Source organism: Acinetobacter sp. 231_lipA (genome assembly GCF_058243005.1).
In genome coordinates this window covers 1,210,408-1,325,750 of the sequence record NZ_JBZAYU010000001.1, presented here as the reverse complement: position 1 = coordinate 1,325,750, position 115,343 = coordinate 1,210,408, and the positions used below count along the sequence as shown (strand labels likewise).

At 43.5% G+C, this 115,343-nt stretch carries 107 protein-coding genes, 3 pseudogenes and 1 riboswitch (2 of these 111 only partly in view); of the genes and pseudogenes, 61 read left to right on the top strand and 49 right to left on the bottom strand.

The genetic code is table 11. The features are described from left to right. From ilvD to AC4CUX_RS06700, 6 genes and pseudogenes are all read left to right on the top strand, one after another. A protein-coding gene (gene ilvD / locus AC4CUX_RS06725) for a dihydroxy-acid dehydratase (protein WP_005401430.1) crosses the window boundary here: on the top strand, positions 1-202 show its final stretch. It extends 1,484 nt beyond the left edge of the window; only the last 202 of its 1,686 coding nucleotides appear in the window; the start codon falls outside the window, past its left edge; the stop codon is at positions 200-202. A 71-nt stretch (positions 203-273) separates the two neighbouring features. Further along, positions 274-1,572, top strand: a complete 1,299-nt coding sequence (locus AC4CUX_RS06720; protein ID WP_242759839.1) for a hypothetical protein — start codon at positions 274-276, stop codon at positions 1,570-1,572. A 205-nt stretch (positions 1,573-1,777) separates the two neighbouring features. Continuing rightward, a pseudogene (locus AC4CUX_RS06715) lies at positions 1,778-2,470 on the top strand (TonB-dependent receptor plug domain-containing protein); the annotation flags it as partial. A gap of 41 nt (positions 2,471-2,511) precedes the next feature. Beyond that, complete coding sequence (locus tag AC4CUX_RS06710) at positions 2,512-3,174, top strand: IS1595-like element ISAcra1 family transposase (RefSeq protein WP_016651315.1); 663 nt, start codon at positions 2,512-2,514, stop codon at positions 3,172-3,174. A 29-nt stretch (positions 3,175-3,203) separates the two neighbouring features. After that, positions 3,204-4,619 (top strand): annotated as a pseudogene (locus AC4CUX_RS06705) (TonB-dependent siderophore receptor); the annotation flags it as partial. 162 nt (positions 4,620-4,781) lie between these two features. Then, a complete protein-coding gene (locus tag AC4CUX_RS06700) occupies positions 4,782-5,519 on the top strand; it encodes a sulfite exporter TauE/SafE family protein (protein WP_004691863.1) in 738 nt (245 codons plus the stop codon). Here AC4CUX_RS06700 and AC4CUX_RS06695 read toward each other — a convergent pair. The 4 genes from AC4CUX_RS06695 to AC4CUX_RS06680 all read right to left on the bottom strand — a co-directional run bounded on the left by AC4CUX_RS06695 (position 5,516) and on the right by AC4CUX_RS06680 (position 11,700). Beyond that, complete coding sequence (locus AC4CUX_RS06695) at positions 5,516-6,421, bottom strand: LysR family transcriptional regulator (protein WP_201952968.1); 906 nt, start codon at positions 6,419-6,421, stop codon at positions 5,516-5,518. The two genes, AC4CUX_RS06700 and AC4CUX_RS06695, sit on opposite strands and share 4 nt — an antisense overlap. Before the next feature lie 159 nt (positions 6,422-6,580). Beyond that, the gene (locus AC4CUX_RS06690; RefSeq protein ID WP_058951473.1) at positions 6,581-7,882 is read right to left on the bottom strand and encodes a solute carrier family 23 protein; all 1,302 of its coding nucleotides are present in this window, start codon (positions 7,880-7,882) and stop codon (positions 6,581-6,583) included. 301 nt (positions 7,883-8,183) lie between these two features. Beyond that, complete coding sequence (gene ppc / locus AC4CUX_RS06685) at positions 8,184-10,868, bottom strand: phosphoenolpyruvate carboxylase (protein WP_201952965.1); 2,685 nt, start codon at positions 10,866-10,868, stop codon at positions 8,184-8,186. Between the two features lie 205 nt (positions 10,869-11,073). Further along, the gene (locus AC4CUX_RS06680; protein WP_201952962.1) at positions 11,074-11,700 is read right to left on the bottom strand and encodes a TetR/AcrR family transcriptional regulator; all 627 of its coding nucleotides are present in this window, start codon (positions 11,698-11,700) and stop codon (positions 11,074-11,076) included. 149 nt (positions 11,701-11,849) lie between these two features. On the opposite strand from AC4CUX_RS06680, the gene AC4CUX_RS06675 reads away from it, so the two are divergent. The 4 genes from AC4CUX_RS06675 to dnaJ all read left to right on the top strand — a co-directional run bounded on the left by AC4CUX_RS06675 (position 11,850) and on the right by dnaJ (position 17,822). Continuing rightward, positions 11,850-12,950: an efflux RND transporter periplasmic adaptor subunit gene (locus tag AC4CUX_RS06675; protein ID WP_279747118.1), complete on the top strand. Its 1,101-nt coding sequence runs from the start codon at positions 11,850-11,852 to the stop codon at positions 12,948-12,950. Between the two features lie 2 nt (positions 12,951-12,952). Continuing rightward, positions 12,953-16,090 carry an efflux RND transporter permease subunit gene (locus AC4CUX_RS06670; protein WP_490792247.1) on the top strand — a complete coding sequence of 1,046 codons (3,138 nt, stop codon included), beginning with the start codon at positions 12,953-12,955 and terminating at the stop codon, positions 16,088-16,090. Positions 16,091-16,221: 131 nt separating this feature from the next. Then, positions 16,222-16,599 carry a hypothetical protein gene (locus tag AC4CUX_RS06665; RefSeq protein WP_004691852.1) on the top strand — a complete coding sequence of 126 codons (378 nt, stop codon included), beginning with the start codon at positions 16,222-16,224 and terminating at the stop codon, positions 16,597-16,599. A gap of 104 nt (positions 16,600-16,703) precedes the next feature. After that, entirely contained in the window at positions 16,704-17,822 is a 1,119-nt protein-coding gene (dnaJ, locus tag AC4CUX_RS06660; RefSeq protein ID WP_087011980.1) for a molecular chaperone DnaJ, read from the top strand. A gap of 63 nt (positions 17,823-17,885) precedes the next feature. Here the strand turns inward: dnaJ and AC4CUX_RS06655 are convergent, their stop codons facing one another. Then, on the bottom strand, positions 17,886-18,125 hold the full coding sequence (locus AC4CUX_RS06655) for a hypothetical protein (protein WP_131230901.1): 240 nt from the start codon (positions 18,123-18,125) through the stop codon (positions 17,886-17,888). 197 nt (positions 18,126-18,322) lie between these two features. On the opposite strand from AC4CUX_RS06655, the gene dapB reads away from it, so the two are divergent. Both dapB and AC4CUX_RS06645 read left to right on the top strand, forming a co-directional pair. After that, on the top strand, positions 18,323-19,144 hold the full coding sequence (gene dapB, locus AC4CUX_RS06650; protein WP_490792246.1) for a 4-hydroxy-tetrahydrodipicolinate reductase: 822 nt from the start codon (positions 18,323-18,325) through the stop codon (positions 19,142-19,144). Positions 19,145-19,203: 59 nt separating this feature from the next. Further along, positions 19,204-19,851 (top strand): START domain-containing protein, encoded by a 648-nt coding sequence (locus AC4CUX_RS06645; RefSeq protein ID WP_490792245.1) that lies wholly within the window; start codon positions 19,204-19,206, stop codon positions 19,849-19,851. Between the two features lie 49 nt (positions 19,852-19,900). On the opposite strand, the gene AC4CUX_RS06640 is transcribed toward AC4CUX_RS06645, so the two are convergent. Beyond that, positions 19,901-20,302: a hypothetical protein gene (locus AC4CUX_RS06640; RefSeq protein WP_490792244.1), complete on the bottom strand. Its 402-nt coding sequence runs from the start codon at positions 20,300-20,302 to the stop codon at positions 19,901-19,903. A 99-nt stretch (positions 20,303-20,401) separates the two neighbouring features. On the opposite strand from AC4CUX_RS06640, the gene AC4CUX_RS06635 reads away from it, so the two are divergent. Then, a complete protein-coding gene (locus AC4CUX_RS06635; protein WP_279747116.1) occupies positions 20,402-21,853 on the top strand; it encodes an aminotransferase-like domain-containing protein in 1,452 nt (483 codons plus the stop codon). Positions 21,854-21,881: 28 nt separating this feature from the next. Here the strand turns inward: AC4CUX_RS06635 and ahr are convergent, their stop codons facing one another. From ahr to AC4CUX_RS06595, 8 genes are all read right to left on the bottom strand, one after another. After that, on the bottom strand, positions 21,882-22,904 hold the full coding sequence (gene ahr / locus AC4CUX_RS06630; RefSeq protein ID WP_490738157.1) for an NADPH-dependent aldehyde reductase Ahr: 1,023 nt from the start codon (positions 22,902-22,904) through the stop codon (positions 21,882-21,884). A gap of 36 nt (positions 22,905-22,940) precedes the next feature. Further along, positions 22,941-23,495, bottom strand: a complete 555-nt coding sequence (locus AC4CUX_RS06625) for a DNA-3-methyladenine glycosylase I (RefSeq protein ID WP_490738158.1) — start codon at positions 23,493-23,495, stop codon at positions 22,941-22,943. 19 nt (positions 23,496-23,514) lie between these two features. Next, positions 23,515-23,760 carry a hypothetical protein gene (locus AC4CUX_RS06620; RefSeq protein WP_004691836.1) on the bottom strand — a complete coding sequence of 82 codons (246 nt, stop codon included), beginning with the start codon at positions 23,758-23,760 and terminating at the stop codon, positions 23,515-23,517. Positions 23,761-23,775: 15 nt separating this feature from the next. Next, entirely contained in the window at positions 23,776-24,318 is a 543-nt protein-coding gene (locus tag AC4CUX_RS06615) for a M23 family metallopeptidase (protein ID WP_279747174.1), read from the bottom strand. An 84-nt stretch (positions 24,319-24,402) separates the two neighbouring features. Further along, positions 24,403-25,437, bottom strand: a complete 1,035-nt coding sequence (mutY, locus tag AC4CUX_RS06610; protein WP_279747114.1) for an A/G-specific adenine glycosylase — start codon at positions 25,435-25,437, stop codon at positions 24,403-24,405. 108 nt (positions 25,438-25,545) lie between these two features. Then, entirely contained in the window at positions 25,546-25,908 is a 363-nt protein-coding gene (locus tag AC4CUX_RS06605; protein WP_201706929.1) for an HIT family protein, read from the bottom strand. A gap of 74 nt (positions 25,909-25,982) precedes the next feature. After that, the gene (locus AC4CUX_RS06600; RefSeq protein ID WP_488656261.1) at positions 25,983-26,729 is read right to left on the bottom strand and encodes a dienelactone hydrolase family protein; all 747 of its coding nucleotides are present in this window, start codon (positions 26,727-26,729) and stop codon (positions 25,983-25,985) included. Positions 26,730-26,888: 159 nt separating this feature from the next. Further along, complete coding sequence (locus AC4CUX_RS06595; RefSeq protein WP_004647174.1) at positions 26,889-27,047, bottom strand: DUF1328 domain-containing protein; 159 nt, start codon at positions 27,045-27,047, stop codon at positions 26,889-26,891. Between the two features lie 201 nt (positions 27,048-27,248). Between AC4CUX_RS06595 and AC4CUX_RS06590 the strand changes: the two genes are divergently transcribed. Together AC4CUX_RS06590 and AC4CUX_RS06585 are read left to right on the top strand one after the other, a co-directional pair. Further along, positions 27,249-27,701 (top strand): YcgN family cysteine cluster protein, encoded by a 453-nt coding sequence (locus AC4CUX_RS06590; protein WP_035326303.1) that lies wholly within the window; start codon positions 27,249-27,251, stop codon positions 27,699-27,701. A 98-nt stretch (positions 27,702-27,799) separates the two neighbouring features. After that, on the top strand, positions 27,800-29,077 hold the full coding sequence (locus AC4CUX_RS06585) for a replication-associated recombination protein A (RefSeq protein WP_279747173.1): 1,278 nt from the start codon (positions 27,800-27,802) through the stop codon (positions 29,075-29,077). Positions 29,078-29,174: 97 nt separating this feature from the next. On the opposite strand, the gene AC4CUX_RS06580 is transcribed toward AC4CUX_RS06585, so the two are convergent. Together AC4CUX_RS06580 and AC4CUX_RS06575 are read right to left on the bottom strand one after the other, a co-directional pair. Then, positions 29,175-29,795 carry a LysE family translocator gene (locus AC4CUX_RS06580; protein WP_287166918.1) on the bottom strand — a complete coding sequence of 207 codons (621 nt, stop codon included), beginning with the start codon at positions 29,793-29,795 and terminating at the stop codon, positions 29,175-29,177. A 55-nt stretch (positions 29,796-29,850) separates the two neighbouring features. Continuing rightward, positions 29,851-30,941 (bottom strand): IS4-like element ISAba1 family transposase gene (locus AC4CUX_RS06575; RefSeq protein ID WP_088631513.1). Its coding sequence is split into 2 segments (ribosomal slippage): positions 29,851-30,401 and positions 30,401-30,941, totalling 1,092 coding nucleotides; the frame shifts between segments, so codons are not numbered across the junction. A gap of 129 nt (positions 30,942-31,070) precedes the next feature. Between AC4CUX_RS06575 and AC4CUX_RS06570 the strand changes: the two genes are divergently transcribed. Next, positions 31,071-31,538, top strand: a complete 468-nt coding sequence (locus AC4CUX_RS06570; protein ID WP_228254617.1) for an Lrp/AsnC family transcriptional regulator — start codon at positions 31,071-31,073, stop codon at positions 31,536-31,538. Positions 31,539-31,694: 156 nt separating this feature from the next. On the opposite strand, the gene AC4CUX_RS06565 is transcribed toward AC4CUX_RS06570, so the two are convergent. The 7 genes from AC4CUX_RS06565 to dapA all read right to left on the bottom strand — a co-directional run bounded on the left by AC4CUX_RS06565 (position 31,695) and on the right by dapA (position 37,418). Beyond that, on the bottom strand, positions 31,695-32,471 hold the full coding sequence (locus AC4CUX_RS06565) for an ABC transporter ATP-binding protein (RefSeq protein WP_279747111.1): 777 nt from the start codon (positions 32,469-32,471) through the stop codon (positions 31,695-31,697). Positions 32,472-32,479: 8 nt separating this feature from the next. Next, entirely contained in the window at positions 32,480-33,193 is a 714-nt protein-coding gene (locus tag AC4CUX_RS06560; RefSeq protein ID WP_126034760.1) for an ABC transporter permease, read from the bottom strand. After that, positions 33,190-33,879, bottom strand: coding sequence for an ABC transporter permease (locus AC4CUX_RS06555; protein ID WP_004691820.1), 690 nt, complete (start codon positions 33,877-33,879; stop codon positions 33,190-33,192). Before AC4CUX_RS06555 ends, AC4CUX_RS06560 begins: the two co-directional genes overlap by 4 nt. 84 nt (positions 33,880-33,963) lie before the next feature. Then, complete coding sequence (locus AC4CUX_RS06550) at positions 33,964-34,740, bottom strand: ABC transporter substrate-binding protein (RefSeq protein WP_279693504.1); 777 nt, start codon at positions 34,738-34,740, stop codon at positions 33,964-33,966. A 400-nt stretch (positions 34,741-35,140) separates the two neighbouring features. Continuing rightward, the gene (gene purC / locus AC4CUX_RS06545; protein ID WP_004691818.1) at positions 35,141-35,860 is read right to left on the bottom strand and encodes a phosphoribosylaminoimidazolesuccinocarboxamide synthase; all 720 of its coding nucleotides are present in this window, start codon (positions 35,858-35,860) and stop codon (positions 35,141-35,143) included. 36 nt (positions 35,861-35,896) lie between these two features. Continuing rightward, positions 35,897-36,505 (bottom strand): hypothetical protein, encoded by a 609-nt coding sequence (locus AC4CUX_RS06540; RefSeq protein ID WP_005401459.1) that lies wholly within the window; start codon positions 36,503-36,505, stop codon positions 35,897-35,899. 13 nt (positions 36,506-36,518) lie between these two features. After that, positions 36,519-37,418: a 4-hydroxy-tetrahydrodipicolinate synthase gene (gene dapA / locus AC4CUX_RS06535; protein WP_125273776.1), complete on the bottom strand. Its 900-nt coding sequence runs from the start codon at positions 37,416-37,418 to the stop codon at positions 36,519-36,521. A 596-nt stretch (positions 37,419-38,014) separates the two neighbouring features. On the opposite strand from dapA, the gene pncA reads away from it, so the two are divergent. From pncA to ppk1, 3 genes are all read left to right on the top strand, one after another. Further along, positions 38,015-38,653 (top strand): bifunctional nicotinamidase/pyrazinamidase, encoded by a 639-nt coding sequence (gene pncA / locus AC4CUX_RS06530; RefSeq protein ID WP_183173443.1) that lies wholly within the window; start codon positions 38,015-38,017, stop codon positions 38,651-38,653. Between the two features lie 70 nt (positions 38,654-38,723). Next, on the top strand, positions 38,724-39,698 hold the full coding sequence (locus tag AC4CUX_RS06525) for a bile acid:sodium symporter family protein (protein ID WP_490792243.1): 975 nt from the start codon (positions 38,724-38,726) through the stop codon (positions 39,696-39,698). Between the two features lie 145 nt (positions 39,699-39,843). Next, a complete protein-coding gene (gene ppk1 / locus AC4CUX_RS06520) occupies positions 39,844-41,907 on the top strand; it encodes a polyphosphate kinase 1 (protein WP_201952940.1) in 2,064 nt (687 codons plus the stop codon). 54 nt (positions 41,908-41,961) lie between these two features. On the opposite strand, the gene AC4CUX_RS06515 is transcribed toward ppk1, so the two are convergent. Next, on the bottom strand, positions 41,962-43,215 hold the full coding sequence (locus tag AC4CUX_RS06515) for a hypothetical protein (RefSeq protein ID WP_125273772.1): 1,254 nt from the start codon (positions 43,213-43,215) through the stop codon (positions 41,962-41,964). Between the two features lie 77 nt (positions 43,216-43,292). Here AC4CUX_RS06515 and serB point away from each other — a divergent pair, with 77 nt between their 5' ends. The 3 genes from serB (at position 43,293) to AC4CUX_RS06500 (ending at position 45,889) form a co-directional block, all read left to right on the top strand. Further along, a complete protein-coding gene (gene serB / locus AC4CUX_RS06510) occupies positions 43,293-44,513 on the top strand; it encodes a phosphoserine phosphatase SerB (RefSeq protein WP_178904865.1) in 1,221 nt (406 codons plus the stop codon). 410 nt (positions 44,514-44,923) lie between these two features. Next, positions 44,924-45,259: a ciprofloxacin tolerance protein AciT gene (aciT, locus tag AC4CUX_RS06505; RefSeq protein WP_004691806.1), complete on the top strand. Its 336-nt coding sequence runs from the start codon at positions 44,924-44,926 to the stop codon at positions 45,257-45,259. A 150-nt stretch (positions 45,260-45,409) separates the two neighbouring features. Beyond that, a complete protein-coding gene (locus AC4CUX_RS06500) occupies positions 45,410-45,889 on the top strand; it encodes an SCP2 sterol-binding domain-containing protein (protein ID WP_004691804.1) in 480 nt (159 codons plus the stop codon). A 93-nt stretch (positions 45,890-45,982) separates the two neighbouring features. Here AC4CUX_RS06500 and AC4CUX_RS06495 read toward each other — a convergent pair whose 3' ends face one another. Both AC4CUX_RS06495 and dtd read right to left on the bottom strand, forming a co-directional pair. Then, positions 45,983-47,317 carry an IS4 family transposase gene (locus AC4CUX_RS06495; protein WP_201953753.1) on the bottom strand — a complete coding sequence of 445 codons (1,335 nt, stop codon included), beginning with the start codon at positions 47,315-47,317 and terminating at the stop codon, positions 45,983-45,985. 111 nt (positions 47,318-47,428) lie between these two features. After that, positions 47,429-47,869, bottom strand: coding sequence for a D-aminoacyl-tRNA deacylase (gene dtd / locus AC4CUX_RS06490; RefSeq protein ID WP_126034778.1), 441 nt, complete (start codon positions 47,867-47,869; stop codon positions 47,429-47,431). A gap of 300 nt (positions 47,870-48,169) precedes the next feature. On the opposite strand from dtd, the gene pncB reads away from it, so the two are divergent. The 3 genes from pncB to asd all read left to right on the top strand — a co-directional run bounded on the left by pncB (position 48,170) and on the right by asd (position 51,242). Further along, positions 48,170-49,381, top strand: a complete 1,212-nt coding sequence (pncB, locus tag AC4CUX_RS06485; RefSeq protein WP_201952936.1) for a nicotinate phosphoribosyltransferase — start codon at positions 48,170-48,172, stop codon at positions 49,379-49,381. Positions 49,382-49,545: 164 nt separating this feature from the next. After that, positions 49,546-50,394 carry a sulfurtransferase gene (locus tag AC4CUX_RS06480; RefSeq protein WP_201952934.1) on the top strand — a complete coding sequence of 283 codons (849 nt, stop codon included), beginning with the start codon at positions 49,546-49,548 and terminating at the stop codon, positions 50,392-50,394. Beyond that, the gene (gene asd, locus AC4CUX_RS06475; RefSeq protein ID WP_062031857.1) at positions 50,391-51,242 is read left to right on the top strand and encodes an archaetidylserine decarboxylase; all 852 of its coding nucleotides are present in this window, start codon (positions 50,391-50,393) and stop codon (positions 51,240-51,242) included. Before AC4CUX_RS06480 ends, asd begins: the two co-directional genes overlap by 4 nt. A gap of 95 nt (positions 51,243-51,337) precedes the next feature. Here the strand turns inward: asd and phoR are convergent, their stop codons facing one another. The 3 genes from phoR to AC4CUX_RS06460 all read right to left on the bottom strand — a co-directional run bounded on the left by phoR (position 51,338) and on the right by AC4CUX_RS06460 (position 54,329). Next, complete coding sequence (gene phoR / locus AC4CUX_RS06470) at positions 51,338-52,696, bottom strand: phosphate regulon sensor histidine kinase PhoR (protein WP_004691795.1); 1,359 nt, start codon at positions 52,694-52,696, stop codon at positions 51,338-51,340. Between the two features lie 9 nt (positions 52,697-52,705). After that, positions 52,706-53,416 (bottom strand): phosphate regulon transcriptional regulator PhoB, encoded by a 711-nt coding sequence (gene phoB, locus AC4CUX_RS06465; protein WP_004691794.1) that lies wholly within the window; start codon positions 53,414-53,416, stop codon positions 52,706-52,708. 214 nt (positions 53,417-53,630) lie between these two features. After that, positions 53,631-54,329, bottom strand: a complete 699-nt coding sequence (locus tag AC4CUX_RS06460) for a TetR/AcrR family transcriptional regulator (protein ID WP_063454377.1) — start codon at positions 54,327-54,329, stop codon at positions 53,631-53,633. Between the two features lie 203 nt (positions 54,330-54,532). On the opposite strand from AC4CUX_RS06460, the gene AC4CUX_RS06455 reads away from it, so the two are divergent. Next, positions 54,533-55,372 (top strand): SDR family NAD(P)-dependent oxidoreductase, encoded by an 840-nt coding sequence (locus AC4CUX_RS06455; protein WP_201952931.1) that lies wholly within the window; start codon positions 54,533-54,535, stop codon positions 55,370-55,372. A 99-nt stretch (positions 55,373-55,471) separates the two neighbouring features. On the opposite strand, the gene AC4CUX_RS06450 is transcribed toward AC4CUX_RS06455, so the two are convergent. From AC4CUX_RS06450 to AC4CUX_RS06430, 5 genes are all read right to left on the bottom strand, one after another. After that, positions 55,472-56,839, bottom strand: a complete 1,368-nt coding sequence (locus AC4CUX_RS06450; RefSeq protein WP_183173450.1) for an MATE family efflux transporter — start codon at positions 56,837-56,839, stop codon at positions 55,472-55,474. 124 nt (positions 56,840-56,963) lie between these two features. Then, positions 56,964-58,121 carry a methionine aminotransferase gene (locus tag AC4CUX_RS06445; RefSeq protein WP_201952928.1) on the bottom strand — a complete coding sequence of 386 codons (1,158 nt, stop codon included), beginning with the start codon at positions 58,119-58,121 and terminating at the stop codon, positions 56,964-56,966. A 112-nt stretch (positions 58,122-58,233) separates the two neighbouring features. Then, positions 58,234-59,541, bottom strand: coding sequence for a DUF445 domain-containing protein (locus tag AC4CUX_RS06440; protein WP_201952925.1), 1,308 nt, complete (start codon positions 59,539-59,541; stop codon positions 58,234-58,236). A 16-nt stretch (positions 59,542-59,557) separates the two neighbouring features. Then, positions 59,558-60,127, bottom strand: coding sequence for a CC0125/CC1285 family lipoprotein (locus AC4CUX_RS06435; RefSeq protein WP_058951504.1), 570 nt, complete (start codon positions 60,125-60,127; stop codon positions 59,558-59,560). 38 nt (positions 60,128-60,165) lie between these two features. Further along, the gene (locus tag AC4CUX_RS06430; protein ID WP_201952922.1) at positions 60,166-60,705 is read right to left on the bottom strand and encodes a DUF924 family protein; all 540 of its coding nucleotides are present in this window, start codon (positions 60,703-60,705) and stop codon (positions 60,166-60,168) included. Between the two features lie 225 nt (positions 60,706-60,930). Between AC4CUX_RS06430 and gshA the strand changes: the two genes are divergently transcribed. Beyond that, entirely contained in the window at positions 60,931-62,508 is a 1,578-nt protein-coding gene (gene gshA, locus AC4CUX_RS06425; RefSeq protein ID WP_490792242.1) for a glutamate--cysteine ligase, read from the top strand. A gap of 19 nt (positions 62,509-62,527) precedes the next feature. Beyond that, positions 62,528-63,043: a disulfide bond formation protein B gene (locus AC4CUX_RS06420; RefSeq protein ID WP_058870537.1), complete on the top strand. Its 516-nt coding sequence runs from the start codon at positions 62,528-62,530 to the stop codon at positions 63,041-63,043. A gap of 54 nt (positions 63,044-63,097) precedes the next feature. On the opposite strand, the gene AC4CUX_RS06415 is transcribed toward AC4CUX_RS06420, so the two are convergent. Further along, positions 63,098-64,429, bottom strand: coding sequence for a PGAP1-like alpha/beta domain-containing protein (locus tag AC4CUX_RS06415; RefSeq protein WP_078388291.1), 1,332 nt, complete (start codon positions 64,427-64,429; stop codon positions 63,098-63,100). A 240-nt stretch (positions 64,430-64,669) separates the two neighbouring features. On the opposite strand from AC4CUX_RS06415, the gene AC4CUX_RS06410 reads away from it, so the two are divergent. Further along, the gene (locus AC4CUX_RS06410; protein WP_078388343.1) at positions 64,670-65,245 is read left to right on the top strand and encodes a YqiA/YcfP family alpha/beta fold hydrolase; all 576 of its coding nucleotides are present in this window, start codon (positions 64,670-64,672) and stop codon (positions 65,243-65,245) included. Positions 65,246-65,259: 14 nt separating this feature from the next. Beyond that, positions 65,260-67,140, top strand: a complete 1,881-nt coding sequence (parE, locus tag AC4CUX_RS06405) for a DNA topoisomerase IV subunit B (RefSeq protein WP_058951507.1) — start codon at positions 65,260-65,262, stop codon at positions 67,138-67,140. 47 nt (positions 67,141-67,187) lie between these two features. Here the strand turns inward: parE and AC4CUX_RS06400 are convergent, their stop codons facing one another. Continuing rightward, on the bottom strand, positions 67,188-68,522 hold the full coding sequence (locus tag AC4CUX_RS06400; RefSeq protein ID WP_201953753.1) for an IS4 family transposase: 1,335 nt from the start codon (positions 68,520-68,522) through the stop codon (positions 67,188-67,190). A gap of 428 nt (positions 68,523-68,950) precedes the next feature. On the opposite strand from AC4CUX_RS06400, the gene urtA reads away from it, so the two are divergent. The 6 genes and pseudogenes from urtA (at position 68,951) to AC4CUX_RS06370 (ending at position 76,102) form a co-directional block, all read left to right on the top strand. Further along, positions 68,951-70,234 (top strand): urea ABC transporter substrate-binding protein, encoded by a 1,284-nt coding sequence (gene urtA, locus AC4CUX_RS06395; RefSeq protein WP_094148416.1) that lies wholly within the window; start codon positions 68,951-68,953, stop codon positions 70,232-70,234. A 96-nt stretch (positions 70,235-70,330) separates the two neighbouring features. Continuing rightward, positions 70,331-71,962 carry an urea ABC transporter permease subunit UrtB gene (urtB, locus tag AC4CUX_RS06390; protein WP_201952916.1) on the top strand — a complete coding sequence of 544 codons (1,632 nt, stop codon included), beginning with the start codon at positions 70,331-70,333 and terminating at the stop codon, positions 71,960-71,962. A gap of 4 nt (positions 71,963-71,966) precedes the next feature. Next, entirely contained in the window at positions 71,967-73,040 is a 1,074-nt protein-coding gene (gene urtC / locus AC4CUX_RS06385; RefSeq protein WP_005401483.1) for an urea ABC transporter permease subunit UrtC, read from the top strand. After that, on the top strand, positions 73,037-73,855 hold the full coding sequence (gene urtD / locus AC4CUX_RS06380; RefSeq protein WP_004691767.1) for an urea ABC transporter ATP-binding protein UrtD: 819 nt from the start codon (positions 73,037-73,039) through the stop codon (positions 73,853-73,855). The genes urtC and urtD overlap by 4 nt, the downstream gene beginning before the upstream one ends. A 10-nt stretch (positions 73,856-73,865) precedes the next feature. Continuing rightward, positions 73,866-74,564, top strand: a complete 699-nt coding sequence (urtE, locus tag AC4CUX_RS06375) for an urea ABC transporter ATP-binding subunit UrtE (protein WP_078388296.1) — start codon at positions 73,866-73,868, stop codon at positions 74,562-74,564. Between the two features lie 140 nt (positions 74,565-74,704). Next, a pseudogene (locus AC4CUX_RS06370) lies at positions 74,705-76,102 on the top strand (IS4 family transposase). Positions 76,103-76,138: 36 nt separating this feature from the next. Here AC4CUX_RS06370 and AC4CUX_RS06365 read toward each other — a convergent pair. Continuing rightward, positions 76,139-76,870: a phospholipase D family protein gene (locus AC4CUX_RS06365; protein ID WP_201953771.1), complete on the bottom strand. Its 732-nt coding sequence runs from the start codon at positions 76,868-76,870 to the stop codon at positions 76,139-76,141. A gap of 331 nt (positions 76,871-77,201) precedes the next feature. On the opposite strand from AC4CUX_RS06365, the gene AC4CUX_RS06360 reads away from it, so the two are divergent. Further along, a complete protein-coding gene (locus tag AC4CUX_RS06360; RefSeq protein ID WP_114837815.1) occupies positions 77,202-77,708 on the top strand; it encodes a DUF1877 family protein in 507 nt (168 codons plus the stop codon). Here the strand turns inward: AC4CUX_RS06360 and AC4CUX_RS06355 are convergent. Together AC4CUX_RS06355 and AC4CUX_RS06350 are read right to left on the bottom strand one after the other, a co-directional pair. Next, positions 77,697-78,251 (bottom strand): GNAT family N-acetyltransferase, encoded by a 555-nt coding sequence (locus AC4CUX_RS06355; RefSeq protein ID WP_201952913.1) that lies wholly within the window; start codon positions 78,249-78,251, stop codon positions 77,697-77,699. The two genes, AC4CUX_RS06360 and AC4CUX_RS06355, sit on opposite strands and share 12 nt — an antisense overlap. A gap of 49 nt (positions 78,252-78,300) precedes the next feature. After that, a complete protein-coding gene (locus AC4CUX_RS06350) occupies positions 78,301-79,050 on the bottom strand; it encodes an outer membrane protein OmpK (protein ID WP_201952911.1) in 750 nt (249 codons plus the stop codon). A gap of 690 nt (positions 79,051-79,740) precedes the next feature. Here AC4CUX_RS06350 and AC4CUX_RS06345 point away from each other — a divergent pair. The 5 genes from AC4CUX_RS06345 (at position 79,741) to AC4CUX_RS06325 (ending at position 84,084) form a co-directional block, all read left to right on the top strand. Next, positions 79,741-80,115, top strand: coding sequence for an HPF/RaiA family ribosome-associated protein (locus AC4CUX_RS06345; protein ID WP_094148409.1), 375 nt, complete (start codon positions 79,741-79,743; stop codon positions 80,113-80,115). Positions 80,116-80,254: 139 nt separating this feature from the next. Further along, entirely contained in the window at positions 80,255-80,797 is a 543-nt protein-coding gene (locus tag AC4CUX_RS06340; RefSeq protein WP_004978318.1) for a hypothetical protein, read from the top strand. Positions 80,798-80,811: 14 nt separating this feature from the next. After that, complete coding sequence (locus tag AC4CUX_RS06335; protein WP_201952908.1) at positions 80,812-81,582, top strand: transporter; 771 nt, start codon at positions 80,812-80,814, stop codon at positions 81,580-81,582. Between the two features lie 19 nt (positions 81,583-81,601). Continuing rightward, positions 81,602-83,428 carry a protein-disulfide reductase DsbD gene (dsbD, locus tag AC4CUX_RS06330; protein ID WP_201952906.1) on the top strand — a complete coding sequence of 609 codons (1,827 nt, stop codon included), beginning with the start codon at positions 81,602-81,604 and terminating at the stop codon, positions 83,426-83,428. Positions 83,429-83,445: 17 nt separating this feature from the next. After that, positions 83,446-84,084, top strand: a complete 639-nt coding sequence (locus AC4CUX_RS06325) for a glutathione S-transferase family protein (protein WP_201952903.1) — start codon at positions 83,446-83,448, stop codon at positions 84,082-84,084. On the opposite strand, the gene AC4CUX_RS06320 is transcribed toward AC4CUX_RS06325, so the two are convergent. Further along, positions 84,081-85,316, bottom strand: coding sequence for a GGDEF domain-containing protein (locus AC4CUX_RS06320; protein ID WP_201952900.1), 1,236 nt, complete (start codon positions 85,314-85,316; stop codon positions 84,081-84,083). The two genes, AC4CUX_RS06325 and AC4CUX_RS06320, sit on opposite strands and share 4 nt — an antisense overlap. Positions 85,317-85,563: 247 nt before the next feature. Here AC4CUX_RS06320 and AC4CUX_RS06315 point away from each other — a divergent pair, with 247 nt between their 5' ends. Beyond that, the gene (locus tag AC4CUX_RS06315) at positions 85,564-86,130 is read left to right on the top strand and encodes an FMN-dependent NADH-azoreductase (RefSeq protein WP_201952897.1); all 567 of its coding nucleotides are present in this window, start codon (positions 85,564-85,566) and stop codon (positions 86,128-86,130) included. Positions 86,131-86,202: 72 nt separating this feature from the next. Here the strand turns inward: AC4CUX_RS06315 and AC4CUX_RS06310 are convergent, their stop codons facing one another. Then, positions 86,203-87,114, bottom strand: a complete 912-nt coding sequence (locus tag AC4CUX_RS06310) for an alpha/beta hydrolase (protein WP_104221641.1) — start codon at positions 87,112-87,114, stop codon at positions 86,203-86,205. 155 nt (positions 87,115-87,269) lie between these two features. On the opposite strand from AC4CUX_RS06310, the gene AC4CUX_RS06305 reads away from it, so the two are divergent. Continuing rightward, positions 87,270-87,707, top strand: coding sequence for a DUF2147 domain-containing protein (locus AC4CUX_RS06305; RefSeq protein WP_201952894.1), 438 nt, complete (start codon positions 87,270-87,272; stop codon positions 87,705-87,707). 49 nt (positions 87,708-87,756) lie between these two features. On the opposite strand, the gene AC4CUX_RS06300 is transcribed toward AC4CUX_RS06305, so the two are convergent. Together AC4CUX_RS06300 and AC4CUX_RS06295 are read right to left on the bottom strand one after the other, a co-directional pair. Beyond that, positions 87,757-88,107 carry a Spx/MgsR family RNA polymerase-binding regulatory protein gene (locus tag AC4CUX_RS06300; RefSeq protein WP_058870519.1) on the bottom strand — a complete coding sequence of 117 codons (351 nt, stop codon included), beginning with the start codon at positions 88,105-88,107 and terminating at the stop codon, positions 87,757-87,759. 451 nt (positions 88,108-88,558) lie between these two features. Beyond that, positions 88,559-89,377 (bottom strand): exodeoxyribonuclease III, encoded by an 819-nt coding sequence (locus AC4CUX_RS06295; protein WP_201952891.1) that lies wholly within the window; start codon positions 89,375-89,377, stop codon positions 88,559-88,561. A 39-nt stretch (positions 89,378-89,416) separates the two neighbouring features. Between AC4CUX_RS06295 and pyrE the strand changes: the two genes are divergently transcribed. Next, complete coding sequence (gene pyrE / locus AC4CUX_RS06290) at positions 89,417-90,067, top strand: orotate phosphoribosyltransferase (RefSeq protein ID WP_004691742.1); 651 nt, start codon at positions 89,417-89,419, stop codon at positions 90,065-90,067. A 49-nt stretch (positions 90,068-90,116) separates the two neighbouring features. Here pyrE and AC4CUX_RS06285 read toward each other — a convergent pair whose 3' ends face one another. The 4 genes from AC4CUX_RS06285 to AC4CUX_RS06270 all read right to left on the bottom strand — a co-directional run bounded on the left by AC4CUX_RS06285 (position 90,117) and on the right by AC4CUX_RS06270 (position 94,226). Continuing rightward, entirely contained in the window at positions 90,117-90,965 is an 849-nt protein-coding gene (locus AC4CUX_RS06285) for a methylated-DNA--[protein]-cysteine S-methyltransferase (protein WP_201952887.1), read from the bottom strand. A gap of 188 nt (positions 90,966-91,153) precedes the next feature. Further along, positions 91,154-93,379: a TonB-dependent receptor gene (locus AC4CUX_RS06280; protein ID WP_490792241.1), complete on the bottom strand. Its 2,226-nt coding sequence runs from the start codon at positions 93,377-93,379 to the stop codon at positions 91,154-91,156. Between the two features lie 196 nt (positions 93,380-93,575). Beyond that, complete coding sequence (locus AC4CUX_RS06275) at positions 93,576-93,773, bottom strand: DUF3565 domain-containing protein (protein WP_159152743.1); 198 nt, start codon at positions 93,771-93,773, stop codon at positions 93,576-93,578. Beyond that, positions 93,774-94,226, bottom strand: coding sequence for a MarR family winged helix-turn-helix transcriptional regulator (locus AC4CUX_RS06270; protein ID WP_201952881.1), 453 nt, complete (start codon positions 94,224-94,226; stop codon positions 93,774-93,776). 180 nt (positions 94,227-94,406) lie between these two features. Between AC4CUX_RS06270 and AC4CUX_RS06265 the strand changes: the two genes are divergently transcribed. Together AC4CUX_RS06265 and gshB are read left to right on the top strand one after the other, a co-directional pair. Beyond that, the gene (locus AC4CUX_RS06265) at positions 94,407-94,889 is read left to right on the top strand and encodes a glutathione peroxidase (RefSeq protein WP_201952878.1); all 483 of its coding nucleotides are present in this window, start codon (positions 94,407-94,409) and stop codon (positions 94,887-94,889) included. A 215-nt stretch (positions 94,890-95,104) separates the two neighbouring features. Beyond that, complete coding sequence (gene gshB, locus AC4CUX_RS06260; protein ID WP_058870511.1) at positions 95,105-96,049, top strand: glutathione synthase; 945 nt, start codon at positions 95,105-95,107, stop codon at positions 96,047-96,049. Positions 96,050-96,095: 46 nt separating this feature from the next. Here gshB and AC4CUX_RS06255 read toward each other — a convergent pair whose 3' ends face one another. Continuing rightward, complete coding sequence (locus AC4CUX_RS06255) at positions 96,096-97,247, bottom strand: IS4-like element ISAbe18 family transposase (protein ID WP_019384352.1); 1,152 nt, start codon at positions 97,245-97,247, stop codon at positions 96,096-96,098. A 560-nt stretch (positions 97,248-97,807) separates the two neighbouring features. On the opposite strand from AC4CUX_RS06255, the gene murG reads away from it, so the two are divergent. The 7 genes from murG (at position 97,808) to lpxC (ending at position 105,922) form a co-directional block, all read left to right on the top strand. Then, positions 97,808-98,905: an undecaprenyldiphospho-muramoylpentapeptide beta-N-acetylglucosaminyltransferase gene (gene murG / locus AC4CUX_RS06250; protein WP_201952875.1), complete on the top strand. Its 1,098-nt coding sequence runs from the start codon at positions 97,808-97,810 to the stop codon at positions 98,903-98,905. 12 nt (positions 98,906-98,917) lie between these two features. Further along, positions 98,918-100,366: a UDP-N-acetylmuramate--L-alanine ligase gene (gene murC, locus AC4CUX_RS06245; protein WP_005401502.1), complete on the top strand. Its 1,449-nt coding sequence runs from the start codon at positions 98,918-98,920 to the stop codon at positions 100,364-100,366. 56 nt (positions 100,367-100,422) lie between these two features. Beyond that, on the top strand, positions 100,423-101,352 hold the full coding sequence (locus tag AC4CUX_RS06240; protein ID WP_078425094.1) for a D-alanine--D-alanine ligase: 930 nt from the start codon (positions 100,423-100,425) through the stop codon (positions 101,350-101,352). Continuing rightward, positions 101,353-102,207 (top strand): cell division protein FtsQ/DivIB, encoded by an 855-nt coding sequence (locus tag AC4CUX_RS06235; protein WP_094148484.1) that lies wholly within the window; start codon positions 101,353-101,355, stop codon positions 102,205-102,207. It begins immediately after the preceding gene. A gap of 66 nt (positions 102,208-102,273) precedes the next feature. Beyond that, positions 102,274-103,536: a cell division protein FtsA gene (gene ftsA / locus AC4CUX_RS06230; protein WP_201952872.1), complete on the top strand. Its 1,263-nt coding sequence runs from the start codon at positions 102,274-102,276 to the stop codon at positions 103,534-103,536. A gap of 163 nt (positions 103,537-103,699) precedes the next feature. Then, positions 103,700-104,896 carry a cell division protein FtsZ gene (ftsZ, locus tag AC4CUX_RS06225; protein WP_125273738.1) on the top strand — a complete coding sequence of 399 codons (1,197 nt, stop codon included), beginning with the start codon at positions 103,700-103,702 and terminating at the stop codon, positions 104,894-104,896. A 123-nt stretch (positions 104,897-105,019) separates the two neighbouring features. Then, positions 105,020-105,922 (top strand): UDP-3-O-acyl-N-acetylglucosamine deacetylase, encoded by a 903-nt coding sequence (lpxC, locus tag AC4CUX_RS06220; RefSeq protein WP_490792240.1) that lies wholly within the window; start codon positions 105,020-105,022, stop codon positions 105,920-105,922. 97 nt (positions 105,923-106,019) lie between these two features. Here the strand turns inward: lpxC and AC4CUX_RS06215 are convergent, their stop codons facing one another. After that, entirely contained in the window at positions 106,020-106,460 is a 441-nt protein-coding gene (locus tag AC4CUX_RS06215; RefSeq protein WP_130235459.1) for a DUF721 domain-containing protein, read from the bottom strand. Between the two features lie 108 nt (positions 106,461-106,568). Between AC4CUX_RS06215 and AC4CUX_RS06210 the strand changes: the two genes are divergently transcribed. From AC4CUX_RS06210 to guaB, 7 genes are all read left to right on the top strand, one after another. Beyond that, on the top strand, positions 106,569-107,252 hold the full coding sequence (locus AC4CUX_RS06210) for a M23 family metallopeptidase (protein ID WP_004691723.1): 684 nt from the start codon (positions 106,569-106,571) through the stop codon (positions 107,250-107,252). Positions 107,253-107,529: 277 nt separating this feature from the next. Then, positions 107,530-110,232: a pyruvate dehydrogenase (acetyl-transferring), homodimeric type gene (aceE, locus tag AC4CUX_RS06205; RefSeq protein ID WP_201952869.1), complete on the top strand. Its 2,703-nt coding sequence runs from the start codon at positions 107,530-107,532 to the stop codon at positions 110,230-110,232. A 2-nt stretch (positions 110,233-110,234) separates the two neighbouring features. Beyond that, positions 110,235-112,190, top strand: coding sequence for a 2-oxo acid dehydrogenase subunit E2 (locus AC4CUX_RS06200; protein WP_201952866.1), 1,956 nt, complete (start codon positions 110,235-110,237; stop codon positions 112,188-112,190). Between the two features lie 139 nt (positions 112,191-112,329). After that, a riboswitch (yybP-ykoY riboswitch) is annotated at positions 112,330-112,479 on the top strand. Between the two features lie 75 nt (positions 112,480-112,554). After that, positions 112,555-113,130, top strand: coding sequence for a TMEM165/GDT1 family protein (locus AC4CUX_RS06195; RefSeq protein ID WP_201952863.1), 576 nt, complete (start codon positions 112,555-112,557; stop codon positions 113,128-113,130). Between the two features lie 182 nt (positions 113,131-113,312). Further along, positions 113,313-114,110, top strand: a complete 798-nt coding sequence (locus tag AC4CUX_RS06190) for an oxygen-binding di-iron domain-containing protein (RefSeq protein WP_004691719.1) — start codon at positions 113,313-113,315, stop codon at positions 114,108-114,110. Positions 114,111-114,204: 94 nt separating this feature from the next. Beyond that, positions 114,205-114,570, top strand: coding sequence for a YkgJ family cysteine cluster protein (locus tag AC4CUX_RS06185; RefSeq protein WP_058951538.1), 366 nt, complete (start codon positions 114,205-114,207; stop codon positions 114,568-114,570). Between the two features lie 222 nt (positions 114,571-114,792). Next, a protein-coding gene (gene guaB, locus AC4CUX_RS06180; protein ID WP_004691717.1) for an IMP dehydrogenase crosses the window boundary here: on the top strand, positions 114,793-115,343 show its 5' portion. It continues 916 nt past the right edge of the window; the window shows 551 of its 1,467 coding nt (coding positions 1-551); the start codon lies at positions 114,793-114,795; the stop codon falls past the right edge of the window.

The window sequence follows — 115,343 nt, the reverse complement described above, 5'->3', positions numbered from 1 at the left end:
AGTGCAAAATGGCGATAAAATCTCGATTAATGCAGAAACCCGCGAAATGACTTGGCATGTTTCGGCAGAAGAGATCGCAGCGCGTCAAGCTGCGTGGGTGAAACCGCAACCGAATTATCGTTATGGGGCTTTGGCCAAGTTTGCAAAACTGACCACTGGTGCGGAAAAAGGCGCGGTAACTGATCTAAATTTAGATGTCTAATTGATCATTTTGCTGTGAATTGATATAAACCCTTGTAGTACTTTCAAGGGTTTAATTTAGAGGCTTTGCTCATGTCACTGTTGCGTCGATGGTTCGATCCGATTCGATCGCGTTGGTTTTATCAAAAACCGATTCGTCAAACGGTCGTATCTACAGAACAAGGCTTGAGTATTCATTTACGCCTCGACGATGTATATAGCTATTTAGCGGTTCAGCAGTTACCACAAATTGAAGAAATTTTAGCGGATGAACTGAAGCCATTGAAGGTGGTCATTTCCAGTCAGGCTGCTGAACCGCCGAACCAAATGTCGGCTTTGGAGTGGCAAACTTATTGTTTAAATGATGCCAAAATTCTGTCGCGTCAACATCGTTTTAGCTTTCATGAAACGCCAGAACAACCCAGTCCTGAGGCGCTGAGCCAAGCGGAAACCATCTTGCGGCATACGCCGCTGCGAGGGCAGGACTTTTTGTATTTGCTGGAAGATGTGTTTCACATGCTGTGGCAAAAACAAGAAGGTAAGCTGCGCACCTTATATGCGATGGCCAGCCGTCACCATCAAGAGCAAAACTTTCCAGAACGTATTTTTAATGATGATGCGGTACTAGCCAGTTACTTCCAACTCGGTGACCGTCAGTATCATGCGGTCGATGATCTGCTACGTTTAACGCGCCGGTTAAAACAACAAAAATTATTTACCGATAACCCAATTTTCTTGATCAATCATATTGATTGGCGTGAGCATTTGATTAGCGATGCTGAAGAGTTAAATGAAATTCAGGCGCTCGATCCAGAGTTAGATCTATACGTTGCGCTAGAAGATCCAATTTCATGGTTGTTATTGGCCTATATTAAAGAAGAACTGGCTGATTATTATAATATTCAGCTCAATGTCTACCCGCTCAGCTATCACGGTCGAGATGGGTTTGATTGGAGTTTGGCAACGCGCTTATCTAAACGGACAGAAATCAAATTCACACCATTTTGCCGTCCGACGCAAGCAGCCACTTTGGCGATGGCGCAGTTATTTTATAGCGTGCCTGAAGAGCAGCGTATTGATGCCATGTATCGGATTTTGAAAGCCGTTTGGACCCAAGGCAAAGATTTATCCTTTAAATCGCATTTTGATCAACTGATGCAAGAATTGGAAATCACAGCATTGATCACCGAAGATGTGGAAGCCAAGCTTCAAGAAAATGACATGCTCTGTGAAATGAAATCCCAGCCTGATTTCCCCGTGATTGAACTGCGCGTGGATGGGCAGAGCTATGTCTTTAATAGTCTGTATCGCGTCTGGATGATTGAAAGTATTTTCAGTAATGTGCTGGAAGATCAATATAAAACCGACCCTGTGGATGAAAGCGAAGGCTGAGTTTTGTATACCTCTTATTGATCAAAACAGTCCAATGACACATGAAACCTAAAGCCGATGGTGTTTTTAGGCTGAGTCATTGAAGTGCTTATTAATAATGTTAATGAGGTTTAACAATTAAATTCATTGTTAAATTTTATTAATAAATAGGCTTCCAAATGAAAATGATTATAATTGGCATTCTTTCTGTCTGTTGATCGATGTTATGCGTTTTCATATTTCTTCTTTGAGTTTATCCATTCTGGCCGTGATGACTACAGCAGCGTTTGCTCAGGGCGAGACACAGGAAACAGCATCATCCCAAGTTTTACCGACTTTGCAATTTGAAGCCCAAGATGCAGATGAAAAAGCGGCATATGCAGCAAAAACAGCATCAGCTGTTTTGCGTTCAGATGCACCACTGTTTGAAACTGCGCAATCGATCAGCGTGATTACTGAAAAACAACTCGAACAGAAACAAGCAAAAACACTGTCTGAAGCCTTGCAGGGTGTAGCGGGGGTCACCGCAGGACAGTATGGTCGCCGTGGTTGGGATGACTTTATTATTCGTGGTCAGGTTTCCAGCGCACAGACCTATGTCGATGGCTTGCGTATTCAAACTTCAGATAATGCCCTACGTTCAGAAGACATCAGTGGCTTGCAGTCGATTGAGGTTGTCAAAGGGCCGACATCGACCGGTTTTGGCTTTGCCTTACCGGGCGGCTTAGTTAACTTAACCACCAAACGTCCTGAAGCTGAAACTTTTTCTCGGGGCAGTGTGAGCTATGGCAGTAATGCCTTTGTAGATGGCACATTTGATATCAATTATGCGCCAAATGATAGCGAAAAAGGGGCGTTTCGTGTGGTGGGTCATGCCTCTGACCAAGATGATCCAACTGATTATGTTTATTATAAAAATTAGGCTCTAGACTAGCAGAATAATTATGTTAGTCTAGAATAATGATAGAAAACAGTAAATTAAGTCACTACAAGATTAAAAAAATTATTCAATGCTTTTGTGTTGATATTCCTGCTTCCAAAACAGCTTTATTACTCAATTTAAATCGTAATACGATTAATTATTGGTACATGCTTTTTAGAGAAACTATCTATGATCATCAAACAGATTTAAGAGCTAAGTTTGTTGGTTCAATAGAAGTAGATGAAAGCTATTTTGGAGCGAAAAGGCAACGTGGGTTTCATGGAAAGTTAAAGCGTGGTCGTGGGACTCTAAAACAGCCAGTATTTGGAATATTCGAACGTAATGGGCGCGTCTATACTGAAATCGTACCTGACTGTAAAATGAAGACTTTACAAGAGGTTATCATTGGTAAAGTTTCACTTGAGAGTGTGATTTATAGTGATGGATGGCGTGGCTATAATGGTCTTGTTGATGTGGGTTACTCAAAGCATTTTAGAGTAAATCACGGAGCAAATGAGTTTGCTAGAGGACAATGCCATATAAATGGAATAGAATCATTCTGGAGCTTTTGTAAAAGAAGGCTAGCAAAGTTTAACGGCATATCAAAAGAGTACTTTGATTATCATCTTAAAGAAACAGAATGGCGTTGGATGAGGGAACCTAATGAGTTAGCAACTGAGCTGTGGAACCTCATTAGGTAAAATTAAGTGTAAATCTGCTAGTCTAGAGCCAAAATTATTATATTGCACCGTCTTATAATTTTGACTTAGGTGAAAAAGACGAATTGTCTGTGATTGCCAGCTATCAGCATCGGGATTTTATTCGCCAGCAGGGGATTCCCTATAGCAATGGCGCTTATAAAAACTATTCACAGACCTTATTTTTTGGCGCGCCGAATCTAAGCAATACGGTCGATGTTCTGCGCTTAGGGTCGAACTATGCGCATTATTTTGATAATGGCTGGACCTTTAAGCAAAATTTTGCAGTCACCAAAACCGATGCAGATAACAATCCTGTATTGGCAGCTAGTGGCGCTTCTTTACCAACCTTCAAACGGACGGTGGAAAGACAGATTAAAGATGATGTGAATTTTGCGCTGGATCATAATTTGTCGCGTCATTTTGATTGGGGCAAAACCCAATATGATTTGATGGTTGGTTTGGACATGATGCATGAGCGCAGTGACTACGAGCGCCGTCGTCGCAATTTGTCGCAATTTGATGCGGATAATCCGATCTACACCCCGATAGAAAAAGCGACAGCAACGATTGCTCACCAAATTACAGATACCCAATATATGGGTGTGTATCTACGTAATAATTTTAAAATTGATGATCATTGGATCTTGGGCTTATCGGGTCGTCATGACTGGACGCAGGTCGAAGTCGATGACCTTTTCAATGGTACGACGCTGAGAAACTCGGACAATGCTTTCACGGGTAATGCATCTTTGATGTATCAAATCAATGATAAGTTTGCGCCCTATGTGAGTTATGCAACCTCATTCTTTCCTGTGAGCGACACTGGCGCTGGCGGAACACTATTGGACCCTGAAGAGGGAGAGCAGTTTGAGGTTGGGGTTAAGTTCCAAGGGCTGAATCAACGGCTGCAAGGCTATGTGGCTTATTATGATTTAACCCGTCAGAATGTCACAGAGCCAGATTCAACAAATACTCATCACGTACAAATTGGTGAGCAAAAGACCAAAGGTTTTGAAACGGAATTATCAGCTGCGTTGACGGATCAATGGAACTTGACCGCAACCTATAGTTATATTCCAACTGCAAAAATTACTGAAAGTGAAACCAGCAGCGATATTGGCAAGCGAATTAACCATGTGCCTAAAAATGCCGCCTCTTTATCAACCCAGTACTTCTTTGCAGATGAGCAATTGGGTTGGAATATTGGTGCCAGTGCGAATTATCAAGGTGCGCGTACAGCACAACGTGGGACTGATTATGTGCCACTATCGAGCTATACGCTGTATGACGTCAGTGCCGGTTATGAGGCGAAAAATTGGGGCGCAAAATTCAGCGTAAAAAACCTGTTTGATAAAGAGTATTTAGTCGGAACCACGCCAAATGCACAATTGGTGAGCTGGGGCGATCCACGTACTTTCCGCTTCAGCCTAAATTTCAAATACTAAGCAGAATTACAGCGCATCACATCTGGATTCAATAACAGTTGAGTCCAGACCATTCTTTCCAGTAAGCCTCAATCTTTGGTTGAGGCTTACTTCTAAAAAACAGTGATATGAGTCCAGATTTAAATTTTATAGCATGGCGCTAAGTGTTTAGAGAGAAGCGTCATGCTTGCTTTTGTTATTTTTGTTTTTGCTGTCGCAGGCATGATTAAGGGCACCATTGGTCTGGGTTTGCCCGCCGTGTCGATGGGACTTTTATCTTTGGTGATTAGTCCATTTCAAGCGGCGACTTTGCTGATTATCCCTTCCATGGTCACGAACTTCTGGCAATTGTTCGCAGAAGGGCGTGTACTGCGACTGGTACAACGCTTTTGGCCGTTGCTGGTAGGCATGATCATTGGTTCAGTCTGGAGTGTTTTTCCTACGCTCGGACATGGCGAATTTCAAAGTGAAGCGCTGTTGGGCGGGATGCTGGCCATTTATGGTCTATATGGTTTGTTTGCCAAAAACATGCCCAACTTAGCCCCGTATGAAAAATATTTATCACCGATCATGGGCTATTTGGGCGGTGCTTTGACGGTGGCGACAGGGGTGGTGGTGATTCCCGTAGTACCATATTTGCAGTCCTTACATTTGAAACGGGATGATTTGGTACAATCGCTTGGTCTTGCCTTTACTGTTTCAACCTTGTGTCTGGCCACGTATTTACATCTAAATCCTGTTGAAGACACCCCAATTGACTATCAACTGTCGTTGATCGCTCTGCTGCCTGCATTGCTCGGAATGTGGTTGGGCACTAAAATTCGCTACCGCATCCCTGAGCAGGCCTTTCGTAAGGTGTTTTTTGTGGGCCTAGTTTTATTTGGCAGTTATATGGTTTTACATCAGCTGGGCTGGCTTTAATGCGCAATGAGTTGGTCATGTTGGCTCAAGAGGAATTGACTAAAGTGTTGATAATCTACTGGGAGCTGATCAAAACACCGTGCTGCTAACAGCAACTTGCGGTTGGCCCATTTGCCTAAGAGTTCAATTTGCTGAAAATCATACTGTGCTTTTAAACGCAGGGCTGCCCGCTTGGGAATAATCGCAATGCCGACGCCATTGGCAACGACTTGGGCAATCGCGGCAAAGTTTGGTACCCGTAGACGATAGTGGATGTCACAGCCTAAGCGTTTGGCTTGAGCTTCTATTGACTGTTGTAAGGAGTGATATTGCATGAGGCCCACAAACGGATGTTGCAATAATTCACCCAGCTCCAGTTGAGCCGCAGTAGCAAGTGGATGCTGGCTTGGGCTGATCAGTACCAACGGGTCTTCAGCAAACTCTTGAGTTTCAAGCTGCCCTGCATCAAAAAAACCAGAGATCAGCCCCAACTGTGCCGTACCTGTACTGAGGGCCTGAATGATGTCATTGGTTTCGGCTTCTTTTAATTCAATATGGAGCTTCGGATTTTCCATTAAATACTGCGGCAATAAATGCGGTAAGTACTCACTCTGCGCCGATGAGTTGCACCACAATATAATGTTGCTCGTTGCACTGTGGGCAAAGGGCAGCATGGCTTGTTGTAATTGCTGCTGTTGTTGCAGTAAGTGCTGCGCATGTTCCGCGAAGGTTTGTCCAGCAAGGGTCGCTTTTACCCCAGTTGCATGGCGGGTGAATAAACTGACTTCAAAATGGTGTTCTAATTTTTTAATTCGCTCACTGGCGGCCTGTAAAGAAATGGCGGAGCGTTCTGCACCCTTGGTCAGACTGCCTGTACTCAGGATATTGATAAACAATTGCAGATCAAAAAAATCAAGGCGCATGGCACGGTCAAAGCGGAAAATGTTGCTTTATCTTAGTCTTTTTTGCGTTTTGAGACATCCTTTAGCGTAGCGGCGTGTGTAATCGGAGCCAGAATATCAGAGCAAAAAAAGCAGCCCGAAGGCTGCGATCAAAAATGAAATCTCAAAATATCAGGCAGATTAATCTTTTTGCCCTAAGCTGAAGAACCAGTTCAAGAACAACGCTGCAAACGTAGCAGTACCAATACCACCCAAGTTAAAGTTGCCAATTTGTAAGGCAAAATCACCTGTACCTAAAATGATGGTGACTGCAGCGACCATCAGGTTTTTGTTCTGTGAAAAATCGACTTTGTTTTCAATCCAGATTTTTGCACCTGCGATGGTAATCAAACCAAACACCACAATCGACGCACCAGTTAAAATCGCGGTCGGAATGGTATGGATGATGGCACCAAACTTTGGAGATAGACCTAAGAAAATGGCAAACACACCTGCGATGGCAAAAATGATGGTCGAGTAAACTCGTGTGACTGCCATGACCCCAATGTTTTCACCATAGGTGGTCATGCCTGGTGCACCGACACCCCCGGCTAATGTCGTTGCGACACCATCGGCAACAAACGCTTTACCAATGTGCGGATCAAGGTTTTCACCAGTCATCGCACTCACGGCTTTAATGTGACCGAGGTTTTCTGCCACCAAAATTAACGCGATCGGTGCAATGATCATCATGGCATTGGCATTAAATTCAGGCGCATGAAAAGTCGGTAAACCAAACCAAGCGGCTTGTTGAATCGGGGCAAAATTAATGGCTGTGCCATAGCCCATAACATTGGTCACGATGAAATAGACCAAGTAAGACAGTAGCAAACCAATTAATAATAAGAGACGCTGCAATAAACCACGGGTAAAGACTGCAATCGAGCCCATACATAATACGGTAACCAGTGCCATCCACATATTAAAGGAATTGCCCGCAACGCCTTTGACCGTCACTGGGGCAAGGTTGAGACCAATAATCATCACCACAGCACCTGTCACCACAGGCGGCATCAGTTTTTCAATCCACTTGGTGCCCGTTGCCATGACCATAAAACCAAACAAGGTATAGAGCACGCCGCAGGCAATAATACCGCCGCCCGCCATAGCTAAGTTTGGATTGAGTGCGCCTGTGCCCGATGCTGTATAGCCCGTTGCTGCAATCACGACCCCAATAAATGCAAAACTTGAACCTAAATAGCTTGGAACACGTCCACCCGTCATAATAAAGAACAAGATGGTACAAATCCCGGACATTAAAATGGCAAGGTTGGGATCGAAGCCCATTAAGAAAGGTGCAAGAACCGTTGCTCCAAACATGGCAAAGGCATGCTGCACACCTAAAATTGCACTTTGTGAAGCAGGGAGGTATTCACTTGTGCCAACAGGACGTGCATCGATATTGCCTTCGTACGGGCGCCATTTGGGAAACCAATTGGACATTTTTTGAGCACTCTAAAGATAAATTGTGCACATCATACTCTTGTTTTTTAGAAGATTTAATCAGTGATACAAAAAATTGTTCAAACTAATCTTATGACTTTTCAGAACTTTTTACCGCATGGTAAAACTTTATATTTTTAAAAATAATGATAAATCAAGGTTTAATTGGTAAATTTAGCCAATCGCACATTCATAAATATTTATGATTGGATTGATAAAAAAAATTATAAAAGGTTTGACCATGCGGTGAATAAAAAAGCACATCATGCTGATGTGCTTTAAATGGAGCGCGCTTAAAACTTTATCCTGTGTTACGAAGACCCGCTGCAATACCGGCGATACTCACCATAAGTGCATGATCTACAGGTGTATTTGTTTCCTGACGCTCTTCTAGGTAACGGCGGCGACGTTTCATTAACTCTGCTTGGAGTAAATGCAGGGGCAATAAATACGGTTTGCGCACTCTCATCGACTGATCTAAAACTTCGTTGCTGCTGAGGAGCTTAGACTCACCTTTAAGCGCTAACAGGGTTTGCACCGCATACTTTAAGCGCTGACGCAGATGTTCACCGAGCACTTTCAAGTCCTCATCATCAGTCAGGTGCGACTCATAATACAGCGCCACATGAGCATCAGACTTTGAGAGCACCATTTCCAACATATCAATCAGGGTTTGGAAATACGGCCAAGCCATCAGCATTTCATCTAAGGTGGCTTTATGTCCTTGATCAATCACTTGGTTAATTGCTGCGCCTGTACCTAACCAAGCGGGTAGCATCAAACGGATCTGGGTCCACGCAAATACCCAAGGAATGGCACGTAGAGACTCAATGCCGCCAGTGACTTTACGTTTTGCAGGGCGTGAGCCAAGCGGTAACATTTGTAGTTCAAGCTCTGGCGTGACTGTACGTAAGTACTTTACGAAGTGCGGGTTTTCTCGCACAGTCTGACGATACACTTGTACCGACAAATCGGTCATGCTGTGCATTAACTCGCGCCACTCAGGTTTTGGGACGGGCGGTGGAAGTAAAGTGGCTTCTAAAGTAGCAGCGGTATAAATCTCTAGGTTTTGTAGTGCAATGCCTTCTAGGCCAAACTTGAAGCGAATCATTTCACCTTGTTCAGTGACTCGAATTGCACCTGAAATCGAGCCAGGTGGCTGTGAAAACAGGGCTTGTTGCGTTGGCGCACCGCCACGGCTGATGGAACCGCCACGACCATGAAATAGTGTGAGTTGTACGCCATGCTTTTTCGCAATTGCGGTTAATTCTTCTTGCGCACGGTACTGTGCCCAATTGGCTGACATAAAGCCAGCATCTTTTGCCGAGTCCGAATAGCCAATCATGACTTCATGTTTGCCTTGAATATGCTGTTTATACCAATGCATATTGAATAGGGTATTCATGGTAGCTGCGGCGCCATCTAAGTCTTTCAATGTTTCAAATAATGGCACCACACGCAGCGGATGTTGGATGCCTGCTTCTTTTTGCAAAAGCAGTACCGCCAGCACATCACTTGGATATTCAGCCATCGAAATAATGTAGGCACCTAAACTTTCTTGAGGCTGCGCTGCCAAAGTACGCATGGTAGCAAACACTTCTTGCACTTCAGGTTGTTCAATTAAGCTTTGCGCAGGTTCATTTAAATGCTTGGGCAACAGCGGACGTTTGCTTTGTAGCTCTTGCAATAAGAAGTTTTGACGTGCTTGTTCGGTCCACGTTTCAAAATTCCCCAGACCCAAATATTCAGTAATGGCTGAAATCGCTTGGCGATGACGGCCTGACTCTTGGCGAATATCCAGTTTTAGCAGTTCAATCCCGAAACAGTTCACTCGATGGATAAAGTCTAGCAATTTGCCATTGGCAATTTCAGGCAGGTTGCTGGCAATTAAAGAGCGATAACACAGCAGTAAAGGCTGTAGCAGCTCCTCTTTGGCTTTAATCACCAAGCTGTCATCGGCATCGGCACCGCGCAGTTTTTCTGCGAGCCAATGGCGCGTAGCTTTCAGCCGTTCGCGGGTATCACGTAAATATTCACGGTAGGGTTCAGGATGGTCTTGACCCAAGGCTTTACGCAGTTCATCGCTACAGCTTTGAATCGACAGTTCCCAACGCAAGTCTTCAATGTCACGTAAGTAAAGATCAGCGGCTTTCCAACGCGACAGCCACAGGACTTCTTGAGTAATGTTGTGTGTCACATTCGGGTTGCCGTCACGGTCACCACCCATCCATGAAGCGAAACGTACAGGTGCCACATGTAAAGGCAGACGTTGCCCGCAGTGTTCAATCACCATGTCGTCTAGTTCACGCATGAACTTCGGCACGGCATTCCATAAGGTTTGCTCAATGGTGGTGAAACCCCATTTTGCTTCATCGACTGGGGTTGGACGGTGTTGACGAATTTCATCGGTCTGCCACGCCGAACAGATCAGTTGTTTTAAGTCTTCAAGGACTGTTTGGCGTTCGCGAGGGGTCAATTTTTGCTGATCCATTTTAAATAAGGCATCGTTAATACCATCATATTTTTGGATCAGAGTACGACGGCTGACTTCAGTGGGGTGAGCGGTCAGAACCAGTTCAATATTTAAATCACAGATTTGCTGGAACAGCGTATCGGTTGAAATGTCGTTATTTTTAAATTTAGCAAAGAGGTGGTCGAGCGGATTTGGAGAGGGTGCGGTCTCATCAAATTCACTTTGACGACGGCTACGGACTACATGGTATTGCTCTGCAATATTGGCAAAGTTCAAAAAGTGGGTAAAGGCACGTGTCAGAGGTAAAATTTCATCATCTTCAAGGCTAAAAAACAATTGTTCCAGCTGTTTTTCAGCTTCGACTTGACCATCACGAGCACCTTTAGACAATGCGCGAATTTGCTCGACCTGATTAAACAAATCTTGTCCTGCATGCTCCTTGAGAGTTTCACCCAATAGATTGCCGAGTAATCGGACATCTTCACGTAGTGGAGCATCAATTTGTTGAATCATGATTATTATTCCCTCGTTGTTCTTAATTTGACTATACCCCGATTCGATGACAATCCAAGTAGGAGCAGACAAAAGTAGGGGATTAATTGCTGAATTTAGAAGCAAATGAACCACTTAGGGCAAGCGATTGTTTTAAAATAAAGGTGGCTTTTGATGGCAAGTGCTTGAATTTAATGTCAAAAAAATGAAACTAATTAACTGAATCTTACGGTTTTTGTATGGGGTATTTTAATAAAAAAATCGCAATAGCCTCTTGAATCAGTTGCTCGCGTTGTTTGGCATTTGGCACTTCATTCATTCCCAACAACATTTCTTGGTGACGATATCCAAACAGTAAAGACATTAATAAGGTGATGACCTCGTTGACCTGTTCAAACTGAAGAACGCCTAAGGCCTGAGCTTGGTCAAAGAACTGTTCCCAAATCGCCCGCATTTTGAGGTGAGAGGCTTTATAGAAGTTCTCTAGCAATGGGTTTTGTTCAGCGGCCAGTTGTAATAACAGGTGCTCCAGCTTGATGGCCTCAGGCAGGTTAATAATATGCATCGATAACGCACAAATCTGTTCGAGCATGGGCACAAAGTCTTCGGCACGTTGCAGTTGAAATGAACGACCCAGCATCAGCTTTTCACAGGTTTCCTCAATCGCACAACTGAACAGATTGGCTTTGTCCTGAAAATGGTTATACACCGTGAGTTTGGTGACGTACGCTTCCTTGGCAATATGGTCCAAGCTGGAGCCGTGGTAGCCATGTTGTAAAAACAACTGACGTGCCACCTCCAAAATACGTTGCCGTTTTTCTAAATCCTTGGGACGTCCTGCTGAAGCTTGCACACATTTTCCTAAAAAAAGTTCAAAAAGTCATTTACATCTGAGCATATCTTTAATTAGTGTACTATGCAGTATATTAATTAAAAAATAACCAAATTAAGTCTGGATATTGTGCCTGATTAATTGGTGGTTATGGAAGAAGAGCAGACTTCATGAGCAAAATTCAGACCCTTGTGGCAAGTATGATGGTGGTGTGTAGTATCACCTTGTGGGGATGTAGCAAAGACACGACCGAACCAGAGTCAGTGCCTTTGGTAATGGTGAGCCAACCGAATACCACGCATCTAGAACAAAAAAGCTATGCAGGCGAAGTGCAAGCCCGCCAACAAACGGCACTGTCCTTTCGGGTTGGGGGACAAGTCACGGAGCGTTTGGTCGATGTGGGTGACCAAGTCAAAGTCGGACAAGTTTTAGCGCGCTTAGATGTGCAAGATGCCCAGTTGCAATTAAATGCAGCCAAAGCACAGTTAGAAAGTGCTCAAGCGGCTGAAAAAAATGCGCAGGATGAACTCAAACGCTTTAAGCAATTATTACCGAGTAATGCAGTGAGTCGTTCACAGTACGACAGCGTTGAAAATCAATATAAAGCCGCACTATCGAGCTTGAAACAAGCACAAGCCAATTATAACGTTACGCAAAACCAAACCAGTTATAACCAACTGATCGCCAATAAAAACGGCGTAATTACCGAGCGTAATATTGAAATTGGACAGGTGATTTCAGCAGGGCAACCCGCGTTTCAACTGGCCATTTCAGGTGATCGTGAAGTGGTAATTGGTGTGCCTGAACAAGCGATTGCTCAGATTAAAGTTGGACAGGATGCAATCGTCACCTTGTGGTCTAAACCCGATGAACGTTTTGCTTCCTACGTCCGTGAAATTTCACCTGCCGCAGATCAGTCACGTACTTTTAGTGTCAAAGTGGCTTTGCGTGAAGGACAAAATACGATTCAACTGGGACAGAGTGCTCGGGTGTTTTTCAGTTCAACTGAAAGCAATGTGTTGAGTGTACCGTTAGCCAGTGTTTCCGCTGCAGGTAAAAATGCTTATGTCTGGGTGGTGAATGCTGACAACAGTATTCGTAAAGTGCCTGTCAGTGTGGGGGAGTATAGTCGAAACAGCGTTACCATTCGTTCAGGTTTACAGCCAAAGGACTATGTCGTGGTGGGTGGGGTGCATTTACTGCGTGAAAAACAAAAAATTCAACCGATTAGCCGTGACAATAAAACGGTCAAGATTGCGATAGGGAGTTAAGTATGAACTATAACCTGTCGGAATGGGCCTTAAAAAATAAGGGCTTGGTCCTTTATTTGATGTTGTTACTGGGCATCGTGGGTGTGGTGTCTTATTCCAAACTAGCACAGAGCGAAGACCCACCTTTTACCTTTAAAGTGATGGTGGTACAGACCTATTGGCCGGGTGCAACGGCGCGCGAGGTGTCTGAACAAGTGACCGACCGTATTGAAAAAGAGCTGATGACCACGGGTAAGTATGAGCGCATTATGGCCTACTCCAGACCCGGCGAGTCGATGGTGACTTTTGTGGCACGAGATGCCATGCGCTCCAGTGAGATACCGGATGTGTGGTATGACGTACGCAAGAAGGTTGGAGACATCAAACATCAGCTGCCCAATGGGGTGCAAGGACCTTTCTTTAATGATGAGTTCGGCGATACTTTCGGCAACATTTATGTGCTGACGGGTAAAGATTTTGACTATGCGGTGATGAAAGAATATGCCGACCGTTTACAGTTACAACTGCAACGCGTCAAAGATGTCGCTAAGGTCAACTTGGTTGGGCTGCAAGATCAAAAGATTTGGATTGAAATTTCCAACACCAAGTCGGCACAGTTAGGCATTCCTGTGACAGCAGTGCAACAAGCCCTGCAACAGCAAAATACCATGGCCAGTGCAGGCTTTTTTGAAACAGAATCGGATCGTATTCAACTTCGAGTCACAGGGCAAATTAAGAGCGTTGAAGAACTGCAACGTATGCCTTTATTGGTCAATGGAAAAACCATCCAGCTCAGCGATGTTGCCGACGTCTATCGTGGCTTTAGTGAACCTGCTCAACCCCGTATGCGCTTTATGGGGGAAAATGGCATTGGCATTGCGGTGTCGATGCGTAAAGGTGGCGACATCTTGGCTTTGGGTAAAAACTTAGAAACTGAGTTTTCCAAGCTGCAAAAAACTTTGCCTTTAGGTATGGAGCTGAAGAAAGTTTCAGACCAGCCTGTCGCGGTGAAGCGTAGTGTCAACGAGTTCATGAAAGTTTTGGCTGAAGCGGTGATTATTGTCTTGCTGGTTAGCTTTTTCTCGCTGGGTTTCCGTACTGGACTGGTGGTGGCATTCTCCATTCCATTGGTCCTAGCCATGACCTTTGCAGGCATGAATATTTTTGATGTCGGTCTACATAAAATTTCCTTAGGTGCGTTGATTTTGGCGCTCGGGCTCTTGGTCGATGACGCTATTATTGCTGTGGAAATGATGGCGATCAAAATGGAGCAAGGCTACAGTCGACTACAAGCAGCAGGGCATGCATGGCGAACCACTGCCTTTCCGATGTTGACGGGAACTTTGATTACCGCTGCGGGCTTTTTACCAATTGCCACGGCAGCGTCCAGTACAGGTGAATACACTCGCTCTATTTTCCAAGTGGTGACCATTGCCTTAATTGTGTCATGGTTTGCAGCGGTGCTTTTTGTACCTTATTTGGGTGACAAACTCCTGCCCGATTTTAATAAAGAGCTGATTCAAAAAGCGCCGTGGTATAGCCGTCTGTGGGCACGTTTGCGCAAACAGCCAGAACCTCAGCCGATGGTGCATCATGCAGGTGAGCATCATGATCCTTATCAAACCAAGTTTTACCAAGGTTTTCGCTGTTGGGTCGATCTGTGTGTGACCTATCGCAAAACAGTCATTGCAACGACTGTAGCTATTTTTGTGCTCTCGGTGTTGATGTTTAAGTTAGTACCGCAGCAGTTTTTCCCACCCTCGAATCGTGCCGAAATTTTGGTCGACTTAAAGCTTGAAGAAGGTGCATCTTTAACGGCAACTGAAAATGCGGTGAAAAAAGTTGAACAGTTCCTGTCGAAGCAAGAAGGCATAGATAATTATGTGGCATATGTTGGCACAGGCTCGCCACGTTTTTATTTACCGCTCGATCAGCAGCTACCACAGGCCAGCTTTGCTCAGTTTGTGGTCTTGGCTTCTTCATTGGATGATCGCAATGAAATTCGTAAATCCTTAGACACCCAAATCCGTCAGTTATTGCCCGATGTGCGTACTCGCGTCTCTTTACTTGAAAACGGTCCTCCTGTCGGTTATCCACTTCAATATCGCGTGTCGGGTGAAGATTTGACCCAAGTGCGTGCTTGGGCGGATAAAGTCGCGGCGATGCTGAGTGCTAACCCCAACACCACCAATGTGCATTTGGACTGGGGTGAACCAAGCAAGATGATCAATTTAGAGATTGACCAAGACCGTGCCCGCCAAATGGGGGTATCGAGTTTAGATTTGGCCAATTTCTTGAACAGCTCTATTTCGGGTGCCACCATTAACCAGTACCGTGAGAAACGTGAGCTGATTGAAATCCGTTTACGCGGTGATCAAGCCGAGCGGGTTGAAGTGGCATCACTGGCGAGCCTTGCCGTTCCAACCTCAAATGGCGGAACAGTACCATTGGCACAAATTGCAAAAATTGATTATAGCTTTGAAGAAGGTTTGATTTGGCATCGTAACCGCCTACCGACTATTACGGTACGTGCAGATATTCGAACTAAGTTACAGCCGGCCACTGTGGTGGATGAAATGGCCGAACAGATGAATCAGCTGCGTGCGGAACTGCCGAATGGCTATTTGGTTGAAGTCGGCGGTACAGTGGAAGAGTCTGCACGTGGGGGTAAATCGGTTGCAGCGGGCATGCCTTTGTTCTTAGCCGTGGTCATGACTTTGCTGATGATTCAACTGCGCAGTATGTCTCGTGCCACGATTGTCTTGCTCACTGCACCTTTAGGTTTAATCGGCGTGGTGTTGTTTCTGCTGTTGTTCAATAAACCTTTTGGTTTTGTTGCAATGTTGGGCACCATTGCCTTGTCAGGCATGATCATGCGTAACTCGCTGATCTTGATTGATCAGATTGAGCAAGATATTCAAGCGGGGCATGAATCATGGGATGCGATCATCGATGCGACGGTGCGACGTTGTCGTCCAATTGTGCTGACGGCATTGGCAGCAGTTCTGGCGATGATCCCATTGTCTAGAAGTATTTTCTTTGGACCTATGGCCGTTGCGATCATGGGCGGACTAATTGTGGCGACGCTATTAACCCTGTTCTTTTTACCTGCCTTGTACGCGCAGTGGTTTAAAGTAAAAAAAATTAGCCATAAGCCGTAAATTTATGCCAATATCAGGTGCGAAACGTTGAAAATTTCAATATAGTAGCACCTGAAATTTATGGCATTTTTATAAAGCAGTTTTTTGCTACACATTAAAAAACCAACGATGTGGCAAATGGGGTTAAACGCATGATGCAAGACAATGTAACCAAGTATCGCCGCTCTATCGCGATTTCTTATGTCTTCATGTTTTTGGCTTTGTTTACTGTGATTAGCGGCGCATTTTCCTACTGGTATGCCCGAAAAGTCACGCAAATTGATCATGCCGAAGTGTGGTTACAAGCGCAAGCACTTTGGGTCATGCGCAATATTGTGATTTATAGCATTTTGGCGTTATTTGCAGCGTTGTGGTTTATTCCTCTTATTTTCTTCACTTGGGACAGCGCATTGTGGGTGACTGGATGCACGGTTGCAGGTGTGGTTTTTAGCTGTATTGCATTTCTCTTCCTTCTAAATGCATGGTTTAAAGGCCTGTCTAAATTTTTGAAAAATAAAGCAGTTTTCTAATTCTACTGATTTTTTTTCAAACACCCCCTTGTAAAACTTGGTTTGAACCCAATTTCAGACCACAGTTAAGTATTAAATAAATTCCGTGAGGAGCATCGCCAGACATGGCTAAACGTGATTATTATGAGGTTTTAGGTGTTGCTAAAACCGCTAGTGATGATGAAATTAAAAAAGCCTACCGTAAGTTGGCGATGAAATATCATCCGGACCGCAATCCTGACAATGCTGAAGCTGAAGAGAAGTTTAAAGAAGCGGCTGAAGCTTATGAAATTTTATCGGATAGCGAAAAGCGTAGCATGTATGACCGTATGGGGCATCAAGCCTTTGAAGGTGGTATGGGCGGCGGAGGCGGCTTCGGTGGTGGTTTCAGCGCAGAAGACATTTTTAGTCAATTCGGTGACATTTTCGGTGGCGCATTTGGTGGCGGCGGTGGTCGTGGTCAACAGCGTGCACGTCGTGGTTCTGACTTACGTTATGTGATGGAACTGACGTTGGAAGAAGCAGTAAGAGGGGTGAAAAAAACCATTACTTTTACCGCACCAGCGCCGTGTGAAACCTGTGACGGTAAAGGCTCTAAAAACCCGAATGATGTTGAAACCTGTAAAACTTGTCATGGTGCAGGTCAGGTTCGCATGCAGCAAGGTTTCTTCTCTGTACAGCAGACTTGTAGCAGCTGTCGCGGTCAGGGTAAGATCATTAAGAACCCATGTAATACCTGTCATGGTTCAGGCGTTAAAGACCGTCAACAAACCTTAGAAGTGACGATTCCTGCGGGCGTCGACAACGGTGACCGCGTTCGTTTAACGGGTAAAGGCGAAGCGATTCGTGATGGTCAGTCAGGCGACTTGTATGTAGAAGTGGTGGTGCGTGAGCACGAAATCTTCCAGCGTGATGGTGCAGACCTGTATATGGATGTCCCTGTGAGCATTGCCGATGCTGCTTTGGGTAAAGAAATTGAAATACCGACACTCGAAGGTCGTGTGAGTTTGAAAATTCCTGAAGGCACACAAACGGGTAAAATGTTCCGTTTACGTGGCAAAGGGGTTAAACCTGTACGCACCAGCATGCAAGGTGACTTACTCTGCCGTATCGTGATTGAAACGCCAGTCAACTTAACAGCACGTCAACGTGAATTGTTGAAAGAGTTACAAGAGACCTTGGATGGAGATGATCACAAATCATCACCAAAGAAGAAGTCTTTCTTTGACCGATTGTTTGATTAATTGAATACGGTACGTCTGAATTGATGTTGAAAAGAGCGGGAGTATTTTCCCGCTTTTTTTATGTTATTGCGCTTCTGCTGGCAGCTCAGGTTGATCGATCTCTTCAACCGACACCATTTCTTCAGCCATAGGTGCAGCGGCTTGTACTTGTTGTTCGGCCTGTACTTTAGGGTGTGTGCTAGTAGTGATCTTGACCTGTGACAAACTTTCTAAGGTGTCGCCCGCTTGAACAGCGGGTTCAGCCTGAACTTGTGCCCAACTGCCCCCAAACGCCATCGCTAGAAAAAGTACCTTGGCTTTCATTCTATTTTCCTCATTTTAAAGTTGTTTTTAAACGCGAACCTAGTCTGCGTAAGATTGATTGCAAATTTGTGAAAAGCTGGAGAAATCATGTTTGAAAATAAAGCGATTTTTTCGATGAAAATGGCCAACAAACTTTAGTCTGGGCAATCAGTTTTGCTATAGTAAGAGCAATTTTGAAGCTAGATTAGGAATATGTTATGTCAGCAGCTCCACGCATTGGTGTCTTAGGTGCCGGCGGCCGTATGGGTCGCATCCTTATTCAAGCGGTACACGAAGCAGGCTATCAACTGGCTGCGGCAGTGGAACGCCCTGAAAGCTCACTGGTTGGTACAGATGCAGGTGAGCTTGCAGGTATTGGCAGCCTAGGCGTGAAGGTGGTGGGTAGTCTGGAAGCGGTAGTGAAAAATTGTGATGTGATCATTGATTTCACTGCACCAGTAGCGACCGTTCAGCATTTAAAAATTTGTCGTGAAGCTGGGGTTGCCATTGTCATTGGTACCACGGGCATGAATGACGAACAAAAGGCCTATTTGGATGATTCGGCGACACAGACTCCTGTGGTCTATGCAGCCAACTATTCTGTGGGGGTCAATGTTTCGATTAAGCTATTGGAATTGGCGTCTAAAGTCTTTGGCGACACAGTGGATATTGAAGTGATTGAGGCACATCACCGTCATAAAGTCGATGCACCATCAGGCACAGCGTTGATGATGGGTGAGGCCATTGCGGGTGCTTTAGGACGTGACTTGAAAACCGATGCAGTGTATTGCCGTGAAGGTCATACAGGACCACGTGAGCGTCAAAGTATTGGTTTCCAAACCATCCGTGGCGGCGATATTGTCGGTGAACATACGGCGATGTTTATTGCCGATGGTGAGCGTGTTGAAATTACCCATAAAGCGACCAACCGGATGAACTTTGCTTCGGGTGCGGTACGTGCTGCGGCTTGGGTGGTAGGACGTGAAGCACGTAAATATGACATGAAAGATGTACTGGGTTTTAACGACATTCAAGTTTAAAAACCTGTTTCATTCGCCATAAAAACAAGATAAAAAACTAAAATAAGACGAAGAATAGAATGAAAAAAGTCATATATATGGCTTGTGTTGTTGCCGTGATGACGACAGCACAGGCCAAACCTATGGATCAAGTCAAACTCAGTATTCATAAAAATAATATTAAAGTTTGGACCTATCAAAATGCACAAAACCCAGTTTTTTTATATAAGGCTGAAACCACGTTTGATGTGCCGATTGAAAAAGCAGTGTCATTGATCTTAGATGTTGACCATGCGGTGAAATGGGTGCCGTATATGGGCAGTGTGAAAGTCTTGTCGCGCGATGATAAAAAAGGCGAGTTTCAACTGTATATGGTGCTGGATTTTCCTTTTCCTTTAAAAGACCGCGACTTGGTGGTGCAGGGAAAAATGACCAAGGACAGTCAGGGCATTATTAGCATTAAAAATAAAGCGATTGATAAAAACATCCTTAAAAATCCAGATTATGTGCGCCTAAATCATTATGAGGGCGATTGGACCTTTCAGAAACTGGGATCAAATAAAGTCAAGGTTTCGACCTCAGGTTATGCTAACCCTGAGGGGTCGATACCACTGAAGTTTGTGAATATGTTTGTCCAACAACAACCCTATCAAATGCTGCAAAAAATGAAAAATCAATTGCTGGAACAAGAAGACACTCCTGCCCATTTACCAGTTGCCTTACGTTAATTTTAAAGATGAAGAAGCCTGCAATGCAGGCTTTTTTATGTTTTAAAACTTAAGGCTGTTGATAGGCGCTCAGCATCTCTAAGGTTGAAGCCTTAGGCAGGTCTAACTGGATTAAACTGAGCATGGCATCTCCTTCACCAGCGAGCGAGATCTTGAAGTTTTCAGCACTGCTTTGGTCACATTGGAACTGTAAATTTTTCTGGTGGGGCAAGTTCATCTGCATTTCACGTTCATTGTTCAACCGATATTGATAGGTTCGTTGGGTCGATGTTTCAGTCAAGCTCGGCGCTAAACTTAAAAACTGATAATCCGTTAAATTTTGCGTTTTCAGAAAGCCTTCAATCAGTGCTTTACAAATAAAATGCTGCTGCTGTACCTGCTGCGAAATATGTGGCGGTTGGCAAGCCGATAAGCTCAATAAGCAAAAGAGAGATATGATTATTTTTTTCATAAAAGTGCCTATTTATGGTTGTGAACGAATGACAGAAGCATAATTCTGTTGGCATAATGGATACAGATACATAAAAGTTAAAAAAATAGGTACAGATGAATGGCATTTCAGTATCAAAGCTTGGCTGCACAGTTGCTTGAAAAAATTCAAAATGCTGAATTACCCGCAGGGCAAAAGCTGTTGTCGTTACGCCAGTTTGCCAACTTACAAAAGGTCAGCTTGAATACGGCCAAGAGCTGTTATGAGCTACTCGAGTCGCAGGGGTATATTCATGTGAAAAATAAGTCGGGCTATTTTGTCAGTTATCAAAAAAATACCAGCCCATCTATTCCTGTACCGCAGCATCCTGATTTTCAGTCTCAAGCCCGTGATATTTCTAATTTAGAGCTACAGCTGGAAATTCAACAGTCTTCCATTAATAGCCGTCTCATCCATTTGGGAGCGATTCAGCTTTCTCCAAAACATGTGCCTGTAGAAGCGCTCCGCCGCTCCATTCAACGCGCCTTAAAACACAGTCAACCTGAAGACTTTTTATATAGCGATAAGCAGGGCCATATTCGCTTGCGGCAGGCCTTGTCTGAGCATTGGGCTGAAGATGGCTTCTATATTTCGCAGGATGATATCTATATCAGCAATGGCTGTATGCCTGCGTTGTCGGTGATGATCCAACACCTCAGCAAGGAGGGCGATAGCGTAATTGTACCGACCCCAAATTTTAATGGTCAGTTGCAAATGCTGGCGGGGTTAAAGCGAAAAATTATTGAAATTCCAGCTGATACTCAAGGCTTTGATCTTGAACGTTTAGAGCAGGTCATGCAAAGTTCAGGCGCAAAAGCGTGTTTACTCACGGCCAATTATCAAAATCCATTGGGGTTTTGCTTAAGCAATGCTGAAAAAGAAAAAATTGCACAACTTGCGGCGCGCTATCAATGTTATGTAATTGAGGATGATATTTATGGTGAATGTAGTTTTAGCTCGAGTCGTCCGCTGCCGATTAAATATTGGGATCAGCAGGGTTATGTGATTTTCTGTGGTTCGGTTTCCAAGTCACTTTCAACTGCGTATCGGGTAGGTTGGTTTTGTATTCCGCAGCGCTTAGCGCATTTGAAGGCTACGTTACTGATGCAAAATATCACAGTGAATACACCCTTGCAGTTGGCACTGGCCGATCTCATTTATAGTCGTGCTTATCGGGAGCATTTACAGCAGTTAAAGCCGATTTTGAAACTGCAAGTTGAGCAATACCGACACATGATTCAGCTTGCCTTTAACGGAGTTGAGTTACGTATCAATCAACCCTTAGGTGGTTATGCGCTGTGGTTACAGCTACCCGAGTGTATCGATGGATTAGATATGTACTATTTTGCTCAGCAGCACGGTATTAATATTGTGCCAGGCGAAGTCTTTGGTGAAGGGCAGCGTTATAAAAACTGTATCCGCCTCAATGCAGGTCATGAACTTTCAACAGATATTCGCGCGGCAGTCACTTTGTTGGCCGATTGGGTGAAAGCGCAACTCAGCAGTTCGACATTGGTCAAACAAGCGGTATAAAAAGCGCCTGTTTTGAGGCGCTTATAGATTAAAAATCGGCTTTGAGGACGATACGATAACGAGCTTTTCCAGAATGTAACCGTTCCAGTGCTTCATTCAACTGTGACATAGGATACAGTTCAATTTGTGGCGCAATGTTTTTACGTGCAGCGAATTTGAGTAGCTGACGTAATGCCGCAGGTGAGCCAGTGGGTGAACCCGTGATAGACTTTGCTCCAGCAATCAGACTACCTGCATTTAACTTGATGGGCTCTAGAGGCAAGCCTAGCAGATGGATCGTGCCATTCGGTGCCAGTGTACTGATATAGGCAGGCCAATTGAGCGTGACATTCACCGTACTGAGCAATAGATCGAATTTGCCTCGCTGGGTTTTAAGCGCATCCACATCACGGCTATTCACCACATGATCTGCACCCATGGCCTTGAGCTCTTCCGTTTTGTCGAGGTTCGAGGTGAACGCCGTAATTTCACAGCCCCATCCCCGAAGGAGCTTAATGGCCATATGCCCTAAACCACCGATGCCAATTACCCCAACATGGTGAATGGCTTGAATTTGGTGTTTTAGAATCGGATCAAAAACGGTAATACCACCACACAATAAAGGACCCGCTGACTCAGGATCCAGCTCTTCAGGTAAAGGAATAATCCACTGCCAACCTGCGCGAACTTTGTCGGCAAAGCCACCTGCATGACCGACGATGGTTGCAGTCGGTCCACCTGTACAGAGCACTTGTTGGCCCGACACACAGGGGTCACAGTGTTGGCAGCTTTCTGCCGTCCAGCCAATACCGACGCGCTGTCCAAGTTTAAGCCCTTTGGCTTCGGAGCCTAAGCGACTGATGGTGCCAATAATTTCATGACCAGCGACAACGGGATAGACCGAAGAGTTCCATTCATTGTTAATGACCGAAACATCGGAATGGCACAATCCACAATATTCGACTTGGACTTCGACCTGATGTGGTTGCAGTTCACCCGCATCGAATTGATAGGGTTGTAGCGCTGCACCTGCTTGCATTGCCGCATAGGCACGAATGGTGTTATCCGTCATATTCTATATCCTTATTTTCCTGTTTTTTATGTACTTTTATTTAAAATGACAGCTGTTTTCATGATCATTGACCATGCCGACCGCTTGCATAAAGGCATAGCAGGTGGTGGGTCCGACAAATTTAAAGCCCTGTTTTTTTAGGGTTTTAGACATATTTTGGCTTTGAGGTGTCTGTGCAGGCGCTGTACGGTAGTCAGGGACATCATTGTTGACTGCGTGTTGTTCGACAAAGTTCCAGAGCCACTCAACGGGGTTGATGCCTTGTTGTTTTAGGGCTTGCCATGCAATCGCATTGTCACGAATGGCGGTCAGCTTCCCGATATGGCGAATTAAGCCGATATCTTGGACTTTTTCGGCTAAGTCTATATCACTCAAAGCTGCAATTTGTTCAATGGAATATTGAAAAAACTGGCGATGATAATGTTCACGCTTTTTCAGGACGGTAATCCATGACAGCCCCGCTTGTTGACCTTCGAGGCAGAGCATCGCAAATAACTGCTTTTCATCATGTAGTGGTTTACCCCACTCATGATCATGGTAGTCGATGTAAAGTGGGTCTGAGGAGCACCATCCGCAGCGTTGAGTGGTCATGAACATGCTCCTGATCTTTTTATAGGGTAAAGGGTGCCCATTGGTCGTGTTGATTGTCCCAATAAAACAATTGGGCGTGTTCGAGGTCGGAAAAGTTAATCCAAACATCTTTTCCTGTTTTTTCAGCAAATCCAGTGCTGATTAAAAGCGCATCTTCAGTAATTTCCATGATCCAACCTTGGTGGTTTTGTCCAGCCAAGATGATTTTTTGTTGATTGCCTGATTCAGCAAATTCGACCAGACGGTTGATCAACGCTTCTGACATGAAAAATTCCTAAAGTTAACGTAAATAAGGATAGGGATTTACTGCACCACGGCCTTTACCTTGTAAATAAAGTCCATAATGCAAATGTGGGGCTGTGTGCCGTGCATTGCCTGTATTGCCGACATAGCCGATCAGGTCGCCTTTTTTGACATAGTCGCCGACACTTAAGCCGCGTTTATGGTCATCAAGATGAGCGTAGTAATGCCAAGTGCCTGCTGGCCCCATAATCCAAACCACTTTACCACCCAAATTGTTATTGCGTAAGTCTACGACGAGACCTTCTGTGGCAGAAAAAACTTTTGTTCCACGTGGAGCCAGAATGTCGATGCCTTCATGCGTCCGTCCGCTACTGCGGGACGCTCCCCAAGTATCTGTGAGTCCATGACGTTTAATGCCTTGAACGGGTACAGGCAGCTGCTGAGCTAAACGCATGTTTTTCAGCTGTTGGACTTGTGAGGCAGGTAAATGGCTTCCACTCGGCGCAGGCGGCGTGGTACGGCACGCCGCGAGTAACAGAATCACAAAACTTAAACTGGCAAGCGCAGAAAGGCTGGGCAAACAATTACGCACGAACAATCCTTTATTATTTCAGTGATCTAATTTTAAAGTGTCAGGGTAAACCCAATCGATCACCCAACTATGTCACAGTTGAATTGCCGAGATCAATTTTTTCATCGCAGTTGGGATGCCCATTTCTGTGACGTTTTGTATGTCTAGCCATGTGCTGGCCAATTCTATACTTAAATGTTCGAGTTGATCGGCATCGACTTCAAAGCAAAGCGCTTCCAGTTGCCAAGTGAAATGGGTGAAACTATGCGAAATTTCAGTGCGTTGCGAGACTTGTTTCAGCCCTAGACTTTGGCACAGTTGCGAGAGTTCATCACGATTTTCAAAAATAGGTAAACACCATAAACCGCCCCACAGTCCACTATTGGGGCGCTGTTGCCACAGCCATTGATTGTGATGACGCAGCACCAAAATTTGGGCAGACTTCACAGGTACAGCTTTCTTGGGCTTTTTAAAAGGCAGTTCAGTTTCTAGCCCTTGTGCATGGGCCTTACAGTGTTGCTGCATTGGGCAGTATAAACACAGCGGTTTTTTAGGTGTACAGACGGTTGCCCCCAAATCCATGATGGCTTGGGTATAGTCGTGGTTACGTTCAGTTGGACAGAGTTCAGTGGCCAGTTGCCACATGCTGCGTTCATGCACAGGTTTGCTTAGATCATCCTCAATGGCAAAAAAACGCGCGAGCACGCGTTTTACGTTGCCATCCATAATGACGCCGTACTGACGTAAACCCAAAGACATCAGCGCCCCTGCGGTTGATGGACCAATACCTGGCAGTTCAATCCAGTCCTCTAAAGTTTGAGGAAAGTGTCCCTGACGTGCCACAGCCACTGCGGCTTTATGTAGATTACGTGCACGGGCATAGTAGCCCAGACCTGCCCAGTAAGGTGCGACCTCATCCCATGATGCTGTCCCTAAAGCTGCAACCGTTGGGAAGCGTTCGATAAAACGCTCGAAGTATTGCAGCACGGTTTTGACTTGGGTCTGTTGCAGCATAATTTCAGACACCCAGACTTTGTAGGGATCATCGGCGACTTGCCATGGCAGGTCATGTCGACCATGAACATCGAACCAAGTCAGTAACGCATCTGAAAAAGAGAAAGGAGACATCTGAGGCACAAGCAAGAAATTCGGCTTAGTATAACTGAATGTCTTTTCTGAGCCCGAGTTTTTGCGCATAAAAAATGGCGCTTACGCGCCATTTAAAACCATAAAAGCTTAGTCTTTTGCCATGCCCCAACGTGCATCGAGTTTTAGCTCTTGGTCTTTGTAGCGTGGAATAATATGGATATGTAAGTGTTCAGACACATTCCCAAATATTTCACCGTCATTAAAACCAATATGAAAGCCTGAAGGTTGATGACGTAATTGGAGTTCATTACGTGCCAGTTCCAGTAAAGACATTAAGCTTTTACGTTCTTTGTCGGTAATGTCAAAAAATGAGCTCACATGACGTAGAGGGATAATGACACAGTGACCTTTAGACAATGCATTGGGTTCGGGCAAAATCATCCCAAAGTCATTTTTATCAAGCACGTCATATTCATCAAAATTACAATATTGGCAGTGGGTCTCAGTCATTGTTATCTCCTCTAAAATCTAATTATGTATCCTGTTGGATCTGAAAAATCAAATAGTTGAATTCTCAGCTCTAGTTAAGCACTGAGATTGCGTTCTAGCAAGTCATACATTGCATCTAGCCCTTGTCTTTCTGCTTCTGGGTTATAGCCCAAGTCTACGCCATTGGCTTTGGCACGCTCATCGGCTAATGGGTTGCTAAAACCGTGCTTCGCATCTTCAAAAATGATGACTTCATGGTCCACTTTTGCCGCATGCATTTCTTCACGGAAGCTGGCAACATCATCCAAAGTGACCATGCTGTCTAACTCACCATGTAAAACTAAAATTTCACCCTGAATTTGACCTTCGACCGCAGGGGCTTTCGGTGCCAATGTGGCGTGGAAAGTCGCCACTGCTTTTAGTCGTGCGCCTGAGCGAGCTAAGTCTAAAACCACTTTACCGCCATAACAAAAACCAATCGCCGCCAGTTGAGTGGGATTCACTTCAGGCTGGGCAGCAAGCGTATCTAAACCTGCTTGCGCACGGTTGACGATGGTGTCGGCATCCGCAAAAGTTTGCATCATCCATTCATAGGCTTGTTTGGCATCTGTGGTGACATTTTTGTCGCCGTACATATCAATCGCCAGTGCGGCATAACCGTGTTTAGCCAGTTCGCGAGCACGTTGTTCAGTATATTCATTTCGGCCCCACCATTCGGGTGCAACGATGATACCTGCATGCGGTGTTTGAGAGCTTGGTGCTGCAAAATAACCAACTAAACGTTGTCCATCGGCGGCGTTATATTGAATTTCTCGAGTTTGAATACTGATTGTCATGCTCAAATCCTGATAGATGATCTGTTCTGATTAAAGCATAAAAACTTTTACAAGGATTTGAAAAATATTCCGATGTACATGAGAAATGTGAGAAATTATTTTTAAAGGCACACATAAAAAAGAAGGATCTGAATCCTTCTTTTTTGTGGTTAAGAATGGTGTGCTTTAGACTTTGCCACGGGATAAAAATCCGACAATCGCAAGAATCACAGCAATCACCAATAAAATAATCGCAAAGTCTTTAGATAAACCTGCTACGCCGCCAAAACCAAGTAAACTTGCAATCAGTGCAATCACTGCGAAGATAATCGCCCAACGAAACATAATTTTTCTCCATAGATGTTCTTATTTATTACTCTATTAGTATAGAAACAAGGTTCGGACACACTGTGTTTCTTTTGTTTAAAAAGTGTTCTTTTTGTATTTTAAGTTTATGAATATGATGTAAATCTTGAAAATTTTATGGTGCTGAAAAGTACAGTTGCTATAGGGTATAATGTGCTATTGAGTTTATCGGCAAGCGTCATGTCACAGGAATTACGACCAGAGTTTTGGAAGCATTATGCGCTCACTGAGCTACGCTCAGCAGAGTGGGAAGCGTTGTGTGATGGTTGTGGTCTATGCTGTTTGGTGAAACTTGAAGATGAAGAAAGCCAAGAAGTCGCCTATACCAAAGTGGCCTGTAAACTACTGGACTGTCAAACCGCCAGTTGTCGTGATTATCCAAACCGTAAGCAGCATGTACCCGATTGTATCCAGCTCACCCCTGAACTTTTAGACACGATTCATTGGTTACCGCCGAGCTGTGCTTACCGTCGTCTGCATGAAGGTAAAAATTTACCTAGATGGCACTATCTGAACACGGGTTCGCGTCAGAGCATTCTAAAAGCCAAAAAGTCTGCGGCAGGACGCTGTATTTCTGAAGAAGAGATCAATCAAGAAGAGATCGAAGACTATATTGTGCGTTGGGTTCGCTAGCTGAGAAAAGTGGCGTGAAATTGCATGAAAAGCTTGTGTCATTTGCCTGAATTTGCCATAACATAAGCATTCGATGAATGCATTTAAGTCTTAGTCCTATGTCCGATAGCAATATTCCTCTGCCTGAACGTTTACGCCCGCGTGATTTGTCTGAAATTATTGGGCAGGATCACTTATTGGGTGAGCAGGCACCGCTCCGCCAAATGATCGATCAAGGGCATTTGCCATCGATCATTTTTTGGGGGCCGCCAGGCGTGGGGAAAACCACCATTGCTTTACTGTTGGCGCAAGCGATTGATCGACCTTTTGTCAGTCTATCTGCACTCAATACGGGGGTTAAAGAGCTCCGTGAGATCATTGCTGATGGCGGAGATTTAATGCCACCTGTGGTGTTTATTGATGAAATTCATCGCTTTAACAAATCACAGCAAGATGCCTTACTGAATGCTGTGGAGAAAGGCAAAATTACCCTCATTGGTGCCACCACCGAAAATCCTTCTTTTGAAGTCAACAGTGCATTGTTGTCGCGTTGTCAGGTCTATACCTTAAATGCGCTCGATGCCGATGCGATTCAAACTTTATTACTGCAAGCGATTAAGAACGATCCGTTTTTAAAAGAACGTTATATTCAAATTGAAGAATTTGAAGCACTGGTGCAGTTTGCCGCAGGTGATGCCCGCAAAGCCTTGAATTTAATTGAACTCATTGCGGGCACCTTCGAACCTGGCGTTGAAAATATCGTGACCAATGCAATGGTGGTCAAAGTTGCACAGCAAAATATCGCCCGTTATGACAAATCGGGTGAGCAGCATTATGATTTGGTGTCGGCTTTTATTAAGTCAATTCGAGGGAGTGATCCTGATGCCACCTTGTATTGGATGGCACGTATGCTCAAAGGCGGTGAAGATCCTGTTTTTATTGCCCGTCGGATGTTGATTGCAGCCTCTGAGGACATTGGCAACTCAAACCCCAATGCACTGCTGCTTGCTGGAGAATGCTTCCGTTCTGTTCAAGCGGTGGGCATGCCAGAGTGTCGAATTATTCTTGGGCAGTGTGCGGTGTATTTGGCGACCAGTGCCAAAAGTAACAGTACTTATCTTGCGATCAACAAAGCGTTGGATTTGGCTGAGAAAACAGCCAATTTACCTGTGCCGCTGCATTTAAGAAATGCACCGACCAAGTTGATGAAAGAGCAGGGCTATGGCGTCGACTACTTATATCCGCACAACTATCCAGAGCATTTTGTAATGCAAGAATATTTACCCCCTGAGCTCAAAGGAACCAAACTGTATGAGTCGGCACGCAATAAGCGTGAGGTTGAAGGTGAGCGTTTACAGCAACGCCGTTGGCAACAAGAACAGCAACAGCAGCAGTAATAAAAAAGCCTGATGAAAAAATCAGGCTTTTTGCTTTTGAGGCATAGGATTTAGTCACATTTATTGAGCAGTTTTTTCTTTAAGTACTGTAGCGTTTTTATCTTCCGATGTGCGTATTCATCAATTTTAATGCTGCAGGTAACACAGCGACCAATAAGGCGATTGCCATCGTGATGTTAAAGCTCAAGGCAAAGCGCGGTTTCATTAGATATTGGCGTAAGAAAAGACCACCGACTGCCCAAACCCCGACACATGGAATGGAAACCACCATTAAAATCAGGGCCGCATAAAGAATATCACTGACATAATGGTTTAAAGCAAAATATGTGGCAATAGTGCTGATAGAGATAATCCATGCTTTGGGATTGACCCACTGAAAAAGAGCCCCTTGTAGAAAACCCATCGATGGTTTTTGTTCTAATTCGATGTTGAGTGGCCCACTGGACGCGATTTTCCATGCGAGCCACAGAATATAAGCTGTGCCGATTAAACTTAAAATAAATTGGAGCTGGGGCAGGGCCAGAAACACCTGATTTAACCCGATGCCGATGGCGAAGAGTTGCACGGCCACACCAAAGGCAATGCCTAAAACCAGAGGTAGGGTTTTACTGATGCCAAATCGTGCACCAGACAGCATGACCAGTGCATTATTAGGCCCAGGGGTGCAGGTCATTACGACACAGAACAGCAGATAAGAGACAAACAGTGAAGCGTTCATAAAGAGGATGGAGTAATCAAATAAGTATCATTTTATTCTCTGTACACGACAAATTTCACAGAACCCTTATCCTATCAGGGTTCTGCCTTCTTAAAATTGCCAAAATTTCCTTAAACTCTTCTTTTTTCCCAAAACCAATTAAACGCTGAATCGCCATTTGAACATAGTCTAAACCATAGCGAAATAAACTCATTGAGAGTCGTCCATGCTTCTTTATTTTTATCACTTTTTTTTGATCATGTTGCCATTCACCCGTTAAGTAACACCAACAGAAGCTTATAGCTAACACCGCAATCAATTTTTTCACTCGTCTAGGGTCTGTCAAGCGCGTATTTTCAAGATTAAACCCGCGTCCTTTGAGACAACTGAATAAGGTTTCAATTTCCCAGCGTAATGCATAATCCTGAATAGCATTGGCATTAAACTGAGGAGAAACGACGAGTAAAAGCTCTCCATTTTCTAACTGTAGTGCACTTATATATAGTTTCACCCGACCAACCAAAATCCGTCGTTTACGACATTCAATTTGACCAACTTTAAGATGGCGAAATAAATCACTAATTTTATGATTCTTTCCTAAATGATTGGTGACAATGAAGTTTTTTTAACACGAATGCAGAAGTTGATGTCTTGTTCAATTAACCATGTAAACCACTGCTCACCGATAAACTCTCTGTCTGCGAACACATTCACAATACGGTCTTTACCAAAAATGGCTATAAAGCGTTGAATCAAAGCAATGCGCTCTTTCGTATCTGAATTTCCACGTTTATTAAGCAATGTCCAAAGGATAGGTATCGCTATTCCACGATAAACGATTGCGAGCATCAGGATATTAATATTTCGTTTTCCCCATTTCCAATTGGTTCTATCTAAAGTCAGTTGCACTTGGTCGAATGAAAACATATTGAAAATCAACTGAGAAATTTGACGATAATCAAAATACTGACCTGCAAAGAAGCGCTGCATACGTCGATAAAATGATTGTGGTAAGCACTTGATGGGCAAGGCTTTAGATGCAGAAGAAAGATTACATGTTTGCTTTAAAATAATCACAAGCATGATGAGCGCAAAGCACTTTAAATGTGACTTGTTCCATTTTAGATATTTGTTTAAGATAAGATATAACTCATTGAGATGTGTCATAGTATTCGTCGTTAGAAAACAATTATTATGACATTATTTCAATGAGTTATCTATTTTTGTCGTGTACAGAGCATTTTATTGTTGATCTATCACAATTTGGTTGTATATTGATCGTTAATACTGAGTTTTATGCAACAAATGATTGAATTAGATCGATTAGACCGAAAAATATTGTGTGAGCTTGAGCGCGATGCACATTTAACCAATATTAAACTGGCAGAACGCGTGGGTTTGTCACCCTCGGCCTGTTTACGACGCGTGCAAGAGTTAGAAAGAATTGGTGTGATTCGAGGCTATAAAGCGGTGATTGACCGTTCGCTTTTGGGTGTTGGTTTAACGGTTTATGTGACCATTGGTCTGTCTTGTCACTCAAAAGAAAGCTTGAGTCAGTTTGAGGATGTGATCACAGCAACGGATGAAGTCACAGAGTGTCATACCATTACAGGCTCGGTCGAGTATTTACTCAGGGTTGAAGTGGCTGACATTAAGTCTTATAAAAAGTTTCATACTGATGTTTTGGGAACGATTCCTTCCATTAGCTCGATCACCAGTTTTTTGGTGATGGATACCACTAAAAATCGATATACCAATCTATAAAAGCTTAGGTGGAAAGGTAAAAAAACCGAGCGAAATGGCTCGGTTTTTATCTGAGTGCATATAGTTTCGCGGGATCAGATCAAACAAGGTGCTTTATCTTTTCAACTAAATTGAGTGTTGGATCATTGCTGCATCAAGCTCTTGAAGGCTATTCAATTATTTAAAGTTACCCTCTAAAAACTGTTTTAGGCGTTCACTTTTGGGGTGAATCAAAACTTCTTTTGGATCACCTTGTTCTTCAATTTTGCCTTGATCTAAGAAAATGACATGATTGGACACATGGCGTGCGAAGCCCATTTCATGGGTGACCACAATCATGGTTCGGCCTTCTTCAGCTAAACTTTGCATCACTTTCAATACATCACCCACCAGTTCAGGGTCTAGAGCACTGGTCGGCTCATCAAACAACATCACTTCAGGCTCCATTGCCAAGGCGCGGGCAATTGCAACACGCTGTTGCTGTCCTCCTGACAAAAAAGACGGATATTTCTTTTCGACACTTTCAGCAAGCCCAACTTTTCTTAAGTATTTTCGTGCACGCTCTTCCGCCTCACTCCGCTTTAGCCCCAAGACATGAATGGGTCCTTCAATAATATTTTCTAATACCGTCATATGCGACCATAAATTGAAATGTTGAAAGACCATCATCAGTTGGGTGCGCATTTTTTGCAGTTGTTTGGGATTTGTCGCTTTGAGATCGCCATTTTTATCTAAAGTAGTCTCTAACTGTTCACCATTGAGCTGAATGCTGCCTTGGCTCGGTTGTTCTAGAAAATTGATGCAACGAAGAAAGGTACTTTTACCTGAACCTGAGGAACCAATAATACTAATCACATCACCTGCGCGTGCCTCAAGTGAAACCCCTTTTAAGACTTCATGATCGCCAAAACTTTTACAAAGGTCTCGAATCACCAGTTTTGCTGAATTTTCCATTGTTTCTCCTAATGATTCGATGGTTTTAAAAACGCCAACCAGCGTTGTTCCAATTTACGAAAGATCCAAATGAGGATAAATGCCAGACAGGCATACAGCACAGCGGCAATGCCAAAGGCATCAAACGTGGCATAAGTGGCAGCATTGACATCTCGTGCAATTTTGAGAATATCAGGCACGGTTGCAGTGAAGGCAATGGTGGTTGCATGCAGCATCAAAATGACTTCATTACCATAAAACGGCAATGCTCGGCGTAGCATCGACGGAATAATAATACGGGTATAGCGTTTCCAAGGCGACATTCCAAAGGCTTTTGCTGCCTCAATTTCCCCATAGGGAATCGAACGTATCGCCCCTGCAAAAATTTCAGTGGTATAAGCTGCTGTATTGAGTGCAAACGCTAAAATGGTGCAATTAAGCCCTTCTCTAAAAAATTCATCGAGCCGTTCATGGGCATGCACAAATTCAAGGCTATAAATCCCTGTATAGATAATCAGTAGCTGCACATATAAGGGGGTACCACGGAAAATATAAGTAAAAAACCAAACAGGTCCACGTAAAAAAGCATGCTCAGAAACTCGAGCAATTGACAAAGGCACAGCCAGAACAAAACCAATCGCAATCGATAAGACCAGTAGCCACGCGGTCATGGCGACCCCAGTCATTTGAAAACCATCGGTCCACAGATAGGACTGCCAGTATTGTTGAATAATTTCAATCATAGTTGTCCCTTTTTCACACCAGCAGAATAACGACGTTCCAGCCACATGAGAATCAAATTCGAAAGGGTGGTGATGGCCAAATAAATGACTGCCGCAACGATACTGAAATAGAACACTTGCATGCTGCTTCGACCTGCATCTTGGGTAATTTTGACGATGTCGGTCAAACCAATTAAGGACACCAAGGCAGTGGCTTTGATGAGGACTTGCCAGTTATTGCCAATCCCCGGTAAGGCAAAACGCATCATTTGTGGAAAGAGGACACGCCTGAAGACTTGAAATGGGGTCATGCCATAGGCATATGCAGCTTCAAGTTGACCTTTGGGGACGGCTTGAAATGCGCCACGGAAGGTTTCCGTAAAATAGGCCCCATAAATAAAGGCTAAAGTAATCACCCCTGCCACAAAGGGATTGATGTCAATTTGCTCCATATGGATCGATTCGGTAATCGAGTTCAGTCCAAGTTGCAGGCTATAGAACAACAACAACATGATCACCAGATCAGGAACACTACGAATGAGCGTGGTATAGAGGGTTGCAACATGACGTAAGATTTGAATACGAGAGAGTTTGGCACTTGCCCCAAACAATCCAATAATGATCGAAAGCACCAGTGATAACAAAGCAAGCTGTATGGTCATCCAAGTGCCACTGAGTAATACGGGACCATAGCCAGACAGAAACATACTCAGTTTCTCCGAGTAAAAATATAATATTTTATAAATCAGCAGTATATAAAAAGTGTCGGTGTTGAACCGACACTCTATAAATTAATAAATGCTGAAGGAGAAGTATTTTTTCTCGAGTTTCTTATAGGTGCCGTCGGCAATAATTTCAGCTAACGCTTTATCAATATTCTTTTTAAGATCGGCATCTTCTTTACGTAAGCCGATTGCAGCGCCTACACCGAGTGTTTTGGCATCGACCACATTATTGCCTGCAAAAGCAAAGCCTTTACCTTTCGCCGATTTCAGGAACCCTGCATCGACCATAATCGCATCTTGTAATGTTGCATCTAGACGTCCCGAAACCATGTCTTGGTAAAGCACATCTTGGTTTGGATAAGGAACTACATTCACACCTTTAGGCGCCCAATAGGCTTTTGCATAACCTTCTTGAATCGTACCTTGTTGTACACCCACACGTTTTCCTTTCAAAGAAGCAGGTGTAGGGAGTAAAGGAGAGCCTTTCTTTGCAACCATGCGGGTAGGGGTGTTGTAAATTTTATTACTAAACGCGATTTGTTTTGCGCGATCCGTAGTGACCGTCATTGAAGACAGAATACCATCGAATTTTTTCGCTTTGAGTGCAGGAATCATCCCATCAAAGGATTTTTCTACCCACACGCATTTGGCTTTTAATTTGGCACAAATGGCATTACCTAAGTCGATGTCAAAACCGACCAACTTATTGTCTGGTGTTTTATATTCAAAAGGTGCATACGCAGATTCTGTGCCAAAACGAATAGTTTTCCATTCTTTTGCTTGGACAGTACTGCTCAGTGCTACGGCTACAAATGTAGTGGAAAGTAGTAATTTTTTTGCCAGTTTTTCATTTTAAATATAGCCATCCGTAAAAAATCAAATCTAAGAAATAAGACGAAGATAGAACTTACCCTACTGAGTACTTTTGAATAAAAGCAACATCTATACCAGTTTTCTGCTCTTAGGGGATCGATGGATCTTGTCGCCATGAGAGATGAGGAAATAAGGGTATTTTTTCGGCTGGAATAATTTTTATCTGAGAACGTCCTGTTCATATGTTTTTATCATATTAAAAAACAAATTCAATACATAGTTGAAATATACCGGAAGTCTTGTGCGCTATGGCGTACAGGAATATTGTTTTATTCGCAGCAATTTTATGTTCTGGCTAGCTATTATTGGCGCTGAGTCACCTATAAAAAAACCGAGCGTTTAAGCTCGGTTTTCTTGAATCTGTAACTGATTAGATATCAGAAAGGTCGATACCTAAACGTGCAGCAACTTCTTCATAAGCTTCAACCACACCACCTAAACCTTGACGGAAACGGTCTTTGTCGAGTTTTTTCTTGGTTTCTTTGTCCCATAGACGACAACCGTCTGGAGAGAACTCATCACCAAGAACAATACGGTCGTGGAATACGCCAAACTCAAGTTTGAAGTCCACAAGTAGCATGCCACCTTGGTCAAATAAGTTTTTAAGAACTTCGTTCACTTGGTAAGTGAGGACTTTCATTTGCTCAAGTTGCTCAGCAGTTGCCCAACCTAAAGCAATCGCTTGAGACTCATTGACCATTGGGTCACCAAGCGCATCATCTTTGAAGAATAATTCAAAAGTCGGCGGTGTTAATTCCTTGCCTTCTTCTACACCTAAGCGACGGCATAAAGAACCTGCTGCATAATTACGAATTACACATTCAACAGGGATCATGCTGAGTTTTTTCACTAGAACTTCTGTTGGAGAAAGAAGTTTTTCAAAGTGAGTCTCAATGCCAGCCGCAGCCAATTTATCCATGATAAAGGCGTTAAAACGGTTGTTCACCTTACCTTTACGATCTAGTTGTTCGATCTTTTCACCATTGAATGCCGAAGCATCATCACGAAAGACTAAAATCAGGTGGTCTGCACTGTCTGTTTCATAGACAGATTTCGCTTTACCAGTATAGAGCAAGGTTTGTTTTAACATGAGGGAACCTTTTTCAAAAAAAAATGCCTAGTACGACTAGGCTGGCCAATTTTGGTAAATCTGGGTTAACAATTCTGTGGCTTTTTCAGGCGCTGCAAAACTGTTATCGGCATTGAACACAGCGAGGTTGTTGCTGCTGCCGACCGCGGTTAGTCTTAACACATAGACCTGTTGATCGATTTTAATGGTTGCTTCATAACCATTTTTGCTTTGACCAACGATTTGATGGTTGAGGCTGCTGAGGGTGGCAAGCGTATATTGCCAAATTGTAGCAGAATTTCCCTCAATTTTGAGCAGTGGATTCTTATTTCCGTCAATAATCAATTGAGGGCGGCTCACAGCTGTATCAACTGTTTCCGTTGATTCTGCATTCGACATGACTTGAGCAGCTTGAGGGCGCGGCATTGCAAAACGGTTTCCGCGTTTGTTTTCAAGTACAGGTGCATGTTCAAGAGCGAGCGCTTCAACCGTTGGAGCTGGATACAACGGCGTTGCAGGTCGAACCATAGAGCCTTCAGGGTACTTAAGAGGTTCTAAGGTTGCTGTCTCTTTATAGTCCAAACTACCGTTATTGACTGCAAGGGAACTACAACCCGCTAAACTGACAACTGAAAGTGCGAGAGTAAGACCTAAACGTAATTGCATATTGATGTGCTCTTTATTTAATGACACCCGCCGTTGTGAGTGCTTCACGGAGCGGTGTGCGATATTGTTCTGCAAGTGGTGTTAATGGTAAACGAATACCCGTTTCGATTAACTCCATTTCATGAAGAGCCCATTTCACAGGAATTGGGTTCGATTCGCAAAATAGAATTTCGTGTAAATTTGCAACTTGGGTATTTAGGTTTTCAGCTTTTTCAGCTTCGCCTGCCAGTGCTGCCGCACAAACATTGCTCATTTCTTTGGGTGCAACGTTTGCAGTCACAGAAATATTGCCTTTTGCTCCCGACAGAATCAGTTGATAAGCCGTTGCATCATCGCCTGAATAGACGGTCATCGCTTTGCCAGCAAGGCCTTTGATCAGTGCTTGACCACGAGGGACATCACCTGTGGCATCTTTGATGCCCACAATTTGTGGAATATCGGCCAAACGAATGACCGTTTCATTCGCCATATCGACACCTGTACGACCAGGTACGTTATACAGAATTTGAGGAAGATCAACAGCTTCAGCAATAGCTTTATAGTGCTGATATAGGCCTTCTTGGGTCGGTTTATTATAATAAGGGGTAACCAGAAGAGCAGCATCTGCACCGAGTTCTTTGGCTTCTTTAGTCAACTCGATGGCTTCACGCGTTGAATTCGCGCCAGTACCCGCAATAATAGGGATGCGTTTGTTTGCGACACGAATGATTTCTTTAATCACTTGTGTATGCTCTTTCATGCTTAGAGTAGACGCTTCACCCGTTGTACCGACAGCAACAATGCTATTTGTGCCTTGTGCGATGTGCCACTCAACGAGCTTCTCTAGACCCTTCCAATCTACGCTGCCATCTTCAAACATAGGGGTGACGATTGCGACAATTGAGCCTTGGATGGTCTGTGCTTGCTGAGTCATTTTAAAAAAATATCCTATTTGTCCATCCAGTTAGGCCAGAAAAACATAAGATTGGATGGGTGCGTATTTTAATTTATAGCATTTTCAAAGCGCTGATGCATTGAATAATGCTTATGCAAATTATGAACGAACACAACATGAAGAACAATATGCTTTAGTCAAAGTGTATAAAAACTTTATCTTTCGCTACAAAAATACAGCTTGTTCAAATGGTAGACAAAGAAAAGCATCTTATTTTGCGTCTGAAAAGGGCGTTTTGCATAACCTATGACCATGGAGTGATGTATTTAAACAAACAGGCATCGTTACCTCAATCGAGACTTAGAACCCAATCAAATTGAATATGAGGATACAAGGTCAGGATTGAAGCACTTTTAACACTTACACGATTTCTCTAAACAGCGAGGACATCGTCCTTTTAACGTTATAGATCAATACCCAGCATCTTTTTTATAGTCTATTTTTGCTTCAATTTGCCGCAATACCCATTGCACTCAAGGTTGTAGTCATTTAGTTTTGACCCGCGAGGATGAATACTGTTTTATAAATTAAGCTAAGCTTGGCCTTCGAGCGCAGAACAAAAAGGACAGAGAAGAATGCAGAAGAATATGGCATTGATTGTGGTGGATGTACAAAATGGTTTTACGCCTGGTGGAAATTTAGCGGTAGCAGGATCAGATCAAATTATTCCTAAAATTAATCAGCTTGGCGATTATTTTGACACTATTGTACTCACTCAAGATTGGCATCCTGAAAATCACGTTTCTTTTGCAGACAACCATCCCGATCAACAGGCCTTTCAAACCATTGAATTGGACTACGGCACACAAGTGCTCTGGCCACGTCACTGTGTACAAGGCACACAGGATGCGGAATTGCATCCCGATCTCGATCTTGCCAAAGCGCAGTTGATCATTCGTAAAGGATGTCATACTCACATTGATAGTTATTCTGCTTTTTTAGAAGCCGATCATAAGACCCAGACGGGACTCGCAGGCTATTTAAGAGAGCGTGGGATTGATACTGTGTTTATTGTTGGGATTGCAACTGACTTTTGTGTGGCATGGACAGCAATGGATGCCTGTAAACTTGGTTTTCAAACCTATGTGATTGCCGATGCCACCAAAGGCATTGATTTACATGGTTCTTTACAACATGCATGGCAAGAGATGCTGGCCCATGGTGTGAAACGTCTGTATTGCAAAGATATTGTGCAACAATATGCCGTGAACTGATGCGCTGAACCAATCGGCTCACCTCAATCACTAATATCGACATTATAAAAACATGCAGTAGGGAAGGGTCATGGGCACTTTTTTAAAATTTACCGCTTGGATTCAAAAAACCTTTGCCCTGTGGGTGGTGTTATTTGCAGGCATTGCGCTCCTAAGCCCTGAAACTTTTGTCTGGATGAAGGCTTATATCACGTGGATGTTAGGGCTGATTATGTTTGGTATGGGCATGACCATGACAGTAGATGATTTTAAAGGGGTGATGCAAAGTCCTAAAGCGGTTGCAATTGGGGTAGCGGCTCAGTTTGTGGTGATGCCAAGTGTGGCTTATCTGTTGTGTTTATTGTTTCGCTTGCCGACTGAAATTGCGATCGGGGTGATTTTGGTGGGTTGCTGTCCAGGTGGCACGGCATCCAATGTGATTACTTATATGGCGAAAGGCAATACGGCTTTGTCTGTCGCATGTACCACGGTATCGACCTTATTGGCGCCTGTGTTGACTCCCGCGATTTTCTATTTGTTGGCCAGCCAATGGATTGAAATTAATGCATGGTCGATGCTGAGTTCAATTTTACAGGTGGTTCTGTTCCCAATTATTTTAGGGCTGGTGGTACGTGCCGTGCTGAAACAGAAAGTCGAAAGTTATATTTCGGTGATGCCCTTAATTTCTGTAGTGGCGATTGTGCTGATTGTGGCGGCGATTATTGGCGGCTCAAAAGCACAAATTTTAGAATCAGGCTTATTGATTTTAGCTGTGGTGGCGCTACATAACGCGATTGGTTATTTACTTGGCTTTGCAGCAGCACGGATGTTTCACTTGCCACATGCTGACTGTAAAGCGGTCTCTATTGAGGTCGGTATGCAAAACTCAGGACTAGGTGTGGCTTTGGCAGCTGTACATTTTGCCGCTTCGCCAATTACGGCTGTACCCAGTGCAATCTTTAGTTTGTGGCATAACATTTCAGGGCCAATATTAACCAGCTATTGGGCCGCGAAAGCAGACGCTACAGCCAAGGAAAAAAGTAAAAAGGAACATATGTCGGTTTGAATACTGTACGCTGTTGCAGCTTTAAGCATAAAGTCAGGATGAATTTTCTATTTGGCATGAGCTTGTAACTAAACTGTCATAAAGACTACCTAACATCCCTGCCAAACACTTCATAACAGACTGTTGCAAACAGCATTGAGAGGGTATGGATAATTTTCAGCATTCATCGGCGACGTATTTTAACCGAGAGCTATCGTTATTTGAGTTTCATCAGCGGGTTTTAGCACAAGCATTAGACCCGAGTTTGCCTGTGCTGGAGCGCTTAACTTTTTTAATTATTTTTTCACGTAATTTAGATGAGTTTTTTGAAATTCGTATTGCAGGCTTGATGAAACAACGTGATATGAATGTGATAGCACGAACCCCTGATGCTGTTCCTACTGAAGTGATATTAGAAGGCCTGTCCGAATCCATTCATTGTGCCGTCAAAAAACAGTTTGAAGTTTTAAATCATTCGATTTTGCCTGAGTTACAAGCGCAAGGCATTCAGTTCATCCAGTTCCAAGATATTTTAGAAAAACATAAAGCGTGGATTGCAGAATATTTCGCCAGAGAAATCCAACCCGTTTTGACCCCAATCAGTCTAGATCCGTCACATCCTTTTCCTCGCCTCGTGAATAAAAGCCTGAATTTCATTGTGAGTTTACAAGGTAAAGATGCTTTTGGACGAAGCATTGAGATGGCGATTGTCCCAGCGCCGCGCTCATTACCGCGTTTAATTCAGATGCCGAAAAACGTCGCAGGCAATATCGACACGCAGATTTTTTTAACCGCAATGATTCAGCAGCACATCAGCGATCTGTTTCCGGGGATGAAAGCCACGGGCTGTTATGCTTTTCGTGTGACGCGTAATGCCGATCTGATTTTGTCGGAAGATGTCGATGATTTGGCGGTTGCACTCAAAGATGAGCTGTCTTCACGCCGTTTTGGTCGCGCGGTGCGTTTAGAAATCGAAGATGACTGCCCCGAAGCAGTGATTGATTATTTGCTCAAGGAATTTGATTTAACTGAGCAGGAGCTTTATCGCATTGATGGGCCGATCAATCTTTCACGTCTCAGTACCAGTTGTGACCGACCTGAATTAAAGCATCCAGTTTTTATCCCAGTCATTCCCAAAGTTTTGCGTAAACAAAAAAGTACCTTTGATACCTTAAAAGAACAGGATGTGTTATTGCATCATCCTTTTGATTCTTTTCAGCCTGTGATTGGTTTATTAAAAGAAGCAGCGAAAGACCCAAATGTGCTGGCAATTAAACAAACCCTTTACCGCAGTGGGCCTGACTCAGAAATTGTACAGGTCTTGGCAGAGGCGGCACGAAATGGCAAGGAAGTCACGGCAGTGATTGAGTTACGGGCGCGTTTCGATGAAGAGTCGAATATTACCGTGGCCAATATTTTGCAAGAAGCGGGCGCGGTGGTGGTGTATGGCATTGTCGGTTATAAAACCCATGCCAAAATGATTTTGATCGTACGCCGTGAAAATGCTCAGTTGATCCGTTATGCCCATCTGGGCACAGGCAATTATCATGCGGGCAATGCGCGTATGTATACCGATTATGGGTTGATGACCACACAGCCTGATATTTGTGAAGATGTACACCGTATGTTCCAAGAACTGACGGGAATGGGCAAAATGGCCAAGTTGAAGGCGTTGTTACATGCGCCTTTTACGTTACACAGTGAACTGTTAAAACTGATTGAGCAAGAAATTCAGTTTGCACAAGCCGGTCAAAAGGCGCATATCATCATTAAAGTCAATGCTTTAACGGAACCTCAGTTAATTGCCGCACTGTATCGTGCGTCACAAGCAGGGGTACAGGTCGATCTGATTATCCGTTCGATCTGCTGTTTGATTCCACAGGTCCAAGGCATGTCTGAGAATATCCGGGTGCGTTCGATTGTGGGCCGTTTTCTGGAACATACCCGCGTGTATTGTTTTGAGCATGGCGGTGAGAAAAAGCTGTACTGTGCCAGCGCAGACTGGATGGGACGTAATTTATTTTCGCGTGTTGAAACCTGCTTTCCAATATTAGATCGCGTTTTGAAAAAGCAGATTTATAAAGACGGATTAATCAGTTACTTAAATGATTGTTTGAATGCTTGGGAGCTACAAGCCGATGGTCATTGGCTTAAAGTGGCCTGTACCGATCCAGAGCAAAGGTATAGTGCGCAGCAACATTTGATTGCGCAGAAGCAACTTAAAATTTAACAGTTGTCATAAAAAAGCCTGACATGCGTCAGGCTTTTTTATGGTTGGACCTAATTAAGAGGCTTTAGATTGTTTTGCTTTTAAAATTTCCGTTCTTAAGCTTTGCGCCAACTCTGCAGACTCAGCACCCATGCCATTGACCATAAAGGCATGACGGGTCAAGACATTGGTTGGATTAGGTAAATTCACCAATTGGTAACTTTCAGAAATGTCTTTCAATAATTCGTTACTTAAATGTACCGCACTTTCTTTGGCCGATAACTGTTGGACCAAACGCTCAGCAGCTTGATTTGCAGACAGCTGCATTGCATCGACTGCGGTTGAAATGCCACAACGCGTTTGTAAAACAAAGCGCTTTTCTTCGCGGTAGCGTTTATACAAAACCTCAGATAGCAGTTGGAACACACTGCTGATCATCATTAAACATGGCACTGCATTGGGTGTGTCTGTCGACATGCTGAGGGTGGCACCATGCTCATTAAAGGATTGAACTGTAGTGATGTCCGAGCTGTTGAGTTTATAGTGTTTTAAACACAGTTCTGTGCTTTTATTGAGGAAAATCTGACACAAATTAAAGTATGGAATAGACACGGTTGTATTCACCGAGTCCATCAACTGTTTCGGATCATAAAATTGAATATTGAACGCAACCGAATGATTATCCACGATCACGGGTTTCTGTTCTTTAGGCTTCGCACTGGTTTTGATTTGTTGTTGTGCTTGGGCAATCGCGACCGCCGTATGGTGTTTTTCCTGTTCAAGCGTTTGGGTTAAAACTTGAATTTCGTGTTTTAAGCGGGATTCGTTATTGATCCGTGCCAAATATTCGGTACGGCTTGGGCGCGCAATGGCGCGATAAGCCAACCACAGTAAACCATGAATCGCTAAGGACAATAAAATCGCTAACCACTGAGTACGTAAAATCTCACCCATACTTGGTTTAATGAGCGTGATTTCAATGCTACCCACTTTCTTTTCATTTTGCAGCGCATCACGGACAAATACTTCACCATCACGTGTTCGAACTTGGCCACCTGTGGCCAAGACTTGATTGTTGGCATCCAAAATGCGAATGGAAGCTACGCTTGGGTTGGTCGCATAGCGATCCACCAAAAGCGCAAGAGAAACCGTGTTGGCAGGCTCCAGCTCTGCAAGACTGTCTGTGACCAATTGAGAGGTCATCAGTTGGCCTTGGTTGGCACGGTTTTCATTCAGTTGATGAGTCGTTGCCAATACCAATAAAAAGGTATGTAAAGCAAAACTTACAATTAATAGGCTAGCAAATAGCCCTTGTCTAGGCGCATTCAACGTAAACTTCCAAAGAAAATATATTCAATTTCGATTATGATTCTAACAATAGTCGTAGCTCAGACCCGAGTCAATTCATGCGAGAAATCATTCTTATTTCATTTTTAGGACCAGACCAGCCTAATCAGTTCACTCGATTAATGCAGGTATTGTCCACTCATTCACTACAAATTTTAGATGTTGGACAAGCAGTTATTCATAACCAACTGACCTTGGGTATAGTTGTTTCTTCAGATGACCAAACCGCAACGGCTTTGGCGATGAAGGAAATTCTAATTTTAGCACATGATATTGGTTTAACTGTACGTTTTAAACCAATCACTACAACTGAATATGACCAGTGGGTGAGTGAAGGTGGGCGGACGCGTTATATCGTCACGGCTTTGGCGCCAGAGCTTGAGGCGTCTCACTTACAAGCAGTTACAAATATTGTGTCTAACCAAGGTTTCAACATCGAAACTGTGACCCGTTTGTCAGGTCGTCCCGTCTTAAATGGCGAAGTCGATGGGCCGAAACGCGCCTGTGTTCAATTCGGTTTAAGTGGTCAAATGCTGGATGCCGCAGCCATGCGTGCAGCCTGTTTACGTTTGTCGCATGAACTGAATGTCGATGTGGCGGTACAAGAAGACAATGCTTACCGTCGTAACCGCCGTTTGGTGTGTTTTGACATGGACTCGACCTTAATCGAGCAAGAAGTGATTGATGAGTTGGCGATTGAAGCAGGTGTCGGTGCACAAGTCGCTGAAATCACAGAACGTGCAATGCAGGGTGAGCTGGATTTCCAGCAAAGCTTCCGTGCACGTGTCGCACTGCTCAAAGGGATGGATGCCTCTGTCCTACCTAAAATTGCAGAACGTCTGACCGTTACAGAAGGTGCTGAACGCTTAATTTCAACTTTAAAAGCATTAGGCTACCGCACGGCTATCTTGTCGGGTGGTTTTCAGTACTTTGCAGAGTATCTACAAGCCAAACTTGGTATTGATGAAGTTCATGCCAATGTCTTAGACGTTGAAAATGGGTTGGTGACGGGCGAAGTTAAAGGACACATCGTGGATGGTGAACGTAAGGCATTATTATTACGTGAGTTAGCCGATAAGATGGGCATTTCTCTTGAGCAAGCGATTGCGGTGGGCGATGGTGCAAATGATTTACCGATGCTGTCGATTGCTGGCTTAGGTGTAGCTTTCCGTGCGAAACCGCTGGTGAGACAAAACGCCAATCAAGCCATTTCAAGTGTCGGCTTAGATGGGGTGTTGTATTTATTGGGTGTGCACGATAAAGATTTAAATCGTGCTTAAAGCATTTCGGTGTTATCAAAAACGCAGCCTTTGAGCTGCGTTTTTTTGTTGCAAATTTAAGCGAAAAACGATGAGCGGTCAGTGAAAAATGTCGATAAAAACAACGATCAACAGAATTGGAAAAAATATTTTTAAGCGCTGAAAATACGGGTTTTATTTTGTAATGACACGCCAAGACTCAGCGCGTCTTTGTTTTGGAAAAGTTCAAATCTAAAAAAATGTAATGACAATATAATATGGCGACAAGGTATGTCGCATTCTAAAAATACAAGCCTTTTTTTCTTTTCAAAACTGCTCATAATGCATGCATAGAGTTTGAAAGCTACACAATCCATTAATTTTAAACGGTATCGGGGATGAGTTCAGCACAGTGTATCAGTCGCCTGAATTTATCTTAGACGGAGGTTTTTATGGTAACAGCGAATTTAGCAACCATCGTTGGCTTAAGTTTAGTCGCCGCTGCGTTAATTGCTGTTTTCTTTTCGCCTTATCGTCGCTGGTTGAGTTTTATGGTGGCGGGTATGGTGTTTTGGGGAATCTTGGAAGTCATTCGCCTAGGTGTGCAAGCAGTGTTTGAAATGCCGATCACTTATAGCTACTTAACTGCTTTAACTTCAGCGATGCTTATTGTGACGATGTTGCTTCTACGTGAAGACCGTCGCGCAGAACGTGCACTGGCGCAGCGCCGTTGTATTGAACATACACCTGTATATGAAGATGACCAACAGCAGTGTTCTAGCCGCTAAGTCATAACCTCATACCGTAAAAGAAGATGCCTAGAGCATCTTTTTTACGTTCTTACATGATTGTTATACAAAGCCTAGCGGTAAAAATGGCAACTTGTGGTAGCATTGAAAACAGTCAATTTATCAACAATTACAATAGGCTTTCATGTCATGAAACTATCTTCAATTCCTGTGGTTAAACTTCCATTGGTTGATGTCAGCACGGATCCGCTGGATTTAATGGTTACTGGTTTGGCACTTCGTATGAAACAGCTGGCGCGTACCAGTCCAAAATTTATTGAATTAGTTCATGAACGTCAGTTCCGTATTCAAATTGGTACGGATCTGGGTATGGCGCGCCAAATTATTGTGAACAATGGTCAGATTGATACCGTTTCAGGTGATGCTGAAAAAGCCGATTTTATTTTACAGTTTGCGGACAGTGAGCAAGGTGTGAAAACTTTAATCAAAGGTGACCCAACCGCATTTATGACGGGCATGCAAAACGGTAGCATTAAAATGGAAGGTGATTTTGGTCTCTTGGTTTGGTTTAACCAAGTTGCAAAATTGGTTCCACCCAAGCTACCAAAGCCTGTGAAAGCAAAAATTAAAGCCGCTCGCGCGTTTTTGAAAGAAAAAACAGGTAAATAAAAAGATTTTTTAAACGTCTCGATTTCTGCTCCTTTATAAAAAGGAGATTAAGCGCGATGAAATCGAAAAAGCCCTCCATCGAGGCAATGCTGTTCACTTAAGAGGAGCAGCATTTCGATCTACTGGATAACGGGTTTTTGACATCTTAACCGTTCGGGGTGTTGTTGCCCTCGAACGCCTTTCCAGAAACAGGCTACCTATCCCTGATCTCAGCTCCGATAGCCGCCTGCCAGTTCTTGATAATGGGTTGGCATTCGCCATCACGATCAGCTGAACGGCTATGTACTGGCATACAGGCTTGAAACGGATATCCGAAGGTGAACGCCCAAAGGCTACCGCTGCAAATGCCGCTTCTCGCCGGATAATATTGTAGGTCAGCAATAGACCCCACAGCTCTTGATAAACCAGCTCTACTGTCTTGCTGCGAAGCGTGATGGCATTATGCTGCATCGAGCTTTTGATATCCCGAAAACCTAATTCGATTTCCCAGCGTTCTTGATAGAGTCTAGCGATATCCTTTGCAGGATACTGATCGGCCGGCAGCGAGGTCAGAACCGTCTTTATTCGTCCCTTATCCACAGCATAACTGACTTGCCTGACTTCCCAGTATTCGGGGAGCATCGGGTTGTTCTTTCTTGCTTGGGGTGATACTTTCATCCGTACCCGCACGTCATCTTCTGCATACGTCTCGATCACCTCACTTTTCAGATTTTTGCGTTCCGGAATCAACCAGTGACGACCTTGACCCTGCATCGAGAGTGAAAGCAATAAGTCCGCACTCCAAAAACCCTTGTCAAACAAGGTGATCGAATGATCGGGAATCTGGCTGAGAAACTTCGACGCCAGAGGAATCTCCCCCCGGCGATAGGGACTGATCTGCGCATCGACTAATATATGCGAGCGCACATTCATCAGTGCGACGAGCCGTAGCATCGGAAATGGCGTCTGGCGCTGCGTGGAAGTATTCCCTGAGCCAAAATGCTCACGAAGATCATTTGTATCTTGGGTTCGCAAGAGTGCACCGTCGACAGCAAAGACCTGAAGCCCCTGCCATTGATCATCTGGGTAACGCTCATGTCCCCAGTGCTGACCTGTCTGGCGAAACAGCCACTCCACAGGATCTGCACCCAAACGCTTACGTGCTTCAGTTACCCCGCTGCGTGCCAACAGGTCAAGAGAGGCCAGTCCTTGAGCGCAAATATTTAGTCTTCTTGCCACTTCATGGACAGGCTCATCACGAAAAATCGCCATTCCGAGAACCAGCCAGAGAACCTGATCTGCGGGCAAGCGTCGCCTGCGGATAGTAGCCGAACTGCTCAATTTAAGTGCAGATTCAACCCACTCAATGGGGATATTATGAGTAAATGTATTCAGATCCGAGAAGTTAAACAGACTGTTGAGGTCGAGAAGATCCTGCTGAAACACCATAAAAAATCCAATGCCAAACCCGACATCGGATTCTCTAACAAACTCCGCCACGCTTCAATTGCTTAAGTGAACAGCATTGCTCCATCGAGGGCTTTTTTATGCGTGATGTTTTTATTCGACTTCTAAATTGAAAGTTACGGGCCCATCATTGACCAAATGTACTTTCATGTCGGCAGCAAAAATACCGGTTTGCACATGTTCAAACTGGGTCTTGGTATATTCAACCAGTTGTTCGTATAAGGCCTCGGCATCATTCGGTGGCATGGCTGGTCCAAAGTCAGGACGTAAGCCTTTCTGGGTGTGCGCCATCAAGGTAAATTGAGAAACCAGAAGAATTCCACCACCAGCTTGGCTGACATTCCAGCCCATTTTGCCTTGTTCGTCGTCAAAAAAACGATACTTTAAAATTTTATCGATCAGTTTTTTGCCTTTGTCTAAAGTGTCTTCTTTCCCAAGACCTAAGAAAACCAAGATACCGTGTTGAATTTCGCCTGTGGTTTCACCATCGACCACCACTTTGGCTTCGAGAACGCGTTGTAATAAGGCCCGCATGACTGATTCTATCTACCATTTGATTGTGCAGACTGAAATTGTAGCAAACCAAGTGCCGCACAGGAGAGATATCGATTGAAAAAACAAGGCAATTACGTTGATATTCATTGCAAGGTTTAAGGAAAAGAGCATAAGCTAAGAGCGATAACAGCAAAGACAGCAACAGTTGGATTCTGAATCAAGAGAAACAAGGATCTATCGAGTAATTGGTCGAATAGCAAGACCGAATTACCAAAACATGGCTATGCAGTTTAAAAAAATGTGCTTTAATGCAATAAGTTGCTAAAAACCGAAAATGATATGTCTGCCATCATCCAATCCTTATTAGATACTGATCTGTACAAATTTACGATGCTACAGGTGGTCCTGCATAAGTTTCCCCAAGCGCATAGTGTGTACCAGTTCCGTTGTCGCAATTTGGATGACACGGTCTATCCTTTGGTCGACATTCTCGATGATTTAAATCACCAATTAGATTTGCTCTGCCAATTACGTTTTCAAGACGATGAGCTGCAATACCTGCGTGGTTTGCGCTTTATCAAAAGTGATTTTGTCGATTATTTAGAATTGTTTCAGCTCAAACGCCGTTTTATTGTGGCCAGTATTGATCACCAAGGCCGTTTAGACATTCGAATTGAAGGGCCGATGGTTCAAGCCATGATGTTTGAAATCTTTGTGCTTGCCATCGTCAATGAGTTGTATTTCCGCCGTATTCGAAGCGAAGAGGTGATGGCTGAAGGTGAACGTCGATTACAGGCCAAAGTGGCTTTATTAAAACACTATGAAACATCGCAAACGCCAAATGATCCCCCATTTTTAGTTTCTGACTTTGGTACGCGTCGCCGCTATAGTCTGGCTTGGCAAAAACATGTGATTGAAGAGTTTAATCAAGCTGCACCGCATATTTTCCGTGGCACCAGTAATGTCTTAATTGCGAAGCAATTGGGCCTAACCCCGATTGGCACCATGGCGCATGAATTCCTACAAGCATTCCAAGCGCTGGATGTACGTTTACGTAATTTCCAAAAATCAGCACTGGAAACGTGGGTACAAGAGTACCGCGGTGATTTAGGTATTGCCTTGACGGATGTGGTGGGGATGGACGCATTCCTACGTGATTTTGATTTGTATTTTGCCAAACTGTTCGATGGTTTGCGTCATGACAGTGGCGACCCTTATGAATGGGGCGATAAAGCCTATGCTCACTATAAAAAGCTGAAAATTGACAGTAAAACCAAAATGCTAACGTTTAGTGATGGACTGAATTTAGAGAAAGCGTGGGACCTGCACAACTATTTCAAAGACCGTTTCCAAGTCAGTTTTGGAATTGGTACCAATTTGACCAATGACATGGGACAAACACCATTAAATATTGTGCTTAAATTGGTCGAGTGTAATGGCCAGTCAGTTGCGAAAATCTCGGACAGTCCAGGTAAAACCATGACGGATAACGACACCTTTTTAGCGTATTTACGTCAGGTTTTTGAGATTGCTGAAGCAGAAGCCAATTAATCCAAAATATAGGCAATGCCAGAATCCGTTCTGGCATGGTTGTATTCAAAAACTGATGAATAGTGATATCTATAATTCTGCTAAAAGAATGCAAAAAAATCAGAATAATTGTAAAAATGAGTTGTGCTAAGATCAAAGCATGATCTGAAAAAATACGAAATAATATGACACATTCTGCCTTTGATTTTGGCTTGTTGATAGACGCAGAGCAGTTGGTTCCGCATTTAGGGAATGACAAATTACGCATCGTCGATTTAAGTCGAGCTTCAGTCTATGACCAATTGCATATTCCACATGCTTTACATTTAAAGCCAAAATTTTTGGTGCGCCAAGATGAACAAGCCACCGGTCTACTTCCTGATGTGGAAGGTTTACAAGAGCTGATTCGTTATTTGAATATTTCACCTGAGCATCATGTGGTGGTTTACGATGATGAAGGTGGCGCATGGGCAGGGCGTTTGATTTGGAATTTACACTGCTTAGGTTTTGAAAATACCAGCTTGCTGAATGGTGGAATTCATGTATGGCTTGCAGCAGGACTTCCAACCACTTCCGAAGTGGAGCAGTTTGAACCTGTCAGTGCTTTAGTACAGGTCGATCAAGCCAAAATACAGCAGTATCGAATTGAATATGCTGAGTTATTAGAGAAAGTTCAAAGCAGCCAAGTCCAACTTTGGGACTGCCGAACAGAAGATGAATATACGGGCCTGCGTCTTGCAGCGCGACGCGGCGGTCACATTCCAAATGCACTACATTTTGAATGGAGTACTGCCCTTAACCGTGAAAATCATTTAAGATTGCACCCTTTAGAACGCACGCAGCAACGCTTAGAGCAATTGGGTTTTAACTTAAATGAACCTGTGGTGGTGTATTGTCAGTCACATCACCGTTCAGGACTGGCTTATATTTTAGGTCGTTTATTGGGTTGGAATATTCAGGCGTATGACGGTGCGTGGAGTGAATGGGGCAACCGCCTCGACAGTCCTATCATTACCGGAGAGATGCCGTCTTGAGCCTCACATCACGCTTAAAAAAACAAATTTTCATTCAAGCTCAACGTGTTGTACCCCAACATCAGTTATCACGTGTCGTGGGCAGAGTCGCAGCCAGCGAAAATCCGATTGTGAAAAATGCGGTCATCACCGCGTTTAAAGCGCAGTACGGCATTGATATGTCGATTGCTGAGCAGAGCAATGCACTGAAGTTTAAGTCCTTTAATGAATTCTTTACCCGTGCATTAAAAGAGGGTGTACGTGATATTGATACCGATGCGACCAGTATTGTATCGCCTGCGGATGGTGCGATTTCACAGTTGGGTCCAATTGTGGAAGGTGATATTTTCCAAGCCAAAGGACAAAAATTCACCGTTGATAATTTAATTGCAGATCCGCAATTGGCTGAACCGTTTAAAAATGGTCAGTTTGCAACGGTGTATTTATCGCCTAAAGATTATCACCGTGTGCATATGCCATTTGCAGGCACATTGACGGAAACCTTATATGTGCCGGGTGAATTGTTCTCGGTCAATCAAACCACTGCTGAAAACATTCCAGGCCTATTTGCCCGCAATGAACGTATGGTTTGTTTATTTGATACAGAAATCGGCCGTATGGCCGTAGTTCTCGTTGGCGCTATGATTGTGGCGGGGATTGAAACGGTTGCAACAGGAAAAGTGAAACCGACTGGCCGTTTAGAATTAAATCAGCATAATTTATTCTTGGACAAAGGTGCTGAACTCGGTCGTTTCTACCTAGGCTCAACTGCTGTGGTACTGTTTGAAAAAGACAAAATGACGTGGGATGCAGCCTTTAAAGCCAACTCGACTGTGGTGATGGGTGAAGCGATGGGACATACAGTTTAATCGTTTCAGCTCTCGGTCACCGTCCTTGTTAAAGGGACGTTGAGAGACAAAAAAGCACCGATATCGGTGCTTTTTTCATGCTTTTGAAGAAAGGCTTATTCAGGATTATAGGTGCGTTCTTTGGGGAAAATCACTTTAAAAATAGAGCCTTGATTTTCTTTAGATTCAATTTCTAAATGTGCTTGGTGTTGCATTAACACATGTTTCACAATTGCTAGCCCTAAGCCTGTGCCACCTGTTTGTCGACTGCGCGCGCTGTCGACACGGTAGAAGCGTTCGGTTAAACGGGGCAGGTGCTTAGGATCAATGCCTATACCAGTATCTTCCACAGTAAAATAAGCCTGTTCACCATTGTCATGCCAACCCATGGTCACCGTTCCACCTTTCGGCGTGTATTTGATGGCATTGGTAATCAGATTACTAAAAGCGCTGGCTAACTCCATATCTGAACCGATTAAGTCGCAGTGACTGTCGATATCGAGATTGAGCGTATGCCCATAATCAATATTATAGGCATGCGCATCGTCATAAAGTTGGTTCATTAAGCTAGGCATATCAATGATTTGATTTTTAGCAATTTGCTTGTCATTTTCTAGGCGTGACAGTAATAGCAAATCATTCACCAAGGCATTCATGCGTTTGGCCTGTGCCTGCATTTGGTCAAAGGCCCGCTTCCAACGTGGGTTGAGGTCTTCTTGGTCTGTAAAGGTTTCAATATAACCACTGAGTACTGTGAGCGGTGTGCGTAGTTCATGTGAAATGTTATCGACAAAGTCTTTACGCATTTGTTCGAGATTGTGCATGCGGGTCACGTCATAGGCGACTAGTAAGCGACTTTCACCCCCAAATCGGGTCATTTTGACTTGAACATAATGTTCATCAAAACTGGATGACTTCATTTTTAAGCCATCTGGTGCCGCATCAATATTATTGTAATAATCCACAAAACTCGGTTGGCGTAATAAAGTCAAAATATTACGGCCACGGTCATTTTGTTCGATGCCTAATAACCGTTCTGCGGCAGGGTTCCACCATTCAATTTGTTGCATGTCATCGATCAGCACCACGGCTTCTTGCAAAGCGACCAATGATGACTGTGCCCGATCAATCAACCCGACCATTTCCGCTTGTACAATCCGTTCTTGGCGCTGTGCACGATAAACATTGAACAATAATGCCCCCCAAATGCCCCCCAGGTTGGGTGGAACTTCGTAGGGACGATTGGAAATCCAGTCATTGACCAAATACAAAGAGCGCATTTGCAGAATGAAAAAAACGGCAAAGGCAAAGGAAATACACGTCCAAAAATAACCAACGCCAAAACCAATCAAGCTTGCAATCAGCAAGAAAAAGGCAAGGAGACGTAAGTCCTGTTTGGCAAAGCCCCATAAACTGCTGTATCGCGTTTTTTTATGCTCGCGCGCAAGTTCAGGGACCGGGTAGGGTTCATACATAAAACAAAATTAACCTAGGGCGATATCCGCACGTGTAGAGAATCGATAGCCTGTACCCCGAACTGTTTGCACAAAACGATCTGCAGCATAAGGCTCAAGCACTTTACGTAAACGGCGAATATGCACGTCGATGGTACGGTCTTCAATATACACGTTTCCGCCCCAGACTTGGTCAAGAAGTTGTGCACGGGTGTAGGCACGCTCAGGATGGGTCATGAAGAAGGCCAATAAACGATACTCGGTTGGCCCCATATCGAGGAAATTATTGCCAAAGCTGACCCGTTGGCTGACAGGGTCTAAGATTAAACCATTGGCATCAATCGATTTTTCACCGCTGAGCGCATTAGCGCGGCGTAAAACAGCTTTAATGCGTGAAACCAATTCACGGGTCGAAAACGGTTTGGTCATGTAGTCATCTGCACCAGCATCCAGACCTTGCACTTTATGGTCTTCTTCACCACGTGCCGTGAGCATAATCACTGGAATTTCAGAGAGATTTTCATCGCGCTTGAGACGACGACATAAGTCTACACCACTGACGCCACCAGGCATCATCCAGTCGAGCAAGATCAAAGCAGGGCGCTGATCCACAATCATTTGGTGGGCTTGTTTTGCATCTTCTGCTTGTAAGCATTGAAAGCCTGCCATATCCAACGAGGTGTGAATCATTTCTCGAATGGGAAGTTCATCATCGACGATTAAAATGTAGTCATCTTTCACAACGCAATATCCTATTGTAGGTAACGGCAGGCCGTTTTAATTTTATGACAGGCTTATTACAAAGATTAATTATGACAGTATCATTGCAAAAAACAGACGATTGATGAAATTTGCAAAAAAATGTGACAAAAAATCGTCATATTGGGATTCAAAATTAATGGAAGTTTAATCTAAATTGCATTCGGAAATGCCGATTGCATCCAAGTGAAAAGTCTTAGACATCCAATTTTGCCCGTGTATTGGGATCTGAAAAGGTTTCTAGAAGTGAAATAAACACAATACGGCTCGAGGATAAAACCTCTTCAAAGGATTGTTTAAACCCACTGACCACCCAACGGATCGCAATTTGTGTGACATAGCCATTGAGGCCTGTGGCAACCAGCGAAATTTCTCGTTCGGACCGGTTAATTTGCGGCATCATCAACATCACAAAGGCTTGAATCATGCGGTCAAAACGGGTCATGGTTTCATGAATGGTGGCTTGGTTATGTAATTCTTGGACCAACATTGCATCGATATAAATAATACGCGCCATGCGGGGATTATCTTTTAAGGTGGTGAGCAGGGCACGCAGTCCAGCATCAATCATTTTGTGTGGATCTGAAGAGGCTTGCATAATGGCTTGCATGACATTGTGCTGTAACTCATCGATCAGCTTTAAAAAAATGGTTTGAAATAGTTGCTCACTTTTTTTAAACGACTCATAAAAATAACGTTCAGTAAGTTTAGCTTCATTACAAATATCTTTCACCGTCACGGCAAAAAAGCCGTGAGTGCCGTAGGCTTCAATTCCTGCTTCAATGAGTTTTTCACGACGCAGCTGTTTACGTTCAGAAAGCGATAAGCCCTTGAATTGTCTTTCTTTGGTTTTATTGTTATCGCTGTTTTGTTGTACTGGTTCAGATGCCGTCATCAGATTTCATCGCCCTATTTTAAAGCCAAGGTTTTGCATAGTTTAGCAATAAACCACGACTCTACCTATGCGTAGGCTTTAATCTCTATGTGGTTTTCATGGACTTGACACTTTTGGCTATTAAATTTATGACAATTGATATTGTCAATTATAAAAAAAGCATCTACAGTCGATGTACAAAGATAAAGGACAACCACAATTTCATGAAGAATTTTAAAAATAAAGTCGCGGCAATTACAGGTGCAGGATCGGGTATTGGACAACAATTGGCACTTTTATTGGCCAAGGCGGGCTGTCATGTATCATTGAGTGATGTCAATGAACAAGGGTTGGCGAAAACAGTTGAACTGCTACAAGGCAGCAATGTACGTGTCACCACGAAAAAATTAGACGTCTCAGACCGCTTAGCGATGCAAGCGTGGGCTGAAGAAACCATACAAAATCATGGTTCTGTGAATATGATTTTTAATAATGCTGGCGTTGCTTTGGGTTCAACCGTAGAAGGTGCATCCTATGAAGAGCTGGAATGGATCGTGGGGATTAATTTCTGGGGTGTGGTCTATGGCACCAAAGAGTTTCTGCCTTATATTAAGAAAACAGGCGATGGGCATATCATCAATATTTCCAGCTTATTTGGTCTAACGGCTCAACCGACTCAATCTGCTTACAATGCTACTAAATTTGCGGTGCGTGGCTTTACCGAGTCATTACGCCAAGAGTTAGATATGGAAAACTCTGGTGTGAGCGCGTTGTGCGTGCATCCGGGTGGGATTCGAACCAATATTGCCAATGCTGCCAAAGTGAATGACAGCTTGCGTAGCATTGGGATGAACCCTGAGAAATCTGCTCAGACCTTTAATAAATTATTACGCTGTCCACCTGAAGAAGCAGCGCGTCAAATTTTAGAGGCGGTACAAAAAGACAAGCGCCGTTTATTGATTGGCAATGATGCGAAAACGCTAGATTTGATTCAGCGCATCTTACCAACGGGCTACCAAAAAGTGACGGCTTTTGCGACTAAATTAAGCCAAAGAAAGTCTTAATGTCGTGATGTAAAAAAACCCGCCTTGGCGGGTTTTTTTATGCTTAATTTTAAAGAGTGTCATGATCAAAAACGTGTTCTATCAAATATCTGTTTAGCTTTAAATGAGCGTTTCAATGGTCTTTTTCTTCCAAACAAATTGATAATAAAGCCCCTGCATAATGCATAAGCTGACAAAGGCCAGTGCATAAGCATACCAAATCCCTTGCAGTCCCCACCATTCACTAAATAAGTAGGCACAGGGCACTTCAATCGCAATAATCGCAACGATATTGATGATCATGGGCATGGTGACTGTACCACTGGCCCGCATAATGGAGGCAAAAATGGCACTGGCACCAAAGAATAAAATAGACCACAGCACAATGAACAACAGCTGTTGCCCTAGCTCAACCACTGCATGGTCCGTGATAAACAGTGCCATGAGGTATTTGGAGAAAAGATAAGCCAAGACCACCAAAGAGCCCGTAATGATAATGTTCATGCCGAGCGCGGTACGTGTGACTTTGGCCAATAACTCGGACTTGCCTGCGCCAATGGCTTGTGCACCAAAAATCGATGCAGCAATGGCAATCGACAGGGCGGGGAATTGAATATAATTCAGAACCTGATTGACCGCACCATAGGCTGCGGTCGCATCGGCCCCATGGCGGTTGACTAGGCCCACAATCACAAGACCCGCAACCGAGGTGGTGATCATTTGAATGCCTGTTGGAACCCCTAAGCGCAGAATAATTTTACTCAGCTGGCGGTCAAAGCGAATATGACGTAGCAGTTGTGCATCGAGTCTGAGTGGGTGCTGTTTATAGTTCAAATAGAAATACAAAAAGGTCAGCACGGAAACAAAGCCTAAAATGGTCGCAATAGCAGGCGCAACAATCCCCAGTTTTGGAAAGCCGAAATAACCCGCAATCAGAACTGGCGTGACACAAAGCCCAATCAAGATGGTCATGCCAGAGGCAATCAGAGGCGTCGTACTGTCTCCGACACCGCGTAAAATTGAGGTATAAATAATATATACAAACAGTAGGGGACTACCTGCCAACATCCATTGCACATAAGGTAACGAGAGATGCATGACGTCTTCATCGATACCCAAAGCCGATAAAATTGGTCGCGCAAAAATCACCCCTAAAAATGCAATAAAGCTGCCACCAATGAGAGTCATAAAAATAGTGGAGCCGACCACCGCACGGACTTTTTCAATATTCTGTGCACCCCATGCTTGGCCAACCAAGACGGTAGAACCCGCAGATAGTCCAATTACGAAGGCCATTAAACAAAACAGGATGGGGAAGAACACTGCAACCGCTGCAATCGCCTGCACCCCCATCATCTGTCCGACAAATATGGTATTAATCGTACCCGACAGATTTTGCAGAATATTGGTGGCAATCAAAGGCATCAGGAAAATAAAAAAGGCTTTCCATAACTTTTGCTGTTGCACCAATGGGGTGTGTGCTGACATAAGTCATCCTGAGGTTATTTTTATTACATTTCTAAGGCTTACCCTAGCATAGTTCAGTGTTGAAAAGCCGATGTATTTCAGTAAGCGAAGCCTGTTCTTGTGCAAAAACAAAGCTGAAAAAAATTTATACGCTTTGCAAAATTTCAGTTGCCTGAGCTAAGGTTTGATCGGTCTTGGCAAAGCAAAAACGAATCATGCGCAAAGCCTCTGGTGCCTGCTGATAAAACACGGAAACAGGAATGCCAACAATGCCATGCTGCTCTGCCAGAAAGCGGCAAAATTCAACATCGTTTAAATCGGGACGAATGTGGCTGTAGTCGACATTTTGAAAGTAAGTGCCTTGCGAAGGCAGCCATTGAAAGCGTGAACCGGTTAAACCCTCAATAAAACGATCGCGTTTTGCTTGATAAAAGCCCGCTAAGTTTTGAATATGCTCAGGATGTTGCTGCATATAATTGGCTAACGCCAGTTGTACCGGGGTGACTCCGCAGAAGTTGGCAAACTGATAGACCTGACGGAACAGTTGCATCAGCGCAGGTGTAGCAACGCAGTAGCCCGTTTTCCAACCCGTCACATGAAAGGTTTTGCCAAAGGACCCCACCACTACACTACGCTCACGCAGTTCAGGAAAAGACAAAGCCGAATAGTGACGTTGACCATCAAATACTAGATGTTCATAGACTTCATCAGACAGGACTAAAATATTGGTGTCGCGAATCAGTTCAATCAGGGTGAGCCAACCTTGCTTGCTCCAAATGGCACCACTCGGATTGTGTGGCGTGTTGATAATGATCAGCTTAGTTTTGGCTGTGATGGCCGATTTGACCTGCTCCCAATCGACCGAAAAATGCGGTGCTTGGAGCGCAATATGAATGGCTTTACCCCCGACCAAAGCCACACTTGGCGCATAGCTGTCATAACTGGGGTCAAAAATGATGACTTCATCGCCCGCATGGACTACGGCTTGAATGGTGGCAAAAAGGCCAATGGTTGCACCTGGGGTAATGGTAATTTCAGTCATCGGGTCGAGCTGAATCTGATCGCGTTGTGCAAATTGCTGCGCCAGTTGCTCGCGTAATAACCAGACCCCATTGCCTGGAGCATACTGATTGAAACCACTTTGAGTGGCCTGTGCTAAAGCATCCAGCAGTTCAGCGGGGGCTTCGAAGTCTGGAAAACCTTGGGATAGATTTAGGGCATTTAAGCGCTGTGCCATGGCAGTCATGGTGCTGAAAATAGTGACGCCTTGTGCAGGCAGTTTAGATGAAGGCAACTGAATCATGAATGCTTAAAAGTGTCTAAATATCAGCCCAAAATAGCATATTCATCCCCTTTTACTTATGCAAATTTTGCATGTAGGGCAGGGGTAAAGTATGCATTTTTGTGGATTGCTTTTATAAGAGCAGTTCAACTGCCGCGCGAATAATCCCCAGTGCTAAGCCAATAAATGCACCGACTACCACACCATTGACCCGAATCATATGCAAGTCGCCACCGACTTCATTTTCGATCTTGTCAATCATTACACTGGAGTCCCATTCGTGAATACGTTCACTGATAAAACGAATGACTTTTTCGCTGTATTGGTCACTGAGATTGACCGCAATGCCGCTGAGGCGTTGATTAAGCAAGTCTCTGACGGCTTGATTGGAGATGATGTTTTCCCCGATTTGTTGAATGGATACACGGATGTTGTGAGCAATGCCAGAGTCTGGTTTTTGTAAGTCTTGTTTAATGGCATCACATAAAATGACCACTGCACCGCTAATAAAATTCAGCACTTGTGGGCTATCTAGCAAGGCATCTTTGGTTTGGTTTAAACGCTGGCTGGCTTTACTGTCGGTGTCTGCCAGTTCGAGCATGAGCGCGTGCCCCATCGCTTCAATTTTTTGACGCCACGGATGCTCAGGATCGGCCAACATCGACTCGACTCGTTGAATGAGTGAGTCGATGGTTCTTTGCTGCACATCGATGCCAATCCAACTGGCTCCTTTGGCCAGTTTCCAGACACCGAGTTCTTTGAACAAGGTTCGGGTCAACTCACGACTTTGTTCAGGGTGTTGGGTCATCCAGTCATGCGCCAAGTCGAGTCCGCGTTGTAATACATCTTGATGGAAATCATTTTCTAGCACTGCACGCAGCATTTCACTAGCCAAATGATTGACCTGAGTGTTGCGCACCCACTGCACGCTGTTACTTTGAATAAAGCGTCCGATTTGTTCTTGGCCCACAAACTCAAAGACTTTAGGCACCGTTTGTTGAATGACTTGGGTGACTTGCAGATTGTTTTGTGGGTTGGCAAGCCATTGGCCAACCGCCAAAGACAGATCGGTACTTTGCAGGCTTTTTTCCACCACTTGTGGAGAAAGAAAATTCTCTTGTACAAAGCGGCCCATAGACTCTGCAATACGGTCTTTGTTACGGGGAATAATTTCGGTGTGATCGCGTAAAAACTTTGGAATCGGCATTTTTCCAAAGGGATTACGGAACAGCACAGTAATGGCATACCAGTCAGCCAAGCCGCCGACCACACCTGCTTCGGCGGATAACATTAAAATATGAATGATCCAAACCTTGTCTGTGGGGACAAACTTGGCAACGACCATCAGCAGCAGCCATGTCACCACTGCTGTGATTAGGGCAATGGTGGCAAAACGTTTGCTGCGTTTCAGACTCGATGGGACGGTTTGAGGCTCATTCATAGGCAGGCTCTATGCTTTATTTGCTGGTCGACGCTGGACTGCTGGGTTCAGGCGGTGGGAGCACTTCACCAGTTGGACTCAAACCATATTTTCCACCCAGCGATTTTAAAATCAGCGTGGCATCAAAGGCATCGCTTGGTGCCGATTTTTGGTCTTTAAAGCATTGAATGCTGTATGACACTTGTACGGGGTCAATGTCGACTACACGTGGTACATCGTAGAACGGATCAGGCCAAAAGGCTGGATGGCGAGAATAATAACCATATGGATAATAAGGCATTGGGTTTGAATACACCACGGCCTGCCTTGGTGGTTGGTTTTGGTTGCTCGGATCATTCAGCACTTTAAAGAAGCGATAACCATTTTGCACCGTCGTTTGCGCGGCTTTGACCAAGGTAATTTCTTCAGCCGTGCCATAGCTCATATTTGGACGCGCTTGGAAGCTGATGCGATAAGTCGAAGTGTTTAAAGGCGTATTACTAAACCGACCTAACTGGTCGAAGGTTAAGGGCTTTGAGGGGGTAGAGGCACAGCCTACTAAACTCAGACCCGTCGCCAGTGCACAGGCGATTAAAATTTTCTTCATGAGATAGACTCCTTAGCACAGAGGGAGAAGCCGAACAGTTAAAAATGGCTGTTGGGCTGAGTCAAAAAATCCAATTCTTCTTGGCTTGAGTTGCGGCCAAGGACTTGGTTCCGATGTGGATAGCGTCCAAAACGATCGATAATCTCTTTGTGACGCTGTTCAAAATCGAGGTTAATCGGATTGCCTAAGTCTTCGAACAATTTTAAAGCATATTGATGAATAATTTTCGATTCACTATGCATAAAGGGCATATATAAAAAACTGCGTTGTATGGGTGGTACCGCTGCATCCAGTTGTAGCGTGATGGCTTCTTGCGCCAAAGCCAAGGCCAAGGCGTCTTGAGCAAAGGCCAAAGAACTGTTGCGATACAGGTTTCTCGACAGTTGGTCGAGCACAATAATTTCAGCCAAACGCCCTTCAGCACTACTGCGCCAAGACCATAGCTCAGCATGCGCCGCTTGTTGATGAATTGTCTTAAATTTTTCTTCGATGAGTGCATCGAACGCATCATTTTGGCTAAACCACCAGCTTTGGTTTTTGGGATCGAACCAAAAATCTAAAATTTCTTGATAATTCATAAAGTTTACAATTCTTTAGCATTTATTCTTCAATACAATCACACTTTTGACATGTCTAATAGCGTAACTTTGTGATAAATATTTTCCGAAAAAATAGAACAGATGGTTTACTTGAAAATAGGACTGGGTGTAATGTGCCGAATTAAAATCACGTTATACTGATATAAACTGATGATTTTATTTTATTCGTCGTTGTAATTGTTTCTTCCAAAAAGTGAGATTGTAATGGGTCAACCCGCATCTAAATCTACAGCTGTGTTACCGACTTGGGTCAATTCATCACTTTTGCAAGGGATGTTACGCGGGATTGAGCGCGAAAGTTTGCGCATGCAAAGTGATGGCTTTTTATCACAAGCCGATCATCCGCAAGCTTTGGGTTCTGCGCTGACTCATCCGCATATCACGACAGATTATTCAGAAGCTTTATTAGAATTTATTACGCCACCCCAGCCCAGCATTGCTGAGGCGTTGCATTATTTAAAAGACATTCATAGTGTGGCGCATCGTCATTTGGAACATGGTGAAAAGCTCTGGCCGCTGTCCATGCCCTGCATGTTGGATGACAATGACGATAAAATCCGTTTAGCCCAATATGGCAGCTCAAATATTGGGAAGTTCAAGACCTTGTACCGCCATGGTTTAGGGGTACGTTATGGTCGTCGTATGCAAACCATTTCAGGTTTACACTATAACTTATCTTTTCCAGATCAACTCTTTGAACAATTACAACAACATGAAACAGATGAAGCACTAAAAGCCTTATCTGCACAAGACTATCGTAGTCACCGCTATTTTGGATTGATCCGCAACTTTATTCGCCTTACGCCGTTGGTGATGTTTTTGGTCGGGGCAAGTCCATCGGTCTGCCAGTGTTTTATGACAGGACGTGAACATCATTTATTGCCATTGCTGCGCGGGACGTTATATTTACCCTATGCGACTGCTTTACGCATGGGACGTTTTGGTTATCAAAACTCAGCACAAAAGCAGCTTGGTATTCATTACAACAATATCGACGGTTATCTCGAAGGCCTACAAAAGGCAGTCAAAACCGCTTATGCGCCGTTTAGTCGCTTAGGTCTCAACGATGCGCAGGGCGAGCCGATTCAGATTAATGATCATGTCTTGCAAATTGAAAATGAGTACTACAGTTTGGTGCGTCCAAAGCAAGTACCGCAAGCAGGTGAAACGCCATCACAAGCGCTGAGCAATCGTGGTGTCGGTTATGTAGAACTGCGTGCGGTGGATGTGAACCCATATAGCCCAATTGGGATCAATGAAGATACCGCAGGTTTCTTAGAAGTGTTGGCGCTGTATTGCTTACTGCTGGATAGCCCAGATTTATTACCTGCAGAGCAAGATCAAATCGAGAAAAACCAAGCGGAAGTGGTCAATCGTGGTCGTGCACCGAATGCTGCAATTGCTGTGGGTGAGCAATCGTTTCCAATTGAAGCATGGAGTCAGTCTCATTTAGAGGCGATGCAAGAACTGGTTGTATTGTTAGATCAGTGCTATGACACCACACTGTATAGTAAAGCGATGACAGTCATGCAACAGAGAGTCGCTGAAGTTGATGATACTTTGTCGGCGCAGATGATCGAAGATACTCTGGAAGCGGGTGGGACATGGGGCTTTGGTAGCCAAATGGCCGCACAACATGCATCGAGTTATGAGCGTCATCAGTTGAGTGCAGAGACATGGGCTTATTTTGACGATTTAGCCACGCAATCACTGCAACAACAACAGCAATTAGAGCAAGACAGTCAACTGAGTTTTGAACAGTACCTTGCACAATTTAGATAAAAAATTAAGAGGATTGACCATGCAATGGAGTTATCGCTTCGTGAGTGGTGTTTTGGTTTTAGCCAGTATCATCGGGATGGCCTTTGCCTTGTATTTAGAGCACGGCCCCCTACAGTTAAACCCATGTCCACTCTGTGTGTTCCAACGTGTGGGACTGATTGGACTGGGGATTATTTCGCTGATTGCTTTTTTGCATAACCCTGCATCGAATGGTTTTAAACGCTTTTATGCATTTTTAGGCAGCCTATCGATCTTATGGTCGGCAGGTGTGGCAGCACGTCACGTGTGGTTACAGAGCTTACCGCCTGATCAAGTGCCGAGCTGTGGCCCAGGCTTGGATTATTGGTTAGACACGTTGCCGCTGCGTGCTGTGTTTGAGCAAGTTTTAACAGGTTCAGGTGAATGTGCACTGGTAGATTGGACTTTCTTGGGTCAGTCTTTACCTGTGTGGTCTTTGGTGTTTTTTGTGGCACTGGCGTTGATTAGTCTGTGGCAATTGTTGCGTAAATATCCAAGCCACGCGAAGAAAAAATAATAAAGATAAAAAAGCCAACGTCATGTTGGCTGTTTTATTGGATGTATCAGTGGTTTAGGTGAGTGCAATGCCTTCTAAGTCATCCAACCCGATCATATATTCATGCACTTGACCATATTCCGTTTCAGTTGGATTTGGATAGAACCAATTGACGATTTGTTCGGCAACACTGGCATGGGTGTGTAGCTCAAAATGGTTTAAGCCATAGAAAATGGCTTTATGTGAATCGGGAACTTTCAGTTGAAAGCGTGGATTCATATGCTCGCCTAAGGCACTTTTTACACTGACCAAATAATCCCCAATCACATTGAGCGCACGATATTTGCGATGTTCAAACTCAATAGTACCTGCCACCAAGAAGGTATTGATATGGGAGGGCAATGGAGCAGGTTTACGGTTGTCATCAACATGACCAATACGCGCTTCATTATGTTCCCAGTCATCATCCCGCACACTGCCATGACGTAAGTCTAAAATACCGTTGCTGCGAATGTTGACGATATGCCCAATAATTTTGACAAATGGGAAACGTCCCAGTTTGTCCTGCAAATGAAAGCCAAAGCGTTCTAAAGCCGCACCATGATGGGGAGAACCAATACAGACCATGTTTTCCACCACATGAATCCAGCTTTGCATATTTTGTTTGCCATAGAACAGCGCACTGCGTGAAACCAGTCCGCCCATACTGTGCCCAATCAGATCGATTGAGCTAATCCGTGGGTTGCGGTTGAGTAAGTCTTGTAGTGAGTTGGCAAAGCTACGCCCATTGGCTGAAATACGACGACCCGTGTTGTAGTTGAGATATAGCATGGTATTTTGCGCGCGTTGCGCCAGCAGTTTTTCCCCTATACCGCCATAACGCGCCGTGCTCCAGTACAAATGGTTCATGCATAGACCGTGGACCATAATCACCACGCGACCAGACAACTCGCCTTGCTGGATAGCACCGTAATGATCATAAAACACCATCGGTAGCGCCACAGGGTTGTGATATTTCAGTAAATAGTCGCCCAAAACGCCGTTGATTGCACCAACTAAATAATGCATGGTTGGGGTTAAGGGTTTGCGATGCAAATTTGGAAATTTTTCAATGATATGACGCAAACTTGGCGCCAATAAATAGCTACCGTAGTTTTGCAAGGTATTGAAGGAAAACTGGTAAATTTCTTCAATTGACCGTGTCGACAGAAACTTCTTGGAACTGGTTTCATTCATCCCAAATATACTGATTAAAATTTCTCGTTGAATGGCCTGAATTAAATCGTGGACGACATCGCCTAAGCGGGTTGTCACCAACTGAGCAATCCCTTCAAGCAGGTCGGCTTGGCTGGGAGGAGTACGATCCCATTTACAATAGGTCTCGTGCAGAGGCGTTAAACTTGGCATTTTTTCTACCCTTGTGTTTCTGTGTCCAAAGGGACTTTATTTTTTTCAACGATCACGGTATAAATTCTTAGCACTCTAGCTTATCTAATTCATCTCGAACAACTTTTACAATAGCGATGAATACACAGATGACCTTATTTTTTTGTCTGACAATTTTTATATCCATACAAAATAATACAGTCGGCTGATGCCATCTCTTTTGAGTTCAATAAAAATGATGTAGAAGAGTAAATGTACAGCATGAATATTATTTATTTACATGGCTTTCAAAGCAGTTCTTTATCGATTAAAGGTCAATTGCTGAAACGCTATTGCGAATCTCGTCCACAGTGGCACGTGCATTTGCCAGACTTGAACATGCCGCCACATTTGGCCTTAGAAAAATTGGCCGCCTTGATTCAGGAATTGGATCAGGTGGTGCTGGTGGGCAGCAGTTTAGGTGGCTTTTATGCGACACAACTGGTCGCGAAGCTGGCAGTACCGGCTGTGCTGATCAATCCAGCTATGCAACCATGGCATTTGTTCCGAGATCTATTTGGTGCGACGCAACTGCCCTATAGAGTCAATGAACATTGGACGCTCGATGATGCGCAATTAGATTATTTAGAGCAGATTGAGCTGCCATTTGTGCAAGATGCAGACAAAATTTTAGTGTTATTGCAACAAGGCGATGAAGTTTTGGATTATCGTGAAGCACAGCGCTATTATAATGGCGCAGCGCTCGTGATCTCGGAAACGCAAGGCAATCATGCGATGGAAGATTTCGCAGACAAAATACCGATGGCATTACAGTTTTTATCGGACTGCTTAAAATAAGGAAACAGTACAACGTGTCTCAATATACGGCTCAATCGCTTGAAGTATTATCTGGTTTAGATCCGGTACGTCGTCGTCCCGGCATGTATACCGATACCACACGCCCAAACCATTTGGCGCAAGAGGTTATTGATAATGCAGTCGATGAGGCACTGGCCGGTCATGCCAACAAAATTACCGTCACCGTTTATAAAGATGGTTCACTCTCAGTCGAAGACAATGGTCGTGGTATGCCTGTCGATATTCACCCTGAATACGGTCAAAGTGGGATCGAGATTATCCTGACCAAACTGCACGCTGGTGGTAAGTTCAGTACCGACAACTACCAGTTTTCAGGTGGTTTGCATGGCGTAGGCATTTCCGTGGTAAATGCCTTATCTAGCCGAGTCGAAGTAGAAGTTCAGCGTCAAGGCAACCTCTACCAAATGGCCTTTGAGCAGGGTGAACCGACTGCGCCCTTGGTGGTATTAGAAGGTAAAGCTCCGAAGCGTGCCACAGGAACCACCGTTCACTTTTGGCCTGAAGCCAAATATTTTGATTCACCGAAATTTGCTCTGAAAGCGCTGAAGCACAACCTAAAAGCCAAAGCCGTTTTGGCGGCAGGTTTGCAAATCAATTACGTCGACCAAATCAATGACGAAAAAATCGTTTGGCAGTTTGAAAATGGCCTCGTCGATTATTTGATGGATGAAATTGAAGATCGTGAGATTCTGCCTCATCCAGCCTTTGTGGCAACAGGAGATGCTGAGCGTGCCAGTGCTGAATTTGCCATTTGTTGGAATGTCGATGGCGGCGAATTGGTTCAAGAAAGTTATGTCAACTTGATTCCAACGGCACAGGGCGGGACCCATGTGAATGGTCTACGCTCAGGTGTGACCGATGCGATGCGCGAGTTTTGTGAGCTGCGTAATTTGCTGCCACGCAATATGAAGCTGTCAGCTGAAGACGTTTGGGATGGCGTGAACTATATTTTGTCGTTGAAGTTCCAAGAGCCACAGTTTTCAGGTCAAACTAAAGAGCGTTTATCCAGCCGTGAAGCGTCAGGCATTGTTCAAAACATTGCTAAAGATGCTTTTACATTGTGGTTGAACCAAAACTCCGATATTGCTATCCAGTTGGCAGAAATGGCGATCTCAAAAGCAGGTCGTCGTCTGAAAGCTGCGAAAAAAGTTGAACGTAAGAAAATTGTGGCAGGGCCAACTTTACCCGGCAAACTGTCAGACTGTGTTGGGCATACCTTAGAAGAGTCTGAACTGTTTATTGTGGAAGGGGATTCTGCCGGTGGTTCAGCCAAGCAGGCACGTGATAAGAACTTTCAAGCGATTATGCCTATTCGTGGGAAAATCTTAAATACTTGGGAAGTCTCTTCTGATGAAGTCTTGGCTTCGCAAGAAGTGCATAACATTGCCATTGCGATCGGGGTCGATCCAGGGTCGGATGATTTATCAGAATTACGTTATGGCAAGATCTGTATCTTGGCCGATGCTGACTCGGATGGTCTACACATTGCGACGCTGCTGTGTGCTTTGTTTGTGAAACATTTTCCGATCTTGGTTGAAGAGGGACATCTGTATGTGGCGATGCCACCGCTGTATCGAATTGATGATGCAAAAGATGTGCACTATGCCTTGGACGATGATGAGCTTGAAAGCATGTTAAAAAAATGCAAAACCAAGAACCCGCAAATTACTCGATTTAAAGGTTTGGGTGAAATGAACGCAAGCCAACTGCGTGAAACCACGCTGGATCCAAACACACGCCGTTTGGTGCAATTAGACTTGGATGACAGTCATTTTACTGCAGGTTTATTGGACAAATTACTGGCAAAAAAACGCTCCAGTGACCGTAAAGAATGGTTAGAGCAGAAAGGTAACTTGGCCGAATTGGTGGTTTAAGTACCGCTAAGGACAAAATAAAAAGCCCGCACATTGCGCAATGCTGTTCACTTAAGAGGAGCAGCATTTCGATCTACTGGATAACGGGTTTTTGACATCTTAACCGTTCGGGGTGTTGTTGCCCTCGAACGCCTTTCCAGAAACAGGCTACCTATCCCTGATCTCAGCTCCGATAGCCGCCTGCCAGTTCTTGATAATGGGTTGGCATTCGCCATCACGATCAGCTGAACGGCTATGTACTGGCATACAGGCTTGAAACGGATATCCGAAGGTGAACGCCCAAAGGCTACCGCTGCAAATGCCGCTTCTCGCCGGATAATATTGTAGGTCAGCAATAGACCCCACAGCTCTTGATAAACCAGCTCTACTGTCTTGCTGCGAAGCGTGATGGCATTATGCTGCATCGAGCTTTTGATATCCCGAAAACCTAATTCGATTTCCCAGCGTTCTTGATAGAGTCTAGCGATATCCTTTGCAGGATACTGATCGGCCGGCAGCGAGGTCAGAACCGTCTTTATTCGTCCCTTATCCACAGCATAACTGACTTGCCTGACTTCCCAGTATTCGGGGAGCATCGGGTTGTTCTTTCTTGCTTGGGGTGATACTTTCATCCGTACCCGCACGTCATCTTCTGCATACGTCTCGATCACCTCACTTTTCAGATTTTTGCGTTCCGGAATCAACCAGTGACGACCTTGACCCTGCATCGAGAGTGAAAGCAATAAGTCCGCACTCCAAAAACCCTTGTCAAACAAGGTGATCGAATGATCGGGAATCTGGCTGAGAAACTTCGACGCCAGAGGAATCTCCCCCCGGCGATAGGGACTGATCTGCGCATCGACTAATATATGCGAGCGCACATTCATCAGTGCGACGAGCCGTAGCATCGGAAATGGCGTCTGGCGCTGCGTGGAAGTATTCCCTGAGCCAAAATGCTCACGAAGATCATTTGTATCTTGGGTTCGCAAGAGTGCACCGTCGACAGCAAAGACCTGAAGCCCCTGCCATTGATCATCTGGGTAACGCTCATGTCCCCAGTGCTGACCTGTCTGGCGAAACAGCCACTCCACAGGATCTGCACCCAAACGCTTACGTGCTTCAGTTACCCCGCTGCGTGCCAACAGGTCAAGAGAGGCCAGTCCTTGAGCGCAAATATTTAGTCTTCTTGCCACTTCATGGACAGGCTCATCACGAAAAATCGCCATTCCGAGAACCAGCCAGAGAACCTGATCTGCGGGCAAGCGTCGCCTGCGGATAGTAGCCGAACTGCTCAATTTAAGTGCAGATTCAACCCACTCAATGGGGATATTATGAGTAAATGTATTCAGATCCGAGAAGTTAAACAGACTGTTGAGGTCGAGAAGATCCTGCTGAAACACCATAAAAAATCCAATGCCAAACCCGACATCGGATTCTCTAACAAACTCCGCCACGCTTCAATTGCTTAAGTGAACAGCATTGCGCACATTGCGGGCTTTTTGCTGCGCAGATGAGCAATATAATTGCGCCTAATCTGTGCATAATTTTCCAGATCAATCGACTGAATTAGGCGAAATGAATTGATTTGGAACACATGATGTATACAAGTTTGTATGCAGAAAAGTAGCCATTTGGGCGCAAATCCACCTAAAATGCAGTGCATTTAAAAATTAATAAATAATTGATAAATATTAAAATAATTAAAATTTTTACAATGATTTTCACATCATAAAACCCTGCTTGGCATAGAAATTGAATTGGCACTCATAGCGCGAATAACAATCATGCATTGCAAAATGCACCCTAAGTTTCAAGTTTGGAGAAAATCAAGATGTTCCAACAAAAATTACTCACTAAAACATTCCTTGCAACTGCAATGATGGGGACTATTGCTTTGACAGGTTGTTCAAAACCTGCAGAGAAAGCGGAAACAGCAACGTCTGAGCCAACAGCGGCAGTGAGCAGCGGTGACACCATCAAAGTCGGAATTTTGCACTCGCTATCAGGCACCATGGCAATTTCTGAAACCTCACTCAAAGATACGGCCTTGATGACCATCAATGAAATTAATGCCAACGGTGGGGTACTGGGCAAAAAGTTAGAACCTGTAGTGGTCGATCCAGCATCTGATTGGCCTTTATTTGCTGAAAAGGCACGTCAACTCATTACCCAAGATAAAGTCGCGGTGATTTTTGGTTCATGGACATCGGTATCGCGTAAGTCAGTGTTACCTGTGGTAGAAGAGTTGAATGGTTTATTGTTCTATCCCGTGCAGTATGAGGGGCAGGAGCAGTCGAAAAATATTTTCTATACTGGAGCCGCACCGAACCAACAAGCGATTCCTGCGGTGGAATATTTGATGAGCGAAGAGGGCGGTAAAGCAGAGCGCTTTGTTCTACTCGGTACGGACTATGTTTACCCACGCACCACCAATAAAATTTTACGTGCGTTTTTGAAGTCCAAAGGTGTGGCCGATGCGGACATCATGGAAGAGTACACACCCTTCGGTCATAGTAACTATCAAACCATTGTTGGTAATGTGAAGAAATTTGCTGCAGGTAAGAAAACCGCGGTGATTTCAACCATCAATGGTGATTCTAACGTGCCATTCTATCGTGAGCTGGGTAACCAAGGCATTAAAGCTTCAGATATTCCTGTCATGGCCTTCTCTGTGGGTGAAGAAGAACTCCGTGGTATTGATACCAAACCATTGGTTGGACATTTGGCTGCTTGGAATTATTTCATGTCGGTGAAAAACCCGACCAATACTGAATTTGTGAATAAAATGAAGCAGTATGCGGTGCAGTATAAGCTGCCGAATGCTGACAAAATCGTGACCAATGACCCGATGGAAGCCACTTATGTGGGCATCAATATGTGGAAGCAAGCGGTTGAAAAAGCAGGCAGTACCGATGTTGATAAAGTTCGTGTTGCGATGGCTGGTCAAGAGTTCAAAGCACCTTCAGGCTATACCTTAAAAATGGATGCTGAAAATCATCATCTACAAAAACCAGTGATGATTGGTGAAATCCGTGGTGATGGTCAGTTTGACGTGGTCTATAAAACACCAACTGTGATTAAGGCGGAACCTTGGAGTCCGTACATTCCTAAATAATTTTCTTAAGCGTTGAGCCTACTGCGATTGCTGTGGGCTTTTCAGTAAGCACATCCCGATGTGGGGTGTTTTAAACAAGCTTAAGGAAGTCATATTATGAATCTTAAATTTTTTTGTGCCGCACTGCTGTGCGCAATGGCACAGCTCGTGAGTAGCAGTATTTGGGCTGAAGAGGCGCAACTTTCTGCTCAGGCCCAAAGCGTATCAGCATCGAATGATACGATTCAACGTTTTGTCAAAGCTGAGTTTGCTGAGCGCCGTGCCATGCTTAACCAATGGCCGGGGACGATTGAAGAATTTGATCGACTGGTGGCACTGATCGACAGTGATGAGCTGTATCGGGACAGTGTAGGCACGACGTATATTTTAAAAAATAATGAAAAATTATTGCGTTATCCCGATGAGCAAGTGATTGAAACTTGGCCAGCGGATTTGTCTCAGGTGACTTTGGTAAACACTTTACGTAAAGCCTTAAACTTTGGACAAGCACAGGCCAAATTAAAATCTGAAGAATCTGCCCAACGTTTAGCAGCCATTGATATTTTAGAAAATAATCTGTCTGAACTGAATGTTGCGCAGATTAATCAGCTCTACCTGCATGAACAAAATAATAAAGTTAAACAGCGCTTGGCACAGCTTAAAGCGCGCCTCGACTTTGAAAGTCCAGATGTTTTAGTCCAAATTCAGGCTGCTAAAGTCCTTACCGATTCCAACCGTCCCGAGGTGCTGGCACTGGTTGAGCAAGCTTTAACTCAATCGAACTTGAACCCCGAACTCAAAGCTGTGTTGGTAGATGCCAAAAGTCAGATTAAAACACGGATTCAGGCCAGTGAATGGGCTGGACATGTGTTTTCAGGTTTCAGTACAGCCAGTATTTTACTGCTAGCAGCGCTCGGTTTAGCCATCACTTATGGCCTGCTGGGTGTGATTAATATGGCGCATGGTGAGTTGATTATGATTGGGGCCTATACCACCTATGTGGTGCAAAGCCTGTTTAAGACTTATTTAGGTAGTTATGTCGATTGGTATTTAATTGCAGCTATTCCTGCAGCCTTTTTGGTGAGCGCCTTAATTGGCATGTTGATTGAACGGACGGTGATTCGTCCACTGTACGGTCGTCAGCTTGAAACCTTGTTGGCCACTTTTGGGGTCAGTCTGATTTTGATGCAATTGGTGCGGATGATTTTTGGCGCACAAAATGTTGAAGTCTCGAATATTTCTTGGTTATCGGGCGGTATTGCGCTGAGTCCAAGTTTAATGCTGCCGTATAACCGGATTGCCATTATTGTGTTTACGGTTGCGGTGCTACTGCTGTTGGTTTACCTGCTTAATAAAACTCGCTTTGGTCTGTTTGTTCGTGCAGTGACACAAAACCGTCAAATGGCACGTGCTGTTGGTATTCGCTCTAGCCGTATCGATATGTTGGCCTTTGGGCTGGGTTCTGGGCTGGCTGGTCTAGCAGGTTGTGCCTTAGCACAAGTGGGCAATGTTGGGCCTGATTTGGGTCAGAACTACATTATCGATGCTTTCTTGGTTGTTGTGGTAGGTGGTGTCGGGCAAGTTTGGGGAGCTGTGCTGGCGGCGCTTGGTTTAGGGATCAGCGGTACAGTCCTTGAAATTGGGATGGGGGCTGTTCTTGCAAAAATTATTCTACTGGTTCTTGTGATTTTGTTTATTCAAAAACGTCCACAAGGTTTGTTTGCCATCAAAGGCCGTTTTGTGGAGTAAGCGCATGAAAATCACTTCTTTATTTTCCGATAAACCTTATAGTGCGCTTGCTATTGCGGTCTGCTTTGCGGTGATGCTGATCCTGCCTTGGTTACATTTACTACCAGTCGATTCAGCCTTTCATCTCTCTGCGTATTGGGTCACCTTGATTGGCAAAATCATGTGCTTGGCTCTGGTGGCTTTGGCGTTGGACTTGGTTTGGGGTTATGCAGGCATTTTAAGCCTAGGCCATGGCTTGTACTTTGCCCTTGGTGGTTATGCCTTCGGCATGTATCTGATGCGCCAGACGGCAGGTGACAGCCTGCCTGACTTTATGCGTTTTTTAAGCTGGACTGAACTGCCGTGGTATTGGGTGGGTAGCAATCATTTCTTATGGGCTTTGGCCTTGGTGGTGTTGGTTCCCGGTGTGGTGGCCTTCATCTTTGGTTTCTTTGCCTTTCGCTCCAAAATTAAAGGCGTGTATTTTTCGATTATTACGCAGGCGATGACATTTGCTGCGGCACTGTTATTTTTCCGCAATGAAACAGGATTTGGCGGAAACAATGGGTTTACAGGCTTTAAGACTATTTTAGGCATGGATATCACTTCTGCTCCCATGCGTGCCACCTTATGTTCCCTAACGGCTTTGGTGTTGATGTTGTGCTTTGTAGGGTTGCGTCATTTAATGAATAAACCCTACGGTCGTGTGCTGGGGGCGATTCGGGACAGTGAAAACCGCTTGCAGTATTTGGGCTACCGCACGCTGTGGTACAAACTTTCTGCATGGGTGCTGTCCGCAGTGATTGCAGGTATTGCAGGAGCCTTGTATGTGCCCCAAGCTGGCATTATTAACCCGAGTGAAATGAACCCCGTCAATTCGATTGAAATGGCGGTATGGGTGGCTGCGGGTGGGCGTGGGACTTTGATTGGCCCAATTTTGGGTGCAGGGTTAATTAATGGCGTGAAAACCTATTTCACCGTGGCTTATCCAGAAGCATGGTTATTGATCTTGGGTGCTTTATTTATTGTGGTCACTATTTTCTTACCCAAAGGTGTGATTGGTCTATTTGACCGTTTTAAAAAGGAGCGTAGCGAATGAGTGAGCTAATTCAACCTCATGGTGGCCATGCTTCAGACGGCTATGGACGTCCCAAAGAACAAGGTGCCGACTTTAGCCATGGGATTGCACTGTACTTGGAAAAAGTCAGTGTTTGGTTTGATGCCTTTCGTGCCTTAAATGATCTGTCTCTATACATTCAAGAAGGGGAGCTACGCTGCATTATTGGGCCCAATGGGGCAGGTAAAACCACACTGATGGATGTGATTACGGGTAAAACCCGACCGACTGAAGGCTCCGCTTTTTTTGGGCAAAACTATGATTTGGCCAAGATGAGTACCGAGCAAATTGCGGAAGCAGGCATTGGGCGTAAATTTCAAAAACCAACGGTATTTGAAAACTTTAGCGTGATGGAAAACTTGCTACTCGCTGCACCCAAAGATAAGCGGGTGAAGAAAAGCTTCTTCAGCAAACTAGATCCAGACGCACAGCTGGCTTTGGATGAGTCATTGGCGCAAATTCGCCTAGAAGAATGGGTACATAAACCAGCGGGACTTTTGTCACATGGACAAAAGCAATGGTTGGAAATCGGCATGTTGCTTATGCAACGCCCTAAGCTGATTCTACTTGATGAACCCGTGGCCGGTATGACTGATGCCGAAACGGAACGAACCGCTGAGCTATGTTTAGAGCTGAAGAAAAATCACACCTTGGTGGTGGTTGAACATGACATGAGCTTTATCGACACCATCAGTGAAAAAGTGACGGTACTGGCTCAAGGGGCGATCTTAGCCGAAGGTACATTGGCTGAGGTACAGGCCAATGAGGATGTGATTGAGAAATATTTAGGACGTTAAGGAGCCGACCATGTTAGAAGTCAAAGACGTCAATCAGTTTTACGGTGGCAGTCATATTTTAAGAGATGTTTCATTTCAGGCCCCTGTGGGAGAGTGCTCCGTGGTGCTGGGGCGGAATGGCGTTGGGAAAACCACCTTACTGAAATGTTTAATGGGGATTTTACCGATCAAGTCCGGACAGATTCTACTTGATGGTCAGGACATCTCGAAAATGAGTCCCGAGCAACGCGTGCGTGCAGGTTTGGCTTATGTGCCGCAAGGGCGTGATATTTTTTCAACCTTAACAGTTGAAGAAAATATCCTGATTGGTATGGCCAAGTTTAAGGGGGCGAAAACTCGAAAAGTGCCTGAGCATTTGTATGAAATATTCCCGGTATTAGAGGAAATGAAACATCGTCGCGGTGGGGATTTATCGGGTGGGCAGCAGCAGCAATTGGCGATTGCACGTGCTTTAGCGTCAGAACCACGGGTGTTAATATTGGATGAACCTACAGAAGGCATTCAACCTTCTATTATCAAAGACATTGGTCGAGTGATTCGTAAACTGGCGGATGGCGGCGACATGGCGGTGGTTTTGGTCGAGCAGTTTTATGATTTTGCCGAGGAGCTGGCCGATGCATATACCGTCATGGCCCGTGGACAAGTGATTGCGCAAGGGGCAGGCTGTGAAATGCCTGCAAAAGGTATTCGAGAATTGGTAGCGATTTAAGCTTTTTTATTCTCCCCCTCTTCCAAAGGGAGAGGGGGAAGCCTCCCTTTTAAAAGGGAGGTTTGGAGGTAATGCCAGTCAGTTAAGCAAAAAAAGTTAAAATACTGTAAAAAGAGCGTATGTAAATACGCTCTTTTTTTATGAATTTATCTCAGAATTTAGATTTAACATTAAAACAAACCCTACCTTCACTTTCACAATTCAGTGAATTGATTGATTTAAACTGGATTGAAGATTGCTTAAACCAAACAGGTAAAGCATCAATTCGAAAAAGAAAACTGCCTGCTGAACATGTTGTTTGGCTGGTGATCGGACTTGCTCTATTTCGAAATCAACCGATTTGGTATGTGGTTCAACAATTGCAACTTGTTTTCGGTACGGCAGAATACTGTGTACCGAGTGCATCCGTACAAGCAAGACAGCGCTTAGGCTTAGAGCCCATGAGTGCTTTATTTTCGACATTAAGTCAGGCATGGTTTAAAGACTCACAACAACAATATAGCAACTTTCACGGTCTATGCGTTTGTGCTGTAGATGGTGTTGTTTGGTCTATGCCTCATACAGAAGAAAACTTTAAGCACTTTGGTTCATCCAAAGGCAAAACAGCAGCTGCCCCTTACCCACAAGTCAGAGCGACTTGCCTGGTGAATACCAATACGCATGAAATGATTGATGCCCAAATTGGCAGTATGGATCAAGGTGAATTAACCTTAGCCAGTCAATTAAAAGCACCAGTTCGCAGTATTACCCTATTTGATCGTGCTTACTTCTCTGCTGATTTTTTAGTAAGTTGGCAATCTCAGGCAGAAGAGAGTCATTGGTTGATGCGAGCAAAGGACAACCTGCGTTATGAAGTGATTCATCATAATGCGGCCCATGACTTTCAGATCAAAATGCCTGTTTCAGCAAGAGCAAAAAAGATAAATCCGTCATTGGGTGACTATTGGGAAGCACGTTTAATTGAAGTTGAATATGCAGGAAAAATAAGACGTTACATTACATCATTAACAGATTCTAAAGTTTATCCATTCAAAGACCTTGCAATGCTTTATATCCAGCGTTGGGAAATAGAAATGTGTTATCGGGAAATTAAAAGTGATTTACAGGATGCAAGAATTTTAAGAAGCAAACAACCTGATTTGGTCTATAGTCAAACTACTTTATTGTCCATACAGTATTATAAAAAACTATAAATAATTCATAGGCTTATTTGTATTAGTTTTATAGTGATTTAACTATATCAAGAATTGTGGGGGGTATTTATTGCTTATAATATCTTAAGAAGACAGATGAGGTTTATCGCTGAACATGCAAAGGTGAGTCCTTTAAGGATCAGTTTCCATATTGCATCTATGAGTATTATCAATATCTTAAGGCACACACCTTTAGAATCAGCAGGAAATCTACCCAAACATTTAGCACAATTATTTGAACAATCTAAAATATTTGTATTACCTGAAAAAAGGCAAAGGCAATGTCCGCGAGTAGTGAAAATTAAAGCACAAAAATATCCAAGAAAATGCCAGTCAATTTCTTAACTGACTGGCATTAAGGTTTGGAGGGATTTATTGTTTTTAAATCTCAGTATTTTCATCCCATAAAAAATAAATACCATACTGACCAGTTCGGAACTCACCACCAATAGCTTTTCCTGAATCGGTAAGAAAATGTTTTCCATTTTCTGTAAGGTTTAAATAGCCTTTATTGACTAATTTTTCTAATAAGTCTGGGGTTTTAATTCCAACTTTTGCTGCGAGTTTTGCAGTCGTTAGTTTGGTAAAAATTATTTCTTCTTCGCTTTCTTTCATCTCTGAAACTGGAGAAGCTTCAGCTTTTACTTCATCTAGAGTAATACGTACTTCATCACTAATACGGATAATCCTTTGAGCTTCCTCATAAGCATCTTTGAAGACTTCATTATCTTCATACTTACGGACTAAGATCCCCATTTCATTGTTATTGACTTGGCTGAACTCATAAAGGTTTAGACTTGAAATAATACATTCACTTTCATTGATATAGCATTTTGCATGTAAGTTTTTGCAAAAGCTAACGCGAACATAATCCAATTTTTGCATCCATTTAATTTCGTCTGGGTGTAAATCACTTTTTCCATAGACAATACGAATGTCAATTTTGAGACGATCTTTATCTTCGAGTAATTCCTTAATTCGGTCATTTAAACGGAGATAAGGACTAATTAAAATAAGGCGTTCTTTTGCATTTTTGATGAGTTCTTCAAGAAAAAAATTAGTACCACTTGTATTTAAAAAATTTTGCCATTTATCCCTCTGATTATTTTGAATAATTAAATGAGATATTAACGCATAAATACTTGGTTAGGGATGATCTAGACGTGTAATTTGAATTTTTTCATCAAGCTGAAAAATATCACAATGATGTTCTGTCCTCTCCAATCAAAACCGAAAACTCCCTTGAGGGATTCGATTGTTTGAGTCTCAATATATACATTTGCTAGGAGGGGTAAATTATAGTCTGTGTTGGCCGGCCTTTGGGTTGGAAGTAAAGGTTGGTCGTCTTTAACTTTGTATGAAAAATTACTCATACAAATTGTTTGAGCAGTGTGCTTTTAGACGCGTTAAGCTAAGGGAAAGCAACAACAATAAGAGCAGCCATATGGACACATTATTATTAAGTATTCCGCCCAATGCTTTGGAAACGTTGATTTTAGAATCTATTTCTGTCGACGATGTGCTGAATTCGGAGCACATCGAGTCACATCTGCTTTTAGGTAAAAACTGGAAAATCTTACAGACCTTATTGGAAGGCAGTTTTAAGTCTGGCACTTCTTTACTGGCTTTGAGTTTGCAAGCCGAGCATCACTTGGCAGAGCGCCAAAAACAACTTACAGAGGTACGTTATAACACCGCGGTGCGTGTGGTTGAAGTCCAGGAAGCTTTAGCAAAATTGGATATCGAAGACTTTAAAAAGCATATGCAAACCAATTGTTTGAAACGCTTAGAACAGGAACATGGCATCCAGACCGAATCGATTGAATTGCAATTTGCCGAGTTGAGTTTAGTCTTTGCTCAGCTCAGAAACTTTTATGAACATGCGGCCAAGCATACCTATGCCGTGATCAGCGTCACCAGTGACAAGTTAGTCCCGACCTCACTGATTTAACAGCAGTTGCATCAACACCAGATCACGCCATTGCCCAAACTTTTGTCCGACTTGGGGCATATGGCCAGTTTGTACAAAGCCAAACTTTTCATGCAAAGCAATTGAAGCCAGATTGGCGTGGTCTATTCCTGCAACCATGACATGCATGTGCTGCATTTTTGCTTGTTCAATCAAATACGCTAAAAGCTGTTGACCTAAGCCCTGACGGGCATAGTTGGGTGAAATATAAATCGAGTGCTCAACGGTATAACGATAGCCTGAAAAATTACGGAAGGTGGCATAGTCTGCAAAGCCAGCAATAGCCTGCGTTTCTTGGTCTTCCACCACGCAAAATGGAAATTGGTTTTGTTGAAAGTGTAGTAGTTGTTTTTGGAAATGCGCTAAATCATAGGCATGTTCATTCCAAGTGGCCATGCCATGTAAGACTTCTGCATTATAAATGTTTTGGATCTCGGGCAGATCGTGTTCAGTGGCTGGACGAATGAGAAAAGACATGAGGGCAAGGTTGTATGCGTTGGGAGGGGTATCATGCTGCTTTTGCATAAAAAAAAGCAAGACAGAAGTCTTGCTTTTGGATATTCACAAAAGTGAATTAGAAGTGGTATTTGATTAATGCACTTACGTCATTTTGGTCTAAACCTTTGATGGCGTATTTGTTGTTCCAAACTGAGTGCTCAACACCCACATAAAGACGTGTATCTGGAGAAATGTGTTTACCTACATTCCATTTCCATTGAGTTGTCCAGTTTAACTCACTTGCATGAGTTGCATTTTCACCTGTTGACCAGTCAAGGAAGCCGTCAATAAGAAAATCTTCTGAACCAAGTTTAACTGGGATACCGTAGGCAGCAGTCATTTGGTAGTCATCAGTAGTCCCTTTTTCATTGTCTGCTTTGTAGAAGTTAAGCTGAGCATATTGGAAATAAGGAATAGCAAGATCAAAACCAATACCATAGAGGTAGTTATTGAAGTCTGCACCTGGGTAGTTAGAGCTGTTCGCTTCCCATGTTCCTGCAATTAAAATATCTTTGATTGGACCAGCTTCTAATTTAGTCCCTGTCACTGCGCTTAAGCTTAAACGAGGAGAAAGCTCGAAATATGTGCTGTTTTCAAAGTCATTGTGAGCACGGTCAGCAAAGCCGAAAAAATCACCATATTTTAACTTAGCAGTATATTCTACAGTTGCAGTCGTTTGCTGGTTGTTGTCATCCATATTTACAGGATGAGCATAGTTTTCACCATATAAACCAGTGATGCTAAAGTCTTGCCAAATTGGCGCAGCTTGAGAGATTGCCGCAGCAGAAGATAATGCTAAGAAAGCAGCAAGTTGAGTCAGTTTCATGAATATTTCCCCAAAAAATCGGATACAGGATACCGATTATTAAGCAAAAATAAAGCCAAATTTGACGAATGTCATGGAAAATAAACTTGAAAATGAGCCATTTTTTATACTTTTTTTACCAAATGGTTTAATGTTACCTTTCAGGCATGACACTTAATTTGATATGGAGCTTCTTGGAAAAAATGTTAGGTGATTGAATAATAAATTTAGCAATATCGACATGATACAGCTCGGGAAAATCCTAGAATGCAACAGGGTTTGCACTTATTTGGGGATGTTTGCAAAGAATGAATGATCGATGTTTGCAGTCATTCCTGCCGTAATTGAAGTTGTCATAATCATTAGATTTTTTTGTTTATTCTAGCCAATGAAGTCACGTGAATAGTTAGAAGATGGAATCAAATCCATCTGTTTTTAGCCATGCAAGTAAGGGCTTGTCACAATAAGTATCCTTTTCATATTTTTTTAAAAATATCACTTGCATAATTTTCAGTTAGGCCCGATATTCAAAGGAGAAGGACACAGATCTGCAGACTCAAAAGTGTTCATCATTCAATCGATGGAGGTTACATTCCAAAGCAATTGAAGATGGTCGAATACTGTTAAAACAGTAAGTTACAAGTGTGCCAAGAGATAAAAATCTTCGTACAAAAAAAGAGTCGAATAAAGAAAGAGAGAGGATGTTATTTTATGAACATAGAAATCCGTACAGATAAAAACATTCAAAATAGTGACCGTTTAATTAGTTATATACGCGAAGAGCTGAATCAAGAATTTCAACGTCACAGTGAGCGAATTACCCACTTTTCAGTGCATCTAAGTGATGCCAATAGCCATAAAGGCGGAGATGACGACATTCAATGTATGATTGAAGCGCGTCCAGCAGGTTTAAAACCCGTGGTTGTAAATCATAAAGGTCATAATGTCGATACTGCGATTCATGGCGCGATCGATCGCCTGAAACGTAGTTTAGAACATACCTTTGAAAAAAATGATAAACCACGTACTGGCCAACCTGTATATGCAGATCAGGATGATGGCCTAGTTGATGATGAGGAAGATTAAACCTCACCGAATTTGAAAAAAGCCCCTCAATCAGGGGCTTTTTTCATGCTGGGCACTCACTTTTATCCAACATTACGGATAACAAATGTCCCGTTTATTCGGCATAATAGAATAAACTGAATTGAAGAGCGTCATCTCCATGTTAACCGCGCAACAACAAGCTTTCGTGCAAGCACTTGAAGAATTAGATCTTCAACAAGTTCAACGTCTATTGACCGATGGGTTAAGTCTCAATTTTATCGATCCTGAAAAAGGACCTGTGATTTCTGTTTGGTCAGACGGCTTATTCAAATGGTGGGAAGCGATTTGCGAAGCGTATGAAGCAGGTGCGCCACTGTCAGAACAAGAAAAACAACAGACTCTAGCGGTACATTTAGATATTTTAGAACAACTGATTCATGGCAAAGCAAACTTGCATTTGTGGGATACGGAAGAAATTTATGGCCCACTTTGGGATGCGGCAAGTGCTGCATGTGCGCCAGCGGTCAAACGTTTATTGGACGAAAAAGTCGATCCAAACACCAAAGATGAAGATGGCTTAACTATTTTATCCTCCATTAGCGATTTATTCTTTGATTGTGAATTTGACGAAATTAATTGGGCCGAAGCATTGGCTGAAGAAAAGCAAACCTTAGAGTTGCTTCGTCAGCATGGCGCAAAAATGACAAAAGAATTAGCTTAAACAGCGAGATCATCATGATGCAATTAAAACATTTAGGTTTATGTGTAGCCGCTGGGTTCAGTATGAATGCGATGGCAGCAGATTTTTCTTTTGATCGTCCTGGTTCGGGCATAGGGACAGGGATTACACCTGTGGGGCAGTTGGCTTGGGAGCAGGGCTTGGCCAATGCGCACTATGCTGAATCGACCACGGCTGATGGTGAAAAAGTCAAAACCACCAGCTTAAATGCAGATATGTTATTGCGCACAGGTTTAGCTGAAAACATCGAATTGCAATTGGGTTGGGCTGGACCTTCTTGGCAACAAGTGAAAGTGGCAGGCAATAAGTCTGAAACAGACGGTTTGGGTGATGTCAGTGTCGGTGTGAAAGCGGCGATTCCCTTGGATGATGAGCGCTTGAGTATGGCAGTGCTGGCTGAAGCGATTATTGCCACAGGTAATGATGGTTTCACCAATGAAGATGATATTTATAGCCTGTCATCTGTGGTGGCATACGATTATAGCGACCTCGTGTCGACATCCATCACCATGCGTTATGAAGTGCAAAATAGTGATTGGGCCATTTCTGCGATTCCGACTTTAGAATATCAATTTACCGATAAACTCAGTGGTTTTTCTGAATTGGTTTACCGTAAAGCAGAAAGTCAAGACAATGAATATGCGCTCGGTACAGGTGTCATGTATGCGGTGAATAATCGGATGCAGTTGGACGCAAGTGTTGGTGTCGACTTAAATGGTGCAGATAAAAGTTATTATTCAGGCCTTGGCGTTTCATACTTATTTTAATTAGAAAAAAGAACATATTATGAAAAAGCATCTTCATCTGAAACAGGGGATGAGCGGCAAAACGTGGTATCTGGCGCTGTCAGTATTGATCATCAATCTGTGTATCTGGGCCAGTATCCTAAACGTTCATGCGGAAACTCCACTTCTTTCAGCTGAAGATGCTTTTCCATTTACAGTGGAATCCACGACTGAGCATAAGGCTCAACTGCACTGGAATATTCCTGAACAGTATTATCTGTATCAGCACAAATTTGAAGTGCAACAGGCGGGTCAGCCCCTTAAGCTTGAGCTACCGCCTGCGCATGATCTGTATGATGAAAACTATGGACACACCCAAGTTTATTATCAACAAGTGCAATTTGACTTAGATACACAGGCCTCGCAGACCTATAAGGTGACTTGGCAAGGCTGTGCCAAAGATCGTATTTGCTATCCGCCGCAAAGCATTGAGTTTAAAACGGATGTAAATGGTTTGGTCAGCCTACAAGACCAAGCAGGTGGATCAAAACGACTGTTAGATTTAGCCGCGCAATCGAATCCGCAATTTGAGCCGATCAACCCCACAGTCACTGCTGAACCCGCCGCAACAGCTTCTGATACGATGGCTGCGCAAGATCAAATTTGGTCTGAAGAGTTAGCCAAAAGCTCGTTGGCCTATGGTTTATTACTGTTCTTTGGCCTCGGGATATTACTGGCGTTTACGCCGTGTTCTTTACCGATGTTGCCGATTTTAACCTCTTTAATTATTCGCGATAGCAAAGGCCTCAAAGCATGGATGATTGCCTTGGTCTTTGTGTGCAGTATGGCCATGGTCTATGCCATTTTGGGCTTGGTGGCCTCATCTGCAGGTTTGAACTTTCAGCGTTGGTTACAACAGCCATCCACCCTGATTGCTTTTAGCATTCTTTTTGTTTTATTCGCGCTCAATCTATTTGGTTTGTTTGAACTTAAATTGCCGCAAGCCGTGGTGAATAAACTCGATCATATCCAGTCTATGCAAAAGGGTGGCAGCCTGATCAGTGCTGCGATTATGGGCATGATCTCTGCGCTGTTGGTTGGACCGTGTATGACGGCGCCTTTGGCAGGCGCTTTACTATTTATTTCACAGACACAAAGTCAGTGGCAAGGGGCCATTTTGTTGTTCACCTTAGGCTTTGGTATGGGTACACCGCTGTTACTGGCAAGCGTACTGGGCGCTAAGGTATTGCCTCGTGCTGGGCTGTGGATGAATCAGGTTCGGGTATTCTTTGCTTTCATCATGTTGGCTTTGGCGCTGTATTTTGTGCGTCCTTTGCTTTCTGAAACATGGATGCAAGCACTGAGTCTGCTGCTAGGGTTAAGCTTTATCATCTATGTGTTGTATCGTTTGATGTGGCATAAAACGCAATTGCGTATGCTGTACATCGTGGCTCTAGTCATTGGCGGGACGTATATTGCTTATAGCCAATATCAGCAGAGTCAGCGTTTCTTTGAAGCACCAATGGCTGCATCTGAGCGTTGGCATGTGGCAGCGACGGCAACGGAGTTTAAGCAGCTCTTGGCACAAGCACCAAAAGGTCAAAAGATTATTGTCGATGTCTATGCGGATTGGTGTGTTGCTTGTCAGCCGATTGAACACCGTATATTAAAGTCTGCAAAGGTACAGCAAGCGCTTGCGCCATATTATTTGATTAAATTGGATTTGAGTCATTACGATGCAACCCATCAAGTGCTCTTAAACCAGTGGGATATTTTAGGACCACCGACCTATCTATTCTTAGATGCCTCACAACAAGAAATTCGTGGTTTACGTTTAACCGGTGCATTTACTGAGGCTGAACTGCTAGCTCAATTACAACGTTTTTAACCTGAAGGAGAGCGGGTATGCAACGTTTATATATTGCCAATAAAAATTACTCCAGTTGGTCGATGCGAGCATGGTTGGTATTGACCGCATTTAACATTGATTTTGAAGAGGTACTGGTTCGCTTTGATGCGACAAACCCCAGTTTTAAAGAGCAACTGTCCCACATTCATGCCAATGCTAAAGTGCCCGTATTGGATGTGGGTGAATTTAAAATTTGGGATTCTTTAGCCATCTGTGAATATTTGGCCGAGCAAAATCATGATTTAGCCCTGTGGCCCAAACTGACCCATTTGAGAGCACAAGCACGTAGTATCAGTTGTGAGATGCACAGTAGTTTTATGGCACTACGCCAATTGTGCCCCATGCATATTCAAACGCAGTACAGCATAGCCGAGGGGCAAGCTTTGTGGGCGCAGCATGCTGAATTAAGAGCAGATGTCGAACGAATTGAACAAATTTGGGCACAGCGCGCAGATGAACATCCCTTTCTATTTGGTGATTTTTCTATAGCCGATGCCTTCTATGCCCCTGTAGTGATGCGTTTTAAGAGTTATGCACTGCCTGTATCTGAACGCAGCCAGCAGTATATGCAACACATTATGCAGCATCCTGCGGTCATAAAATGGGTCGACGCGGCACAGGCAGAAGCAGCTTAGTTAGGTGAAATGTGGTGTTTGTCACCACATGCAGCGCTATCTTTGATCTCACCGGGATTGATTTCTAAATAGCATTTGATTTGATTACGTCCACTGGTTTTAGCGGCATAGAGTGCTTTGTCTGCTTGACTCAAAACTTGCTGAGGTCTGAGTCCATGGTGAGATTGTGCAATACCAAAACTAGCTGTAACGCGGATAGATTGACCTTCATCATTGCTAATGACTAAAGCCTCGATGGTAGTGCGATAACGTTCCGCAATTTGATGGGCTTTAGGGAGTGAAGCATGTTTTAAAATAAGGATAAACTCCTCTCCGCCAAAGCGCCCCACTAGGTTATGTTTTTGTATCTGGTTATTTAATTCTTGGCTCACAGCGATGAGCACGTTATCTCCCATATGATGTCCAAATTGGTCATTGATGCTTTTAAAATGATCGAGATCTAAGAGGATGACGGCATAGGGATTATGCGGATCTTGCTGATGCAAATACTCCAAACTTTGGCTAATACGGCGACGGTTAAATGTATTGGTCAGTGGGTCGATCTGACTTAAATGTTGAATGAGTCGTTCACGATGTCGCCATTGGCTAAGTAAAATTTCAAATAAAATCAGACAAGTGATTAGGATGGGAATAACGAAATACAGCATCGACAGGAGCCAAAACCCATTGAGAAAGAGTTGGCCATCAATCTGAAAAATAGGAGCATAAGGAATCACATCAATAAAACTGAGATAGCCTGAGAAGGTTAAGAAGCATGTAGCAGGGACTAACATCGCATACACGATCTTTCGCTCAAATAACACCAAACCCACAGCGATCAGACAAATATAGATCACCATAGTGACAGGGCTAAACACCCCAATCATATAACCGTTATAGCAAAGTGAAATGATTAAAATTCCAATCGCAATATAAGGGAGGAATCGTTTTGCCCAAGCTTGTTTTTGTAGGGCATAGCAAGGGTAAATCAAACCCAATAACGTGATGAAAAAAATGGAATTAATAACCAATTTGTGGCGCAAAAGGTTAACATTAACGACATGCCAATATTCTGAGTTGAGAAGTACATAAGTCTCCCAAACTAACCAGATCAAATTGACACAACAGCCGAGAACAAGGATTAAAATACACTTTTTCAAGGTATCCCAGTTCATAATCACTTCCTCTTCAAGTAGATAATGAGAAAGTTTGCTGTTGCTTAGCTGTTTAGATATTGAGAACCATGAACTCATTCAATCGTTTCATCCTTGATATATCCGCTTTGTTTTTTAAAATAATGTGATTGATTTCTTATACATTGCTTTCAACATATCACAATCTTATAAATAGACGGTATCAAAGGTGACGAACTGAGTATGTAGCTCAGCAGGGAAAGACCATTCTATTTTTAGAATATAGTGTTTTGAATAGGTCTATTATTCTAAGGATAATCTTATTTTAAAATGCAGCTATTCAATAAAGATTATGTTGGAACATCCCATGAAAGTTTTACACATCGATTCAAGTATTATGGCGGATACCTCTGTATCTCGTCAGTTGAGCCAAGCCATTGTTTCGCAACTCAGCGAAAAGCATGCGCAAGTTGAGGTTGAATATTTGGACTTGGCAACGCAACCGATTCCACATTTAGACGCAGAAATTTTAATGGGTCAAAATGCAGAACAATCGGCTTTGGGCGAACGTATTATTCAACAATACTTAGATGCGGACGTTGTGGTGATTGGTGCGGCGATGTATAACTTCGGGATTACTTCGACTTTAAAAGCATGGATTGATCGCATTAGTGTTGCAGGTCGTACCTTTAAATATACGGAAAATGGCCCTGTTGGTTTGGCTGGTGACAAGAAAGCCTATATTGCCAGTAGTCGTGGTGGTGTCTATGGTGAAAATAGTCCTGTTGACTTCCAAGAAGGCTTCTTAAAAACTGTCTTTAATTTTACTGGTGTGACCGATGTTGAAATCATTCGTGCTGAAGGCGTGAATATGGGCCCAGAGCTGAAAGACAAAGCCATTGCAGCAGCTTTAGCGCAGGTGCAAGCGATCTAATAACAATAACTGTAGTTCCATGATTCCTCATTTGGTCAGCGTTCAGCTGACCTTTTTTTATGCGGGATGTGTCTAGTCTTGGTCGAGCGCTTGAGCAAACGCTGCGATATCATCCAAAGCCATTTTAGCTTCTGTAAACCATGCATTAAACATTTGAAAGTTATGCCACATGCCTGTGTATAGTTTAAATGTTACGTCTACGCCAGCCTTGGTCGCTTTATCTCTAAACCGCTGTGCATCGTCCAAGAGAATTTCTTTCGAACCGACTTGTACAAGGGTCGGTGGGAGGTCTGCTAAATCGTCAAATAAAGGTGAAACAAGTGGGTCGGCGGGGTCGATTTGCTCTGGAACATAATAGTCGATGCCTGTTTCAAGGGCTTCGATGGATAACAGTGCATCGAGCTTGCTGTTATAGCGAATAGATTCACTGGTTAAGCTTAAATCCAAAAATGGCGAAAGCAGAATCAGCCCACTGACTTGAGGACGTTGCTCATCACGAATGCGCAGCGCCAAGGCTAGAGCTAAATTTGCACCACATGAATCCCCCGATAAAATAATGTCTTTGGCTTGTATCCCTTGTTCCAATAATAACTGATAAACATCAAACAGCGCATCAATGGCCTCAGGATAGGGGTGTTCGGGTGACAAAGGATAGTCAAGGTGAATGACTTGCATTTGTGTGCTGGCTGCAAGGTCTGAGACAAACGCACGGTGGGTATTCATTGAACCTAAAAAGAAAGCTCCACCATGAATATGCAAAATGAGCTGAGTGGCTTCAGTTTCAGGTTTTAACTCTTCCGCACGCAGGCCTGCAAGACGTAGAGGACGAATCTGGATCGACTTATTGAGCGGAAATGCACGACACATTTGTTCAAGAAGAAAACGCTGACTACTGGGTGGGAGACTAAAGCGACTTGGGGTTCGAATCGTGGTTTTTAAAAACTGCTCTGTAATGATTTGTTTCCATGGATCGGCAATCTTCATAGTTATTCCATTTTGTTATTTGTTTTACCTTGAGTTTGTGTATTTACCAACATAATTTACAAGGTTACACTAATTGGTCACATTGAAAAATTGAAAAATTGTTGTGACTTTTTAATAATGATAGTCGTCTATACTAGACTAGGGAAATGACAAAAATGAAAAAAATTGCACTTGCGTTAAGCGTACTAGGATTAACCGCTCTAGCTCATGCAGCAGATCCGCTGAATGGCACTGTTTGGAAAACGATTGATGACAAAACTAAACAAGCGAAAGCCTTGGTTAAATTCACTGAGCAAAAAAATGGAACTTTAACTGCGAGTATTCAAGGTATTTTGACGCCAGGTGAAGAAAATGCATGTACCAAGTGTGAAGGCCCGTATAAAAATAAATCTTTGAAAGGTTTAACGATTGTACATGGTCTGAAAAATGTGGGTGGTACAAGCTATGACGGTGGATCAATTTTAGATCCGCAAACCGGTAAAACCTATAAATTAAAAGGCAACATTGCTACTGGTGGTAAAAAACTAGAGCTTCGTGGTTATATTGGCGTGGCTGCACTTGGCCGTAACCAAACTTGGATTCGCGCGAACTAATCCCATCCAACAAAAAAAGCCGAGCAATTGCTCGGCTTTTTTTGTTTTGTTATGCCTTTAGGGCACGAATTGCATCTTCATTGAAACCCACAATAAAACCCTTCGGGGTTGCAATCACGGGGCGCTTGATGAGGCTGTGATGGGTTGTGAGGGCATCAATCAGTCCTTGCTCTGAAGCTAAAGCAGTGTCTTGTTCTGCTTCAGTCAGCTTACGCCAAGTGGTACCTTTCTTATTCAGGACCACATCTGCCCCAATCTGATCGAGCCATGTTTTGACAGTCGTAGCATCAATGCCTTGTTTTTTATAATCATGAAACTCGTACGCTAAACCTAACTCATTCAGTAGGTCGAATGCTTTTTTCATTGAATTACAATTTTTAATGCCATACACGTTTAACATGGAAAACCCTTCTGAATTTTAAGCTGGGTTTAGAGTAACGGAAAAAGCAGAGCAGCTCTAGTGTCGCGATTTAAGCCAATAGCGTCATCGTCTTGTCATAAAAGCGTTTTAGAATTAAATCAAAGAAAAATAGAATAAAAAAATAAAAAATATTAAAAAGTAGAGACTAAAAAAGAGAAAACCCGCATTTAATCATCCTGATCATGCGGGTCTCATTACAACGTCCATTGTCACATCCTTGAAAACCAACTATATCCATAGTTCGTTTTAATTTCATCCTACGGCGTCCTGTCCTTGTGCTGTCATCCTGACATCGTCCCTTTGCCGTGGAAACATAATGCACTGATTGATTGATCAGAAAAAGACTCAAAAAACGGCAGATAATGTAGGTTAAAAACTCATATTCAGTAAACAAGTGTTTACTGAATATGAGCTAAATACTTAAATTTTTCTAGATTTTGTAGTCAATAATGACAGGTGCATGGTCGCTAAACCATGTTTCTTTATAGACCCAAGCATTGACTGTACGGGCTTTCCAGTCAGGTGAGCACGCTTGATAGTCAATGCGCCAGCCCACGTTCTTCGCTCGGGCCTGTCCTCGGTTTGACCACCACGAATAAAGCTCAGCCTCTGGACGCACTTCACGGAAAGTATCGACATAGCCAAGTTCATCATAAATATGATCGAGCCAAGCGCGTTCGTGCAGTAAGCAACCTGAGGCTTTTTGGTTGCCTGACCAATTTTTAATGTCGATGCGTTTATGCACGATGTTGTAGTCACCACAGACAATCACGGATTTATTTTCATCACGCCATTGTTTCAAAATTTGTTTGTATTCTTCTAAGAAGTGGTCTTTACGTACTTGTGCCTCTTCACCAGAAGAACCCGATGGTAAATAGAGTGAACAAATATACACGTTTTGGTCTAAGCCTAAGTCAAACTCAGCCGAAATAAAGCGGCCTTGAGAATCGGCCAATTCAAAACCAAGTCCATCCGTGACTGAAACAAACGGTAAACGGCTATAAATAGCAGTGCCAGCATACCCTGGACGTTCAGCAGGGAACAGGTGAGTATGCCAACCTTCAGGTTTAAATTTATCGGTCCATTGTTCGTGGGTGATGCGAGATTCTTGCATGCAAATCACATCAGCATCTGATGTGGCAATCCAATCAAAAATCCCTTTTTTTTCTGCAGAACGTAGACCATTTACGTTAATTGAAACTACACGTAAAATTTTTTGATCACTTGGATAGCTACTCTTTGGTATCATGCGCAAGTCTTACCTCAATTTGAAAATACGGAGCACCGCATGACAACGCAAGCGACATTTAACCCTCAAGCTTTTATCGAACTCGCATTATCACGTGGCGTGCTTAAATTTGGTGAGTTTACTTTAAAATCGGGTCGTGTGAGTCCTTATTTTTTTAATGCAGGTCTACTTAATGACGGTGAAGCCTTGTCATTACTGGCATCTGGCTATGCAGCCAAACTGACAGAATGCAACAATGTTGAGGTGGTCTTTGGTCCTGCGTACAAAGGGATTCCTTTTGTTGCTGCAACAGCAGTGGCTTTGTCACAAAATCATGGGGTGAGTGTGCCTTGGGGTTTCAACCGTAAAGAAGCCAAAGATCATGGTGAAGGCGGGGTCTTGGTTGGTGCATCTGTTGCAGGTAAAAAAGTCTGGATTATTGATGACGTGATTACTGCGGGCACAGCAATCCGTGAAGTAGTCACCATTTTGAAAAATGCAGGTGCGCAGATTGCAGGTGTGTTGGTGGCATTAGACCGTCAAGAAAAAGGTCAAGGTGAACTGTCTGCGATTCAAGAAGTCCAAAAAGAATTGGAAATTCCTGTGCATGCACTGGTGACCATGAAAGATTTGATGAATTATTTAGAGGCTAAAGGTGAAACAGAAGCTTTAGCAAAAATGGAAGCCTACCGCGTGAAATATGGCGTCTAAACGTTGAAACAAAAAAAGGAAGCTTTGGCTTCCTTTTTTATTCGCTCTCTCACTCGGTTGGCGTTTGGCTATGCGCACCTTCCCAGCCAATCATCGCAGTTTTACGTGTAGGCCCCCACATATAGCCGCCACGTTGCCCTGAAGACTGAATGACCCGATGGCAGGGAATTAAAAAGGCAAAGGGATTGCTGCCAATGGCTGTTCCGACCGCTCGTGAGGCACGCTCTTGCCCAATCTCTTGAGCAATATGTGCATAACTGCTGAGCTGCCCCATGGGAATTTTAAGCAGACTTTGCCACACCTTGAGCTGAAAGTCGGTGCCTTTTAGATGCAGTTTAATCTCTGATAGGCTTTTTTGATCTTGCTGAAAAATTGCGAGCGCTTTGCGTTGTAATTCATCCTGATCTTCAATAAATGTCGCACGTGGGAACTGTTTTTTCAGATAGGCCAATGCATCCCGATCTACTTCGGTAAAGGCCATATGACAAATCCCTTTAGGGGTCGAGGCAATAATGACGGAGCCAAAAATGGTTTCGGCAAAACTATAGTGAATGTGGAGTGCTTCACCGCCCTGTTTATATTCTGCGGGCGTCATCCCTTCGATTTGGACAAATAAATCATGCAATCGGCTGGTACTAGAAAGGCCAGTGTCAAAGGTTGCTGCAAAAATATTATTTTCTGTGTGATTGTTCAAAACCGACTTTGCATATTCCACACTAACATATTGCAGAAATTTCTTCGGGCTAATGCCTGCCCATTCGCTAAAGATACGCTGAAAATGTGTAGGACTTAAATGTACGTGTTCAGCAATCTCAGCCAAACTGGGTTGCTGTTTGAAGTTTTGTTCAATGTATTCAATTGCCTTTGCCACACGTGCGTAATTGCTACGTTCTGTCATGATTACTCGCGGAAATCATTTAACTTAAGAAAACAGTAACAAATCCAGTCAGGCCTGAAAATCCGTTTCTTGCGCTTTATCAGAAAAGGTTAGAAGCATGCATCGATTGGCTTAGGCACCCCTTGATAAGAATAAAAAAGCGGAACAGTGACCTGTTCCGCTTGAGATGGCGTTTTAACTAAAGGGGTTTAGAACTGGTAGTTCAAACGCATGAGGAAGCTACGTGGTGTACCTGGCATAGAGTCCGAACGCCAATATTCTTTATTGGTCAAGTTACTGACAGCTAAGGTCAGGTTCCATGGATCAGCACTATAACCAATGGCTGCATCGACACGATTGAAACCATCCATCTTGGTCAAGTTATTGATGTTTGGATAGTAAGAGCCCACATAAGTCACACCGACTTCACCATAAAGTTTTTCGGTAGGTAAGTAGCGGACAAATAGGTTGCCTGTATTTTTAGAGGTGTTAGACAATTTATTACCTACATTTTGAGGGTTTTCTTTGTCTTTCTTTACTTCGGCATTAGTATAGCCATAGCCACCACGAACAAATACATTATCCAACACACGGCCAATGAAACTAAATTCTAAACCTTGGGATTGATGTTTTCCACCAACAGCCCATTTATCAAGAATATCTGGGTTTGGTCGGTAGCGAATATTATTTTTACTGATGTCATAAACAGAAAGCTGTGTATTGAGACGCTCATCTAACCAGTCGCTTTTGACCCCAATTTCATATTGTTCATTGTATTGCGGTTCTGCATCATACAAACTTGGATCAGTGTCGACATCAATTGAAATATTGCCTCGTCCACCGTAAGGGGCAAAACTCTTGTTATAAGAGGTATAGAAGCTGTGCTGTGGTGTAGGCTGCCATACAAAGCCAATATTAGGACTTACAGTTGTATCATCATAGTGCTGGGAAATATCTTTTATTTTATTAGTCGATTTAAAATCGTATTGATCATAGCGCACACCGAGCATCATTTTGAGTTCAGGTGTAAAGCTAATCAAATCTTGCACGAAGAAACCTAAACTGCTGCCTTCGTGATAATTATGCTGTCTCATTTGCAAAGGGCCACTACCGCGACTAGATTCGCGTTCACCCGTAAGTGGGTTGACGTAACCATAAATCGCAGAGCCATTTTGATTGGTATTTGCTAAACGTGGTTCGCGCTCTTCATATGCCCAATCACTACCGAATACAAGGTTGTGTTTAATCATACCTGTATCGAACTCGCCTCGAATATCAAAGGTATTGCTGGTGGTTTTGTTGTCAGTTTGCTGCCAGTAGTAAATCTGAGAGATTTCTCCAACATGGCCCTGACATGTGCCCGCATTACGAATGACGGTTGTCTCTGTGGCGCAGTATCCGCCTAAATAGAAATGATCGAAGTTTTGCTTGGCTTGACGGTAACTGGTAGCCCAATGGAAGTTCCAATTGGGTGCAAATTCATAGTTTAAGTCGGAACGAATAACTTGAAGTTCATCTTCGACATAATCGTCTTTTTGAGCAAAACCCGTTTTAATCGATGTTCCAACAGGTAAAACACTATAACTTGGTCCACGGTCTGGTACTCGACCTAATTTGTCATAGGTATATTGCGTGGTCCAAGTGAGGGTTTCATCATCATTTTTATACGTGAAACTTGGTGAGATCATTTCAATTTTACTGTCGATGCCTGAACGGAAACTATCAGCCTCACCGTATTCACCCGTCAAGCGCACAGCCCAATTGTCATTCAACACTTGGTTAATATCTGCTGTTGCGCCGTAGTTATCATAAGAACCCACATAGGTGCCGACGGAGCTTTTCGAGTCAAAGTTGGCGTATTTACTCACCATATTGACCACACCACCGCCCGCACTACGACCGTAAAGTACCGAGGCAGGGCCTTTTAAAATTTCGATGCGTTCAATGTTGGCTGTACTGCGACGCACTTGGCCACTTTCACGGATACCATCACGGTAAATATCACCCGAGTCGGCAGAGAAACCACGGAGGGTGATGCCATCACCGCGCATATCGTAGCTGGTTGAAACACCTGGTGTGCCTTGTAGCATTACACTGAGGTCGTTAGAGCCATAGATTTTATATTTCTGTACATCAATGGTGTCGATGGTTTGAGGAATGTCTTTTTTCTTTAAACCATTCCGTGTGACATTGGCCTGATCATAATCGACATAGCTTTTGATTGGATCAAGTTCACTCATTGCCTCAATTTTTAAGGTGGGCAAAACTGCTGCTGTGCCCGATTTGTTTGTCATCGCTTGCGAGGAGGGGTTCTCATTATTTTGTAGCGTCGCTTCATCCGCATAGGCTGCATGCGCATTTAAAATCATAAAGCTGAGAAGGCTATATTTGAATAGGTTAGAACCACAAAGCGGCTGTGGTGAAGATTTCATCATGATTTAAGGCTCGGAGAGAGTGAATTGCCAATAAAAATGAGAAGTATAATCATTTACTAAAAATGAACAAGACTTACGGTAATATTCATTTTTTCTACATAGTTTTACTGGGTTGAAAAGTACAGCTGTACAGGCTGTTTAATTTTTCTAAAAAATTGATAAATGAGCATTAAAATTTGAAGAAAATGTAAAAGAATTATTTTTGTGCATTTTCCATGCATTTTTTACAGCTTAAAAGAACGCCTATTTTTTCTTGACGTCCTTGCTCAGTTTGTACCCAAGGGCGGTTTTGCCATGGTGGAGTATGGCGGACATGTTGTGTGTGGCCACAGGAAAGCTCCGCCACCCAATGATGTTCTTCATCGAGATGAAAACCGACAATCGCTTGTTGCACTTAAGTATCTCGACTATTGTGTTGAGTCTGTTCTAAGCCATTCAAAAAGCGCTGACACAGTTGATGGATGGCCACCAAATCATCGGGATCTAGACCTAAAGAACACGCCAGCTCAAATGGAATGGCTATAATTTTATCTTTGGCTAAGAGTGCTTTTTCCAGCAGAACGACTTTTTTCATACGTTCATCTTCTTTGACGGCAACACGCTTTAAAAACTGTTTTTCTTCTAGTTTTTTAATAATGGGGGTCAAGGTGCCTGAGTCAAAAAAGGTTTTTTGTCCAATCTCGGTCAGCGTCACATTGTCCTGCTCGTATAACGCCAACAAAACAATAAATTGCGGATAGGTCAGATCGTAAACCTGTAAGCGTGGACGGTATTGACGAACCATGGCATTGGTTGCGGAGTACATGGCAAAACACACGCGGTTTTCTAAAAGAGGGGTGTCCGCCATATTGCATGTCCTTGGGTGTTAATGTCTGTAAAGCAGTATAAATGAAATAGGGGTAAAAGTGTATTGTGTATAATAATATTGTGCGCAAGTTAATTGTGTGCGATATTATTTTAAGAATGAGGTCGGTTCAGAACTTGAAGCGACTTTAATTAATGACATTTGATGAATGGAAGAGATGTAATGAACACAATTTATGATTTTCAGGCTGAACTGTTGGAAGGCGAGCAAAAAAATCTGGCTGATTATCAGGGCAAGGTTTTATTGGTGGTGAATACCGCCAGCCAATGTGGTCTAACCCCGCAATTTGAAGGTTTGGAGCAGTTATATCAGGACTATCAACAGCAAGGTCTGCTGGTTTTGGGCTTTCCCTGCAACCAATTTGCGCAGCAAGACCCTGCGAGTAATGAAGAGATCGGCAGCTTTTGTCAGCGTAACTATGGAGTCTCTTTCCCGATGTTTGCCAAAGTTGACGTGAATGGTCCTACAGCGCATCCGCTGTATCAGTATTTAACGTCTGAGGCGAAAGGCATTTTAGGTAGTCAAAGCATCAAGTGGAATTTCACCAAGTTTCTCATTAACCAAAAAGGGCAGGTGGTGAAACGCTATGCGCCAATTGTTAAACCTGAAAAAATTGCCAAGGATATTCAACGCCTTTTGGCTTAATGGAGACGGTTTGGAAAGGAGCTGTCGCGTGGTAATAGGCGCATACTTCCTTTGTTGAATTGAGCAGTTAGTATCTGATTTGTTACTGCAATGTGTTGTAGTTATTTGAATAAAATAGATTTTTTAATCTTTAATTATTACACAACTTGTTGCACCCAAACCTGAAAACTTCGCTATACTTTTTGCCAAGTTTAAAAAATATGAGCGTGAGAATTATGCGTGTACTGGTAGTGATGGACCCGATTGAAACGGTGAATCTGAAAAAAGATTCCACCATGGCCATGTTATGGGCAGCAAGCCGTCGTGGACATGAGCTGGGTTATGCATTACAACACGATTTATATATCGATCAAGGCAAAGCCTTTGGTCTGATTTCTCCCTTAAAAGTGTTTGAAGACTACGATCATTATTTTGAGTTGGGCGAACAGCAAAAAGAGTCCTTGGCCGATTACGATGTGATCTTGATGCGTAAAGATCCACCGTTTGACATGAACTTTGTCTACACCACCTATATTTTGGAACAAGCAGAACGTGAAGGCGCGTGGATTATCAATAAACCACAGTCCTTACGTGACTGTAATGAAAAACTGTTTGCCACGCAGTTCCCAGAACTCCAAGTCCCTACATTGGTGACTTCACAACAAAGCCTGATCCGTGAATTTATTAAAGAACATGGTGATGTGATTGTGAAGCCCCTTGATGGTATGGGTGGCATGGGAATTTTCCGTTTATATCAAGATGGTGTGAACATTGGCTCAACTTTGGAAATGTTGACGGAAATGGGCACACGTCCGATTATGGCGCAGCGTTATATTCCTGAAATTGTGGAAGGGGATAAACGTATTTTGCTGGTCAATGGTGAACCGATTCCGTACTGCTTGGCGCGTATTCCACAAAACGGCGAAGTCCGTGGGAATTTGGCCGCAGGTGGGTTGGGTCAAGCACGTCCTTTGACTGAAAACGACAAGGCGATTGCCGCAAAAGTGGGACCCTTCTTACGTGAAAAAGGTTTGGTTTTTGTCGGACTTGATGTGATTGGCAACTATGTGACCGAGATTAATGTCACCAGTCCAACCTGTATTCGTGAGATTGATGCACAATTTGGCACCTCGATTGCCGATGATTTATTTGATGTCTTGGAAGCAGGGAAAGCCAGCTAAAACGACAGAAAAGGAACCTGAAATGGCACTGCTGTCCCACAATTTTTCACAAGAGGAAGCTCATTTGAGCTTCCTCTTGTTTTATGGGTATTTTATCGGGTGAAAATAAAGCTTTTAAAGTTCTTCTTTCAAACAAATTCACTTGAATTATTCTGAGTAAACGTTGAACTGTCCAACCTGTTTTCCCTAAATGTTGAGCGAAACTCACCAATAAATAGGCGATCATCGCAATCCAGATTTGTGTCTGAATTGCGTTCCTGCTGCGGCCTAGAAACGCTTTTAATTTGAGATTCTGCTTAATCGCCTTAAAGAACAGCTCAACTTTCCAACGATCTTTATAAATCGCCGCAATGGTGGAGGCGGCTAAATGAAAGTTATTGCTGAGAAAGCTAAAGTGCTTGCCACTTTGCTGATCTCTATATTCAATTCTTCTTAACACTGGGGCTTTTCTTTTTAGGGCATGTGCGCTATTCAGCTGAATGGTTTCATCTTTTAGAATACCTTTGGATTCAAGCACTGGATGTTGCTGGATCACCTGATACACAGATTTAGGCCTAAAACGTGTAACAAATCCAATGTTTTGAGCGGTCAGATTTGCATACCATTGGTAATCGACATAGCCTTTATCAAAAACTACAATGCTGCCAGCAGGAAACTGGAATTTGCGGCCTTGTACCATGTCATTTTCTTTGCCATTTTCAACTGCAACAAACTCAGGAATATCATTGCTGTGATTCAATCCTATGCTGAGTTTCATGCTGGCTTTTGAGTCATGAACTTTGGCCCATTCACATAAGGAAAGCGACAGGTCAATATGACTGGCATCCAAGGAATATAATGGATTCTTAAAGCGAAATTTATGGGCTACTTTTGAGTGTTCATAGTATTTAAGCAACTTGTGAAAGAGCTGTTGGTACAAGGCAGCGGGCTGCTGCTCATTGATTCGTGCCAGTGTACTTCGGGGAATAGACTTTGCTCCGAAATGACTCAGTTTTTCCTGTTGGCACTCCAGATTGGATTGAATATCTCTCAGACTTTGCCTGCAGGAAAGTTGAGACATCAAGATGGCAATAAACTGATCCCATCTTGAAGCCGCTCTAAATTTCTGTCCAACATGGTGTACTTTAGCAAGTTGCTCAAAATCCTGTCGCACGACGGGTTTAATAAGCTGATGAAATACGGTATTCTGATGTGACAAAACCTGAATCCTGGTCGTTAAAGTGTTTGTTTGCACTCATATTTTAACGATTTGGACTCAGGTTTTTTATTTAAATCAAACTATGGGACAGCAGTGCCTGAAATGGTTCCTTTTTTACTTCATGGAGGTGGTCGGTTTTGACATAGAAGTGTACTTTGCTGCAAAGTGTATAAATTTGGTTGAAAATAAAGCGGATTATGTTGCTAGACACTACAAATTTTCATCCTACTCAAATGTATGCACTCAGATTGTATTTCTAGCCGCTAAAATGAAGTGAATTACACTTTAGAATGATGTTAAATATTTGATTCAAATCAGCTTCATTGTTTTATTTTTAAATATCTCCAATTGCACTGTTGAGCCTGATTGTGTGCTGTAGTTTGAGTAAAAATGCACATCTGATAACAAATCTAGTTTAAACTTGAAAATCAGTAGAAAAAAACAATCAAATGCCTGTTGAAAAAAAGTAAATAATCTTTCGCGGCTATGCGTTTGTGATTACAATTGATCGCTTAAAATTGAATTTTGTTTCCATATTTTTAGAATTGAAGAATTAGACTGTGACCGAAGCAACACCAACAAAGCCGAAACATGTAATGATGATGGCTGCCGGAACGGGCGGGCATGTTTTTCCAGCACTTGCTGTGGCTAAGGAATTACAGCAACAAGGCTGTCAAGTCTCGTGGCTTGCTACGCCTACAGGTATGGAAAATCGCCTGCTTAAAAATCACGATATCCCAATTTATAAAATTGATATTCAAGGTGTGCGCGGCAATGGCTTAGTCCGCAAAGTATTGGCACCCTTTAAAATTTTAAAAGCCACTTTAAGTGCAATGCGTTACATGAAGCAGCTCAAAGTCGATGCCGTCGCGGGCTTTGGGGGTTATGTCGCTGGGCCAGGTGGATTGGCTGCGCGCGCACTGGGTATTCCTGTGATTATTCATGAGCAGAATGCGATTGCGGGTTTTACCAATACGCAGTTATCACGTATTGCCAAAACAGTGTGTCAGGCTTTTCCAAACACCTTTGCTGCACAAGATAAAATTGTGACCACGGGCAATCCCGTCCGCAAAGAAATTACGGAAATTTTAAATCCGTCTTGGCGTTATCAAGAACGTGAAAAAGCAGGGGCCATGCTTCGAGTTTTAATTGTGGGTGGCTCGTTGGGTGCACAAGCGTTAAATGAGCGTGTTCCTGAAGCATTGAAGCAATTGAATGTGCCGTTAAGCGTTTATCATCAGTGTGGTCAAAACCATGCAGAGGCGACCCAGGCGCGTTATGCCGATGCCCCTGAACAGCTTCAGGTTGAAGTTCACCCTTTTATTGAAGATATGGCCCAAGCCTATAGCGATGCCGATTTAATTATTTGCCGTGCTGGGGCGTTAACCGTGACCGAGATTGCGACTGCGGGTGTGGCTGCGGTGTTTGTTCCACTGCCAAGTGCAGTGGATGATCACCAAACGGTCAATGCAAAGTTTTTAGCCAATATTGGTGCAGCCAAAATTTGCCCGCAAGCAAGCATGACGCCCGAGAGTTTAAAAGCATTATTATTACCCTTGATGAACCGTCAGTTATTGTCTGAAATGGCAGTGAAAGCACGTCAGCAAGCACAACCCGATGCAACCCAACATGTGGTTCGTTTAATTCAAGCATTGTAAACCGAGTATTTTATGTCGCCATCTACGCCTGCTGATCAAGCAAAAAAGTTAATTAAAGTGCCAGAAATGCGCCGTATTAAGCACATCCATTTTATTGGGATTGGTGGTGCGGGTATGTGTGGTATTGCTGAAGTGCTCAAGAACCAAGGCTACAAAGTCTCAGGTTCAGATATCAAAGCATCAAAAACCACGGCTCAGCTTGAAGAAAATGGCATCAAAGTCTATATCGGGCATACGGCTGAAAATATTCAAGGGGCAAACGTGATTGTGGTGTCGACTGCAATTGATGCAGAAAACCCAGAAATTAAAGCAGCCATTGAAACGCGTACACCTGTGGTGCGCCGTGCAGAAATGCTGGGTGAGCTGATGCGCTACCGTCATGGGATTGCTGTTGCGGGAACGCATGGTAAAACCACGACCACTAGCCTAGTGACGTGTATGTTGGCAGAAGAAAATCTCGACCCAACTTATGTGATTGGCGGTTTGCTGAATCGTACTGGTGTGAATGCAGCACTGGGCGCGAGTCGTTTTATCGTGGCAGAGGCAGATGAATCAGATGCTTCATTCTTGCATTTGCAACCAATGGCCACCATCGTGACCAATATTGATGCAGACCACATGGACACCTACGGTGGTAGCTTTGATGTCCTAAAAGATACCTTTGTACAGTTCTTACAAAAACTACCGTTTTACGGCTTGGCTGTGGTGTGTGGCGATGATGCCAACATTCGTGAAATCATGCCGCGTATTGGTCGTCCATTGATCACGTATGGTTTTAACGAAGACAATGACATTCGTGCAGTGGATATTGAACAAGAAGGCATGCAGTCGCACTTTACCGTATTGCGTAAAGATCGTGAGCCTTTACGTTTAACCATCAATTTGCCGGGTTTACATAATATTTTAAATGCGCTTGCAGCAATCGGTATTGCAACCGATGAAGGGGTATCTGATGCTGCGATTGCACGTGCGTTAGAAAGTTTCAGCGGCGTAGGCCGTCGTTTCCAAGTACAGGGCGAATTTGACATCGACGGCGGTAATGTGAAATTGGTGGATGACTATGGTCACCATCCAAAAGAAGTCGAAGCGACCATTAAAGCTGCACGAGCAAGCCATCCAGACCGTCGTTTAGTGATGATGTTCCAGCCGCACCGTTTTAGCCGTACCCGTGACTGTTTCGATGACTTTGTGGATGTATTGTCACATGTCGATCAGCTGTTGCTGCTTGAAGTCTATCCTGCGGGTGAAAAACCGATTGTGGGGGCAGATAGTCGTTCATTGGCGCGTAGTATTCGTTTACGTGGCGATGTAGAGCCGATTTTGATCGATCCAGTCGAAGGTAATTTGCAGCATGCGTTGAAAAAAGTGTTACAAGCGGATGACTTGTTATTGACGCAAGGCGCAGGTAATGTGGGGGCTATTTCGGTTGAGCTTGCAAGCAATCATTTATATTTAAAATAATCACGTTTTGTGATTACTCAATGAATAAAACAGTCATAAAGTTTAAGGATATCAACGTGTCAAATGCTTCAAAATTCGGCAAAGTAGCGGTGTTGCTTGGTGGTAAGTCTGCTGAGCGTGAGGTTTCTCTAGATAGTGGTGCAGCTGTACTTGAAGCATTGGTTCGTTCGGGTGTAAATGCAGAAGCTTTTGATCCGCAAGAGCGTAGTGTGACCGAATTGGTCGGTTATGACCGTGCGTTTATTGTGTTACATGGTCGCGGTGGAGAAGATGGTCAAATCCAAGGGGTCTTGGAGTGGCTCAATATCCCGTATACCGGAACAGGCGTACAGGGTTCTGCTATTGGCATGGATAAAGTTAAAACCAAGCAAGTTTGGCAGGGTTCAGACTTACCGACAGCACCCTATCGCATCATTAGCCAAGAGTCAGATTTAGCTGAAGTGGTGGCGAATTTGGGTCTTCCACTGATTATCAAGCCGGTACACGAAGGTTCAAGTGTCGGCATGAGTAAAGTTGAAAAAGCAGAAGATTTGGCAGCGGCAATTGCCAAAGCGACCCAACACGATGCTGTGGTGATGGCTGAAAAATGGATTACGGGACGTGAATTCACGATTTCATTTTTAAATGGTCAACCGCTACCTGTGATTCGTCTACAACCTCCTGCGGATGTGGCTTTTTATGATTATGAAGCGAAATATCAGCGTAATGATGTGGAATACGGAATTCCGTGTGGCTTAAGCACTGAAGAAGAGCAAAAGTTGCAAGCGCTTTGCCTCCGTGCATTCCAAGCGGTGGGTGCAAGTGGTTGGGGTCGTATTGATGCGATGCAAGATGAGCAAGGCAATTTCTGGTTACTAGAAGTGAATACAGTACCTGGGATGACCAGTCACTCTTTGGTGCCGAAAGCAGCAAATGCAGTGGGTTATAGCTTTGATGCGCTTTGTGTCCAAATTTTAGAGCAAACATTGACAGGTGCGGCTCACTAAATGGCGCAATTACCTGCTTCTATGCGCCGTAAACGCGCAGCGATTACTTCAATACACGATAAACCACCGACGCGTAAGGAAAAGCTTGCCAACTTTGGTGGTTGGGTGATGTTGGTCGTTGCCGTGGCGGTGCTGTTGGTTGGTATTTATGGCTTATATCAAGTCATGACAGATGCACGCGTGGCCGAACTTGATGTAGTAGGCGTACGTTCTGAGGCGGAAAAGAATCAGGTGATGGGACATGTTTCAGCGGCCATTACCCATAATTATTTCACCTCAGATTTAGAAGAAATTCGTGATCGAACTTTAGAGCTGGCTTGGGTCGATCGTGTGGTGGTTTCGCGGGCATGGCCGAATGCGATTCGCGTTCGCGTCATGCCTCGGCATGCAATTGCACGTTGGGGGACAGGGCGCCTCTTAAGTGACAGTGGTGACGTATTTAGCGAAGTGACACCGAAAAATAATCAGAATTTGCCTTTATTACACGGCCCAATCAGTCAATCTAAAATGATGATGCGCCGTTATAATGAAATTAATCAATTATTCCAGCCAGTCAATCTCCGTTTAAAAGAACTATATTTAACGGAGCGTATGACTTGGTTTATGCAGTTCGATTCAGGTTTACGTGTTATCGTAGATCAGGATCAAACCATGAGTAAGCTGCAACGTTTGAGTTATTTGGCTCAAAGTGATTTGAAGCCAGTTTGGGCCAAAGTATCTGCCATTGATTTGCGTTATCGGAATGGCTTGGCCATCCAATGGAAGAATGCTGCCGCACCAAAGATAGCAAATGGTCATTTTGTTGTAACTATTGATGACACAAGCATTGCAGGTGGAGCAGCAGCAAAGCCATAATACTTGGCTTTAAAACAGAGGCATAAAGCCATAAATTAAACAAACATGTGATGGTAGTAGTAAATAATGAATGAAGCGGTTCCCTCAGTTGTTGCGATTGACATTGGGACGCACAAAGTTTCAGTTTTGATTGGTAAGGTACATGCGCCAGACAATATCCAAGTGATAGGAATGGCAACTGCTCGTAACCGAGGCATGAATAAAGGAAAAATTGTAAGTCTTGATAAAGTCATTACAGCGATAAAAAATGCCGTGCAAGAAGCAGAAGATATGGCTGAATGCCGTGTCCATTCCGCGTGGGTGTCGATCCCAAGTGCCGAGTTAAAAAGCTTTTATGCATCTGGACGAACGCCAGTTGAAAATACTGACCATACAATTACAACAAGTGAAGTGGTTCGTGCATTAGAGTTGGCCAAAGCCAGCCACATGACCTCGGATCATTATTTGGTCAGTGCTGTTCCACTGGGCTTTGAGCTGGATGACTCCACTGAGTGGGTACAAAACCCAATACGGATGTCTGCACATAGCATGATTGGTCATTATCAGTTGATGATGTTACCAATTAGTACCATGCAAAACCTTGATCGGGCCTTAAAAGGTGCCAATATCGGGGTGGAGAAACTGGTGGTGTCTTGTCTGGCAACGGCAGAGGCGAGCCTACTCAAAGATGAAAAAGAGTATGGTGTTTGTTTAGTCGATATTGGTGCAGGTACCACCAATATTGCGGTGTATTTGGATGGTCGTTTGGCGTTGACACATACTTTGCAGCGTGGTGGCGAACATGTCACCCGTGATATTGCTGCTGTGTTACAAACCACCACTGAAGAAGCTGAGCGAATTAAATTACTCTATGGGTGTGTCGACATTAAGTCGGTTAAGCCGGACCATATGATTCAGATCCAAGGGATTGATGGTCCGCAAACGATTAGTCGTATTGAGCTGACTGAAATCGTGATTGCGCGTTATGAAGAAATCTTAGGCCAAGTTCGCCAAGAGCTAGAGCGTAATGGTGCGATTCATGGTTTGTATCATGGTGTGGTGTTAACTGGTGATGCCAGTCAAATCGAAGGTATGGTGACGCTGACTCGTCGTATGTTGGGTGTGTCTGCACATTTGGGTAATCCACCTGTGCAAGTGACAGCAGATGAGCAAAATATTGCCGCACTGCGTCGCTCTCAGTATGCCACTGCTGCAGGTTTGTTGATGTTTAGTCAGAGCGAAACACAAGAAACCATAGTGGAACCAGAAGATACAGAAAAACTGTCTCTGATTAAACGCGTTGGACGTGCTTGGTCTGGACTCTATGAAAAGCTGAAATCTGTTTTTTAAGTTGAATTTTTTTGGAATATTGTTAAGAAGTTGTACAACGCATCGCTTAAACTTGACAAGCTATGGCTTGCACAGCATGCTTAAAAGCAATTTTGTTTATTAAGATCAAGGCAGTATACGGGCTTAAGTGACTGCCAATAACGAATTAGGAAATCTATAGGTCATGGCCTCATTTGAATTTTTAGAAGATGATCAAACCGATAGCAACGGTCAAGCCCGTTTTACTGTGTTTGGTGTTGGTGGTGCAGGTGGTAACGCCGTACAACACATGCTTGAGTCAGATATTCAAGGTGTAAAATTTGTATGTGCCAATACGGACAAGCAAGCGCTAGACCGTATGAATGCACAATTCAAAATCCAGTTGGGTGAGCAAAGTACCCGTGGCTTGGGTGCGGGCGCCAATCCAAATGTAGGTCAAGCAGCGGCTGAAGAAAGTCGTGACTTGATTCGTCAGCACCTTGAAGGTACTGACATGGTGTTTGTCACTGCTGGTATGGGCGGTGGTACAGGTACAGGTGCTGCGCCAGTGGTTGCTGAAATTGCCAAAGAAATGGGCATTTTAACCGTAGGCGTAGTAACGACACCGTTTAACTTTGAAGGTAAACGTCGTCTTCAGTCTGCTGAGCAAGGCATTGAAGCATTAGAAGCGCATGTAGATTCTTTAATCATCATTCCAAACCAACGTTTGTTAAAAGTTTTCCGTGACATCTCAATGAAAGATGCTTACAAAAAAGCGGATGATGTCTTATTAAATGCGGTCCGTAGTATCTTTGATTTGGTGGTGCGCCCAGGTCATATTAACCTTGACTTTGCTGACTTGAAAACTGCGATGAGCACACGTGGTTATGCCATGATGGGTGCGGGTTTAGGTCGTGGTGAAAACCGCGCACGCCAAGCAGCTGAACAAGCGATCCGTAGTCCATTGCTGGATAACGTCACCATTATGAATGCCAAAGGGATTCTGATTAATGTGACTGGTGGTGATGACGTTACGTTTGGCGAAATCGAAGAAATTACCGACGTTGTGAATCAAATTGTCGATCTAGATGAAGGCCAAGTCTTCTACGGTACCGTATTTGATCCAGATGCGCGTGATGAAATCAGTGTCACTGTCATTGCAACAGGTTTGACTCGAAATTCAGCAGATTCTGCTGAGCCAGTGAAGCGTCCAAATGCACATGTGCAGGTAGCACAACATGGGCATGCAACGCAAGCGGTTGTTGAAGATGATGATGTGCCTGCAATCCAGCGTCAGAACCAAGACGCGGCTGCTGCAGCGAGTTCTGCATCGACAGTGAGTGCTGCACGTCCAACACCAATGAGTATTCAGGATTACCTGAAAAATCAACAACGTAAGTAGTATTTATTGATGTGGTTAAGCCACATGTGATGAAGAAAAGGTAGTCTCTGACTACCTTTTTGTTTTTTATCAATGGCTAAATATGCTAACGTATAGCGGTTTAGTGGTGAGATGGTATGAAACATGTTGAAACAAAGAACTCTACAACGTGTCGTTAAAGCAAGCGGCATTGGTTTGCATAGTGGTCAAAAAGTCTTAATTAACTTTGTGCCACATCATGCGGACGGAGGAATTGTGTTTCGTCGTATCGATCTCAATCCACCCGTCGACATTCGTGCAAATGCGATGTTGATCCAAGAAGCCTTCATGTGTTCAAACTTGGTTCAAGAAGATGCCAAAGTCGGTACGATTGAACATGTTATGAGTGCAATTGCAGGTCTGGGTATTGATAACCTGATCATTGAAGTGTCTGCCTCTGAAGTACCAATTATGGATGGCAGTGCAGGTCCGTTTATTTATTTATTGATGCAAGGCGGCCTTAAAGAACTGGATGCCCCTAAAAAATTTATAAAAATACTCAAACCTGTTGAAGCACTCATCGACGACAAGCGCACCATTTTCCGCCCACATGAGGGTTTTCAACTCAACTTTACCATTGACTTCGACCATCCCGCTTTTAAGAAAGAATATCAGTCTGCCACTATTGATTTTTCAACCGAAACCTTTGTTTATGAAGTCAGTGAAGCCCGTACTTTTGGTTTCATGAAAGATTTGGATTATCTCAAAGCCAATAATCTCGCTTTGGGGGCAAGTTTAGACAATGCCATTGGAGTCGATGAAACCGGTGTGGTGAATGAAGAAGGTTTACGCTTCTCAGATGAATTTGTTCGTCACAAAATATTAGATGCGGTGGGGGATCTTTACTTGCTCGGCCACCAAATTATTGCCAAATTTGATGGATATAAGTCTGGGCATGCTTTGAATAATCAATTATTGCGCAATGTCCAAAGTGATCCAAGCAGCTATGAAATTGTAACATTTAATGACGAAGATCAGTGTCCAATTCCTTATGTGAGTGTGACTTAAGTCATTGTCTTTATTGTGTGACGTTATATTGTAACAAGCATAAATGTGATGAATTTATCATTTTAAAAACGCAATTCTGACGCGGGTCGAGACGAGGTTACTTTTTTTTGCTTGCCAAACGGCGCATTGCTTGGCTAAGCTTAGGGTCGCTCACAAAGTCAGCAGCACCTCGAATTAAGTCTTGAGTTTCTGTGCTTAGCGATCTTGAAATAGATTGTATCTTTGCGGGTGTTTGAGAGGGGATTCTCAAACGAACTTGGAGTTTTTGTAGGTCTTTAAACTCATCAAGTTCCGACAGTTGTGCAATATATTGTTTTTGAAGGTAACCAAGTTGACTAATCATCGCTTGATTTTCGCCGGTAATCGTCAAAATACCATATTGATAACAAACAACCTGCCACTGCTCTGGTTGCGGTAGGAGAGGTTGAATCAGTTTTGTAAGTTTCTGCCATGCAGTTACTTGCTTTGAGAGAAACGTTAAGTTTCCTGTTTTTATGTGTTTTCTGGTTTGTTGAAAGAGATTCACTGGTTCGGACATACATATTTCCTTCATGTTAATGTCTTAATCTTATGCGCTTCTTTCGGTAGATATCAAGGACGAGATCACGCAAGAAACATTCGTAAGAACAGTTTTAAGAGGTTTTTTATGCATATGCGACGTATTTTGTTGGCTTTTTCTTTTGCAGCATCGGCTGCTTCAGTAGCCTTCGCTGATTTGGTAGAACTCAATACAAATAATGCATCTTCGGATCGAATTGAGCAATTGACACGCACTTTATCAGAAGGTGCTTATACTGAATCTAATGATATTGATGTTCCTGCCGAAACGAAAATGACCGTTCAGCTCCGTGAAAAAACGGTTGAACTTAACAACGCTTCACTGGCGAAAAAATACGGTTCAGAATTCTCTGCAAAAAGTTTTTCAAATAATGCATATTCGTGGTTAGTGACACACCCACTTCCAAGTGCACGTGTGAGCTCAAGTTACGGCGGCCGTACTATGAATGGTCGTGCTGAGCGCCACTCAGGTCTAGATCTTGCTGCGCCAAGCGGTACACCGATTTATGCGACAGGTCCAGGGATTGTGACCAAGTCAGGTTGGGGTACGGGCTATGGTCAATACGTTGAAATTAACCATGGCAATGGTTACATCACGCGCTATGCCCATGCATCACGTTTAATTGCTCGTGTTGGCGACCGTGTAGACGCGGGTGAACATATTGCTAATGTTGGTTGTACAGGTCGTTGTACTGGCCCACATTTACACTATGAAGTAGTTAAAGATGGTCAACGCAAAAACCCATCGACTTATCTAGCAATGTTGCCTTAATCCGATTTGATCGGATGATCCGAACTTACCATTGGTCTGATGCTTGAAAAAGGAATACAGCTCTGACGGAATCTAAGTTAGCATCAAAAAACAGCATTAAATGTATAAAAAACCGCCTAAATTGGCGGTTTTTTGTTATTTTGGGTAACGAATAGTCAATGACTATTTAGTTGCTAAATAGTAGGGCTCAGCCATATTCAGCTGTAGCGATACTCTTATAGGACGAAAGTATGATACATATTAGCGTATAAGATTAGGATATCGAAATAGGTGAATTATGGCGTTTTATGGTGATACTGACGCGCAAGAAACGCAAGAATGGCAAGATGCGTTTGACTCCGTTTTACAACACATGGGGACTGAGCGTGCAGCTTTTCTACTAGAAAAACTGTATCAACAAGCAATCGCTAAACATGTCCCTATTCAGCGTTTAAACACGCCTTATTTAAATACAATTTCAGTGGCTGAAGAACCTGCAATGCCAGGCGATCAAGACATGGAGCGTCGTATCCGTGCGTTGATTCGTTGGAACGCCTTAGCGATGGTACTCCGTGCCAATAAAACGGGTGATGACTTAGGTGGTCACTTGGCAAGTTTTGCATCTTCAGCAACATTATATGATGTGGGTTTTAACCATTTCTTCCGTGCGAATAGTGATAGCTTTGGCGGTGACATGATCTATTATCAAGGTCACTGTGCGCCAGGAATCTATGCGCGTTCATTTCTTGAAGGTCGTTTGACTGAAGAGCATCTAAACAATTTCCGTCGCGAAGTGGACGGTGTTGGCTTACCTTCTTATCCGCATCCATACTTAATGCCTGATTATTGGCAGTTCCCAACCGTATCGATGGGTCTTGGCCCAATCATGTCGATTTACCAAGCACATATTCAAAAATATTTGATGAATCGTGGTTTGATTAAAGAAGAAAATCGCAAAGTTTGGGCATACCTTGGTGATGGCGAGATGGATGAGCCAGAAAGCACAGGTGCAATTTCACTTGCGGGTCGTGAAAAATTAGACAATCTCATTTGGGTTGTAAACTGTAACTTACAGCGTCTAGACGGTCCAGTACGTGGTAACGGTAAAATTATTCAAGAATTAGAATCTTTATTCCGTGGTGCGGGCTGGCGTGTCATTAAAGTGGTTTGGGGCCGTCATTGGGACCCACTACTGGCTAAAGACAAAACTGGCGCTTTAAAGTCGGTTATGGAAGAAACACTGGATGGTGAATACCAACGCTTACAAGTGAAGGGTGGTGCATATGCACGCGAAAAATTCTTTGGTAAATACCCAGAAGCGGCTGAGTTGATTAAAGACTTAAGCGATGAAGATATTGATAATCTAAATCGTGGTGGTCATGATCCGTACAAAGTTTTTGCAGCCTATGCAGAAGCATGTACAGCCAAAGGTCAACCAACTGTAATCTTAGCGAAAACTGTTAAAGGTTATGGCTTGTCTGATGAAATTGAAGCAGTAAACAAAACGCATCAAATCAAAAAGATGCAAATCGAATCTTTAAAATATGTACGTGATCGCTTCAATTTGCCATTTAACGATGAGCAATTAGAAGAAGTGCCTTTCTATCGTCCAAGCGAAAACTCGCCTGAATTGAAATATATGAAAGCACGTCGTGAAGCACTAGGTGGTTACTTACCTGCACGTCGTAAAGAAAGTGAACAGTTGGCTATTCCAGAACTTTCTGTCTTTGATGCAGTATTAAAAGGCTCACAAGGCAAAGAACAATCAACCACCATGGTAATGGTTCGTTTAATCGCTGCATTGTTAAAAGAAAAAGCCATTAAAGACCGTGTTGTGCCAATTGTTCCAGATGAAGCACGTACTTTTGGTCTAGAAGGTATGTTCCGTCAGTTAGGTATTTATGCAGCCAATGGTCAGCATTACACGCCTGAAGACCAAGAACAGTTGATGCATTACCGTGAAGCAAAAGATGGTCATATGCTTCAAGAAGGCATTAACGAAGCAGGTGCAATGAGCGCTTGGGCAGCATTGGCAACCAGTTATTCAACCAATAACTTACCCATGATTCCAATGTACATGTACTACTCTATGTTTGGTTTTCAGCGTATTGGCGACATTGCATGGGCTGCAGGTGATGCACAAGCACAAGGTTTCTTATTGGGTGCAACAGCAGGTCGTACCACGCTAAACGGTGAAGGTTTACAACACCAAGATGGTCACTCGCATATTTTAGCCAATACGATTCCGAACTGTGTGTCGTATGACCCATGTTTTGGTTATGAATTAGCTGTTATTGTGCATGATGGTTTACAGCGTATGTACGTGAACCAAGAGCGTATTTTCTATTACTTAACGGTAATGAACGAAAACTACGAGCATCCTGAAATGCCACAAGGTGTTGAAGAAGGCATTAAACGTGGTATGTACTTACTTCAAAAAGATGAAAAAGCCACTGTTCAGTTGATGGGTTCAGGTGTGATTCTGCGTGAAGTCATTAAAGCTGCTCAAATCTTACGTGATGAATACCAAATCCATTCAAATGTATTTAGCGTAACAAGTTTCAATGAACTTGCACGTGATGGTATGGCATGTGAAGAATATAACCGCTTGCATCCAATGAGCGAGAATGTGAAAGAGGCTTGGGTGACTGAGCAACTGCGCGGTACAGAAGGTATCGTGGTTTCTGCAACAGATCATATGCGTGCTTATAGCGAACAAATTCGTGCATATCTTCCAGACAACCGTCCATTCGTAGCATTGGGTACAGATGGTTATGGTCGTTCAGATTCACGTGCTAAATTACGTAGCTACTTTGGTGTAGATGCAGCGCACATTGTTGTTGCTACACTGAAAAAATTGGCTGATGAAGGTGAAGTGGATGCACGCTTAGTGAAAGATGCCATCTCTACATTTGAATTAGATACGGACCGTCCAGTAGCTTGGGCTCCTCAAGCAACGCCATCTGTACACGCTGTAGCTGACTACAAAGAGGAGAAATAAGTATGCAAATTACAACTCCTGATATTGGTGTAGATAAAGCCGTTGTTGCTGAAATTTTGGTCAAAGTTGGCGACACCATTGCGGTTGATGACAGTGTCGTTCTATTAGAATCAGACAAAGCATCTGTTGAAGTGCCAAGCACTTCAGCAGGCGTTGTTAAAAGCATTTTAGTAAACTTAGGTGACTCGGTTGCTGAAGGTGCAGCGCTGATTGAGCTGGAAGCCGAGGGGCAAACTGAAGCGTCAGCGGCACAAGTACAGGCTGAAGCTGTTCAAGTTGAAGAAAAGCCTGCACCCGCTGCTGTTGCTGAAACGACTTCATCAGCTGCGACTACAGCATCACAAGTGATTGATGTGCAAGTACCAGACATTGGTGTGGAAAAAGCAACCGTTGGTGAAATTTTGGTGTCGGTTGGCGATCAAATTGACATTGATCAAAGCATCCTTGTGGTTGAGTCAGACAAAGCGACAGTGGAAGTCCCGAGTACGATTTCAGGCACAGTGGAATCAATTAGCGTTCACGTCGGTGACAGTGTTAAAGAAGGTGTGGTGATTCTGACTGTAAAAACAGCAGCGTCAGTTGCACCAGTGACTGCTGAGCCTACGCCAGTTGCAGCACCTCAAACCTCTGAAGCTCAGTCTGCTGAAGCAGCGCCACAAGCTGCTGCTGCGCCTGCAGGTGCGGTTGAAATTGCAGTGCCTGACTTGGGTGTAGACAAAGCGGCTGTTGCTGAAATTTTGGTGTCAGTAGGTGATACGGTTGAAAAAGACCAAAGTATCATCGTGGTTGAATCAGACAAAGCAACGGTTGAAGTACCAAGTACAACAGCAGGTGTGATTAAAGCCATTCATGTTGCATTGGGACAAAATGTATCGGAAGGTGTGGCTTTGGTGACCATTGAAGGTGAATCTTCATCAGCACCTGCGGCGGCTTCTGCTCCAGCGCCTAAAGCTGAAGTTAAAGCGCAGCCTGCGCCAGCAGCACAGTCAGTTGCGGCTCCTGTGTCAGAACAGGGTGCAGACAAGCTGACCAAAGAGCAAAATGCAGCCAATGCTAAAGTTTACGCAGGTCCTGCGGTACGTAAACTGGCGCGTGAATTGGGCGTGGTGCTGGCAGAAGTCAAAGCTTCTGGGCCGCATGCACGTTTAATGAAAGATGACCTTTTTGCTTATGTGAAAGGTCGTTTAACAGCACCACAAACTGCACCTGCTGTGACGGCTGTTGCTGCTGCGGGCTTACCGAAACTGCCTGACTTTAGTGCATTTGGTGGTGTAGAAGAGAAAGTGCTGACACGTCTGCAACAAGTCTCTATTCCGCAGTTGTCTTTAAACAACTATATTCCGCAAGTAACTCAGTTTGATTTGGCAGATATTACTGAACTTGAAGCTTGGCGTAATGATCTTAAAGGTAACTTTAAGAAAGATGGTATTAGCTTGACCATTATGGCGTTCATTATTAAAGCTGTTGCGCATTTACTCAAAGAAGAACGTGATTTTGCTGGTCACTTGGCTGATGATGGCAAGTCTGTACTCTTGCGTAACGAAATCCATATGGGCATTGCTGTAGCAACACCAGATGGTTTAACCGTTCCTGTATTACGTAATCCAGACCAGAAATCAATTAAAGACATTGCGGTGGAGCTCGGTGTATTGGGTCAGAAAGCACGTGATAAGAAGCTTTCGCCGAAAGATCTACAAGGTGCAAACTTCACGATTTCAAGCTTAGGTGCAATTGGTGGTACGGCATTTACACCATTGGTGAACTGGCCACAAGTCGCAATTTTGGGGATTTCTCCAGCGACGATGCAACCAGTATGGAATGGTCAAGGTTTTGATCCGAAACTGATGTTACCGTTGTCACTGTCTTATGATCACCGCGTGATCAATGGGGCCGATGCTGCGCGCTTTACCAATAAGCTGACCAAGTTGCTGAAAGACATCCGTACTTTGCTGATCTGATGATCTGGTTTTTTGGCCTGTAGGTTTCTCTTCTCAAAAGAGAAAAATAGCGGCTGGAAGCACTGCAAAAATACTTCAATAAAGACTCTGCTTCGGCAGGGTCTTTTGTATTTAGAGATTGCCAAAAAACGTATTTTCGCCTAACATTGTGTGACTTCATTGGGGAGTAGCCGCTGTTCCTAAGAACAGGTGATGATCAACATATTTGCTCTAAAACGAGCATGGTCATCATAGCAAAGAACCAAATGAGCTTCTAAAGAGCTTTCTTTTGTTGGCAAGACCTTTGATTTACCACTCTGCAGATTTTTGGCTAGCAGGAGCGGTGAGTCATTGGTATTTGTTATGCTAGCCAGAGAAAGACATCATGTATGAATTCCTCCTCTCCACAGCCATCGTGGCTTTAGCTGAAATGGGCGATAAGACCCAACTGCTCGCATTGTTACTTGCTGCACGTTTCCGTAAACCCGTCCCAATTCTATTGGCTATTTTGCTGGCGACCATTATTAACCATGGCGTCTCTGCTGTTTTAGGCCAATGGATCACCACAGTTTTAAGTCCTGATGTGCTGATCTGGATCCTCTCGATTGGTTTTATTGCTATGGCAGGTTGGATGTTGATTCCTGATCAGTTGGATGATGAGTCAGGCAGCATTAAGAAATGGCAGAAACTAGGGGTATTTGGCGCAACGTTTGTGTTGTTCTTTTTGGCCGAAATTGGTGATAAAACCCAAATTGCGACAGTGGCTTTAGCGGCACGTTTTGACAGTATAGTTTGGGTGATGTTGGGTACGACTTTAGGGATGATGTTGGCCAATGCGCCAGCGGTCTTTATTGGCGATAAGTTGGCGACCAAGTTGCCAATTGCCTTAATTCATAAAATTGGTGCGGCCATTTTCTTGGTCATTGGTGTTGCGACACTTGTACAGCATTATTTCTTCTAATTCACCTTAGAAAATAAGAATCCCGACTTAAAAAATCGGGATTTTTTATGGAAAAATGATCTTCAATTTATTGATATATCAAATGATGTTGGTCGCAAATGCATTGTAAGTTTGTGTAAATCCATATATGTTGTAGGTATTAAAAAGTCTTTTAAGAAAAACAGCATTTTGAGGGGATCGACATGGCATTTGACCGCACAACGTCACAGGTTTTATATGATGATGGCACACATAAGTGTATTAGCTTTACCAGCTTGGTCAAAGGCGAGGGTGTACAGGCAAATCAGTTTTTAATTATTGACCATGAGCGTGCTGCGGTCTTAGATCCAGGTGGTGATTTAACCTATGTGCCGCTGACCATGGAGTTGAATAAATATACCCGTTTGACCAATCTTGATTTTGTGATGGCCTCACATCAAGACCCTGACATTATTACCTCAATGCCGCGTTGGTTGGTCTATACCGAAGCGAAAGTGGTGGCTTCTAAACTTTGGGCACGCTTTTTACCTCACTTGAACTCTGCCTTTATGAGTGAGCGGATGAAAGGTAACTGGTTGGACCGATTGGTGGAATTACCTGATCACGGTCAAGTGATTACGTTGGGACAATCCTCCATTATTGCTGTGCCTGCCCATTTTCTACATTCGGTAGGCAATTTTCAGTTTTATGACCCAATTGCCAAGATTCTATTTTCAGGCGATATGGGGGCATCGATGGTGGATGATGCCTCAAAACCTTTGGAAAACTTTGCTGCGCATATTCCTAAAATGAAAGGGTTTCATCAGCGCTATATGTGCAATAACAAAGTGATTCGTTTATGGGTCAATATGGTCCGCACCATGGATGTCGAAATGATTGTGCCGCAGCATGGTACACCGTTTATTGGGCAAGAGCAGATTCATCAATTTTTAGATTGGATTGAGACTTTGGAGTGCGGTACAGACTTGATGGATGAGAGTGTTTTTACCTGTCCAACTTAAGTGACAAAATAGTCGTAAATTTTGCTTGTTTGGCAACCACAATTTTTTTAATATTTTCTTCCAAAAAAAGTTTTTGAAAATGAGAATATAAAGGATGTTGTCTCAAGTTCCAACGGAAGATGCCTGTTTAAGCTGCGGGGCATGTTGTGCCTTTTTTAGAGTCTCATTTTACTGGGCTGAAGGCATCTCCATGCCTGAACATTACACAGAGCCAGTGACGGCTGTGTATTCATGTATGGCTGGAACCAATCAAGCCAGCCCACGCTGTATCGCACTGCAAGGTACCATTGGTGAACACGTTAGTTGTGGGATGTATGAACAGCGTAGCTCTTCATGTAAAGAAGTTCAAATTGCTGATGATCAATGCAACAAAGCGCGACGTGCGCACAATATGATTCCATTTGTGCAATTGGAAGCGAGCATTGCAGTCAATGATGAAGGTTTTGATCAAGTGTGTTAATCAGTAAAAGCAGAGTCAAGGCTCTGCTTTTTTAGTTTTGAACATCAATTGAATCCATCTCAAAACAAGAAATAAAAAAATAAAGGTAAAAATGAAGGTCTCAAATAAAATATGGGTTTTATCACTTTATTTTCTAAGATAAAAAAATAAATTTTCAATTGAAATGAAATTTAAGTTCATATTTGTTTATAATAGCGCACGGAAATTACCAGTGAGACTGCCATGTTGACCATCGTTCAAGACGCGTTAACTTTTGATGATGTCCTATTACTCCCTGCCTATTCTACTGTTCTCCCAAAAGATGTCTCATTAAAGACACGATTCACGCGCGGCATTAATTTAAATATCCCCCTTGTTTCAGCAGCAATGGATACGGTGACTGAATCACGTATGGCGATTGCGATGGCGCAAAACGGTGGTATTGGTATTTTGCACAAGAACATGGATATTGCTGCACAAGCTGCAGAAGTCCGTCGTGTGAAAAAATTTGAAGCAGGAATGGTGAAAGATCCAATCACTGTGACACCTGAAACTACAGTGCGCGAATTGATCTCGATTACTCAAGCCAACAACATCAGCGGTGTACCTGTTGTGAAAGATGGCAAAGTGGTCGGTATTGTCACAGGTCGCGATACACGCTTTGAAACGAACCTTGAGCAACCTGTAAGCAACATTATGACCGGTCAAGATCGTCTCGTGACGGTTCGTGAAGGTGAGTCGAAAGAAAATATTCAAGCTTTACTGCAAAAGCACCGCATTGAAAAAGTTTTGGT

What these genes read in the sequence shown, in the direction of transcription:
- AC4CUX_RS06720 (WP_242759839.1), top strand. Translation starts at nt 274, where the DNA reads ATGTCACTGTTGCGTCGATGGTTCGATCCGATTCGATCGCGTTGGTTT.
- AC4CUX_RS06710 (WP_016651315.1), top strand. Translation starts at nt 2,512, where the DNA reads ATGATAGAAAACAGTAAATTAAGTCACTACAAGATTAAAAAAATTATT.
- AC4CUX_RS06700 (WP_004691863.1), top strand. Translation starts at nt 4,782, where the DNA reads ATGCTTGCTTTTGTTATTTTTGTTTTTGCTGTCGCAGGCATGATTAAG.
- AC4CUX_RS06695 (WP_201952968.1), bottom strand. Translation starts at nt 6,421, where the DNA reads ATGCGCCTTGATTTTTTTGATCTGCAATTGTTTATCAATATCCTGAGT.
- AC4CUX_RS06690 (WP_058951473.1), bottom strand. Translation starts at nt 7,882, where the DNA reads ATGTCCAATTGGTTTCCCAAATGGCGCCCGTACGAAGGCAATATCGAT.
- ppc (WP_201952965.1), bottom strand. Translation starts at nt 10,868, where the DNA reads ATGATTCAACAAATTGATGCTCCACTACGTGAAGATGTCCGATTACTC.
- AC4CUX_RS06675 (WP_279747118.1), top strand. Translation starts at nt 11,850, where the DNA reads ATGAGCAAAATTCAGACCCTTGTGGCAAGTATGATGGTGGTGTGTAGT.
- AC4CUX_RS06670 (WP_490792247.1), top strand. Translation starts at nt 12,953, where the DNA reads ATGAACTATAACCTGTCGGAATGGGCCTTAAAAAATAAGGGCTTGGTC.
- AC4CUX_RS06665 (WP_004691852.1), top strand. Translation starts at nt 16,222, where the DNA reads ATGATGCAAGACAATGTAACCAAGTATCGCCGCTCTATCGCGATTTCT.
- dnaJ (WP_087011980.1), top strand. Translation starts at nt 16,704, where the DNA reads ATGGCTAAACGTGATTATTATGAGGTTTTAGGTGTTGCTAAAACCGCT.
- AC4CUX_RS06655 (WP_131230901.1), bottom strand. Translation starts at nt 18,125, where the DNA reads ATGAAAGCCAAGGTACTTTTTCTAGCGATGGCGTTTGGGGGCAGTTGG.
- dapB (WP_490792246.1), top strand. Translation starts at nt 18,323, where the DNA reads ATGTCAGCAGCTCCACGCATTGGTGTCTTAGGTGCCGGCGGCCGTATG.
- AC4CUX_RS06645 (WP_490792245.1), top strand. Translation starts at nt 19,204, where the DNA reads ATGAAAAAAGTCATATATATGGCTTGTGTTGTTGCCGTGATGACGACA.
- AC4CUX_RS06640 (WP_490792244.1), bottom strand. Translation starts at nt 20,302, where the DNA reads ATGAAAAAAATAATCATATCTCTCTTTTGCTTATTGAGCTTATCGGCT.
- AC4CUX_RS06635 (WP_279747116.1), top strand. Translation starts at nt 20,402, where the DNA reads ATGGCATTTCAGTATCAAAGCTTGGCTGCACAGTTGCTTGAAAAAATT.
- ahr (WP_490738157.1), bottom strand. Translation starts at nt 22,904, where the DNA reads ATGACGGATAACACCATTCGTGCCTATGCGGCAATGCAAGCAGGTGCA.
- AC4CUX_RS06625 (WP_490738158.1), bottom strand. Translation starts at nt 23,495, where the DNA reads ATGACCACTCAACGCTGCGGATGGTGCTCCTCAGACCCACTTTACATC.
- AC4CUX_RS06620 (WP_004691836.1), bottom strand. Translation starts at nt 23,760, where the DNA reads ATGTCAGAAGCGTTGATCAACCGTCTGGTCGAATTTGCTGAATCAGGC.
- mutY (WP_279747114.1), bottom strand. Translation starts at nt 25,437, where the DNA reads ATGTCTCCTTTCTCTTTTTCAGATGCGTTACTGACTTGGTTCGATGTT.
- AC4CUX_RS06605 (WP_201706929.1), bottom strand. Translation starts at nt 25,908, where the DNA reads ATGACTGAGACCCACTGCCAATATTGTAATTTTGATGAATATGACGTG.
- AC4CUX_RS06595 (WP_004647174.1), bottom strand. Translation starts at nt 27,047, where the DNA reads ATGTTTCGTTGGGCGATTATCTTCGCAGTGATTGCACTGATTGCAAGT.
- AC4CUX_RS06590 (WP_035326303.1), top strand. Translation starts at nt 27,249, where the DNA reads ATGTCACAGGAATTACGACCAGAGTTTTGGAAGCATTATGCGCTCACT.
- AC4CUX_RS06585 (WP_279747173.1), top strand. Translation starts at nt 27,800, where the DNA reads ATGTCCGATAGCAATATTCCTCTGCCTGAACGTTTACGCCCGCGTGAT.
- AC4CUX_RS06580 (WP_287166918.1), bottom strand. Translation starts at nt 29,795, where the DNA reads ATGAACGCTTCACTGTTTGTCTCTTATCTGCTGTTCTGTGTCGTAATG.
- AC4CUX_RS06570 (WP_228254617.1), top strand. Translation starts at nt 31,071, where the DNA reads ATGCAACAAATGATTGAATTAGATCGATTAGACCGAAAAATATTGTGT.
- AC4CUX_RS06565 (WP_279747111.1), bottom strand. Translation starts at nt 32,471, where the DNA reads ATGGAAAATTCAGCAAAACTGGTGATTCGAGACCTTTGTAAAAGTTTT.
- AC4CUX_RS06560 (WP_126034760.1), bottom strand. Translation starts at nt 33,193, where the DNA reads ATGATTGAAATTATTCAACAATACTGGCAGTCCTATCTGTGGACCGAT.
- AC4CUX_RS06555 (WP_004691820.1), bottom strand. Translation starts at nt 33,879, where the DNA reads ATGTTTCTGTCTGGCTATGGTCCCGTATTACTCAGTGGCACTTGGATG.
- purC (WP_004691818.1), bottom strand. Translation starts at nt 35,860, where the DNA reads ATGTTAAAACAAACCTTGCTCTATACTGGTAAAGCGAAATCTGTCTAT.
- AC4CUX_RS06540 (WP_005401459.1), bottom strand. Translation starts at nt 36,505, where the DNA reads ATGCAATTACGTTTAGGTCTTACTCTCGCACTTTCAGTTGTCAGTTTA.
- dapA (WP_125273776.1), bottom strand. Translation starts at nt 37,418, where the DNA reads ATGACTCAGCAAGCACAGACCATCCAAGGCTCAATTGTCGCAATCGTC.
- pncA (WP_183173443.1), top strand. Translation starts at nt 38,015, where the DNA reads ATGCAGAAGAATATGGCATTGATTGTGGTGGATGTACAAAATGGTTTT.
- AC4CUX_RS06525 (WP_490792243.1), top strand. Translation starts at nt 38,724, where the DNA reads ATGGGCACTTTTTTAAAATTTACCGCTTGGATTCAAAAAACCTTTGCC.
- ppk1 (WP_201952940.1), top strand. Translation starts at nt 39,844, where the DNA reads ATGGATAATTTTCAGCATTCATCGGCGACGTATTTTAACCGAGAGCTA.
- serB (WP_178904865.1), top strand. Translation starts at nt 43,293, where the DNA reads ATGCGAGAAATCATTCTTATTTCATTTTTAGGACCAGACCAGCCTAAT.
- aciT (WP_004691806.1), top strand. Translation starts at nt 44,924, where the DNA reads ATGGTAACAGCGAATTTAGCAACCATCGTTGGCTTAAGTTTAGTCGCC.
- AC4CUX_RS06500 (WP_004691804.1), top strand. Translation starts at nt 45,410, where the DNA reads ATGAAACTATCTTCAATTCCTGTGGTTAAACTTCCATTGGTTGATGTC.
- AC4CUX_RS06495 (WP_201953753.1), bottom strand. Translation starts at nt 47,317, where the DNA reads ATGGTGTTTCAGCAGGATCTTCTCGACCTCAACAGTCTGTTTAACTTC.
- dtd (WP_126034778.1), bottom strand. Translation starts at nt 47,869, where the DNA reads ATGCGGGCCTTATTACAACGCGTTCTCGAAGCCAAAGTGGTGGTCGAT.
- pncB (WP_201952936.1), top strand. Translation starts at nt 48,170, where the DNA reads ATGTCTGCCATCATCCAATCCTTATTAGATACTGATCTGTACAAATTT.
- AC4CUX_RS06480 (WP_201952934.1), top strand. Translation starts at nt 49,546, where the DNA reads ATGACACATTCTGCCTTTGATTTTGGCTTGTTGATAGACGCAGAGCAG.
- phoR (WP_004691795.1), bottom strand. Translation starts at nt 52,696, where the DNA reads ATGTATGAACCCTACCCGGTCCCTGAACTTGCGCGCGAGCATAAAAAA.
- AC4CUX_RS06460 (WP_063454377.1), bottom strand. Translation starts at nt 54,329, where the DNA reads ATGACGGCATCTGAACCAGTACAACAAAACAGCGATAACAATAAAACC.
- AC4CUX_RS06455 (WP_201952931.1), top strand. Translation starts at nt 54,533, where the DNA reads ATGAAGAATTTTAAAAATAAAGTCGCGGCAATTACAGGTGCAGGATCG.
- AC4CUX_RS06450 (WP_183173450.1), bottom strand. Translation starts at nt 56,839, where the DNA reads ATGTCAGCACACACCCCATTGGTGCAACAGCAAAAGTTATGGAAAGCC.
- AC4CUX_RS06445 (WP_201952928.1), bottom strand. Translation starts at nt 58,121, where the DNA reads ATGATTCAGTTGCCTTCATCTAAACTGCCTGCACAAGGCGTCACTATT.
- AC4CUX_RS06440 (WP_201952925.1), bottom strand. Translation starts at nt 59,541, where the DNA reads ATGAATGAGCCTCAAACCGTCCCATCGAGTCTGAAACGCAGCAAACGT.
- AC4CUX_RS06435 (WP_058951504.1), bottom strand. Translation starts at nt 60,127, where the DNA reads ATGAAGAAAATTTTAATCGCCTGTGCACTGGCGACGGGTCTGAGTTTA.
- AC4CUX_RS06430 (WP_201952922.1), bottom strand. Translation starts at nt 60,705, where the DNA reads ATGAATTATCAAGAAATTTTAGATTTTTGGTTCGATCCCAAAAACCAA.
- gshA (WP_490792242.1), top strand. Translation starts at nt 60,931, where the DNA reads ATGGGTCAACCCGCATCTAAATCTACAGCTGTGTTACCGACTTGGGTC.
- AC4CUX_RS06420 (WP_058870537.1), top strand. Translation starts at nt 62,528, where the DNA reads ATGCAATGGAGTTATCGCTTCGTGAGTGGTGTTTTGGTTTTAGCCAGT.
- AC4CUX_RS06415 (WP_078388291.1), bottom strand. Translation starts at nt 64,429, where the DNA reads ATGCCAAGTTTAACGCCTCTGCACGAGACCTATTGTAAATGGGATCGT.
- AC4CUX_RS06410 (WP_078388343.1), top strand. Translation starts at nt 64,670, where the DNA reads ATGAATATTATTTATTTACATGGCTTTCAAAGCAGTTCTTTATCGATT.
- AC4CUX_RS06400 (WP_201953753.1), bottom strand. Translation starts at nt 68,522, where the DNA reads ATGGTGTTTCAGCAGGATCTTCTCGACCTCAACAGTCTGTTTAACTTC.
- urtA (WP_094148416.1), top strand. Translation starts at nt 68,951, where the DNA reads ATGTTCCAACAAAAATTACTCACTAAAACATTCCTTGCAACTGCAATG.
- urtB (WP_201952916.1), top strand. Translation starts at nt 70,331, where the DNA reads ATGAATCTTAAATTTTTTTGTGCCGCACTGCTGTGCGCAATGGCACAG.
- urtC (WP_005401483.1), top strand. Translation starts at nt 71,967, where the DNA reads ATGAAAATCACTTCTTTATTTTCCGATAAACCTTATAGTGCGCTTGCT.
- urtD (WP_004691767.1), top strand. Translation starts at nt 73,037, where the DNA reads ATGAGTGAGCTAATTCAACCTCATGGTGGCCATGCTTCAGACGGCTAT.
- urtE (WP_078388296.1), top strand. Translation starts at nt 73,866, where the DNA reads ATGTTAGAAGTCAAAGACGTCAATCAGTTTTACGGTGGCAGTCATATT.
- AC4CUX_RS06360 (WP_114837815.1), top strand. Translation starts at nt 77,202, where the DNA reads ATGGACACATTATTATTAAGTATTCCGCCCAATGCTTTGGAAACGTTG.
- AC4CUX_RS06355 (WP_201952913.1), bottom strand. Translation starts at nt 78,251, where the DNA reads ATGCAAAAGCAGCATGATACCCCTCCCAACGCATACAACCTTGCCCTC.
- AC4CUX_RS06350 (WP_201952911.1), bottom strand. Translation starts at nt 79,050, where the DNA reads ATGAAACTGACTCAACTTGCTGCTTTCTTAGCATTATCTTCTGCTGCG.
- AC4CUX_RS06345 (WP_094148409.1), top strand. Translation starts at nt 79,741, where the DNA reads ATGAACATAGAAATCCGTACAGATAAAAACATTCAAAATAGTGACCGT.
- AC4CUX_RS06340 (WP_004978318.1), top strand. Translation starts at nt 80,255, where the DNA reads ATGTTAACCGCGCAACAACAAGCTTTCGTGCAAGCACTTGAAGAATTA.
- AC4CUX_RS06335 (WP_201952908.1), top strand. Translation starts at nt 80,812, where the DNA reads ATGATGCAATTAAAACATTTAGGTTTATGTGTAGCCGCTGGGTTCAGT.
- dsbD (WP_201952906.1), top strand. Translation starts at nt 81,602, where the DNA reads ATGAAAAAGCATCTTCATCTGAAACAGGGGATGAGCGGCAAAACGTGG.
- AC4CUX_RS06325 (WP_201952903.1), top strand. Translation starts at nt 83,446, where the DNA reads ATGCAACGTTTATATATTGCCAATAAAAATTACTCCAGTTGGTCGATG.
- AC4CUX_RS06320 (WP_201952900.1), bottom strand. Translation starts at nt 85,316, where the DNA reads ATGAGTTCATGGTTCTCAATATCTAAACAGCTAAGCAACAGCAAACTT.
- AC4CUX_RS06315 (WP_201952897.1), top strand. Translation starts at nt 85,564, where the DNA reads ATGAAAGTTTTACACATCGATTCAAGTATTATGGCGGATACCTCTGTA.
- AC4CUX_RS06310 (WP_104221641.1), bottom strand. Translation starts at nt 87,114, where the DNA reads ATGAAGATTGCCGATCCATGGAAACAAATCATTACAGAGCAGTTTTTA.
- AC4CUX_RS06305 (WP_201952894.1), top strand. Translation starts at nt 87,270, where the DNA reads ATGAAAAAAATTGCACTTGCGTTAAGCGTACTAGGATTAACCGCTCTA.
- AC4CUX_RS06300 (WP_058870519.1), bottom strand. Translation starts at nt 88,107, where the DNA reads ATGTTAAACGTGTATGGCATTAAAAATTGTAATTCAATGAAAAAAGCA.
- AC4CUX_RS06295 (WP_201952891.1), bottom strand. Translation starts at nt 89,377, where the DNA reads ATGATACCAAAGAGTAGCTATCCAAGTGATCAAAAAATTTTACGTGTA.
- pyrE (WP_004691742.1), top strand. Translation starts at nt 89,417, where the DNA reads ATGACAACGCAAGCGACATTTAACCCTCAAGCTTTTATCGAACTCGCA.
- AC4CUX_RS06285 (WP_201952887.1), bottom strand. Translation starts at nt 90,965, where the DNA reads ATGACAGAACGTAGCAATTACGCACGTGTGGCAAAGGCAATTGAATAC.
- AC4CUX_RS06280 (WP_490792241.1), bottom strand. Translation starts at nt 93,379, where the DNA reads ATGATGAAATCTTCACCACAGCCGCTTTGTGGTTCTAACCTATTCAAA.
- AC4CUX_RS06270 (WP_201952881.1), bottom strand. Translation starts at nt 94,226, where the DNA reads ATGGCGGACACCCCTCTTTTAGAAAACCGCGTGTGTTTTGCCATGTAC.
- AC4CUX_RS06265 (WP_201952878.1), top strand. Translation starts at nt 94,407, where the DNA reads ATGAACACAATTTATGATTTTCAGGCTGAACTGTTGGAAGGCGAGCAA.
- gshB (WP_058870511.1), top strand. Translation starts at nt 95,105, where the DNA reads ATGCGTGTACTGGTAGTGATGGACCCGATTGAAACGGTGAATCTGAAA.
- murC (WP_005401502.1), top strand. Translation starts at nt 98,918, where the DNA reads ATGTCGCCATCTACGCCTGCTGATCAAGCAAAAAAGTTAATTAAAGTG.
- AC4CUX_RS06235 (WP_094148484.1), top strand. Translation starts at nt 101,353, where the DNA reads ATGGCGCAATTACCTGCTTCTATGCGCCGTAAACGCGCAGCGATTACT.
- ftsA (WP_201952872.1), top strand. Translation starts at nt 102,274, where the DNA reads ATGAATGAAGCGGTTCCCTCAGTTGTTGCGATTGACATTGGGACGCAC.
- ftsZ (WP_125273738.1), top strand. Translation starts at nt 103,700, where the DNA reads ATGGCCTCATTTGAATTTTTAGAAGATGATCAAACCGATAGCAACGGT.
- lpxC (WP_490792240.1), top strand. Translation starts at nt 105,020, where the DNA reads ATGTTGAAACAAAGAACTCTACAACGTGTCGTTAAAGCAAGCGGCATT.
- AC4CUX_RS06215 (WP_130235459.1), bottom strand. Translation starts at nt 106,460, where the DNA reads ATGTCCGAACCAGTGAATCTCTTTCAACAAACCAGAAAACACATAAAA.
- AC4CUX_RS06210 (WP_004691723.1), top strand. Translation starts at nt 106,569, where the DNA reads ATGCATATGCGACGTATTTTGTTGGCTTTTTCTTTTGCAGCATCGGCT.
- aceE (WP_201952869.1), top strand. Translation starts at nt 107,530, where the DNA reads ATGGCGTTTTATGGTGATACTGACGCGCAAGAAACGCAAGAATGGCAA.
- AC4CUX_RS06200 (WP_201952866.1), top strand. Translation starts at nt 110,235, where the DNA reads ATGCAAATTACAACTCCTGATATTGGTGTAGATAAAGCCGTTGTTGCT.
- AC4CUX_RS06195 (WP_201952863.1), top strand. Translation starts at nt 112,555, where the DNA reads ATGTATGAATTCCTCCTCTCCACAGCCATCGTGGCTTTAGCTGAAATG.
- AC4CUX_RS06190 (WP_004691719.1), top strand. Translation starts at nt 113,313, where the DNA reads ATGGCATTTGACCGCACAACGTCACAGGTTTTATATGATGATGGCACA.
- AC4CUX_RS06185 (WP_058951538.1), top strand. Translation starts at nt 114,205, where the DNA reads ATGTTGTCTCAAGTTCCAACGGAAGATGCCTGTTTAAGCTGCGGGGCA.